The sequence below is a fragment of the Brucella sp. TWI559 genome, assembly GCF_039674265.1.
Taxonomy (GTDB): domain Bacteria; phylum Pseudomonadota; class Alphaproteobacteria; order Rhizobiales; family Rhizobiaceae; genus Brucella; species Brucella chromiisoli.
This window is the reverse complement of record NZ_JBDJNE010000009.1, coordinates 56,482-169,865: the sequence shown is the minus strand read 5'-3', so window position 1 is coordinate 169,865 and position 113,384 is coordinate 56,482. Positions and strand designations below refer to the sequence as shown.

Below are 113,384 nucleotides of genomic sequence, written 5' to 3'. Positions count from 1 at the left end.
ATGAGCCCACCCAGCCTTGGGATCTCAATTTTGTAGAGGGTTTCCTCGCTTTCCATGTCCGGCCAGCCGAACAAAATGAGCGGCACACCAGCGCCTGGCACATTTCGCCAATGGCCTTCCATGGCTGCGACCTTTGCGGGTTGATGCTCAAGCGTGTTCAGGCCATGCAAGTCACCAATAAAGATCTGTATGGGCGTAACCGCCAAAATCATCCACATGGCCATGGAGAACATTTTCCGCACGCGCGCATCTCTGCGACCTCGCAGCAGATGCCACGCACCTGAAGCGCCGACAAAAAGCGCCGTTGCCAGAAAGGCCGCCACGGTCATGTGGGCAAGCCGATAGGGGAAGGACGGATTGAAAATAACCTTGAACCAGTCCACCGGCACGACGACGTTATTGACGATCTCAAACCCTTGCGGCGTCTGCATCCAGCTATTTGATGCCAGAATCCATGTGGCGGAGATCAAGGTGCCGATCGCCACCATGACGGTCGCAAAGAAATGAAGGCCCGGTCCGACCTTATTCCAGCCGAACAGCATGACACCGAGAAAGCCGGCTTCAAGAAAAAATGCCGTCAAAACTTCATAAGCGAGCAGTGGCCCCGTTATCGATCCGGCAAAGGCTGAAAAGTAACTCCAATTGGTTCCGAACTGGTAAGCCATGACGAGCCCGGACACGACGCCCATCGCGAAATTGACCGCGAAAATCTGCGACCAGAAATGATAAAGATCGCGATAGACGGTATCTTTTTTCCAAAGCCAAAGCCCTTCGAGAACGGCGAGATAACTCGCAAGCCCTATCGTGATCGCGGGAAACACGATGTGAAACGAGATGGTGAAACCAAACTGGATACGAGCCAGCTCAAGAGCGGTCAGTCCGAGCATTTTGCAGCCTCCTGCGACTGAGGAATGTCGCTGTTATCCTCACCAAAAAGAGAGAACTGCCCGCTCTCAAACGTAACAGCAGATTTCTTTCGTGTATCGACAGAGAGTTGGAAGACGTCCGGCCGCGCATAATGCCCGGCAACGTCAAGGTCATATTTTCCGCGCGCAATGATGCGTCGGTCGATTTCGGCAATCTGGATCGTCTCACCGGTGAAATCGGGTTCCACCAGCACATTTCCGAGCGGGTCAATGATGCATGAACCGCCTCGGATCAACACGGTGCTCGGATCATCACCCTGAATCGGCGCATAATCGGCAGGGCCATCGCTCCTCGTGAGGTATTGGCACGCCGAGATCACAAAACAGCGGCCTTCAAGGGCAATCGTGCGCATGGTCGGAAGCCAGGCATCACGGTCATCTACTGTCGGCGCACAATAGAGCTCCACGCCCTGCGCATACATGGCGGCTCGAAGCAGCGGCATATAGTTTTCCCAGCATATGACACTACCGATGCGCCCGATCGGTGTGTCGACCACGCCGATCGTCGAGCCATCGCCAAAGCCCCAGACCAGTCGCTCCAGCGCCGTTGGCATCAGCTTGCGGTGCTTGTAGAGAAGCTTGCCTGCAGGAGAGTAGGTCAGGGTCGAGCAGTAGAGCGTGCCGCCATCCCGCTCAATGATACCCACGACCAAATGCACGCCATTGTCCCGTGCGATCTCACCGATGCGCGATGCCTCCGGGCCTGGAATATCAATGGCACTCTCGAAATAACGGCGGAACTCTTCGCGGCCTTCCGCGCTTCGAAGCCCAAGCCGGGCACCGAAATCCAAACCCTTCGGATAGCCTCCGACAAAAGCCTCCGGGAAAACAACGAGCTCGGCACCTCTGCCTGCGGCTTCGCGGGTTAACTCAGCGAGCTTCGCTACCGTCTTGGATGTGTTGAACAGGACGGGAGCGGCTTGAACGACTGCGGCTTTGATGAGGGACATGGCAAACAATCCTGAAAATCACACGACGGCGCGCGTGCTGAGTGAGGGCTGCGTGATAAGGTTGGCAAGCTGATTGAGGCCATCTTCGAGATCTTCGCGGTCTGGCGCGACGCCAAGGGAAATCCTGACGGCTTCAATGGGATGTGCAACGGTTGCGAAGGCGGAAGAGGGGACGATTGAGACACCGGCACGGTCAGCATGCGCAGCAAAGTCAGCCGCGCGCCAATGTTGAGGCAGGTGCAGCCATAAATGGTGACCATGGGGGTCGGCCGCGTAATCATGACCTTTGAGGATTGATCGGGCCAGCTCTTGACGCGCTGCGTTCTCGTCCCGAATGGAGCGGGTAATCTCGCTCATCGTGCCGTCCGAAATCCATCGGCTTGCCAAGGCTGACATAAGCGGCGGAGCCATCAGGGTCGTCGCGCGCAGCACACCGGCAAGTCGAAGAGCCTTCGTGCTGTTGGGCGCAATCACATAGGCAACCCGCAAAGCCGGGCTTGCACATTTGGAAAGCGTGGCGATGTGCCAGGTGATGTCGGGCGCCAATTCCATCATCGAAACCGTGCGATCCGGTATCAGTGGTGCATAGGGGTCATCCTCGATGACCGCGACACCATTCTTGAGTGCTATAGAAACCAAAGCCCGACGGCGGTCTTCCGGCAAGGTCGCAGTGGTCGGATTGTCGATGCTGGGAATGACATAAATCGCCTTTGGCAAACGCTCGCGGCACAGCTTTTCGAAGGCGTCTGGAATGATCCCCTGCTCGTCCATTGCCAGAGGTTCAATCACCATCCCTTTCTGAACAGCAACCGCCTTGAGGCCGGGATAGGTCATGGCGCCGGTCGCCAATATGTCACCCCGATCAAGCAGCAGTTCACACACGGCGAACAATGCGCTCTGTGCACCCCCTGAGACGACGATGCGGTCCGGCGTAACCCTTTCAATCCGGGGACGAAGCCAGCTTGCTGCGGCTTGCCTGTCCGGTTCTGATCCTGTGCTTTCCTGATAATGAAGATTAAGCAGCCCGCGCGTGCCCCCGAGAACCCCCGCGATTCCACTGGGAAAAACCTTTCTGAAATCGACATCAGACGGCTGTGAAGGAATGTTCATGCTCAGGTCAATCAGCGGCGGTGCATGATCATGAGGCTCGCTATTGAGTGCCTCACGGATGAACGTCCCACGGCCCGCTTGTGCCTCAACGAGCCCCCGGCGGCGGGCTTCATTGCAGGCACGCGTGACTGTGGTGAGATCGACGTTAAGCGCCTCAGCGATCACGCGCTGCGCCGGCAACCGATCTCCCCCGGCAACCCTTCCGGAGCGAATATCGGCTTCCAACGCCTCTACGATACCGAGATATTTCATCCTCGCGTTTTCGATTAGTCGTGGCTTCCACATTTCGACCCCTCAAACTGTATGGCTTATTAACATACAGTTCTAATATCATGTATGGATACCAAAGGGAAGCGGAGATCGTGCTGCACATAAAGTTCTAAGAGCGCGGCAAGGACATCACGTCATTCGCGGTCTGAGCGAGTTACGCCCTGATCAATTGCCATTCTGCCCAGCCGCCCCATCAAGGGGCAACTGCCGCTTCACTGGATATACCCAAAAATTCAAAGCGTTGGAGAACTACACAAGCAGTTATGGCCTGTTGGATTCCTTATTCTCCCCCATTTTCTTCTCCTTCTCCTCTTTATCCTTATTATAATGCCATTTGATGGCGAAAAACATAGCCACAACCAAAACGATGGCTTTGAATATGCCGGCAATGATGGGGAACCAATCCATGATTCTGAATCTTTCCAGGATTATTATGTGAACGGAGGAAACGTTAGCGAATGCGCCGTTTCCAGTGGTGTTTTCCAGCCGTCAGGACTGTCGAGCCAGGCCATGACGCCATGAGCAGACGAGCTGAGGCAATGACACTTCGAAACGGCGTATTCTCGAGAAGGCGCGCTATCAGGCAGCGCGCTGTATGGCGGGCCAACCAATATCGCTGCCTACAGCGAGAAGCGCATCGATAAGCGAACGCATATGAGCTTCAGTGTGGAATGGCGTCGGTGTTATGCGAAGCCTTTCCTGCCCACGAGCCACAGTGGGGTAATTGATTGGCTGGACGTAGATCGCGTGCTCGGTGAGAAGTCGTTCGCTGATCAGACGGCACAGATGCGCATCGCCGACGATGACGGGAAGAATGTGGCTTGGGGTGTCAAGGACGGGCAACCCTGCATCATTCATCATCGCCTTGAGACGGGTTGCATTGGCTGCCTGGCGCGCCCGTTCCTCAGGATGCGCCTTGACGTGTTGTATGGCTGCGAGCGCCCCGGCTGCCAGATGCGGACACAGCGAGGTCGTGAAAATGAAGCTGTCCGCCATGCTACGGATGACGTCGATCAAAATCGCCGGTCCGGTGACATAGCCACCCATCACACCAAATGCCTTTGCGAGTGTTCCCTCGATGATTGTCAGGCGATGCGCAAGCCCCTCGCGCTCGGCAACACCGCCGCCGCGCTGTCCATAAAGGCCCACGGCGTGAACTTCATCAAGGTAAGTCAGAGCTCCGTGCTTATCCGCCACATCACAGATGGCCGAAATTGGGGCGATGTCGCCATCCATGCTGTAGACGCTCTCAAACGCGACGATCTTTGGACGATCCGGGTCGATCCCGCTCATGAGTTCATCAAGATGTGCTGCATCGTTGTGACGGAAGATAAATTTATCCGCGCCGGATCTGCGGATACCTTCGATCATCGAGTTGTGGTTCTGAGCATCCGAGAAGATTGCGCAGTTTGGCAGAACGCGACCCAGCGTACCGAGAGCGGCAAGGTTCGAGATCCAGCCCGATGTGAAGATTAGCGCAGCGTCTTTTCCGTGCAGATCGGCCAGTTCAGCCTCAAGGGCGACGTGCTGACGATTGGTGCCCGAAATATTGCGCGTTCCGCCCGTGCCTGCTCCCGAAAGATCGATGGCCTCGTGCATCGCGGCGAGCACGTCCGGGTGCTGGCCCATTCCGAGGTAGTCGTTGCTGCACCAGACTGTGACGGGCTGTTTTTGCCCGTCTGGACGATGCCAGAGCGCCGTCGGAAATTCCCCGGCAATCCGCTCTAATTCAGCAAATGTTCGGTAACGGCCGTCTAGCTTCATATCAGCAAGCAGATCTTCGAAAGACTTGTCGTAATTCATATCAGCACCCTTGGACTGTAGGTGCGGAAAATCACCTACATGACAGTATCATATCCATACAAATGTCGGGCTCTGTGTATGCCAATAAACAATACATTGCAATAGATTTGTACGCTTTGCGTTGGCGTGGATGTTGCAGAAACGTTGTCGCAATGGGTTTTGTCGCAAAAATTTGATCAGGCTGAAAGCAGCCAGATCGTCGGATGCACCTATGCTGCAAGCTCCGCAAATAACTGGGATGGTGGCTGATTGTCGTTGTCGACTTGACATCTACGGATCATGCGGGCCGCTTCGATGCCCGCGATTGTCGCTGAGGCTGAATGGAATGCCCTGAAGCCCATCATGTGTTTGGCAATGCGTGTGATAAAGCGGCAACCCAGTGCAAGAAGATTGTTGAGACATTTGGTCTACCGGATCGCAATTATGCCCGGAATATCATTGCTGGCGACGGCTTTCTTGGAGCGGGTTTCAATCGGATTGGATCAGTTCTGCGCTCTCAAGGTTGGCTTAACGCGCATCTTTTTCCGAAAGCCGTTTCACACTTTTTGGAATGCGCTCTAAAGAAAGGCCACGTTAGCCTTGATTTGCTGAAGATCTCAATCAGATATTGAACAACGGGCGCAAAAGAAATCAGTATAAAGGATGATACTTTTTGGAAAAACGAATTCATTCGAAATCGACTGTCATCCACGTTCACCCCACTCAATCATGCGCAAAGATACTATCAAGGCTCAGTAAAAGTGAATTTTGCGATAAAGCCAGGCGATGCTATCCCTTTCGGGCAGCGGGTGAGAGTTCATAGCGACTTCGATTTTCCAGCGAGCTGATTTAAACGCTCTTCATTTAGCGGCGCTATTTCGCTGTCCGAAATGAATTGTACGCCGATTTCGCAATTTTGCCGCCAAACGATCCGCGTCAGCAAGGCGCGGCCGTAAAAATCGTCGAACAGCCAGAAACGTTCTGGCAGACTGGGAACATCCGCGGTTCTCAATCGCGCGCCATGCGAAGCTATATCGCTGAATTGACATTCGATGATGAAACGCCCGTCGAGCCCAACAATTTTACCTGATCGCAAGCGTGTACGCTGTCGTTCTTCGCTTCGCCTTTCGCTTGTTGGCCTTTTGCGCACCATGATAACGTGCCTCTTGTTCCCTCTAAACAAGCTTTATAACAGTATTGATTTATCCAAACGTTACTCTCACCCTCGGTAAACCGACTTCTTTTGAATATGACTAATTAGGTGTCTAGAGCATTTCAAGCAAAAGTGTGAAGCCGTTGGGGTGGAGGGATGATACTTGAAAGCAAACAGATAAAGCATTTCCAATGACACAATCAAAACAAGGAATGCTCTAGTTGCGGGATTTGATGGTGGAGTTCATCCGCTCGACCTGATCATCGGTTCAATGAATGTATGGTCAAACTTCCTGCCGTGCTTAACCGCGATTTCCTAAAAGTCGGGAAGGGCAATGGAATAACGGGCATCGAAATATAAAATAATGCCGACCCGGCATTTGCCGGGTCGGATTTCAAGAGCGCAGCGTCTCGTGTCCGTTTCTCTGCTGTTTTCAGGCGGCGAGAATGACTTTCATTGCCTTTTCGCGCGCAGCATTGCCGAACACTTCGTAAGCGTCCAGAATCTGATCGAGTCGGAAACGGTGCGTGATGAGTTTTTTCGGATCGAATTTACCAGCCTTGACGGTCTTCAGCAACATCGGTGTCGTGTTGGTGTTCACCAACCCCATCGAGATTTTTATGTTCTTGATCCAGAGATCTTCAATGCGAAGCTCGACTGGCTTCCCGTGAACGCCGACATTCGCGATATTGCCGCCAGCCGAAACGATCTTCTGGCAGATGTCGAATGTCGCGGGAACACCGACGGCTTCAATCGCCACATCGACGCCCTGTCCGTCGGTCATTTCCATGATCCGGGAGGCTGCGTCTTCTTCACCGACCTGAATGGTGTCGGTGGCGCCGAACTGACGCGCAAGAGCCAGACGCGCCGGGTCCATATCGATCATCACGATCTTACCGGGTGAATAGAATTGCGCCGTCAGGAGTGCAGACATGCCGACTGGCCCTGCGCCTACGATGGCGATCGTATCACCGGGCTTCACACCGCCCGCCTGCACGCCGATTTCAAGCCCTGTTGGCAAGATGTCCGACAGCATCACCAATGCTTCTTCATCTGCACCTTGCGGGATCGGATAGAGCGAGTTGTCGCCATGCCGAATGCGGACAAATTCGGCCTGTGTACCGTCGATCGTATTGCCGAGCTGCCAGCCGCCATCATCACAATGGGAGTAAAGCTGTCGTTTGCAGTTTGGGCAGGAACCGCAGGATGTGATGCACGAGATCAGCACCGCATCGCCCCGGCGGAAGTTGCGAACCGCACCGCCAACCTCTTCAACAATGCCAACGCCCTCATGGCCGAGCGTCCGTCCTTCGGCGACGCTTGGCACATCGCCCTTCAGAATATGCAGATCGCTGCCGCAGATCGTCGTCTTCGTAATTCTCACGATGACATCCGTTGCTTCCTGAACGGTCGGCTTGGGCTTTTCGACCCAGTCTTTTTTACCTGGTCCGTGATAAACCAACGCTTTCATCATATCCTCCCTCGGGGGCATACCCCTCAGCATATTTTTGCAAAGATCACACAAACCTGACTCCTGTCCGGATAGTGAGGCGCCGTCGGCGCTTGCATGCAATGTAGACAACGACCGCGGATGGACGAAGACTGATGGTTGGTCCATTCAGGAAGCCAGTACTCCAAATCAGAAGAAATCAGCCTACACCATTTGATCACCTGCCGAAATGGATTGAACAACGCGTATCCAGTCAAAATTCACCTCAGCATGAGGACCTTGTGGCGAGGGTTGTCACACGCGCCCTGTTCGGCTGCGCAGTGTCTGGTAGGGCGTTTCGCCGAAACGCTGATGATAGGACGCAGTCATCGCGGTGAGGTTTACATATCCTCTTTCCGCTGCAATTGCAGACACGGTTTGCCCGGGCATTGCCTCTTCGAGCGCCTTGCGAAGACCATCAAGACGGCAGGCCGTGAGATAGTCATGCGGGGTGACGCCACGAAACCGCCGAAACCCTTCGGAAAGGCTCCGGGCCGAAATGCCGACCTGTTCAGCAATCGCTGCCACGGAGGGTCCCTCATGCGCCCGTTCTTTCATGAGACGTTCCGCCTCGCGCACATATCGGGGGGCTGCACCGCGCGCTCCGGTCTCAAGATTGAGCCCGGCACTTTCCGCCCAGCCCCGCAGCAACTCCAGACAAAGGGTTTCCTCGATCCGCTTTTCGATCAAGGGGCTGGAAATACCGTCATTCCGGGCGTCGACCGAAAGGGTTGCGTAGTTGAGAAGGGAAAGCCAGGCAGATTGGCGGTGGCCGAAAACCAAACGTTTCTTCCAAAGGTCATCTTCCGGGACGAAGCCGTACCAACGCTGCGCTGTTTCCTCCATGAGCTTATGGGGTATCGTCAGGTTGAACTGAAGATCGTGTCCGTCCGCCACGTTCCAGTAGTCCGTGCGACTGCAATCCACAACATAGCTGTCACCGGGGCTGGTGTCGACGCTGATGCCGTTCGTCAATGGATGACGCACACTTCCACGCATGGTGTTGACCACGATAATGTTGCCCGAGGAAGGGTCGAATTCATCCGCTTTGGTGGGCACTCCAAAGCAGAACCGGCTCAAAATGATCCGGCCGATCGATAATGTACGCAAAGTGGCATTTGGGTCGGCACCGTCGATGAGGGGGCGCGCTACAAGTGGCATATAAACGCGATGGCAGAAGGCATTGACCTCTGCCCAGTCCCGGGAAGCATTTAGTTTTCCGCTCAGCAGCGGCTGGCCTTGCGCATCATAAAGCAGAGCATTCTGTAGCAATTTCTCCTCCCCCTCCTGAAACTCAGCAGTATTTGATCTGCTTTTCCATTTGGCTTTGCCAATCTATACTTACATGAAGAGAGGTTTATAGACAAATTTTTCAATTTAGAGCATTTCCTGCCAAAGCGCGAACGCGCTTGGGCGGGATAATGCGTGAAAGCAAATAGATAGGGCATTTCCATGCACTAATAAAAACAGGAAATGCTAAAATGAATCATGCGAAAAGAAATGCGTTCGCCCGCGCTTTTGTAAGAGGCTCGTTTCAGATCACGCGGCCATTTTCTTAAACCGGGTGAGGCTTGGATAGTTGGGTGCTAAGAGATGTGCATCATTGAGAGACGCAGACCGGGATGATGGTGGCTCTCAAGGAAGCTCATTTGATCCAGAGCGCCGATCTCATTGAATTGGATCAGCGCCTGAAGCATATCATTGTGCCCAGATATAGCGTCTCTTTGAGACTGCTGAAATTTTTGCAACAGAACAGCTGTGAAAGAAAGCTGTTTGTAATGTTATTCGATCAGCAAAGCATCGTCATCGAGTGTCTGCCCTCGCACTTTGCGGAACATGTCGATCAGGTCTTCCACGCCAAGCGTCTTGCGTTTATCGCCGGTGACGTCGAGCAAAATCTTGCCGCCATGCAGCATGATGGTGCGGTCGCCATAATCAAGCGCCTGACGCATGGAATGGGTGACCATGAGTGCCGTTAACTTGTTTTCAGCAATCAGCGTGCGGGTCAGCTCCATCACAAATTCCGCCATGCCTGGATCAAGCGCTGCCGTATGTTCGTCCAGCAGCAGCACTTCCGAGCCGGCCAGTGTTGCCATGATGAGCGAAAGCGCCTGACGCTGGCCACCCGAGAGCAGCTCCATACGATCCTGCATACGGCTTTCGAGGCCCAAATTGAGGCTTGCCACGCGTTCACGAAACCAGTCGCGCCGCTTGGCATGAAGCGCATGGGTGAGACCACGACGTGCTCCACGCGATGCCGCCAGCGCCAGGTTTTCTTCAATCGTCAGCGTGCCGCAGCTGCCTGCAAGCGGGTCCTGAAACACGCGCGCCACAAGACCGGCGCGCTCAGCGGTGGATTTGCGTGTAACATCCAGTCCGCTGATCTCAACTTTACCGGCTGTCGGAATGACATCGCCAGCAAGAACGCCTAGCAGTGTGGATTTGCCAGCGCCATTGGAGCCAATCACGGTTACAAATGAACCGCGATCCATAGTCAGATTGATCTTGTTGAGCACCTGCTTTTCCAGCGGTGTTCCACGGCCGAAAATAACGTCCAGATTGGATACTTCAATCATGATGATGCTCCTCCACGGCGCAGGCGCGGCAAGATCAGGGCGAATGTAACAAGAAGCGCTGTTGCGATATTGAGGTCGGAAGCCTGAAGTCCGACTATGCTGCCATTGGAAAGTGCGAGCTGGATGGCGATACGGTAGATGATCGATCCCAAAACACAGCCAATGAGAATGACAAGGATGAGGCGCGAGCGCAGCAAGGTTTCACCGATGATCACAGCGGCAAGGCCAACCACGATGGTGCCGACGCCGGAGGTCACGTCTGCAAAGCCGTTTGTCTGGGCAAAAAGCGAGCCACCAAGCGCTACGAGCGCATTGGAGAGTGCCATGCCGAGGTAAATCTGACGGTCAGTACGTACGCCCTGCGCACGCGCCATTTTCGGATTGGCGCCCGTTGCGCGCATGGCAAGGCCCATGTCACTTTCGAGAAAGCGCCAGACCAGGAACACTGCGATGGCAACCAGCACAAACAGGAAGGCCGGGCGCACATAATATTCAGGAATGCCGTGACCGAAAAACGGAGACAGCATTGTATCCTGATTGATGAGTGCAATGTTCGGACGGCCCATAATGCGCAGATTGACCGAGAACAGCGCAATCATCGTAAGGATTGAAGCGAGCAGATTGAGGATCTTGAAGCGCACATTGAGCGTTGCTGTCACAAGACCGGCAATCGAGCCTGCAATCATTGCAACACCAGCAGACAGCCATGGATTCCAGCCAGCAAGGATCAGAACGCCCGTGACCGCCGCACCGAGCGGAAACGAGCCATCCACGGTCAGATCGGGGAAATCGAGCACGCGGAAAGCCAGATAGACGCCAATGGCGACAAAAGAAAAGACGAGGCCCAGTTCGACCGCGCCCCAGAAGGCGATCTGACTCACATTGCGATTCCTTGTTCTTTGCCGTCATCGAAGATGATAGGGCAGCTTTTCAGCGCCATATCATTACCGGCCTTCTAGAGGTTCTGGCATTTGCCAAAGACCGCCTGGAAGGTCTGCTTCAATCACGACCGGTTTTGATTTGAGTTTGTTCCTTGAAGCGAAAGCCTTGTGGAACCATCCCCCGGTTTTGCATGCGCAATTGCATTGATTGCGCTTGTTCTGGCTAACTCTTTTTGCGGATACAACTCAAAAGTTTCAACAAGCAAGCATTATCGCTGAAAAAGCGCTGAAAAGCCGCGTTCTGTGGGCGGGTTACAACATTTTTCGGGCTATTTGCGGGTCAGACTTCGCCGCGCGCACGCCACAACTCCCAGGCAAAACGCGCGCGGACGCCGATATCGAGGAATGGGCGCGGTGGCAACCCGCTTGGATTTCCAAGTTTTAACATGTCGTCGATTAGCGGATTGTCGAGATCGCAGGCCATGTCGGCTGCAAGGATGCCGCCAATCGTACCCTTGGTGATGCCGACTCCATTCTGGCAGAGTGAGGTGTAAATATTTTTGGCGATCTGGCCAAAACCCGGTGCACCGTTGCGCGACAGGCAAATAAAACCCGTCCAGGTGTGTTGCATATCGACATTGGCCAGCATCGGGAAACGTTGATCAAAAAGCCGCTTGTGCTCGCGCTTGATTGTTTCACGCTGCGCATTCGACTGGCGCAGCGACGGGCAGAAATGCACGTTCTGCCGCACCAGAATGCGCCGATCAGAAGTCAGGCGCATGGTGATTCCGGCAAAAGAATTGGCAGGCGTCAGGCCCCACGGTGCGACTTCGCCGATGGCCTTGTATTCCTGATCATCAAGTGGACGGCTGAGGCTCGCATGGGCTGCGAAGTTCAGCAGCTTATGTCTGAAAAAGCCAAACTGTTCACCAAACCCATTGACCGTCAGGATCATGGCAGGGGCCTGAAGCCGGCCCTCTGCCGTGGTAATGAGGATGCGATCACCATAGTCGATTTTGGTGACAGCAGAGTTTTCATAAAGCGTGACATTTGCGGGCAGGCTGTCTGCAAGGCCACGCACCAGAGCGGCCGGATTTAAAAGCGCGGTGCCATAGGTGAAGATCGCTGCTTTGAAATGGCTGGTGCCGAGCCGTTTGGCCAAAGCATCGCCTTCGAGCCAATCAAAGGGCTCGTTAAGACGCTCAAGCTCCTTGACTGTCGGCTCCAGAACTTTGCGCATCCCCTGATCGGAAACGGCGGCGTGAAACTTGCCATCCTGCCGCCAGTCGCAGTCGATGCCATGCTGGTCAATCTGCTGTTTGAGGTGATTGATTGCCGCGCGTGCCAGTGCGCGGTAGCTGTGCGACTTGGCCAGTTCCTCCATGGATGAGCTGACATTATGCGGCAGATCAATGGCAAAACCTGCCGCCCGGCCCGATGTGCCTTTTCCCACTTCCTGTGCATCAACCAGTGCAATGTGATCATTGGGCCGGTTTTCGGCAAGCCGTCTTGCTGCCGCGACACCGGCATAGCCTGCACCCAGCACGATCCAGTCGGCTTTGATGTGGCCTTTGAGGGCAGGGCGTGGTGCGCGCGCAGGCAATATCCTGCTCCAGCCATTGGTGTTGTCATCAGCGGGAAGGATACGGATGGCGGGCATTTTAAAAGCTCAACAGATGTGAAACATGTTTAAAAGAAAAGGGCGGGAGATCGTCCCGCCCTTTTCCTTACAATAGAAATTGCAATTATTCGACCTTGCTGGTTGCGCGGTCGATAACAGCCTGTGGGAACTCGACGCCCATCTTCTTTGCAGCAGAAAGATTGATGACGAGGTCGGTGCCTTTTGCGATGTCGACAGGAATATCGCCCGGCTTTTCGCCGTTGAGGATTTTTACAACCACAGCGCCGGTCTGTTTGCCAACGTCGTAATAGTTGAAGCCGAGAGCGGCGAGTGCGCCGCGCTTGACCGAATCCGTATCTGCGGTGAAGAGCGGCAGCTTGCTTTCTTCAGCAACACCGACCGCACTTTCAAGCGCTGAAACGATGGTGTTGTCGGTTGGCACATACATCGCATCTGCACGACCAACGAGCGCGCGGGCTGCACCCTGAACTTCTGCCGACTTGGTTGCAGCCGATTCAACCACTTCAATGCCTTCAGCCGCAGCCGCTTCTTTCAGTGCTGCCAGAAGCGAAACGGAGTTGGTTTCACCGGAATTATAGAGATAGCCGAGCTTCTTGATGTTCGGCATCACTTCCTTGATGAGCTTGATGTGTTCGACAACCGGCGACATGTCGGAAAGGCCGGTGACATTGCCACCCGGCTTTGCCATGTCCTTGACGAGCTGTGCGCCGACCGGATCAGAAACAGCGGTGAAGACAATCGGAATATCACGGGTGGCGGAAACAACGGCCTGTGCCGAAGGCGTGGAAATCGGAACGATTACATCCGGCGCGTCCCCCACGAACTGCCGTGCGATCTGTGCGGCGGTTGCCGGATTGCCCTGCGCGGACTGATAGACGAATGTCAGATTTTCGCCTTCCTTGAAGCCGGCCTCTGCCAGCGCATCCTTGACGCCATCGCGTGCCGCATCCAGTGCCGGATGCTCAACAATGGCCGTAACGGCAACCGTTACGTCTTTGGCCTGCGCGTGCGTTGCGATGGCCGTTGCGGCCAGCAAGGCCAGAAGCATAGAACGCATGAAAATCTCCCCTGTTTTGGTGCGTCGTCTGTCGGCATAGGCTCAATATCCGGTTCCCCGGATTGAAGGGCTTAACCGCGTCTTTTGAGGCTTAATCCGGTCCGAATAGACTGTCAACGTGTTGTCATCACAGCCCGGCTTGCGCGCGTTATATTCCGTTTCATGAACACAGTGTTCAGCGGCCTTTCAATGACTATCGCCCGGTGCCATATTCTGACAAAACAGATGAAAAGTGCTTCCTCGCACGCAAGGACAATCGTCATGAAAAAGATAGGCTTTCTTTCATTCGGCCATTGGTCGCCTTCTCCGCAGTCGGGAACCCGTTCAGCGGGTGACGCGCTTCTGCAATCCATCGATCTGGCGGTTGCCGCTGAAGAGCTGGGCGCAGACGGCGCTTATTTCCGCGTGCATCATTTTGCGCGCCAGCTTGCTTCGCCATTTCCATTGCTTGCAGCCGTGGGTGCCAAAACCAGCAAGATTGAGATCGGCACTGCCGTGATCGATATGCGCTATGAAAACCCGTTCTATATGGCTGAAGATGCCGGTGCTGCCGATCTCATTGCGCAGGGCCGATTGCAGCTTGGGCTGAGCCGCGGATCGCCTGAACAGGTGATCGATGGCTGGCGTTATTTTGGCTATAAGCCGGATGAAGGCACAAGCGATGCCGATATGGGCCGCCAGCATGCGGAAGTGTTTTTGGGCGCGCTCAAAGGCGAAGGCTTTGCACAGCCCAACCCGCGTCCGATGTTTCCGAACCCTCCCGGCCTGCTGCGTCTTGAACCGCATTCGGAAGGTTTGCGGGATCGAATCTGGTGGGGTGCCGGTTCCAATGCCACAGCACGTTGGGCCGCAAAACTTGGCATGAACCTGCAAAGCTCGACGCTGAAGGATGATGAAACGGGTGAGCCGTTCCATGTTCAGCAGGCAGCGCAAATCCGTGCTTATCGCGAAGCATGGAAAGAAGCAGGCCATACAACCACGCCACGCGTTTCGGTGAGCCGCAGCATCTTTGCGCTGGTTGATGACCGCGACCGGGCTTATTTCGGTGGCGGGAGCAAAGAGCAGGATTCCATCGGCTATCTTGATGAGAACACGCGCGCCATCTTCGGCCGTTCCTATGCCGCAGAGCCCGATGCGCTTATCAAAGAGTTGCAAAAGGATGAAGCGATTGCCGAAGCCGATACCCTGCTTCTGACCGTGCCGAACCAGCTCGGCGTTGCATACAATGCCCATGTGATCGAAGCGATCCTCAAGCATGTTGCACCGGCACTGGGCTGGCGCTAACACGCGGCCTGATTAAACGCTCGCGGCATAACGTGCCGCGAGCGTTCGGTGTATTTCCTGTTTAGACTGAATCCTTGGAAATGCTCTCTGTGTTTTTCTTCACGCATGCCGCTACCGGAAAACCGGTGTCCACTTTTCCGCGACATGGTTTTTTCTTCACGCATGTCGTTATCGGAAAACCGGTTCCCACTTTTCCGCGACATGCTTTAAGTTTCTCAAAATTCTCCGAATATTCGCACCGTCGCTCCATAAGCATTTTCGCGCGATGCGGTGCGCATGATATAGGGCGTTAATGAAAGACCGACTGATTTATTGACCGCATAGCTGAGGCTTGTTGATGCGGAACCGCGCATATGGGCAAAGTCCGAACCATATACCAGCGCGCCGATATAATCTGCGTGCGCATCAAATTCCGGGTCTTTGTGCGCGATATCCTGTTCGATCTCACCATTGACGGACCACCGGAATCGATCGCTGAGCGGCATGCTGTAATTGGCGCCTGCATAAGCCGTGGTGAGCTGATATTTCATCGTGCTGTAGGTGAACGGGAACAGCACATTGTTTTCCGTGTATCCATCCATGGAAATATCGCTGTAACGCAGACCACCGTAATAGCCGAACGCTGCATTGTTGACGCTGAGATTGTCGGTGCGTCCGATTTCAAGCGCCGTGCTCCAGCCTTGCAGGCGTGTTGTGCCGGTTCCCGCTTCTGTAAAGGGAAGGAGCGGGCGGGTTATATCTGTGTCGTAACGGTTTGCAGCAAGGCTTGCGCGCACATACCACGCGCCATTTGCCGTTTTTTGTTTCCATTGCGCATAAATACCGCCACCGAAATTGTCGTGTGCTGTGTCAAAACCGTCCGGCTGTTCTTGCCAGAAAGAATGGGCGATGGTGGCGCCTGCCGAGAAATTATCGGTAAAGCCGTGTGCGAGCGTGAAACCTGTCAGTAAATCGCGCTGATCGCCAAAACCACTGATGTCTGTGAACTGCGAATAACAGGTCTGGCCGGCACGATCCACATTGCAGGTGCCCTGCAATTTATTCAGCGTCAGGCGCTGCGCTTCCATGGCGGAAAAGCCGCTGAATGCCAGCTTTAACACGGTCGCAACGGTGTGATCGACATCGATGACGGCGGGTTTGGTCACGGGCTCGGCTGATGGAGAGTTTGGTGTCGGCCCAGGATCAGGATCGGTTCCCGGATTTGTTGGTGTCGTCCCAGGATCAGGATCAGTTCCGGGATTTGTCGGATTTGTCTCGGGATCCGTCTCTTCATCCGTTCCGGGATTGATTGCCGGTAGTTTCCATAATGTTGCGTGAAGTTCACCCTGAGCGGTTTGGGCCGTCCCAACTATAACGCTGCCATCATCAGAAATATCATAGGCAATGGCATTGTCCCCGCCAATTGTTCCCAGATCAATCATGCCGTCATTTTCCGTCCACCGGAAAGCGCGCATCGCCATTGTATCTGTGTAGCTGTAACCAGTCACCGCTTTGCCATTGCTGGTCATGCCAAGAGCATGTGAAATCTCACCACCCAGTGAGCCCAAACTCATCATGCCAGTTTCCGATGTCCAGCGAAAAGCCTGATCATAGCCGCTGTCTATAGTCGCTGTGCCGATCACAACTTTTCCATCTGCGGAAACCAAGTCAGCAATGCTGTTTTGTATATTTCCCTGCGCATTGAGATCAACCATGCCGGTCTCTGCCGTCCAGCGAAAAGCATGTTGCTGATGATCGGCGGTATCACTGGCACCGACGATTACGGATCCATCCGCTGAAACGCCACGTGCGGTTGAATTATTGCCGCCCAGTGTCTCAAGACTGACCATGCCCGTGGCTTGCGTCCATCGAAATGCTTTTGTTTGCAATGTTTGGGTTGTGCTATAGCCAACAAGGGTGGTGCCATCAGCGGAAATAGCGTTGGAGAAGGACGATATTCCACCCAGTGTTCCAAGACCGGTTATGCCATCCTGAAGTGTCCAGCGAAATGCATTGGTCTCGGCATTATCGGCGAGAGAACTGTTGCCAATGACAACATCGCCATTGGCTGAAACCCCGGTGGTATAGGATGTATTTCCCCCCAGCGTGCCAATGTTGCGCATGCCTGTATCCCGTGTCCACCAGAATGCGTTTGTTTGTGTGGCACTGACAGAACTGCTGCCGATTGCAGCACGTCCGTTTGCCGAAATCACATGAATTGCGGTTTCGCCAGAGCCATCAAGGGACCCAAGATCGGTTATACCATCCGGGGTAATGACAAAAGATTTGTCATACGCACCACTTGCTGACATTCGCCTTACGCCAAATGTTTTGCCGTCCGCAGATATGGTGACTGCATCAGCGCGTGATCCTCCGAAAGAACCATGAACTTCATAAAGAGGAGCGTCAGCCCAGGCTTGAGAACTGATTGTCATAATTATTGTTGATTTTAGTATTAACTTATATTTTGACATGAAATATACAGCTCTCATTTAGAATTTTATAATTTAACTGTATGCAATACTTAATAAAGACTTAATTTATTCTAGTAAGATGCTGGGATAAAAATCAAGCATTATTGATTTAAATATTTATCTTATAGCTGGCCGTATATTGGGAAGTGAGGACGCGCGTGATCACACATCGCTTTGGATGCGCCACGGCATTTTTGTATGAGGAAGGTGTTTTTTTATAAAGCTTTATAAGTCTTTGATTGTCTCTATTCTATGCCATGCAAAGTAAGCAGATTTTTCATGCGTTGGATTGCAAGGCCGGGCTGGTCGAGAACATTGGCCTGATCTGCCAGGCGGAAAATCTCCGCATAATGCAGGATGCCACGGGCTGATTGCATCCCGGCAGGCATGGTAAAATGGGTCTGATGCCCATTGAGCCAGGCGAGGAATACAACGCCTGCCTTGTAATATTGTGTGGGGGCTTCAAAAATTTTGCGCGATAGGGGCACGGTCGGTTCGATGATCGCGCGGAAGCTTGCATTGTCACCCTTGGCAAGGGCGGCAAGGGCGCTTGAAGCCTGTGGTGCAACCGCATCAAAAATCCCAAGAAGCGCATGGCTGTGCTTGTTGCCATCACCTTCGATCAATGGTGCGTAATTGAAATCATCGCCCGTAAAACACAGAACGCCATCCGGCAGGCGGTTGCGCAGCGCGATCTCATAGCGTTCTTCGAGCAGTGAAATCTTGATGCCTTCTACTTTGTCGCGATTGGTCTCTATGATGGTGATGACCGTATCAAGCGCGTCTTCAAACCTGTCCGAACCCCAATAACCTTTAAGCTGTGGGTCGAACATATCGCCCAGCCAGTGCAGGACCACTTTTTCGCGCGCGTTTGTGAGGATGTGGTTGTAAACCCTGATGTAATCGTCGGGTGAACGGGCAATGTGGGCGAGCGCGCGGCTGGCCATGAGAATGAAACGACCGCCATGTTTTTCGATGAATTCAGCCTGTGTTTCATAGGCTTTAATCACATCATCAAGGCTTTTTGCCTCCGCCGGATCAAGATGATCGGTGCCTGCGCCGGATGCCAGATCGGCGCCACTCACGGTTTTGCTTTCTGTGAGCGAGCGGCGGATGAGTTCCTGCGCGCCAGCCCAGTTGAGGCCCATGCCGCGCTGTGATGTGTCCATCGCTTCGGCGATTTGAAAGCCAAGGCTCCAGAGGTGGTGACGGAAGGCCATGGTCGCATCCCAGTCAATCGCCGGAGCATTCCATGGCGTGCTGTCTCTGAGCGGGTCTGAAACCACATGTGCTGCCGCATAAGCGATGCGATTGAATTTCGGAGGAGAGGCGGGGCGCGGTGTCGGGGTGCCACGCAAGTGATAGGCTTTTACGTTTCCGTCTGCAAAGGGCAGGGATAGCACGTTTTCCGATAATGCACTCATGTCAATCCTCCAACTCCACGACGACATGAATAATTTAGATCGTTCCAAATATCAAGACGGGATTAAATAAGGCGCGATTATGTCTTAATGGCGGATAATTTGTGAAATGCGAAAAATGGGCATCTATTTTACGGGAAAGTCGAAAATTGATCGCATTTTTTGATTTTTCCGCAGCATTTTCAGCTTTGTTTCGCGCTCAATCAGGCGCGGTTTAAAATCATTGACAAATTTGGAACGTTCCAATTAAATGATGGGAACAGGAGTTTGGCATGGGCAAGAGCAGCATTACGGTCATTGATATTGCACGCGAGGCTGGCGTGTCGAAGTCAACCGTGTCGCTTGTTCTGCGTGACAGTCCGCTGGTGCGTGCTGAGACCCGCGCAAAAGTTCAGGAAGCAATCGACAAGCTCGGCTATGTTTATAACCGCTCGGCGGCCAATCTCCGGCAGTCGAAATCGAAGATCATCGGGCTTGTGGTCAATGATCTGACCAACAGCTTTTTTGCCGAGCTTGCGGTGGGTGTTGATCGTGTCATGCAGTCGGCAGGCTATGTGCAGTTTCTCGCCAATACGGCGGAAAGCATTGATCGCCAGCGCGAGGTGATTGCCTCGATGCGCGAGCATGGCATTGCGGGGCTGATCGTTTCGCCTGCCCGCGGCACCGAGGCTGGTGATCTGAAACCATTGGCAAAAAGCGGCCTTCCGGTTGTGCAGATGGTGCGCGATGTGCCGGGATCGGGTGTGTCGTCGATTGTTTCGGATAATCGCGGTGGCGTGGCAAAGGCGGTCGAGCATCTTTTCTCACTGGGCCATCGCATCATTGCTTTCATGGGCGGCTATGCGGACACGGCTGTTTTTAGCGAAAGAGTTGCGGGCTATCGTGCGGGACTTGAGCAGGCGGGCTTGGTGTTTGATGATGCGCTGGTCTTTACCTCAGCACCCTCGCGGGCTGGCGGTGTGGAAGCAGTTGAGCGCATGTTGCGGCAGAGCACGAAACCGACGGCAGCAGTGTGTTTCAATGATGCTGTAGCTTTTGGCGTTTGCGATGGTTTGCGTGCCGCAAATCTGGAACCGGGCCGCGATTTCGGGGTGGTTGGTTTTGACGATGTGATCGAAGCAAAGACCGCTGTTCCGGCACTGACAACTGTGGCTGTTGATCCGCAAGGTCTGGGAGAACGTGCGGCGCAGCTTTTGCTGAAACAGATCAATTCAGAACGGGTGGAGGCGGAGGCGCAGCGCTTGTCGGTGCGTCTTGCGGTGCGTGCAAGCTGCGGTACGCAGTCTAAAAAGGAGGAGAAATTCGCATGGCAAAGTGGGGCCTTATAGGCGCAAGCACCATTGCAAAAGAATGGGTCATCAGTGCCATTCGCGCGACCGGTGGCGAAGTTGTTTCCGTTTACAGCACCAATGCTGCACGTGGCGAGGCCTATGCCCGTGAGAATGGGATTGCCCGCTCTGTGACAAGCCTTGATGCGCTGTTGAATGATCCTGAAATTGACGCTGTCTATATCTCCACCACCAATGAACTGCACCGCGATCAGGCGATTGCAGCAGCACAAGCGGGTAAGCATATCCTCTGTGAAAAGCCGCTGGCGCTGACGATTGTCGACGCGCATCAGATGCTAGACGCCGTGCGTGAGGCTGGTGTGGTGGCAGCCACCAATCATCACTTGCGCAATGCCGCTAGCCACCGCGCCATGCGTGATGCAATTGCCAAGGGCAAGATCGGCAAGGTGCTTGCCGCGCGGGTTTTTCACGCGGTTTATCTGCCGCCGCATTTGCAGGGCTGGCGCATTGAACGGCCCGATGCGGGTGGCGGTGTGATCCTCGATATTACCGTGCATGATGCCGATACATTGCGCTTTGTGCTGGGTGAAGACCCGGTTGAGGTCGTGGCTTTCAGCCAGCAGGGCGGTTTAAGCGGCGAAGGGCTGGAAGATGGCGTGATGGGCGTTTTGCGTTTTCCATCTGGCGCGATTGCTCAGTTCCATGATGCTTTCACCACCAAATATGCGGAAACCGGCTTTGAAGTGCATGGGCGTGAAGGCTCGCTCATTGCACGCAATGTCATGACGCAGAAGCCTGTGGGGACCGTCATTCTGCGTGATCAGAATGGCGAGCACGAATTGCCGCTCGACCAGAAGAATCTCTACGAAACCGCCTTGCAGGCTTTCCATAATGCCATCGCAGGTAAAGGCCAGCCTTCCGCAACTCTGGAGGATGGCATTTGGTCGCTGGCGACCGGGCTCGCCGTGCTTGAGGCTGCAAAGACCGGCAAGGCAACCGCTGTTCATTCAGGACTTTGAACATTATGAGCAAACATATTTCATTTGCGGAAGCAGCGTCGCTTATTCCCGACAGTGCTGTCGTTTCTGTTTCTTCATCCAGTGGCCTTGGCTGTCCGGATATGATGCTGAAAGCGATTGGCGAGCGGTTTGATGAAACCGGCCATCCGCAAAATATCACCACACTGCACCCGATCGCTGCGGGCGATATGAGCGGCATCAAGGGCGTTGATTACATCGCCAAAAAGGGGCTTTTGAAAAAGATCATCGGCGGTTCTTATCCGTCTGGGCCGTCCAGCGCTGAGCCGCCACTGATCTGGCAGATGATCACCAATAACGAGATTCCCGCCTATAATATTCCGTCGGGCATTCTGTTCGATATGCATCGTGAGGCAGCTGCCAAGCGCCCCGGCGTGCTGACCAAAGTGGGACTTGATACTTTCGTTGATCCCAAACGTCAGGGGTCGGCCATGAACGACAAGGCGCGTGAGGAGCCGGTGGTCAAGCAGGTCAGTTTTGAAGGTGAGGACTGGCTCTATTTTCCCAATATCGTGCCGCATGTGACGATCATCCGTGCCACCACTGCGGATGAACGCGGCAATCTCACCTATGAACATGAGGGCGCATATCTTGGTGGGCTGGATCAGGCGCTGGCTGCGCGTAACAATGGCGGCATCGTCATTGCGCAGGTGAAGCGTATCGCCAAGGAGGGCACGCTGAAACCGCATGATGTGCGCGTGCCGGGCATTCTGGTGGATTATATCGTGGTTGATCCCGACCAGAAGCAGACAACACAGACACTTTATGATCCGGCAATTTCAGGCGAAATTTTCCGTCCGCTCGATACGTTCCGCTTGGCCGAGTTCAATATTCAGAAGGCGATTGCGCGGCGTGTCGCACAGGAGTTACAGGCCGGAAGTGCGGTCAATCTTGGCTTCGGCATTTCCGCCAATGTGCCGCGCATTTTGTTGGAAGAGGGCCTGCATGGTGCCGTTACCTGGGTCATCGAGCAGGGTGCAGTTGGCGGCGTGCCGCTTCTCGACTTTGCTTTTGGCTGTGCGTCCAATGCGGATGCCTATATGCCGTCACCTTATCAGTTCACCTATTTTCAGGGCGCGGGGTTTGATGCCTCGCTTCTATCCTTCCTTGAGATCGGACGCGATGGCTCGGTCAATGTGTCGAAGCTGTCATTCCGTCCGCATGTGACGGCTGGTGCTGGCGGTTTTGTTGATATTACTGCAAGGGCCAGGAAAATTGTCTTCTCCGGCATGTTCAATGCAGGGGCGAAATTGTCGGTCGCTGATGGTAAGCTGGTGATCGAGAAGGAAGGGAAGCTCAAAAAGTTCGTTAAAGAGGTTGAGCATGTTACTTTCTCCGGTGCGCGCAGTGTCGAGCAGGGGCAGGACATTACCTATGTCACCGAGCGCGCGGTTTTAAAGCTCACGCCAGAAGGCATTGTGCTCACCGAGATCGCGCCGGGTGTGGATTTGCAGACGCATATTCTCGATCAGGCTGAGTTTCCGCTGATTGTTTCGGATCAGCTTAAACGCATGGATGAGGCACTGTTTCGTGACGAGCCGATAGGGCTTGAATTGCCGCACAAGCCTGCACGAAAGCTGGAGGCTTAAATGGCTCAACGGATTGAGATTAAAATCGAGAACCACATCGCAGTCATGCTTATCAAGCGGCCCGAAAAGTTTAATGCGTTTGATATTGAGCTGTTGCAGGAATTGTCTGCGGCCTGTGATCAGGTGGAAGCCGATGGCTCCGTGCGGGTTGCGATCCTGACTGGCGAAGGCAAGGCCTTTTCGGCAGGCGGGGACATCAAGGCTTGGGGCGGCATGGAACCGCAAGAATTCGGTCATGCATGGGTGCGCTACGGTCATCGTGTGTTCGAGCGGCTTGCGACTTTGCGTGTGCCGCTGATTGCAGCGATGAATGGTCATGCTTTGGGTGGTGGTCTGGAACTGGCAGGTGCTGCAGATATTCGCATTGTCGAGCGACAGGCAAAAATTGGTCTGCCCGAAACATCGCTTGGCATGATCCCTGGTTGGTCGGGCACACAGCGTCTTGTGCGCCGTTTTGGTGCGCAGATCGTGCGCCGCATGGTGCTGGGTGGAGAAATGTTCACGGCCGAGGAAGCGCTGTCGCACGGGTTGGTCGATGCTGTGGTGGAGACGGGTGAGGCGTTAAAAGCCGCGCAAGACTATGCGACGCGAATGGCCAAGCGCGGACCGGCTGCGCTGGAAATTTCCAAACTGATGCTGTCGGTCGCCAATGGCGAGGATAATGGCGCGGCGGTCGAGGCGCTGGGCTCCATTCTTGTCGCCAAGACCGGCGATCTGAAAGAAGGCGTGCGCTCGTTTACCGAAAAGCGTGAAGCGAATTTTGAAGGAAAATGGTGATGAGCGTAGTCGTAAAACCGCAGCCGCTGAACGGGCTTGAAGTTCGCGAATTCTTGATGCTGATTGATGGCAAATGGGTTGGCAGTCAAAGCGGCGAGACACTTGAACGTGTCGCGCCCGGCCATGGCGTCACGGTGAGCCGCTATCCGGCTGGCAACAAGGCTGATGTGGAACGCGCGGTAGCGGCTGCACGTAAGGCTTTCGATGACGGGCGCTGGTCGTCTAAAACGGCATCGCAGCGTTCGCTGATCTTGCTGAAAGCCGCTGATCTGATTGAAACACGGGCGGAAGAACTCGCCTATCTCGATGCGATTGAAGCGGGCAAACCCATCTCTCAGGTGCGCGGCGAAATTGCCGGCTCCGTTGACATCTGGCGCTATGCGGCAGCGATTGCGCGCGATCTGCACGGTGAAAGCTACAACAATTTGGGTGATGGCACGTTGGGTGTCGTGCTGCGCGAGGCGATTGGTGTTGTGTCGATCATTACGCCGTGGAATTTCCCGTTCCTGATCGTGGGCCAGAAGCTGCCATTTGCATTGGCCGCGGGCTGCACGGCAGTCGTAAAACCTTCGGAGCTGACTTCCGGATCAACATTGTTACTCGGCGAAATTCTGGCCGAAGCAGGCGTCCCTGACGGTGTCGTCAACATCATCACCGGAACGGGCGCTGATGTCGGCCAGCATATGAGCACGCACGAGCAAGTGGATATGGTGTCGTTCACCGGCTCCACAGGGGTGGGCAAGCTGACCATGGCCAATGCGGCGCAGACGCTCAAGAAAGTATCGCTGGAGCTTGGTGGCAAGAACCCGCAAATCCTGTTCCCGGATGCGGATATGGATGCCTTTATCGATGCGGCCGTGTTCGGCGCGTGGTTCAATGCAGGCGAGTGCTGTAATGCCGGTTCGCGACTGATCGTGCATCGCTCAATTGTCGATGAGATTGTTGGGCGGGTCGCTGATCTGTCGAAGAAAGTTATCGTCGGTGATCCGTTGGATGTCAACACGCAGGTGGGCGCGATTATCACGCCACAGCATCTGAGCAAGGTTGGCGCCTATGTCGAACAGGCTAAAAAGGCGGGTGCTGCCATTGCCCATGGCGGGGATGTGCTGGATCTCGGCCTTGGCCAATATATGGGACCGACCATCATTGCGGGTGTGAAAGCCGACATGGCCGTTGCGCGTGAAGAAGTATTCGGGCCGGTTCTGTCGGTGCTGTCTTTTGATACGGTGGATGAGGCAATTTCGATTGCCAATGCGGTTGATTATGGCTTGTCGGCTGGCGTGTGGAGCCGCGATTTCGATACTTGCATGAACATTGGCCGCAAGGTGCGGGCTGGCACAGTCTGGATGAACACCTTCATGGATGGGACGCCGGAACTGCCTTTTGGCGGTTATCGTCAGTCGGGTCTGGGTCGTGAGCTGGGCCGTCATGCGGTGGAGGACTATAGCGAAACCAAGACGCTCAACATGCATATCGGTGCGCGGACGGGCTGGTGGATGCCGCAAGGAAAATAGGAGTGACGGCTTTGGGAGGACAGCCGGATATTGTCATTATCGGATCGGGTATCGGCGGTGCTAGCATAGCCGCCGGTCTGAGCGCATCAGGTGCTGACATCCTTATTCTTGAGGCAGGGGAGCATTTGCCGGACAGACCGGAAAACCGCGACCCACGCGCTATTTTCCAGCGTGGTTTCTTTCGCCCGAAAGAGTTCTGGTATGAGACGGATGGCACACCGTTCAATCCCGGAAATTATTACAATGTCGGCGGCAATTCCAAATTCTATGGCGCAGTGCTGGTGCGCTATCGGCACGAGGATTTTGAGGAGCTTGCGCATCTTGAAGGCGTGTCTCCGGCGTGGCCTTTTGGCTATGATGAACTTGAGCCCTGGTATTGCAAGGCGGAAGAGCTTTTTCAGGTGCGCGGTGAATTGGGTGATGACCCCACTGAACCCTATCATTCAAAGCCCTATTCCTATCCGGCAATCCGGGATGAACGTCCGATTGCCGATCTGCGCGCGCGGCTGAAGAAAGCAGGGCTGCATCCGGCATCCTTGCCATTGGGTGTTGATATTGATCGCTGGCTGGCGAAGGCAAAAACGCCGTGGGACGCGCATCCCAACAGCAATGACGGCAAAATGGATGCGGAAACTTGTCCGTTAGCACTAGCGCTTAAACATCCGAATGTCCGGCTTGAAACATCCGCGCGGGTAACACGGCTTGAAACCGGGCCCGATGGTAAAACCATTACAGAAGTTCATTATGTGAAGAATGGCGAGGCGCTGGTCCTGCATCCCAAACTGGTCATTCTTTCAGCGGGAGCCGTGCAGTCGGCGGCACTTTTGCTGCGTTCGGGACTGGCGAATAGGTCTGATCAGGTCGGTCGCAATTTCATGAACCACAATGCCAGTGCGGTGATCGGGTTTGATCCGCGCTATAAAAATGACAGCGTTTACCAGAAGACCTTTGGTTTCAATGATTACTATCTCAGCGATGGGGCAGGTGGGCCGCCGCTTGGCAATGTGCAATTGCTGGGGCGGGTTTCGGGCGCGATCCTGAAATCCAACATGCGCCAGGTGCCGGAATGGCTTTTAAACCGCATTGCCGGGCATACGATTGATTTTTACGCGATGAGCGAAGATCTGCCATCGCCGGAAAGTCGCGTGAGCGTGGATGGTGATCGCATCGTTCTGCATTGGGTGCGTTCCAACTGGAAGGCGCATCTGATGCTGGTTGATAAGCTCAAATCTGCGCTCAAGCAGGCAGGGTTTCCAATCGTGCTGTCGCGGGCGTTCGACAGGCGAACACCATCGCATCAATGCGGCACGGTGCGGATTGGCAATGATTCCGCAACTGCGCCGCTTGATCATTATTGCCGTGCTTATGACCATCCCAATCTCTACGTGGTCGATGCGTCATTTCTGCCGACTTCGGCGGCGGTCAATCCTGTGCTGACCATTGCCGCGCAGGCTCTGCGCGTTGCTGATCACATTCGAGCGGAGGTACTGGCATGAACCGTCAAAGACCTGTGGCACTGGTGACTGGCGGGCGGCGCGGGATCGGGCTTGGCATCGCGCGCGCCTTGGCCGCCAAAGGGTTTGATCTGGCGATTACCGACCGTGAGCGAGACGAGGCGGTCATCCATGAATTGCGCGGGCTTGGGGGAAGGGTGGCTTTCTTTGAAAGCGATCTGGCTTGTGTCGAAACGCATGAAGCGACGGTTTCAGCCGTAGTGAAGGCGCTGGGTGGCATTGATTGTCTCGTCAACAATGCTGGCATGGGCTCGGTCGAGCGCGGCGATTTTCTCGGGCTGAAGCCTGAGAATTTTGACATGATTATTGATGTGAATCTGCGCGGTACGGTGTTTTTTACGCAGGCTGTGGTGAAAGCCATGCTGGCGGCAACTGATGTGCGTTTTTCGCGCAGCATCGTGACGATCAGTTCGGTTTCATCCGTGATGACTTCGCCTGAACGGCTTGATTACTGCATCAGCAAAGCGGGACTGACGGCTTTCGTGCAGGGGCTTGCGCTGCGTCTTGCTGAAGCGCGGATCGGCGTGTTCGAGGTGCGCCCGGGTATCATCCGCACCGATATGACAGCGGGTGTTGCCGAGCGTTATGACGGACTGATCGAAGGCGGTCTGGTGCCGATGAAACGCTGGGGCGAGGCAGGCGATGTCGGTGCGATTGTTGCGCAACTTGCCAGTGGCGATTTCATTTTTGCGACAGGCTCGGCGATCAATGTCGATGGCGGCCTGTCGATTGCGAAGCTTTAGTTTCTCGGGAGGAGAAACGCATGAAGTATGACTATATCATCGTTGGTGGCGGTCCTGCCGGTTGCGTTCTCGCCAATCGATTGAGTGAAGAGGCAGCGATAAAAGTGCTGCTGCTGGAAGCCGGTGGCAGCGACTGGAATCCGCTGTTTCACATGCCTGCCGGTTTTGCCAAGATGACCAAGGGGGTGGCCAGTTGGGGCTGGGAGACCGTTCCACAAAAACATCTGAAAAATCGTGTTTTGCGCTATACGCAGGCAAAAGTCATCGGCGGCGGATCCAGCATCAATGCGCAGATTTATACGCGTGGGAATGCAGTCGACTATGATCTCTGGGCGAATGAAGACGGCTGTACCGGCTGGGACTATCGTCATGTGCTGCCCTATTTCAAACGCGCCGAAGACAATCAGCGTTTCAACGATGATTTTCACTCCTATGGCGGGCCGCTTGGCGTTTCGATGCCGTCTGCGCCATTGCCGATTTGCGACGCCTATATCCGCGCGGGTCAAGAACTCGGCATTCCGTATAATACGGATTTTAATGGTCGTGATCAGGCAGGCGTCGGTTTTTATCAGCTCACCCAGCGCAATCGCCGTCGCTCGTCGGCATCCCTTGCTTATCTCACACCGATCAGGGATCGCAAAAATCTGACCGTGCGGATGAATGCGCCGGTGCGCGCGGTCAATCTGGAAAACACCCTAGTCACCGGTGTTACGCTGATGAGCGGCGAGGTTTTGCGCGCAAACCGCGAGGTGATTGTCTCCTCCGGTGCCATTGGTTCACCAAAACTTCTGCTGCAATCAGGCATCGGTCCTGCCGATCATCTTAAAAAAGTGGGCGTGAATGTAAAACATGATCTGCCGGGTGTGGGTGAGAACATGCAGGATCATCTTGATCTGTTTGTCATTGCCGAATGTACGGGCGATCACACCTATGATGGCGTGGTGAAATTGCACCGGACGCTGGGCGCGGGCCTGCAATATATATTTTTGCGCTCTGGCCCGGTGGCATCGAGCCTCTTTGAAACCGGCGGCTTCTGGTATGCGGACCCGGATGCCCGCTCACCGGATATCCAGTTTCATCTGGGGCTTGGTTCGGGCATTGAGGCGGGTGTTGAGAAGCTCAAAAATGCAGGCGTGACGCTTAATTCCGCTTATCTGCATCCGCGCTCGCGTGGCACCGTGCGGCTGGCTTCCAGTGATCCGGCTGCAGCACCCCTGATTGACCCCAATTACTGGAGCGATCCGCATGATCGCAAAATGTCGCTGGAAGGCCTGAAGATCGCGCGCGAAATCCTGAGCCAGGATGCATTGAAACCTTATGTCATGGCCGAGCGTCTACCGGGGCCAAAGGTCGTCAGTGATGATGATCTGTTCGATTATGCCTGTGCCAATGCCAAGACCGATCATCATCCGGTCGGCACCTGCAGGATGGGGACAGATGCGATGGCTGTTGTCGATCTGGAGCTCAAAGTACGCGGTCTTGAAGGTCTGCGGGTTTGCGACAGCTCGATCATGCCACGTGTTCCGTCGTGCAACACCAATGCGCCGACCATCATGGTCGGCGAAAAGGGTGCGGATATTATTCGCGGTCTCGACCCGCTGCCGCCTTTTGTGTTTTCATGGGAGAAAAATGAACAGAAGCGGCGATCAAGGATTTAATCTTCATCCACAAGTGGCTCAAAATGCAGATAGCCAGCAATGCCAGACCCTTTGCGCTTCGGATTGTCAGATGGGTGGTTTACGCCATCATTGACCGGAATACTGGCAAAGTCGAAGGGTGAAATGCCTTCGAGACAGGCAACGTTGACACCATATTGCTGTGGGTTTGAACGGCGCTGGTGGAAGGTGTAGATCCCGCATTTCGAGCAGAAATAGTGCTTCGCGGCTCCTGTGTTGAATGTATAGAGCGTCAGCGCCTCTTTGCCTTCCAGAATTTCAACGCCATTGAGTTCGGCAGAAACGGCGACAGCGCCGCGCATCCGGCAATAGGAGCAGGTGCAGCGGCGTGCCGTGTGAAGACCATCGGAAAGCTTCACACGAAAGCGAACCGTTCCGCAGTGGCAGGCGCCATTGGCAGTTTCAATATCGGGGTTCATCTTGCTCTCCTCTTTCGGGAAAATTGATATTTCCAATTTCTCAGCTTTACCATTGCCGAACTTTGATTAAATTCCTTTTCGATATTCTTTGGGAGGGAATTTTATGAGTGGGTTTGCAGTCGTCACAGGTGGAAGCACCGGCATTGGAAGGCATCTCGTGCTGGCTCTGGCCAGAGCGGGATATGCGGTTGCTTTCAGCTACCGGGGTGATGTTGATACGGCAGACACATTGATGCAGGCGGTTGAAGCGGCTGGTGGTCAGGCACTTGGGCTTGAATGCGATGTGGGTCTTGGCGCGGAGGTTGAAGAGTTCTTTGACGAGGTTTGCAGCTGGTATGGCGATGCGCCGGATGTGCTGATCAACAATGCCGGTATTCAGGTATGGAGCACCTTGCTGGAGCTTTCCGAAGAGGGCTGGGACGATGTTATCCGCACCAATATGAAGGGCTGTTTTCTCAACACCAAGGCCGCAGCCAAGCGGATGAGCGATGTGGGCAAGGGCGGATCGATCATTAATATCGGCTCTGGCTGCAACAAACTGGCTTTTCCGAAACTGGTTTCCTATACGGCCTCCAAGGGTGGTATCGAGCAGTTCACCAAGGTTTCCGCGGTTGAACTGGGCCCACACGGCATTCGGGTGAACTGCGTGGCACCCGGCGCTATTCTCAACGAACGCACAGCACAGGAGCAGCCGGATTATGCAGGCACATGGAGCCGCATTACGCCGCTGCGACGGGTGGGCACTGCGGATGATATTTGTGGTCCAGCGCTGTTTTTTGCATCCGATGCCGCGCAGTTTGTAACCGGGCAAACTTTATGGGTTGATGGCGGTGTGTTTTCACAAGCCAATTGGCCCTATGAAGGATGAGGAAACGGTGGTGATCCCGACTGGATTCGAACCAGTGGCCTCAAGATTAGGAATCTTGCGCTCTATCCTACTGAGCTACGGGACCAGCAATCTGAATGCTCAAAATAACTATTCAACGCGCATCTTAATCCGAAAACCGCTTCGCCCGTTTCGGGATGCGCTCTAAGCTAAGCATTTTTCGACACATACTGTTTTTCGTGCCATTCGCCAACCCCGCAAAAAGCGGGGGAGGCGCATTTTCTCTTAATAAAAAGAGCATTTTCAGCGATTCACTCAAAACATCAAATGCTCTCGACGTCAGGCGGCAAGCGCGGTTTCAATCACCGACACAAAATAGCTCACGCCATAAGGAATGGCTGCGTCGTTGAAGTCATAGGCAGGGTGATGCAGGCCGGGCGTGTCACCATTGCCAAGGAAGATATAAGCGCCGGGGCGTGCTTCCAGCATGTAGGAAAAATCCTCTGCGGCCATCATCGGCGCGACATCGGTTTTCACTTTGCCTTCGCCTGCAACATTTTTTGCCACGCGCGCCGCAAAATCGGTCTGCTCGGCGTGGTTATAGGTGACAGGATAGTTGTTTTTGTAGCGAACCGTAATGTCTGCACCGGTCACCGCTGCAATGCCCGCTGCCGCCTCACGAATGCGGCGCTCTGCATAGGCGCGGGTTTCCTTGCTCAAGGTTCGCACGGTGCCCGAAAGCTTGGCCGTTTCTGGAATGACGTTATAGGCCTCGCCCGCATGAAACTTCGTGACCGAGATCACGAGAGAATCGAGCGGATCGATATTGCGCGCCACAATGCCCTGAATGGCAAGGTGCAGTTGCGACCCGGCAAGGATCGGATCAATCGTGCGGTGCGGCTGGGCTGCATGGCCGCCGCGTCCGGTGATGAACAGGTCGAACTCGTCTGTTGCGGCCATGATTGGGCCTTTGCACATCGAAAACTGGCCAACAGGAAGGCCCGGCAGATTGTGCACGCCATAGACTTCCGAAATGCCGAAGCGATCCATCACGCCATCTTCAACCATGGCCAGCGCGCCAGCGCCACCCTCTTCAGCTGGTTGGAACAGCACAACAGCAGAGCCGCGGAAATTGCGGGTTTCAGCCAGATATTGTGCAGCGCCCAGCAGCATGGATGTGTGACCATCATGGCCACAGGAATGCGCTTTGCCCGGATTTTTGGATGCCCATTCAACGCCGCTGGTCTCGGTGATCGGCAGCGCATCCATGTCGGCGCGCAGACCAATGGCCGGACCATCGCCATGGCGGCCCTTGATGACCGCAACGACGCCGCTGCGTCCAATGCCGGTTTCAACCAGATCGCAGCCGAAAGATTTCAGCTTTTCTTCCACAAAACGCGCCGTTTCGTGAACATCATAAAGCAGTTCCGGGTTTTGATGCAGATGGCGGCGCCATGCGGCGATCTGGCTTTCAGTTTCGACGACACGATTAAGCACTGGCATTTCGGAAATATCCTGAGATTCTCAATAAGCAGATGTCGGGAGAATATGACGTTTCGGTGAAAGCGGGCAATCCCTAAAGCGCCTGGCGCTTCAGGGATTATTCCTCACGCATGCGTTATCGGCAAACCGGTTCCCACTTTTCCGCGCATGCGCTATTTGCCTTTTGGTTGCCACATGGCATAGATAAGAGCAGTGCAAATCTTGCTTTTTGACTGATATATTCGCAGGCTTTTAAGGCCCTTGCTGATTGGAACTACAAATGATCGCGAAGTCGTTGAAAATCCTGGGTGCAGCAGCGGTTTTATCCGCCCTGACTTTGTCGGCTGCTCTGGCCAATCCATCGATTGCTGTCGATGTGGCGACCGGCAAGGTTTATTCTGCGCAGGATCCTTTCCAGCGCTGGTATCCGGCTTCGCTGACCAAGATGATGACGGCTTATGTCACGTTTCGCGCGCTTCAGTCGGGTCAGCTGACGCTTGAATCGCCTGTTAAAATGACCGTCAATGCTTCGAAAGAGCCGCCGAGCAAGATGGGCTATCGTCCGGGGTCGGTATTGACGCTCGATAATGCGCTCAAGATCATGCTGGTAAAGTCGGCGAATGATGTGGCCGTGGCCGTTGCGGAAGCCGTGGGCGGAAGCGAAGCCGGTTTCGTCAAGCGCATGAATGCGGAAGCGCAGCGCATCGGCATGACCGGGTCGCATTTTGCCAATCCGAATGGCTTGCATGATCCGAACAATTATTCGACCGCACACGATCTTGCTGTGCTCGGCGTGCAACTGCGCCGTGAGTTTCCGCAATATGCGCATTATTTCAATACAGAAGCGATTGATGCGGGTGACGGCAAGAAGCCACAGGCCAATTACAACATTCTGCTCGGCCGCTTCGATGGTGCTGATGGGATGAAAACCGGTTTTGTCTGTGCATCGGGCTTTAATCTTGCCAGTTCCGCAACACGTCAGGGACGCACTATTTTGGCCGTTGTGCTTGGGGCCGACCGTCAGGAAACCCGTGCTGTGCAGGCTGCACAGCTTATGACGGATGCGTTTCGCAGCAATGGTGCCGGTGTGCCGACCTTAGGATCGATGGTGCCGCCAGCCAGCAGTGCCGTCAATCAGGCGGTGGATATGCGTAAGACGATCTGCAGCCAGCAGGCCATGGCTGATCGCTGGGATGGCCGTGATGTCGAGGGGCATTTGCAGCTCAATTCGCCTTATATCCATGCGATGACCCGTGAGCCTGTTCCGGTTCAGGTTGGGCTTGTTTCCGCGCCGCCTGCAAAGATTACCCGCGTAGGCCAGCTTGATATTTCGCAGGTTCCTGTACCGATGCCACGCCCACAGCGTGCCGCCGCCTCAATCAATTAAGATCGTATCATGTCGCATCCAATCCCTGTTTCTGTACTGACCGGCTTTCTTGGCTCGGGCAAGACAACGTTGCTCAATCGTCTGCTCAAAGACCCGGCGCTGACCGATACGGCCGTCATTATCAACGAGTTTGGTGAAGTGAGCATTGATCATCTGCTGGTTGAAGAAGCCAGTGAAGGGGTGATCGAGCTTGCCGATGGTTGCCTGTGCTGCACGGTGCGTGGCGAGTTGGTGGATACGCTGGCCGATCTGATTGATCGTCTTCAGACAGGTCGTATCAAGGCATTGAAGCGCGTGATCATCGAAACAACAGGCCTTGCCGATCCGGCTCCGGTGCTGCATTCGATCATGGGGCATCCTGTTTTGATGCAGGCTTTCCGCCTTGACGGTGTGCTTGCAACCGTTGATGCCGTCAATGGAATGGCGACGCTTGATCATCATGAGGAAGCGGTCAAGCAGGCTGCCATGGCCGATCGCATTATCATTACCAAGGCGGATATGCCCGAAGCAAAGGCTGGGCTTGCAGCACTCAGGGCAAGATTGAAGCTGCTTAATCCGGGTGCGGACATTCTGGAAGCCTCTGATGCGCGCACCGGTTATGCTGCACTCTTTGAATGCGGCCTTTATAATCCTGAAACCAAGACGGCAGATGTGCAGCACTGGCTCAATGCAGAAGCCTATGAAGATGATGATCATCACGATCATGACCATTCGCACCATCATCATGGCCATGACCATGTGTGCGGCCCTGATTGCGATCATGACCACCATCATCATCACCACCACGATGATGCGATCCGTTCTTTTTCGCTGCGGCACAAGGCCCCAATTCCGTTTTCGACATTCGAGATGTTTCTTGATCTGCTGCGCTCAACCCATGGCGAAAAGCTGTTGCGCGTAAAAGGCATTGTGCAGATTGCCGAAGACCCGGATCGTCCGCTGGTCATCCATGGTGTGCAGAAGATTTTCCACCCGCCTGCTCGTCTGCCAAAATGGCCGAAGGATGAGCATGAGACGCTTTTGGTGATGATCGTCAAGGATTTGCCAGAGAGTTACGTGCGTGAACTGTTCGATGCATTTCTTGGCAAAGCGGGGATTGATCGCCCGGATCGGGCAGCAATGATGGACAATCCACTGGTTATTCCGGGCTTTTCAACGCGCTGATTATTTTCTCTGAATGAGAAAACGGTAAAATTTTTCGTCACGCTCTTGTTTGATCAGAGCGTGGCCTTCCTGCGTGCAGAAATGCGGAAGATCAATGCCCGACAAAGGGTCGGTTGTTTCCACCCAGAGAAGCGAACCAGAGGCCATGTTTTGCAGGCGATTGCGGGTTTTTAAAACAGGAAGAGGGCATTTAAGCCCCCTTAAGTCATAGACAGCTATCTCTTCACGCATTGCGCTTTAGTTTCCGCCGAGCTTCCACCAGGCTTTTTTCTTTTCAGGCGCTTTAGCCGCAACGGTGTCTGCAACAGTGCTTGCCGTGGTCATTGGCGAAACATTGGCCGGGTTTTGCTGTGGCACTGGCACATTGGCCGCCTGAACCGGGTTGGTGGCGACTGCTGGCGTTGCCGCAATAGCCGTGGTTGGCGCAGCCGAGATCGGCGTTGCCGCCGGCGCAATATCCGGTGCGTTCGGGGTTTCTGCCGAGCTTGGTGAAAGCGAAGGCGGTTCCCGCGTTACTTTTTCGCCACGTGCACGTGCCGCACTCCATGCCGAAACAAGCTTCGCTTCCGTGATGCCCTGAATGGATGGTGCCGGCTTTTTCTGCGCTGCACTGAAAGCGGACTGGAACGTCTTTTCATAAGACGAGGTATAAGCCATCGATTCAGCTGTTGCTGAAGGCGGGCAGGCGTCGGTTGCCGAAAGCGGCTGGCCGTTTGGTGTCGGTACGTTGAAGACATACCGTTTTTCGCAAACGTCAACCTTCGGCGGCACCTTCGTCGCTTCGAAAGAATCGTAGCCCTGCTTGAGCATTTTCCAGAAGCCGTAATTCGGATCGTTCTTGTAACGCGCCATATTGGCGGCAGTCATACGGAACGGAAAGGCCTGTATCTGGAAATCCCGCTGCCCGCCTTTGAAGGCGTCGCGGCCGAAAGCGTAAATTTCGCTGATGCTGTCATCGGTCATTGAATAGCAGCCCGATGACGAGCACGCGCCATGCACCATCAGATTTTGACCGGTGCGGTTATGGGCGCGGTCATAGGCATTGGGGAAGCCAATATTGAAGGCGAGATGATATTGCGAATTCGGGTTCATCTGAGCCGGGCGCACGGTGTAGAAGCCTTCTGGCGCCTGACGATCGCCTTCGATGAACTTTGGACCGAGCTTGCCGGACCATTTGCAAATCTCGTAAGATGCAATCTGGTCGTACTTGCCGTTGTTTTTCTGCTTCCAGACTTCAAGCACGCCTTCTTCCTTGAAAATGCGCACCATAACCGGCGATGTGCGGGTCATGCCCTTCGCCTGCATCTTGGCAATGATCTTTTGCGGAAGCGGCTTTTCAGCCCGCAGGCTGAGATCGGAAACGGACGAACCCTGACAGCCCGCCAGCAAAGCGGATGCCATGAGAGTTCCCAAAAGTGCGGTTCTGATCTTCATATCGCATCAAGCCTGTTCGAAATCTGACTTTTCAGTCTTCGCAAATTAACAACAAAACCTTTCGGTATCGTTGATAAATCCTTGCTCAAATACCTAAAAAACAGCGTGTCCGCAATATGGCGGAAATAGCGGCATGATGCAAATCCGGCGCAGTTTGGGCTGCGCCGGAGCAAGTTTTTGAATTTTATGGTAAATTAAATATTACGGCCGATATCGAGGAATTTCTGACGGCGCTCCTGTTTGAGCGTTTCGCCGTCAACATCCTTCATCGAACGCAATGAGGCGGTGATGATGTCCCCGGCCGCCGCAATAACGGCATCTTTACCGCGATGCGCGCCGCCGAGCGGTTCAGGAATGATGCCGTCGATAATCTTAAGATCAAACAAATCCTGCGCGGTAATGCGCATATTCGAGGCTGCATCCTTGGCGCGGGTGGAATCATGCCAGAGAATGGAAGCTGCCCCTTCAGGCGAAATCACCGAATAGATTGAATGTTCGAGCATATAGACGCGGTTTGCGACAGCAATCGCAATGGCGCCGCCCGAACCGCCTTCACCGATGATGATCGAGATGACGGGCACGCGCAGCTTGAGGCACTCAGCCGTGGAGCGTGCAATGGCTTCCGCCTGTCCGCGTTCTTCAGCACTTACGCCGGGATAGGCGCCGGCGGTGTCAACAAACGTGATGAGGGGAAGCTGGAAACGGTCAGCCATTTCCATAATGCGAACGGCTTTGCGATAGCCTTCCGGACGCGCCGAGCCGAAATTATGCTTGAGGCGGGTCTTGGTGTCGGAGCCTTTTTCCTGACCGAGAATGGCAACGGGCAGGCCATTGAAGCGGGCAAAGCCGCCCTGAATGGCTTCGTCATTGGCAAACTGACGGTCGCCGGCCAGTGGCGTGAATTCCGTGAACAGCTGGCTGATATATTCGAGGCAATGCGGACGATCAGGGTGGCGGGCGATCTGCGCCTTCTGCCATGGCGTCAGCTTGCGATAAATATCCTTGAGTGCATCGGCCGAGCGTTTCTCAAGACGGCTGATCTCGTCGCTCATCTCGACGCTGCCCTGTTCCTGTGCGAGCTTTTTCAGCTCAAGGATCTGGCCTTCGAGGTCGGCAACGGGTTTTTCAAAGTCGAGATAGTTATACATCGGGCCTGACTATTGTGCGTTTCCAGAGATATCGGGCATAAAACATGCCAGAAAACGGCTGTTTTACGGCGTCTTACATATTAACTTCGCGCGCATCTTGCAAATTTTTCTGAAATCCTCTTACCCGCAGAGCGTTTAATCGGCAAGCGGATGATGTTCAGTTACCAGCTTATGCAGTCTTTCTTCCAGAACATGGGTGTAAATCTGGGTGGTTGAAATGTCTGCATGTCCAAGCAATTGCTGTACGGTTCTCAGGTCTGCGCCGTTTTGCAAAAGGTGGCTGGCAAAGGCGTGGCGCAGCACATGCGGAGAGACGGAGGCGCTTGAAAGCCCTGCTCTTGCAGCAAGATTTTTCAGTTCCCGGCCAAAAACCTGACGCGCCAGATGGCCGCTTTCGGAGAAAGCTGGGAAGAGCCACGGGTTGTCATCATAGCCGGGCAGGGAATCGCGCAGTGCCAGAAACGCCTGCAAAGCCTCACGCGCCTTTTGCGACAAGGGTACCATGCGATCTTTCGCCCCTTTGCCGCGCACGATCAGAAAACGGTGATCGGTGCGCGCAACGCTCACCGGAAGACCGACAAGTTCGGAGACACGCAATCCTGTTGCATAAAGCGTTTCAAGCAGTGCATGCAGGCGCAAGGCTTTGATGCGTTCCGATGGCTCTGTTGCTTCTTTCGCCTCACGTTCGGCGCGATCAAGAAGACGCCCGACATTCTCGACGCTCATGATTTTTGGCAGCGGCTTTTGCTTTTTGGGGGCATCGATAATGCTGGTTGGATCATCCTGCCGAAAGCCTTCGGCATAAAGAAAACGAAAAAATTGCCTGAGCGCTGAAAGACGCCGCGCTTGAGAGGTGGCGGCAAAGCCTTCGCTCGACATGCCATCAAGAACATTACGGATATCGTCAGTTCTGGCTTCTGCCAGATTGACGCCACGCGTCTTCATCGCATCAGCCGCAGCTTCCAGATCGCGGCGGTAGGATTCAAGCGTGTTGCTTGCAGCGCCGCGTTCCGCACTCATCATTTCAAGAAAATTTTCAATCGCCAGTGAAGCACGCATCTTATTCCTGTCCCGCTTCGCTTGTTGCCTGCTGGTCATCCGGTGTTGCAGGCGCAGGTGGTGCCACCACGGTCTGTTTGAGTTTCGACGATGGAATCTCCACCGTTATTTCGTGGGTTGTGGGTTTTACAAAATTGGCAAGGGAAAACATTGCGCCATAGGCAATGGCAGCAAGGACAGCGAGCAACAGAAGAATGCGCGTCAGCGTGGGCATGGTGCGTTTATGCTGTGCTATTGAGACGAAAGCAAGGAGGGGTGTTACGAAAGCAGCGACGGGCTGTTTCTATGCATAAAAAGCCCTGTCCGGTTCATTTTAGACGACGAAAGCAATTGACGCCGCACGGTTTTTCATGTGGAACCGATATAAATGGACGAGGTCAATGAGCAGTACAGCAAATCAGACAAATCTTAACGACAAGGCAGATGCCGTTCGCCGGCTTCTTGGCACAAAAGTGGTTGTTCTTGTTGGGCTGATGGGTGCAGGCAAGTCGACAGTCGGTCGTAAAGTGGCAACGATGCTCGGTCTGCCTTTCCGCGATGTGGATACGGAAATAGAAACCGTTTCGCGCATGAGCATCCCTGAACTGTTTGAAACCTATGGTGAAGCAGAGTTTCGCGATCTGGAGCGCCGGGTGATCCTGCGGCTTCTCGATGATGGCCCGATGATTCTGGCCACCGGCGGCGGCGCTTATATGAATGCCGAAACCCGTGAGGCGATTGCGCATGCCGGTGTTTCCATCTGGCTGAATGCTGAGCTTGACGTGCTGATGGACCGTGTTTCGCGCCGTCAGAACCGCCCGCTTTTGAAAAATGACGATCCGCGCGGCGTGATGCAGCGGCTGATGGAGGTCCGTTATCCTGTTTATGCTTTCGCTGATCTGCATGTGATGACGCGGGACGATAAGAAGGAAGTGATTGCGGGAGAGTTGATCGATACGCTGATCGCGCATCTGAGCAAGGGCCAGGCCTGATGATAGGGCGTCTCGGGCCTGATCATACATGCCACGCTTGCTCTAATTTGTTGTTTTACGCATGTTGTTATCGGAAAACCGGTTCCCACTTTTCCACGACATGCATTGGGAGACGATTTGCATGAGTGCCTCTTTAAACGCCGACAGTGTGACAGTTCCGGTCTCGCTGGGGGAGCGATCTTATGACATTCTGATCGGAAAAGGTCTGATTGCACGCGCGGGTGAAGAAGTTGCAAAGCGCCTGCCGGGCATTCGTGTGGCTATCGTCACCGATGAGAATGTAGCCAAGGCACATCTGGAAGCTTTGACGGAAAGTTTTGCACGTGTGGGCATCGAATCCACGCCTGTTATCGTGGCGCCCGGCGAAAAATCGAAATCCTTTTCGACCCTGGAAACCGTGACCAATGCTGTGCTCGCCGCAAGGCTTGAGCGTGGTGACGCGGTCGTGGCTTTTGGTGGCGGTGTTGTGGGCGATCTGTCCGGCTTTGTAGCCGGTATCGTGCGGCGCGGTATGAATTTTGTTCAGATGCCGACCTCGTTGCTTGCACAGGTGGATTCGTCTGTTGGCGGCAAGACCGGCATCAACACGCAATATGGCAAAAACCTTGTTGGCGTTTTCTATCAGCCGCAGCTGGTGCTGGCCGACACGCAGGTGCTTGATACACTGAGCCCACGTGAATTTCGTGCAGGCTATGCGGAAGTGGCCAAATATGGCCTGATTGACCGCCCGGATTTCTTTGCCTGGCTTGAAAAGAACTGGCAGGACGTCTTTGCAGGGGGGACTGCGCGCACGCAAGCCATTGCTGAGTCCTGCCGCTCAAAGGCTGCGGTCGTGGCACGTGACGAGCGTGAGAATGGCGATCGTGCGCTGCTTAATCTCGGTCATACATTTGGTCACGCGCTTGAAACGGCAACGGGTTACGATTCAAGCCGTCTGGTGCATGGCGAGGGTGTTGCCATCGGTATGGCGCTTGCGCATCGTTTTTCGGTCAAGATGAACCTTTGCGGCGTTGAGGATGCAGAACGTGTCGAAGCGCATTTGAAGGCCGTTGGCCTGCCGACCACGCTCAATGACGTGCCGGGCGGTCTGCCGGATGCTGAAAAGCTGATGGATTTCATTGCGCAGGACAAGAAAGTGGCGCGCGGTGCACTCACCTTCATTTTGACGCGCGGTGTCGGCCAATCTTTCATTGCCAAGGACGTACCGCCTGCCGCGGTGTTGGATTTCCTGAAAGAGCGTCTTTCCGCCTGATGGCTGTGCCCTCAAATAAACTGGAACTGCTTGCGGCAATTGAAACAAATTACGCCCGGCTCAAGCTTGATCTTGCGCGTGTAAAACCCGAGCAGGCCATGCAAAAGACCATGGAAGGCCATGCAAAGGGCACGCTGATGAGCGTGCATGATCTTGTTGCCTATCTGGTCGGATGGAACGAGCTGTTGCTTAAATGGTGTGAGCGCCGTAATCAGCGGCTTGCGGTCGATTTTCCAGAAACGGGCTTTAAATGGAATGAACTTGGCGCTCTTGCCGCAAAATTTTACCGTGACTATGAGACGCTGGCTTTTAAAGACCTGCTTTTGCGCTTTGAAGCTGCGAAAAATGCGCTGGTGGCGCTCATCGAGGCGCATACAGACGCCGAACTATATGGCGTTCAATGGTATGAGAACTATACGCTGGGTCGGATGATCCAGTTCAATACATCCTCACCCTATGCCAATGCGCGGGGTCGTTTGCGCAAATGGCTTAAGGTTCAGGCATAAGGACGATCAGCGGCGTGTGGCTTCACCGGGAGCGGATGGCTCCAATACCAGCGCATGAACGCCGGTATCCAGCTCCTGCTTCAGAAGCTCATTGATCGCGCGGTGGCGTGCAACACGGCTTAAGCCTGCAAAAGCTTCGGACACGATGCGCACGCGAAAATGTGTTTCGCCGGTGCCGTCATAGACCTCATGATTGCCACGATCTTCGTGATGATGGCCGGCATGGAGATGGCTTTCATTGATGATTTCAAGTCTTTCGGGCGCAAAAGCTGCGCGCAGTTTTGCTTCCATCGAAGATTGTTTGCTATTGTGAATGGACATTTGGGCCAGTTCTCCCCATATAGACGCTGTGCCTCATATAGACGTCGCCCCGGCGACAATCGGTGGGGCAAATCCGCACAGGAATTGCAATCTGTATTCGATTTTGCCCTGAAGTCATGGCCAAAACCATTCGGGACGAAATGTCAATTCTTGTTTAGCCACTCTTAATTCGCATAATCTGATTCGATGACAACGCACTCAAAACTTTTCGACAGCATCCGCATCCGTCCCAAGAAGGAAGCGGAAAAGAAGTCCAGTGGTCCCTGCTGCCAATGGGATGGTTGCGATAAGCCTGGTACGCATCGTGCGCCGGTTGGGCGTATGCGCGAGGGTGAGTATCTGCATTTCTGCGTGGATCACGTCCGCGAATATAATAAGAATTTCAATTATTTCTCCGGTCTTTCCGATGGGGAAATATCGAAGTTCCAGAAGGATGCGATTATCGGAAATCGTCCGACCTGGTCAACCGCATCCAATTCGACAGGGTCTGCGCGCACGTCGCCTGATATGGCGACGCGTCGTTCCGGGTCTGCGGCCTATCAGAATCGTATGCGCGATCCATTTGGTTTCGTGCGGGGTGCGAAAGCGGCCTCGGCGGGCAATGCACCGCGCAAACCGCGTACTTTGGAAATAAAAGCGCTTTCGACACTTGGTCTTGAAGCAAATTCGACTAGCGATATGATTAAGGCACGCTATAAAGAACTTGTGAAGCAACACCATCCCGATGCAAATGGTGGTGACCGCGGGTCGGAAGAAAGATTTCGTGAGGTCATTCAGGCTTATCAATTGCTCAAGACGGCAGGCTTTTGCTAAAGCCTGTCTGGGCTTTATAAGCCGAGTATCAGGGCGTGACCATGCCCTGACGGACATTCATCTACTGCGCTTTTGCGCGGATGCGATTACGGATGCCCGCAACGAAACAGAAGGGCGTCATCCGGTTCACCGCAAGGCTCCCTGATCGAATTTGAATGTCGCGGTGGGATAGTCCTGCTGCTTTGGAGGCATGATGAACAAGGTTGAGCGGGATATAGCCAATTTGCCGGATACAACGGTTTCGGTACGCGACGTGTTTGGAATTGATTCCGACATGCGTGTGCCAGCCTATGCGGCGGGCGATTCCTATGTGCCGGAAACGGACCCGGATTATATTTTCGACCGTCAGACGACGCTCGCAATTCTGGCAGGATTTGCCTATAATCGCCGCGTGATGGTTTCCGGTTATCACGGAACGGGTAAATCGACCCATATTGAACAGGTTGCAGCCCGTCTCAACTGGCCGTGTGTCCGCATCAATCTCGACAGCCACGTCAGCCGTATCGATCTCGTCGGCAAGGATGCCATCGTCGTCAAGGACGGTGTGCAGGTTACCGAATTCAAGGACGGCATTCTGCCCTGGGCCTATCAGCACAATGTCGCGCTGGTTTTCGATGAATATGATGCCGGTCGCCCGGATGTTATGTTCGTGATCCAGCGTGTTCTGGAAACCTCGGGCCGTCTGACGCTTCTTGATCAGAGCCGGGTCATCCGCCCGCATCCGGCGTTCCGCCTGTTTGCCACCGCCAACACGGTTGGCCTTGGCGATACGACCGGCCTTTATCACGGCACGCAGCAGATCAATCAGGCGCAGATGGATCGCTGGTCGATCGTCACCACGCTGAATTATCTGCCGCATGATAACGAAGTGAACATCGTTCTTGCCAAGTCAAAGCATTATCAGAATGCGGAAGGCCGTGAGATCGTCAACAAGATGGTGCGCGTGGCCGATATGACCCGTCAGGCTTTCATCAATGGCGATCTTTCGACCGTGATGAGCCCGCGTACTGTCATTACCTGGTCTGAAAATGCTGCCATTTTCAATGATGTCGGTTTTGCATTCCGCCTGACCTTCCTCAACAAGTGTGATGAGCTTGAACGCCAGACTGTGGCTGAGTTCTATCAGCGTGCTTTCGGTGAGGAACTTCCAGAATCTGCTGCCAATATCGTATTGGCATAAGGTTGGATAATGCCTGCCGCCCAGACCGGGCGGCGGTGTTGTGTTGTGAAGTCAGGATAGGCAGATGTCGGGCCAGAAGTCAGCAATAGGCGATAATTCGCGCGAGCGTAAAAACGGACCGGTGGATTCTGAACCGTTCAAGCGAGCGATGACGGCGACCATGCGCGCTATTTCCGGCGAAAACGAGCTGGAAGTGGCTTTCAGCAATGACCGTCCGGCGCTGACTGGTAATCGTGCCCGTCTGCCTGAACTGCCAAAGCGCCCGACGGCGCATGATCTTGCCGTTACGCGGGGTTTGGGTGATTCCATGGCGCTGCGTCAGGCGCGCCACAATGCGCGCATACACGCAAGCCTTGCGCCGGAAGGCAAACAGGCGCGTGCGATTTATGATGCGGTTGAGCAGGCGCGTGTGGAAGCCATTGGTGCGCGCGCGATGGCCGGGGTTGCCGAAAATCTTTCGGTGATGCTGGCGGATAAATATGCCCGCGCCAATTTCTCTTCTGTCACCAACAAGGATGATGCGCCGCTAGAGGAAGCGATTTCGCTTCTGCTGCGTGAAAAGCTGACCGGGCGCAAAGCACCAGCCGAAGCGGGGCCTGTGCTCGATCTGTGGCGCGAATGGATCGAACAGAAGGCCGGCAGCACGCTTACCCGCCTTGGTGAAAATATTGAAGATCAGCAGGCCTTTGCGCGCACTGTGCGCGATATGCTCGCTTCAATGGATATGGCTGAGGAGCTTTCGCAGGAAGAGCAAAGCGACGAGCAGGACGATAACAACGAACAGACGCCGGATCCGGATGAAAACGAGGAAGGCGGAGACGAAAGCCAGGAAGGTTCTGATTCCGCTGAAAGTGATGAATCGGATAATTCCAGCGAAGAGGGCGAGCAGGGCGAGATGGAAGCCACGGACGCTTCCTCTGACGATATGGATGACAGCGAAGATGTCGACGCGGAAACGCCCGGTGACACGCGCCGTCAGAACCAGCCCTTCGCCAATTTTGCCGAGCATGTCGATTACAAGGTTTTCACGCGTGAATTCGATGAGGAAGTCGAAGCCACTGATCTTTGCGATGAGGCGGAACTGAGCCGTTTGCGCGGCTTTCTCGACAAACAGCTTTCTAATTTGCAGGGTGTGGTCGGCAGGCTTGCCAATCGTTTGCAGCGCCGCTTGATGGCGCAGCAGAACCGCTCATGGGATTTTGATCTGGAAGAGGGCTATCTCGACAGTGCGCGTCTTGTGCGTATCGTGATCGACCCCACGCAGCCGCTTTCCTACAAGATGGAGCGCGATACAGATTTCCGCGATACGGTCGTGACGCTGGTGATTGATAATTCCGGCTCCATGCGCGGCCGCCCGATTACGGTTGCAGCGACCTGTGCGGATATTCTGGCGCGCACGCTTGAGCGTTGCGGTGTGAAGGTCGAAATCCTCGGCTTCACCACCAAGGCATGGAAGGGCGGACAATCGCGCGAAGCCTGGCTTGGTCGTGGCAAGCCGTCCAATCCGGGCCGCCTTAATGATCTGCGCCATATCATCTATAAGCGCGCAGATGCGCCGTGGCGTCGTGCGCGCAACAATCTCGGATTGATGATGCGCGAAGGCTTGCTGAAAGAAAACATCGACGGCGAAGCACTGATCTGGGCACATCAGCGCCTGTTGGCACGTCCTGAACAGCGCAAGATTCTGATGATGATTTCGGACGGCGCACCAGTGGATGACTCAACGCTTTCGGTTAATCCGGGCAATTATCTGGAGCGTCATTTGCGTGCGGTTATCGAAGAGATCGAAACGCGTTCGCCGGTTGAACTGATTGCTATCGGTATCGGCCATGATGTGACGCGTTATTATCAGCGTGCTGTGACGATTGTGGACGCGGAAGAGCTTGCGGGTGCTATGACCGAGCAGCTTGCCTCTTTGTTCGAAGAACAAGGGGCAGGTGGCGCAGGGCAGGGGCGCCGCCGCGCAGGAAAACGATAAAATACAGATCGATAAAAGGGGCCGGCCCGGCCCCTTTTTTATGCCATTATGCCTGCTGGCGGGTTGCTGCGAGAACGATTTCGCGAATGCAGACACCCTGCGGCTGATCGTAAGCATAGATGATGGCGCGCGCGACATCGTCTGCTGCAAGCACGGGCGTGCCCATGCTCTTCTTCCAGTCCTGATAACCGGCTTTGATGCCTGCATCACTGGTGTGGCTGAGAAGCTCGGTCTCAACGGCACCGGGTGCGATTGTCACGACGCGCACGTCATGCGGAGAGAGTTCTTCACGCAAGTTTTCAGAAAGCCCGTGTACGGCAAATTTCGTGGCCGTATAGGCCACATGATTTGCGAAGGTCTTGCGACCTGCCACCGAGCTGATGTTGATGATGGTGCCGTGCTTGCGCTTGACCATTCCGCTTGAGACTGCATGAATGCCGTTGAGCAGGCCCTTGACGTTTACATCAAGCATGCGGTCCCATTCATCGGGATTCTGCCTGGTTGCATCGCCCAGCAGCATCACACCGGCATTGTTGACAATGACATCGGCGGGGCCAAATTTTGCTTCGGCCTCCTGAACTGCCGCCACAAGTGCCTTTCGATCGGTCACGTCAACGGACTTGCAGAGTGTGTTGGGCAGGTTGAGCTTTTCCATCGCATCAAGACGGCGCGCCAGCAGGAGCAAGGGGTGGCCGCGATCCGCAAACATTTTTGCGCTGGCAAGGCCGATGCCGGAACTTGCGCCGGTGATGATGGCGAGTGGACGTTTTTCTTTGTTAATAGACATTTAAATTACCCTTATCTAAATATAAATATATCCAACAAAATCACGAAGCCCGCGATGGAAATAAATCCATGCAGATTATGATTATTGAGAACACTATAGGAGCCGAATTCAGAAAAGATAGTCGGCAGATCATTCGTGCCGACTTATCGAAGTGCTGTATATAGATATGAAATCACTGCAATGAAATTGATTTTCATTCAGATAAACGGAACGTGAAGGCAGCAAGCCGACCGGTATGTTTCCGATCAGCGCTTGGTCGTGTTCAGCCTGTCAGGGGCATAAAGCGCTGGCGCGAAAATCGCCAGAATGGCACCATAGGGCACCAACATCAGCGTTCCCATCACAACCTTCACGAAGAAGTCGCCGAAGGCCAGTGAAGCCCAGAGCGGGACGCCAAGTCCAAGGAGTGAGGCAGGCTCCGCAAGCGACGAATCGGGCATGCCCGTTATTGCGTCAATCCATGCAAACTGCGCGGCAAAGGCGATGGAGAAGAACAGCACCGTATCGACAACGGAGCCGAACATGGCGGCGGCAAAAGGTGCTTTCCACCATGTTTTCTGGCGCAGGCGGTTGAAGACAGTGATGTCCATTAATTGTGCGATCAGAAATGCCGAACCGGAAGCAATGGCAATGCGTGGCGTGGCAAGCCAGATCGACATGACGACACCAAGCACAAACCCCGCATAGACGACCTTGCGCGCTGCTGCGGGTCCAAAACGGCGATTTGTGAGGTCATTGACGAGAAAGGCCACCGGATAGGTGAAAGCGCCATAGGTCAGCAGCTCGCCAAGGCCGAAATGCTCAAACGGATATTGGACAAGGATGTTGGAGGCAGCAACCGCTGCGCACATGCAAAAAATGGCCGGAATCAACCGGGCAAAGGAAGAACCTGTCATAGGCATTTTTTTATCCTGGGTGATGGAACCAGCAAAAAAGGCTGACGTTTGTCAGCCTTTTTTGTCAAAACTTAAAAAGCTGATTGCTTATGCAGCAACTTCAGCCTGCTTCTTCACGATCTGACGCTTCAGCAGGCGCGCGCGCTGCGAGAGTTCCTTGTCGTCAGACTTGACGAGGAAAGCGTCGAGGCCGCCGCGATGCTCAACCGAACGCAGAGCAGAAGCGGAAACGCGAAGACGGTAGCTCTGGCCGAGTGCTTCGGACATCAGCGTAACGTTGCAGAGATTTGGCAGGAAGCGACGACGCGTTCTGTTGTTTGCGTGGCTTACATTGTTGCCGTACTGGACCGAAGTGCCGGTCAATTCACAAGCGCGGGACATTTTGGTCTCACCTTCAAATTTTTGTTTCTCAGGCCCCGACCCGAATGTCCGAATTCAAAGCAATCATAGCAGTTTGCTGCTGCTGGCGCGCGATCTCGGACAGGCGGCCTATTGGGAAAGTCGCGTTTCTATAGTGACAGGAGAGAAAACAGTCAAGACAGATTCCGCTTTGAAGCTTGAAAGGCGCGCATTTACGGTCGCTTGCAGTATCCTTTGCGCCTCCTGATCATAACTTTGCCAGCTTTTCTTGTTCGACAGTGGGTATGAATCGAAAATCCAAAGCAGATTTGGAGTGATCTACAGGCGAAAGCTCAAAGATAAAAATCGCATCTGGCAGAAAAGCAGAATCGGTTCGCAGATGTGTTTCGGATTTGCCATATAGCATTCATGTGGGTGAATGCTATCAGGGCTGATAAATCGAAAGGAAAATCTGCATGATCGAGCAGGTGCATTTCGAACAAACGGTGAAGAAGCAGGCTTGGGAGCGGGGAATCGCTTTTTTTACTGTGCTGTCGATTGCGAGCCTATCTGCGATGAGCAGCGCCCGGGCTGAGGATCTCTATCGCACCGAATATGAAATCTCGATGTTTGGTCTTTCTATTGCGCGTTCAGCGATAGAAACCATCGTCAAGGGTGCCAATTATGGTGTGAATGGACGATTCAAAACGTCGGGCATTGCACGGATTTTCGATGATACCGACGGTACGGTCTATGTCGGTGGCAGTTCCTCTCAGGGCAAGGTCATGCCATCGGCTTTTGATCTCGCCTATAAGCATGGGCGGAAAAATAAGAGCACCATGATCCGTTTTGCCGATGGCAAAGTGATCGCTTCTGAAAATGTGCCGCCGGTCAAAAAGCGCGATCCGTGGGTGGAAAGCGGACCGAATGATCTGGTGAATGTCAGTGATCCATTGAGCGCGCTCATGATTCCAACCAACGATCCCAAAGCTGTGTGCAATCGTACGCTTCAGGTTTTTGACGGGCAGACGCGCGCCGATTTAAAACTGAGTTTCAATGGCACGGAATCCTTCACCACAAAGGGCTTTACCGGCGAATCGGTGATCTGCTCGGCAAAGTTCGTGCCGATTTCCGGCTATCAGAAGGGTAAGAAGGCTATCGATTATCTTGCCAATCGCAGCAAGATAACGATTTCTTTTGCTTCCTTGGGCCATTCCGGTATTTATGCGCCCGTTGTGGCACGCATCGGCACACAGCTGGGGACGCTGAAGATCGAAGCTACGCGATTTGAAAAGATAAGGTAACGGGACGCAAAAGACGGCGTAAGACGCGCATGTGATCCCGCAAATGGGGGATTCATTATGAAGCTGGCAACGCTGATCGGTTTTTCGGCTATCGCGATGTGGGCGCTGTTGGCGCTTTTTACTGCGGGTTCCGGTCAGGTTCCGCCTTTCCAACTCTCAGCCATGACGTTTTCGATTGGCGCATCCATCGGTCTCATTTCATGGCTGTGGCGGCCGGGGGCCATCAAACATCTGCGTCAGCCGCCAATCGTCTGGCTTGTCGGCGTGATTGGTCTGTTTGGTTACCACTTTTTTTATTTTACAGCACTCCGAAATGCGCCAGCGGTCGATGCCAGCCTGATTGCCTATCTCTGGCCCCTGCTGATTGTGGTCGGATCTGCCCTGATGCCGGGCGAACGGCTGCGCTGGTATCATATCGTTGGCGCGCTTCTTGGGCTTGGCGGGACGGTGCTCATTGTAAGCAAAGGGGACGGTATCGGCTTTGAAGCCCGCTATAGTTTTGGTTATGCAATGGCTGTGCTTTGCGCTTTGACATGGTCCAGCTACTCGCTGCTTTCCCGCCGTTTTTCGAGTGTGCCAACCGATGCTGTGACTGGGTTCTGTGTGGCGACGGCTGTTTTATCGCTGATTTGTCATCTGGCACTTGAGCAGACAGTGTGGCCGGAAACCGCAACGCAGTGGCTCAGTGTTATGGCGCTTGGCCTTTTGCCAGTAGGGGCGGCCTTCTATGCCTGGGATTTTGGAGTGAAGCGCGGCAATATTCAGGTGCTGGGCGCGGCAAGTTACGCTGCGCCGCTTCTTTCGACGCTTGTGCTTATTTCAGCCGGTATGGCGCAACCATCCATGCGCATCCTCGCCGCCTGCCTGTTGATCACGGCAGGTGCAGCACTTGCTGCAAAAGACATGATTCTATCGCGGCGCAAAGAAGCGGCTTCCACGCAATCAGGTTAGAGCATATCCAGAAAATCCCACTTCTGGCAAAATAGTGTCAGTGGCTGGGGTGAAGGCATCCCTCGTGATTGCCGAGAATTTCGATAACCCGGCACTGGTCGATGCGGCCATGTGCCGTGCAATCCAGCATCCGTAACAGTTCTGTTTTCAAAGACATCAGTTTTGCGATGCGATTTTCGACATCGATCAGGCGTGTGCGCGCAATCGAATCAGCGGCAGCGCACGACTGGTCGGGATTGTCCTGAAGGTCGAGAAGCGTGCGGATTGCATCGACCTCAAAGCCCAGATCGCGCGCATGGCGGATAAATAACAGCCGCTGAATGTCAGCATTGTCATAAAGGCGACGATTGCCTTGCGTGCGCGGGGGCACCGGAAGAAGTCCGATTTGCTCGTAATAACGGATTGTCGGCACTTTCACACCGCTGGCTTTGGATGCTTCGCCGATCGGAACGTTGGTGATCATTTTTGCTCTTGCTCCTCTAGTCACTAGAGGATGTAGACCTTGTTTCAGACAATTCAAGAGTGGTCTCGACAGGGGCAGATTATGAATGAGATTTTAAAACAGAACCGGTTTCGCGTGGAAGGTATGGATTGTGCTTCCTGCGCGACGAAAATCGATACGGCTGTGCGTCGTGTTTCGGGTGTGGAAGATGTTTCCGTGTCGGTGACGACAGGCATGATGACGGTGCGTCATGATGGCAGCAGCGATTTGGAAAGCGTTGCCAAAAAAGTGCGCAGCCTTGGCTATGGCATCGAACAATTGGTTGACAAAAAAGCGCCTCACAAACACGAGCATCACGATCACGATCACGATCACGATCACGATCACGATCACGATCACGATCACGATCACGATCACGATCATGCAGGCTGCGGCGGCCATGATCATAAGCATGACCACAATCACCATGATCACGTTCATGACGATGCTGAAGCAAAGCAGATTGTTGCGGGTGCTGACAGTCTGCGTTTTCGTGTGGAGGGGATGGATTGTGCCTCTTGCGCGGCCAAGATCGATACGGCTGTGCGTCGCGTCGGTGGTGTGCAGGATGTGTCTGTTTCGGTGACAAATGGCACCATGATCGTCAATCATGATGGCTCGGCCAGTGTTGATGCGATTGCCGCAAAGGTGACGGCACTTGGCTATAAGGCCAGTGCGCAATCAACCGCCACGCGCAAGCTCCAGCCTGCCGCGCCAGAAAAGCAAAAGCGCTGGTGGCAAACCGCAAAGGGCAAGATGATGCTCGCCTGCGGTGGTGGTCTGGTGGTGGCTTATGTTGTCGGCTATTTTTATCCGCCGGTTGCACTGTGGGCGTTCACGGCTGCCATGCTGATCGGTCTTATACCGATTGCAAAACGCGCTTATTCAGCAGCCATCAATGGCACGCCGTTTTCGATTGAAATGCTGATGACGATTGCTGCCATTGGCGCTGTCATTATCGGCGCGACAGAAGAAGCAGCAGCGGTTGTTTTTCTGTTTCTGGTCGGCGAATTGCTCGAAGGGGTTGCTGCTGGCAAAGCGCGTGACAGCATCCAGTCGCTGACCGCGCTGGTGCCCAAGACCGCGTTTGTTGAAAGCAATGGCGTAACCAGTGAAGTGCCTGCGGCGGCGCTCAATGTGGGCGATGTGATTGTGGTGCGCCCCGGTGATCGTATGCCAGCCGATGGTGAGATCATTTCGGGTGAAAGTGCCATTGATGAAGCACCGGTGACGGGCGAAAGCACGCCGGTTGGCAAGGGCGTGGGCGAAAACGTCTTTGCAGGCACGATCAATGGCGATGGCTTGCTGCGGGTGAAGGTGACGGCTGCGGCTGAGGACAACACCATCGCACGCGTTGTGCGGCTGGTTGAGGAAGCACAGGAAGCCAAAGCGCCGACCGAGCGTTTCATCAATCGCTTTTCGACCTATTACACGCCGGGCGTGGTTGTTGTGGCTGCACTGGTTGCCATTCTGCCGCCGCTTGTTGCGGGCGCTGAATGGGGTGAGTGGATTTACAAGGGTCTGGCCATTCTACTGATCGGCTGCCCCTGTGCGCTGGTTATTTCGACGCCTGCGGCCATTGCGGCTTCGCTTTCGGCGGGTGCGCGGCGCGGGTTGCTTTTGAAAGGTGGTGCTGTCCTTGAAACTATCGGAAAGATCACGACCGCCTGTTTTGATAAAACCGGAACGCTCACCGAAGGTAAGCCGAAGGTAACGGATGTTCTGCCGGGAGCACTTTCGGAAGAAGAAGTTTTGCGTCTCTCTGCTTCGCTTGATGCAGGTTCCAGCCATCCGCTGGCGCTTGCAATCGTCAGCGCATCAGATGCGCGCGGTCTGAAGCTCTCCTCCGTTGCGACTGGCAAGGCACATGGCGGCAAGGGTGTGTCAGGTGTGGCTGACGGGATTGAGCTGTTCCTTGGTTCGCGCAAGGCTGCCAATGAAATCTCTCCCATTCCGGACGATCTAGCCGCGCGGATTGCCGCCTGCAATGATGAAGGCAAAACGGTTTCTGTTTTGGTTGCAGACGGCAAAATTGCAGGCGCTATCGCCATGCGTGATGAGCCGCGTGCGGATGCCATTGCAGGGCTGAAGGTGCTGAAAAATGCAGGCATTCGCACCGTCATGCTGACCGGCGATAATCGCCGCACGGCGGAAGCCATTGGTAAGGATCTCGGTATTGAAGTTCACGCCGAGCTCCTGCCGGAAGACAAGCAACGGATTGTTGGCGCGTTTCGCAATGAAGGTCAGATTGTTGCCAAGGTTGGCGACGGCATCAATGATGCGCCAGCACTGGCTGCTGCCGATGTTGGCATTGCCATGGGCGGCGGCACCGATGTGGCGCTTGAAACAGCTGATGCAGCGGTGCTGCATGGCCGGGTGGGTGATGTGGCTGCGATGGTTGATCTGTCGAAGCGGACCATGCGCAATATCCATCAGAACATCACAATCGCGCTTGGGCTGAAAGCGGTGTTCCTCGTGACCACGGTGCTTGGGATTACCGGCCTCTGGCCTGCTATTCTGGCCGATACGGGTGCAACAGTTCTCGTGACAATCAACGCGCTGCGGTTGTTAAGACAACCTTCGTAAAACCAAAACCGGCGAAGAAAACTTCGCCGGTTTTTTTATATTTACTCGCCGATCAGTTCGCGAATGCGTTCACCATATTGCTTGGCAAAGGCGAGGTGTTCGGGATTAATCTGCTTCACTTCATCGACGAGCTGTTCTTCTTCTTCGGCATCCGCCGCCGCAAGTCCGTTCATCATGGCGAAATAGGCAAGAAGATAATCGCGTGGTTCGATATTTTCAGCCTTCATAACCGCAACAACCTGTGGCCGCGATTCAATGCTTTTTACCATGGAATCCATGGTCGGACGTGCATCCTGACCTTCTTCTGCCGTGGGCGAAAGCTGCATTTCCTCAAGCTTGTTATGGATTTTTTCCATGCGCGTCAGCAGGTCTTCGCTCAGCTTGAAATTGTTGATTTCTTCTGGTGTCTTCGGCGGCGTGGCAATCGCAATAATATCTTCGGCATAAGTGACGTTCACTGATTGCGGAAGGACGATAAGCGAAAGGCCAAAGACTGCGGCTGCGTTGAACTTCTTGATGCGGGAAAAGGTCGTCATGATCGTATCCTAGAAATGGTCTTTGCGCTTACGGATTTCTGCGAAAATGGCTTCATCACTTGCTTCGCGCATATCAAGGCGTGCGCGAATGCCACTATCGTGCCAGCGCAGAAACGGATTGGTGGCCATTTCAAGCGTAATGCTTGTGGGCAGGGTCATTTTATCAGCCGCACGCAACCGCGCAATCTCTGCCGCCCGTTCTTTCAAGGCCGAATTGTCAGGATCAATCGTCAGGGCGAAACGCGCATTGCTCTGCGTGTATTCATGACCGCAATAAACGGCCGTGTCACCCGGAAGCCTCACAAGTTTTTGCAGAGACTGGAACATGGTTGCCGGTGTTCCTTCGAACAGACGACCGCAGCCCAATGCAAAAAGCGTGTCGCCCGTGAACACGACTTTCGCTTCCGGCAGATAGAAGGAAATCTCGCCAGCCGTATGGCCGGGGGTGGAGATCACTTTCACCTTGAAAAGTCCGAAGGTGAATTCGTCGCCGTCTTTCATCTTGCGGTCGAGCGTCGGGATTTTGCTGGCTTCTGCTTCCGGGCCGATGATGCTGACGCCGAATTTGGCTTTCAACGCCGCATTGCCTTCAACATGATCAATGTGATGATGCGTCGTGAAGATGAAGTCGAGTGTCCAGCCACGGCGTTTCAGTGCCGCTTCAATGGCTGCCGCATCCGGCGCATCGATTGCAGCTGTCAGGTCGCTTTCGGGATCATGAATGAGAACACCATAATTATCGCTGCGGCAGATGAATTGTTCAATGTCCAGGCGTAACATGGCGTCCTCCCATATATCTTAGAGCGTGTTGCGCTCGCTCTAATTCTTTGTTTTTACGCATGTCTTTGTCCCAAAACCGGTTCCCACTTTTGGGAGACATGCTCTAATCTTTTTTAGCTTCAGGCAATGTGTGCTTCTGGATAAGCGGCATTTGTGAAAGCGTGAAGACAATGGTGATCGGCATAATGCCCCAGACCTTGAAAGAGACCCAGGCATCGGTCGAAAAATTCCGCCACACCACTTCATTCACCACTGCGAGGAAGATGAAAAACAGGCCCCAGCGGAAGGTCAGTTTCCGCCAGCCTTCGGCATCAAGCCGGAAGGCCGAATCAAACACATAACCGAGCAGGGATTTGCCGAACAGCAGTCCGCCAAGCAGGATCGCGCCAAACAGCGTGTTGACGATTGTGGGCTTCATTTTGATGAAGGTGTCGTTGTGCAGCCAGAGTGTGAGCGCACCAAAAACCAGCACCACGATACCGGAAATGAGTGGCATCATCGGCAAGGTGCGTGTCATCGACCATGAAATGGCAAGGGCTATGACAGTCGCAACCATGAAGAGGGCGGTTGCCAGAAAGATCGGCTCGCCAATCTGAGCGAGCACCGGAAAATGTTCAATCAGGCTTTCACCACGCGCATTGGCGAAAAAGAAAACCAGAAGCGGCCCGAGTTCCAGCGCAAGCTTGAGCAGCGGCGGCACTTCCTTGCGTTCGGCTTCGGTCTTTTGCGAGGGATCGCGTTCGAAAATGGGATGCTCCATCAGGCAACTCCTGCGATGGCGCGGGCAAAATCCTTGGCCGCAAATGGTTCAAGATCGTCGACACCTTCGCCAACGCCGATGAAATAGATTGGGAGCTTATGTTTGGCAGAGATTGCCACCAGAATGCCGCCGCGTGCCGTGCCGTCCAGCTTGGTCATGACAAGGCCGTTGACGCCAGCGATATTTTTGAAAATCTCGACCTGATTGAGCGCGTTCTGCCCGGTGGTGGCATCCAGCGTCTGAAGGACGGTGTGCGGGGCTTCCGGGTCATGCTTGCCAAGCACACGGACGATCTTGGCGAGTTCGTCCATCAGCTCGGCCTTGTTCTGCAAACGGCCTGCGGTGTCGATGATGAGCACATCGCTGCCCGCCTCTTTCGCCTGCTTCCATGCATCATAAGCAAGGCCTGCCGCGTCTGCACCAAGCTTGCTCGAAACCACCGGAGAGCCGGTGCGCTCACCCCAGATATGAAGCTGTTCGATGGCTGCGGCACGGAATGTATCGCCTGCCGCAAGCATGACTTTGAGGCCGCCAGCGGTGAGTTTTGCCGCCAGCTTGCCGATGGTCGTGGTCTTGCCGGTTCCATTGACGCCGACAACCAGAATGACATGCGGCTTATGCGAAAGATCGAGTTCCAGCGGTTTAGCAACGGGACCGAGAACCTTCTCGATTTCTGCGCCCATGATGTTTCGGACTTCTTCGCCAGTCACGTCCTTGCCATAACGGCCGGATGACAGCGCATCGGTGACGCGCATCGCGGTTTCAAGACCGAGATCGGCCTGAATGAGTACGTCTTCAAGATCCTGCAACGTGTCTTCATCAAGCTTGCGCTTGGTGAAAATACTGCCAATGGAATCGCTTAATGAATTCGATGAGCGCAACAACCCGCGGCGCAGGCGCTCGAACCAGGAAAGCCTTGGTTCAGGCGCTGCCTCAACCGGCACTTCTTCCTGATGCTCTTCAACGGCCTTTGCGACCTTGACCTTTTTGGGCTTTACCGGTTCCGGCTGAACGGCGGGTTCAACCCCATCCTCAACAGTCGCTGTCTCGGGGATTGCCGGCACTTCAACCTGTTCAGGTTCAGCAACAGGTTCCGGCTCTGGCTCAATGTTAGGCTCTGCAACAGGCTCTTCAACGACGATTGGCTCCATCACTGGAGGCTGTTCAATCGGAATTTCAATCTCGGCAACCGGATGTTCCGGTTCTGCCTTCTCTTCCTCAACCGGCTCAGGATCAGCAATAACAACTGGTGTGTCCTGTTCGGAAACGACCACTTCGGTTGCGGCTAACTCGGTGGTTTCAGGAAGCTGTGCTTCCACAGAATCGGGAGCCAGTTCTTCGACCGGTTTTTCCTCGACCTCCTTCTTGCCGAAGGAGAACATTTTCTTGATGAAACCCATTGCCATGAATTTTGATGCCCTTAAGCTTTAAGCCGCTTGCGGCTCTGTCTGACGGGTGAGGAGTTTTTCACCGTCATGCCCCGTCACAATTCGTTCGATAATTTCGCCAGCATTGCCCTGATCCACAGCGGCAAGCGTAAAGCCTTCCGTGCGGGCAATGCCTTCCTTCTCGATCAACAGGCGCTGCACAGTGCCATTGAGAGAAGCTAAGTGTTTTTGATATGCGCGGTCACCAACGGCACGCAAACGTGCGGCGCGATCTTTCACGATTTCGCGTCTGACCTGTGGCATGCGTGCAGCCGGTGTGCCTTCGCGTGCGCTATAGGGGAAGACGTGCAGATGTGTCAGGCCACATTCCTCGACGATCTTCATCGAGTTTGCGAACATCTCTTCTGTTTCGGTCGGGAAACCGGCAATGATGTCGGCACCGAACACGATGTCGGGGCGAAGGCTGCGTACATCTTCGCAGAAGCGGATGGAATCATCGCGTAAATGACGGCGCTTCATGCGCTTTAAAATCATGTCGTCGCCTGCCTGAAGCGACAGATGCAGATGCGGCATCAGGCGCTTTTCATTGGCGATTGCTTCCATCAGGTCTTCATCGGCCTCAATGGAATCAATGGATGAGAGACGCAGGCGCTGCAAATCCGGCACTTGGGCGAGAACGGTTTTGACCAGTTTGCCAAGACGCAAGCTTCCCGGCAGATCGGGACCGTAGGAGGTCATATCCACGCCGGTGAGAACCACTTCCCTATAGCCGTTATCGACAAGGCGCTTGACCTGATCGACCACGCCGCCCATTGGCACCGAACGCGAATTGCCGCGCCCATAAGGAATGATGCAGAAGGTGCAGCGATGATCGCAGCCATTCTGCACCTGCACGAAAGCGCGCGCGCGGCCTTCAATGGCATCGACCATATGGCTTGCGGTTTCGCGCACTTCCATAATGTCGTTGACGCGCACTTTTTCGAACTGATTTACACCAAAATCGGGCAACATGCGATAGGAATTGGCCTTTAGCTTTTCCTCATTGCCTAAAATGAGATCGACTTCGTCCATGGCCTCGAACTTGGCTGATTCCGTCTGCGCAGCACAACCGGTGACGATGATGCGCGCTTCCGGGTTGTCGCGGCGGGCTTTTCGGATAGCCTGACGTGCCTGACGGACGGCTTCTGCCGTGACCGCACAGGTGTTGAAGATGATCGCGCCGTCTTTGAGTTCACCAAGACCGGCATTATCCGCTTCGCGCTTCATCACCTCGGATTCATAGGTGTTGAGGCGGCATCCAAAGGTTACGACTTCCACGGCCATCAGGCAGCTCCCCGGTCTTGATTGGGGGCGTAGTCCCAATTGCCGGTTACAGGATCAAATGTGCCATCAAACTCCCACTCGGCAGGCCCGGTCATCATGACGTGATCATCGTCGCGCCATTCGATTTTGAGTGGGCCGCCGGGGACATTGACGGTGACATTGCGTTCAGTGCGTCCCGTGCGTGCGCCTGAGACGGCAGCAGCGCAGGCGGCAGAACCACAGGCAAGGGTGAGGCCCGCGCCACGTTCCCATGTGCGCAGGTTCATGCTGTCGCGCGATGTGATTTGGGCGATGGAAATATTGGCGCGTTGCGGGAAGACCGGGTCATGTTCCAGTCCGGGACCATATTCATCCAGTGCATAGGACCAGACATCGTTTTCAACCCAGAAGATCGCGTGTGGATTGCCCATGGATGCGATCGACGGCGCTTGCAGAACAGGCGCATCAGCAGGGCCAGCAGACAGGTCGATGGCGCTTGTGTCTTCAACTGCATGGGCGAGGGGGATTTCCTTCCAGCCGAAATGCGGTTTGCCCATATCGACGGTAATCAGCCCATCTTCGTGTTCATTGGCGGTCAGGATGCCAGCCAGTGTCTGGAACGTATAATCCTGCTTGCCGCTTTCTTTGGAAAGCCATTGCACAACGCAGCGCGTACCATTGCCGCAAGCCTGCGCCTGCGTGCCATCGCAATTGATGATCTCGATATAATGATCGGTGCCGGGCGTTTTGGGATCATGAATGGCCATGATCTGATCAAACGCGGTTGCCTCATCTGCGGCCAAACGGATGGCAGCAGTCGCAGCAATATGATCGCTGCGTCCGCGCATATCAGCAACAATGATCTTGTTGCCCAATCCGTTCATCTTGGCGAAGATGGCCTTGCTCATTGCTGGTTCGTGGTCCCGTTCGTTTAGAAAGGCTCTATATGGCGGAAAAGCCCACAAATTGCCAGTACCGGTGCACGATTGGCTTCAGCTCTGTCTGATTGCTGAACTTGTGGATCGCTATTTCCGCAAAAACTGTGTCCTTCCTGCGCCATTTTGAAAATTTCTAAGCACTTTCAAGCCTTCCTGATCCTGTTTTGACGAAATTCGCACAAGACTACAGTTGATTTTTTAACCATATCGCCATTTTATCGGTGCAATAATGTTTTAGGTCGAGCTTTCAAACTCGATCCTGCAAGGGGCACTCCCCCACTTGTTGGCCCCACCAAGACCAGGAATTGGAGAACCAGATGGGAATTTCAAAAGCAAGTTTGCTCAGCATTGCTGCGGCGGGCGCTATTCTGGCCGGTTGCCAAAGCTCCCGGGTCGGCGGTTTTGACAACAATGCATCGCCACCGCCACCAGCACCGCTGCGCTCTGCTCCCGTCAGTTCTGTGCAGTCCGGCAATTTGAACGCGCCGACATCGTTTCCGACGGCGCCGACGACTGACACTTCAATGCCTGCCGCAGGCACGCAGGTTGCAAGTCTGCCGCCCGAATCGGCACCTGATCTGACGCCGGGCAAGGTTGCTGGCGTGTGGAATGCTTCCCTTGCCGGTCAGAACTGCAAGATCGCAACCCCGCAGACCAAATATGGTCAGGGTTTCCGCGCTGGCCCATTGCGCTGCCCCGGTGAACTTGGAAGCCTCGCTTCATGGGCGGTCAATGGCAAGCAGCTTTCGCTTTATGATGCGAATGGCGGCACGGTCGCAACGCTTTATTCTTCCGGTCCGAGCCGATTTGACGGCCAGACCACAAGCGGTCAGGCCGTTTCGCTGTCGCGCTGATAAAGCAACTGCGTTAAAGACAGGCGGGGCAGTCGCAAGACGCTCCGCCTTTTCCGCAATTGAGTGGTGGGACAGACAATCATGTCTTTCGACGGTAATCTGAAGGCGTTCCCCTCGGTTCGCGAGCATTATGACGCGCTGGTCAAGGCGGGGGAAGTCGAGGCCGATCCCGCGCAGCTTGAACTGACTGCACGCTATGACCGGCTGATCGAGGAAGTTTGCAGCAAACGCCTGTCGCGCAAATCGAGTGCGCTGGGCTGGCTGTTTGGCAAGCGCAAAGAGATTGCCACCGTCAAAGGCCTTTATGTCCATGGCGAGGTTGGGCGTGGCAAGACCATGCTGATGGATATGTTCTTCCAGCTTTTGCCGGTCGAACGCAAACGCCGCGCGCATTTCAATGATTTCATGGCCGATGTCCATGAGCGTATCAATGCGCATCGTCAGGCCTTGAAGCGTGGCGAAACCAAGCAGGAAGACCCGATTCCGCCGGTTGCAGAAGCTTTGGCGCAACAGGCTTGGGTGCTTTGCTTTGACGAATTTACTGTGACCGATATTGCGGATGCGATGATCTTGTCGCGCCTGTTCAGCGCTTTGTTTGCGCGCGGCGTGGTGCTGATTGCGACGTCCAACGTGGCACCCGACAATCTTTATCGCGATGGGCTGAACCGTCAGCTGTTCCTGCCCTTTGTCGATATTCTCAAGCAGCATGTCGATGTGATCAATCTCGACTCGCGCACCGATTACCGGCTGGAAAAGCTCGATCGTCAGCCGGTTTATCTGACACCGCTTAATTCCGAGACGAGCAAACGGATGGAGGCTGCGTGGACAGCGCTGAAGGCTGGTCGGCAAGAAAAGCCGGATGTGATCCACATCAAGGGGCGCGATATTTCCGTGCGCCGTGCAGTGCCGGGGGCAGCACGCTTCAGCTTTGATGAACTGTGCGCGCAGCCGCTTGCAGCCAATGATTATATCGCTATCGTCACGCGCTATTCGACATTGTTTATTGATGATGTGCCGATGCTTGACTATTCGCGCCGCAATGAAGCCAAGCGCTTTATTTTGCTCATCGACGTGCTTTATGATCATCATGCGCGGCTTTTCATCTCTGCCGAAGCGCAGCCTGAAAAGCTCTACGAGGCTAAGCAGGGCGTGGAAGCCTTTGAGTTTGACCGTACAGCCTCGCGCCTTTTTGAAATGCAGAGCGCAGAATATCTCGACAGTTTTTCAGAAAGAGCTCAAGGCTGAGACAGCTTCGCCGTCTTTGCGCCCTATCATCGAATTGACAAAGACTCGACTTATAGAAAGTTCGGGCTATGTTGCTTTGCAAAAAGGGCAGAATGCGGGAGGAGCGGTGCTCCTTCAGCAAGCTCTTTAAGACGATCACCTGCGGCCCGGCTGGTGCATCTTTCCAGATGCGAAACAGCCGGACGATAGAGTCGAGTTGCCTTCATTTTGTCAAAATATCTTACGTTTACGTAAGAACATATAAATCTAACCGATTGAAAACATTAGTCGCAAAATAATGAGTTGAGTTTTTTTGCAAAGAGTCCTATCGAACCCTCGCAGCGCAGACGCGTTTTCCGGGAGGAAACCGGATAGCTTCATGCGTTTCTGGATCAAACTTGAGGAAAGAAACAATCATGGCACGCAACAAGATTGCCCTCATCGGCTCCGGCATGATCGGCGGCACGCTCGCTCATCTTGCTGGCCTGAAGGAACTCGGCGACGTCGTCCTTTTCGATATTGCGGAAGGCACTCCGCAGGGTAAGGGACTGGATATTGCAGAATCTTCACCCGTTGACGGTTTTGATGCGAAGTTCACCGGTGCAAACGACTATGCCGCAATCGAAGGCGCAGACGTTGTCATCGTCACCGCAGGCGTGCCGCGTAAGCCGGGCATGAGCCGCGACGATCTTCTGGGTATCAACCTGAAGGTCATGGAACAGGTTGGCGCAGGCATCAAGAAATATGCTCCTGAAGCTTTCGTCATCTGCATCACCAACCCGCTTGATGCGATGGTCTGGGCTTTGCAGAAGTTCTCCGGCCTGCCAGCGCACAAAGTTGTCGGCATGGCTGGCGTTCTCGACAGCGCCCGTTTCCGTTACTTCCTGTCGGAAGAATTCAACGTGTCTGTCGAAGACGTCACGGCATTCGTGCTTGGTGGCCACGGCGACTCAATGGTTCCGCTCGCTCGTTATTCGACCGTTGCCGGTATTCCGCTGCCAGATCTCGTCAAGATGGGCTGGACCACACAGGAAAAGCTCGACAAGATCATTCAGCGCACCCGTGATGGCGGCGCAGAAATCGTCGGCCTGCTCAAGACCGGTTCTGCTTTCTACGCGCCTGCTTCGTCGGCAATCGCGATGGCTGAATCCTACCTCAAGGACAAGAAGCGCGTTCTGCCTGTCGCAGCACAGCTTTCCGGTCAGTATGGCGTGAACGACATGTATGTCGGCGTTCCAACCGTGATTGGTGCCAATGGCGTTGAACGCATTATCGAGATCGATCTTGATAAGGGCGAAAAGGCTGAGTTCGAAAAGTCGGTCGCATCTGTTGCCGGTCTTTGCGAAGCTTGCATCGGCATTGCTCCGTCACTGAAATAAGTTCCAGACAAGGCCGGGTTGCTCTTGGGCGTGCCCGGCCTTTTCCGGCTGTCAATCCGTACCGGCTCTGTTGAAAGGGTCGGGAATCCGCAGAGGACAACCAGATGAATATTCACGAATACCAGGCCAAGCGCCTGCTCCACACTTACGGCGCACCGATCGCCAATGGTGTGGCTGTTTATTCCGTCGAACAGGCGGAAGAATGGGCAAAGACGCTTCCCGGCCCGCTTTATGTCGTCAAGAGCCAGATCCATGCTGGTGGACGCGGCAAGGGCAAGTTCAAGGAACTCGGCCCTGATGCCAAGGGCGGCGTGCGCCTCGCAAAGTCTGTCGAGGAAGTGGTTGCCAATGCAAAGGAAATGCTCGGCAACACGCTCGTCACCAAGCAGACCGGCGAAGCTGGCAAGCAGGTCAACCGTCTTTACATCGAAGATGGTGCAGATATTGAGCGCGAGCTTTATCTCTCGATCCTCATCGACCGCACCGTTGGCCGTCCTGCTTTCGTCGTTTCGACCGAAGGCGGCATGGATATCGAAGCTGTTGCGGAAGAAACCCCTGAAAAGATCATCACGGTTGCCATCGATCCTGCCAAGGGCGTGACCGATGCAGACGCCAACAAGCTCGCCGATGCGTTAGAGCTTAAAGGCGAAGCCCGTGAAGACGGCCTCAAGCTGTTCCCGATCCTCTACAAGGCCTTCACCGAGAAGGACATGAGCCTTTTGGAAATCAACCCGCTGATCGTCATGACCAATGGTCGCGTGCGCGTTCTCGATGCCAAGGTATCGTTCGACGGCAATGCACTGTTCCGTCATCCTGACATTCAGGAACTGCGCGATCTGTCGGAAGAAGACGAAAAGGAAATCGAAGCTTCCAAGCACGATCTCGCTTACGTCGCTCTTGATGGCAATATCGGCTGCATGGTCAATGGTGCAGGCCTTGCCATGGCAACCATGGATATCATCAAGCTCTATGGTGCTGAACCGGCTAACTTCCTCGACGTTGGCGGCGGCGCTTCCAAGGAAAAGGTCACGGCTGCGTTCAAGATCATCACCGCTGATCCGGCTGTTCAGGGCATTCTGGTCAACATCTTCGGTGGCATCATGAAGTGCGACGTGATCGCTGAAGGCGTGATCGCTGCCGTCAAGGAAGTCGGCCTCAAAGTTCCTCTGGTTGTCCGTCTTGAAGGCACCAATGTCGAGCTTGGCAAGAAGATCATCAACGAGAGCGGCCTGAATGTTATTTCAGCTGACGATCTCGACGATGCGGCGCAGAAAATCGTCGCTGCAGTGAAGGGGAATTAAGGCATGTCCATTCTCGTTAACAAGGACACCAAGGTTCTCGTACAGGGCCTGACCGGCAAGACCGGTACTTTCCACACCGAACAGGCGCTTGCTTATTACGGCACGCAGATGGTCGGCGGTATTCACCCGAAAAAGGGTGGCGAAACCTGGGAAGGTTCGAAAGGCGAAAAGCTTCCGATCTTCGCAACTGTTGCAGAAGCCAAGGAACGCACAGGTGCAGACGCATCGGTGATCTACGTTCCGCCAGCAGGTGCGGCGGACGCAATCATCGAAGCGATTGACGCTGAAGTTCCGTTCATCGTCTGCATCACCGAAGGCATTCCGGTCATGGACATGGTTCGCGTCAAGGAGCGTCTGGAACGCTCAAAGTCGCGCCTGCTCGGACCAAACTGCCCGGGCATCCTGACCCCAGAAGAATGCAAGATCGGCATTATGCCGGGCAATATCTTCAAGAAGGGTTCGGTGGGTGTTGTTTCCCGCTCCGGCACACTTACCTATGAAGCCGTGTTCCAGACTTCCAACGAAGGCCTCGGCCAGACCACGGCTGTTGGTATCGGCGGCGACCCGGTCAAGGGCACCGAGTTCATCGACGTGCTGGAAATGTTCCTGGCCGACGACGAAACCAAGTCGATTGTCATGATCGGTGAAATCGGCGGTTCGGCTGAAGAAGAAGCTGCGCAGTTCCTGAAGGACGAAGCCAAGCGCGGTCGAAGCAAGCCAATGGTTGGCTTTATCGCTGGCCGTACCGCTCCTGCCGGACGCACCATGGGCCATGCGGGTGCTGTGATCTCCGGTGGCAAGGGCGGCGCAGAAGATAAGATTGCAGCCATGGAATCGGCTGGCATTCGCGTGTCTCCTTCGCCAGCACAGCTGGGCAAGACGCTGGTTGAAGTCCTTAAGGGCTAAGATTGCGCATTGTCGATTGAAATGCCCCGGCAGTGGCGAAAGCTGCTGCCGGGTTTCATACAGATACCGGGGCGGCCGGTTAAGAGAATGTCAGGCTTTGGCCATCATTCTTCCGCATGAATGAAGTTTGTGATCGAGTTATGCCGGGGTCTGTTGTGGTTCCTCCCCGGCGGCGTGAGGGATGAAGGTCAAAAGCTTCCGGCCCGCGCATGATGAGCTACTACAAGGAGACGGAGCGGAGGCTCCGGATTAGGTTATGGCAAGGCAAGAACAAGCCAACGACGTTTTCGCCCTTACCTCATTCCTCTATGGCGGCAATGCCGACTATATTGAGGAGCTGTATGCCAAGTACGAGGATGATCCCACATCGGTTGATCCCGAGTGGCGTGAGTTCTTCGCACAGCTGAAAGATGATGCCGACGATGTGCGTAAAAACGCGCAGGGCGCAAGCTGGACGCGCAAGAACTGGCCCATTCCGGCCAATGGCGAGCTGATCTCGGCGCTTGACGGCAACTGGGCCAGTGTCGAAAAGCATGTGACCGACAAGCTGAAGGACAAGGCCAAGGCTGACGCCAAGAGTGCCGCTGCAGCATTGACCGCCGAAGAGATTGCACAGGCTGCACGTGATAGCGTTCGCGCCATCATGATGATCCGCGCCTATCGTATGCGCGGCCACCTCCATGCCAATCTTGATCCGCTTGGTCTTGCTGAAAAGCCAAACGACTTTAGCGAACTTGATCCGGCAACCTATGGCTTCACACCTGCCGATTATGATCGCAAGATTTTCATCGACAATGTTCTGGGTCTTGAATATGCGACCGTGCCGCAGATGCTTGAAATCCTCAAGCGCACCTATTGCGGCAATATCGGCGTCGAATTCATGCACATCTCTGATCCGGTTGAAAAGGCTTGGATTCAGGAACGCATCGAAGGCCCGGACAAAGGCTATGCCTTCACCGCTGAAGGCAAGAAGGCCATTCTGTCGAAGCTGATCGAAGCTGAAGGCTTTGAGCAGTTCATCGATGTGAAGTATAAGGGCACCAAGCGTTTCGGTCTTGATGGCGGTGAATCGCTGATCCCGGCGCTCGAACAGATCGTCAAGCGTGGCGGGCAGATGGGCCTCAAGGAAGTCGTGCTTGGCATGGCGCACCGTGGTCGTCTGAACGTGCTGTCTCAGGTTATGGGCAAGCCGCACCGCGCAATCTTCCACGAGTTCAAGGGCGGCTCTTATGCGCCTGACGATGTGGAAGGTTCGGGTGATGTGAAGTACCATCTTGGTGCTTCCTCGGACCGCGAGTTCGATGGCAACAAGGTTCACCTTTCGCTGACTGCAAACCCGTCGCATCTTGAAATCGTCAATCCAGTTGTCATGGGCAAGGCACGCGCCAAGCAGGATCTGCTTGTTGGCCGCACCCGCGACGACATGGTGCCATTGACGGAACGCGCCAAGGTTCTGCCGCTGCTTCTGCATGGCGATGCTGCTTTTGCCGGTCAGGGTGTGGTTGCTGAATGCCTTGGTCTTTCAGGTCTGCGCGGTCACCGTGTCGGCGGTACGCTGCATTTCATCATCAACAACCAGATTGGCTTCACCACCAATCCGGGCTTCTCGCGCTCTTCGCCTTATCCGTCGGATGTGGCCAAGATGATCGAAGCACCGATTTTCCACGTCAATGGCGATGATCCGGAAGCGGTTGTTTTTGCAGCCAAGGTTGCGATGGAATTCCGCATGATCTTCCACAAGCCGGTGGTCATTGACATGTTCTGTTACCGCCGCTTTGGTCACAATGAAGGTGACGAACCATCCTTCACGCAGCCGTTGATGTATAAGGAAATCCGCGCGCACAAGACAACTGTTCAGCTTTACAGTGAAAAGCTGATTGCTGAAGGTTTGCTGGTACAGGCTGACGTCGATAAGATGAAGGCTGACTGGCGCGAAAAGCTTGAGCAGGAATTCGAAGCTGGCCAGAGCTACAAGCCGAACAAGGCTGATTGGTTCGATGGTGCCTGGAGTGGTCTGCGCACGGCTGACAATGCCGATGAGCAGCGTCGTGGCAAGACCGGCGTTCCAATCAAAACGCTGAAAGAAATCGGCAAGAAGCTTGTTGAAGTGCCAAAGGACTTTCATGTCCACCGCACGATCCAGCGCTTCCTTGATAACCGTGCCAAGATGGTTGAGACGGGCGAAGGCATTGATTGGGCAACGGCTGAATCGCTTGCTTTCGGTTCGCTTGTTTCGGAGGGCCATCCGATCCGTCTGTCGGGTCAGGACGTTGAACGCGGCACCTTCTCGCAGCGTCATACGGTTCTTTACGATCAGGAAAACCAGAACCGCTACATTCCGCTGAACAATGTTCAGAAGGGTCAGGCGATCTACGAAGCCATCAACTCGATGCTTTCGGAAGAAGCCGTGCTCGGTTACGAATATGGTTATTCGCTGTCCGATCCACGTGCGCTGGTGCTCTGGGAAGCCCAGTTCGGCGATTTCGCCAATGGTGCGCAGGTTGTCTTCGACCAGTTCATCTCGTCGGGTGAACGCAAGTGGCTGCGTATGTCGGGTCTCGTCTGCCTTCTGCCGCATGGCTATGAAGGTCAGGGTCCAGAGCATTCGTCAGCGCGTCTTGAGCGTTATCTCCAGCTTTGCGCTGAGGATAACATGCAGGTTGCCAATGTTACCACGCCGGCTAACTACTTCCACATTCTGCGCCGTCAGATGAAGCGTGACTTCCGCAAGCCGCTTATCATGATGACGCCGAAGTCGCTGCTGCGTCACAAGCGTGCTGTTTCAAGCCTGAACGAATTGTCGGGTGATTCGTCGTTCCACCGTCTGCTTTGGGATGATGCCCAGTACAACAAGGGCGATGAAGGTATTAAGCTTCAGAAGGATGCAAAGATCCGTCGCGTCGTTCTGTGCTCGGGCAAGGTCTATTATGATCTTTACGAAGAGCGCGAAAAGCGTGGCATTGACGATGTCTATCTTCTGCGCGTCGAACAGCTGTATCCGTTCCCGGCCAAGGCACTCATCAATGAGCTGTCGCGCTTCCGTCAGGCAGAAATTGTCTGGTGTCAGGAAGAGCCGAAGAACATGGGTGCGTGGTCGTTCATCGATCCGTATCTGGAATGGGTTTTGGCGCATATCGATGCCAAGCATCAGCGCGTTCGCTATACCGGTCGTCCGGCAGCGGCATCGCCTGCAACGGGCCTGATGTCGAAGCATCTTGAACAGCTGGCCGCATTCCTTGAGGATGCACTCGGCAATTAATTTAACTTTCGGCCGGAAGCAGTTTGAAAAAAGCTGCTTCCGCTTGAATTGAAGTCAAATCTAACGATTGAAGATCAACGGAAGAAGAAACCATGGCTACCGAAATTCGCGTTCCCACGCTTGGGGAGTCCGTTACTGAGGCAACCATCGGAAAGTGGTTCAAGAAAGTCGGCGATGCTGTTGCTGTCGATGAACCTCTGGTGGAACTGGAAACCGACAAGGTAACAGTGGAAGTTCCAGCTGCGGCTGCGGGCGTACTGGCCGAAATCGTGGCACAGGAAGGCGACACGGTTGAAGTGAACGCACTGCTCGGCCAGATTTCCGGTGCGGGTGCTGCACCTGCTCCGAAGAAGGAAGAAGCCAAGCCAGCTGCAGCTGCTGCTCCGGTTGCGGCCCCTGTTGCGTCGGCATCGTCGGGCCCGGCAATGCAGCCAGCCCCCGCCGCTTCAAAGCTCATCACTGAAAAAGGCCTTTCGGCTGATCAGGTTGAGGGTTCGGGCAAGCGCGGTCAGGTTCTCAAGGGCGATGTTCTTGACGCGATCGCCAAGGGTGTTTCGACTGCTCCTGCGGCAGCCGCTCCTGTTGCAGCGCGTCCGGCTTCGTCGGCTGATGATGCACCACGCGAAGAACGCGTGAAGATGACCCGTCTGCGCCAGACCATTGCCAAGCGCCTCAAGGATGCGCAGAACACCGCTGCGATGCTGACGACTTACAACGAAGTCGATATGTCGGCAGTGATGGAACTGCGTTCGCGCTATAAGGATATTTTTGAGAAGAAGCATGGCGTGAAGCTCGGCTTCATGGGCTTCTTCACGAAGGCTGTGACGCATGCGCTCAAAGAAATTCCGGCTGTTAATGCCGAGATCGACGGCACCGATATCATCTACAAGAACTTTGCGCATGTCGGCATGGCCGTCGGCACCGACAAGGGTCTTGTTGTTCCTGTTATCCGCGACGCTGATCAGCTTTCGATCGCAGGCGTTGAAAAGGAACTGGGTCGTCTTGCGAAAGCGGCACGCGACGGTTCTTTGTCGATGGCAGACATGCAGGGCGGCACATTCACCATCACCAATGGTGGTGTTTACGGCTCGCTGATGTCTTCGCCGATCCTCAATTCGCCGCAGTCGGGTATTCTTGGCATGCACAAGATCCAGGAACGTCCGGTTGTTGTTGGCGGCCAGATCGTCATCCGTCCGATGATGTATCTTGCACTCTCCTACGATCACCGCATCGTTGACGGCAAGGAAGCCGTGACCTTCCTTGTTCGCGTCAAGGAAAGCCTGGAAGATCCGGAGCGTCTGGTTCTTGATCTTTAATCGGAGACAGTGATGGAGCCGGGCATGTTTTCATCGTCGCCTTTTCTTCCGCTGATTGGCTGGAGTGTGGTTCTGCTGGTGGTTCACATCCTCTTGCAGGGCTTTACGGCGACGAGGGAACTCGGCTCCCAATGGAATGCAGGTCCGCGCGATGAAGGGCGCAAGCCCTCCGGTCATCTGGCCGGTCGTGCGGACCGTGCGTCTGCTAATTTCCGCGAGACCTATCCCGCATTTGTTGCGCTCGCTCTTGCACTTGTGTTCAAAGGGGAGGCGGCAGGTTTCGGGCTTTATGGTGCATGGATCTGGTTTATCTGCCGCATTATCTATGTGCCGCTTTATCTTGCGGGCATTCCCTATATCCGCTCGCTTGTCTGGATCGGTTCGCTGGCCGGGCTTGCGTGCATGTTTTTCAATCTGGTTTTTTGATGGTTGCCTGCATCTCTTGATGCGGCGGCGAAGGAAAAGCGATGCATCCCTATCTGTTTGAACTTGCATCCCTGATGGCGATTTTTGCCTTTGCTATCGTTTCGCCGGGCGCTGATTTGGCTATGGTTATCCGCCAGTCGCTGATGCATGGACGTCGTGAGGCCATCATCACCAGTTTCGGCATTGGTTCGGCCTTAATGATGCATGTCACCTATACGGTGCTTGGTCTCGGGCTGATTATTTCCAAGTCGATCTATCTGTTTAATATCGTGAAATGGTGCGGTGTGGCCTATCTGGTCTATATCGGCATCAAGGCACTGCGCGCTGGTACGACGAAGATCGATATCGACATGCGAGAGCAGGACAAGCAACGCAAACAGAGCGCGCTCAAGGCTTTCAGCCTTGGTTTTGCCGCCAATGCGCTTAACCCCAAGGCGGTGTTTTTCTTTCTGTCGATTTTCTCGACCGTCGTCAGTCTTCATACACCGACAGAAGTCAAGCTTGGCTACGGCGTTGTGATGGCCACAGCATTGATTTCGTGGTTTATCGGTGTCAGCCTCTTTATGACAACGCCGAAGATGCGCGCGGTTTTTTCGCGTGCTTCAAAGTGGATCGACAGAACGAGTGGCGTTGTTTTCATTGCGCTTGGTCTGAAACTTGCTGCTGAAAAGGCGCATTAAAGCTGCCGGATGAACGAGGAGAACCGACAGATGCCTGATGTTAAGAAGCTCTTCAAAGTGGTGGCAGCATCTGCGCTCGCCGTTACGGTTTTCTCAAGTGCTGTTCAGGCCGCCTGCACGCAGAACCGTGCAGTGTATCGTGACCGGGGTGATGCTTACACGCTCACGTTTCATGAGGGGCAGTCGAACGCGCTCAAGATGAATCCGGCCCCCACCAATGAATTCACGATTACCGCCGATGACAAGCCGGAGTTCAAGCTTTCCGGTCTCGTGATCTGGCCGGAAGAGGGCGTTGCACGTCCGTATGCGCTCATTACCTATAACTGCAAGAACGGTGGCACTGACCCTGAAGACCTTGATGATTGCAGTCTCTGGCAGAGCGTTATCTATGCGCTGAAAGAAGGTGCGGAAGCCGATGTGTTGCCCAAGGCCGATGAGCCGGCAGCGCAGGCCATTCTGTTTCCCGATCTGGCAACAGCGCTCGACGGATATGATTTTGGTGCAGCGAAGCCTGAAAAGCCGCTTCAGTTCGAGACGTTTCGTTTCAAGGCCTGCACCCCTGAAGAATGACCGGATTTCCGGTTTTGTAACAGTTTAAGGGCCGTAACGGCCATTCTGGATCAGACTGAAGAAGGATAGTTTAATGTCATACGATGTGGTTGTCATCGGTACCGGCCCCGGCGGTTATGTTGCTGCAATCAAGGCCGCACAGCTTGGCCTTTCGGTGGCGGTGATCGAAAAGCGCAAGACCTTTGGCGGCACGTGTCTCAACGTTGGCTGCATTCCTTCCAAGGCGTTGTTGCACGCATCGGAAGTGTTTGCGGAAGCCGGACATTCTTTTGATACGCTGGGTGTTGAAGTCGGTACGCCGAAGCTCAATCTTGAAAAGATGATGGCGCACAAGGATGCGACGGTGAAGTCGAATACGTCGGGCGTCGAATTCCTGTTCAAAAAGAACAAGATCACGCCATTCATCGGCACCGGCAAGATCGTTGCCAAGGGCAAGGTTTCCGTGACGGCCGAAGATGGCAGCGTTCAGGAAATCGAAGCCAAGAACATCATTATCGCAACCGGTTCGGATGTTGCTGGCATTCCCGGTGTCAAGGTGGACATTGATGAGAAGGTCATCCTGTCTTCAACGGGGGCAATCGCGCTCGACAAGGTTCCGGGTCATCTGGTTGTCGTTGGCGGCGGCGTGATCGGTCTGGAGCTTGGTTCCGTCTGGTCCCGTCTTGGTGCGAAAGTGACGGTTGTCGAATATCTCGACAAGGTTCTGGGCGCGATGGACGGCGAAGTGTCCAAGCAGTTCCAGCGTCTTCTTGAAAAGCAGGGCATTGTTTTCAAGCTTGGCGCAAAGGTGACGGGCGTTGAAAAGGCTGGTAAGGGCGCAAAAGTGACCTTTGAACCAGTCAAGGGCGGCGATGTGGAAACACTCGAAGCCGATGCCGTTCTGATTTCGACTGGCCGCCGTCCTTATACCGATGGTCTTGGTCTTGCTGAAGCAGGCGTTAATTTCGATGATCGCGGTCGTGTGGCAATCGATGATCATTGGCGCACCAATGTCGAGGGCATTTATGCCATCGGTGACGTGGTTCAGGGCCCAATGCTCGCACATAAGGCCGAAGACGAAGGCATTGCCGTTGCGGAAATCATCGCCGGTCAGGCAGGACATGTAAACTTCGACGTTATTCCAAGCGTTGTTTATACGCAGCCGGAAGTCGCCTCCGTTGGCAAGACCGAGGAAGAGCTGAAAGCCGCAGGCATCGAATACAAGATCGGCAAGTTCCCGTTCACGGCCAATGGTCGCGCACGCGCCATGCAGCACACGGATGGCTTTGTGAAGATCCTCGCCGACAAGGCAACGGATCGCGTTCTTGGCGCCCATATCCTCGGCTATAATGCCGGCGAAATGATCCACGAGCTGGCTGTTCTGATGGAGTTTGGTGGTTCGTCCGAAGATCTCGCACGCACCTGCCATGCGCATCCAACCATGTCGGAAGCCGTTCGTGAATCGGCGCTGGCAACCTTTGCCAAACCAATCCATATGTAATTATTGGTTCAAACCAATATGAAGAAAGGCCTGCTCGCGCAGGCCTTTTTTTGTCAGTTTTTTGCCGGGGGCAGGCGGTGCCGTGGGTTGCGCTGATTGTTCCGAAACAGCGTAGTCAGGCGCGGGGATGCGCGTTGTCATACACTTCGAGAAGGCGTGCGGTATCGACGCCGGTATAGACCTGTGTTGTTGAAAGGCTCGCATGACCGAGCAGCTCCTGAATGGTGCGCAGATCGCCGCCACGGCCAAGCAGATGCGTGGCAAAGGAATGGCGCAGGGCATGCGGGGTTGCGGTATCGGGAAGGCCGAGGCCGGCACGCAGTTTCTGCATCTCGCGTTGAATAATGGCGGCATGAAGTTGTCCGCCCTTGGCACCGCGGAACAAAGCTTTGTCGGGCGAAAGATCAAACGGGCAAAGCGCTCTGTATTGCGCCACGGCGCGATGCACCGCTGGCAACAGTGGCACCATGCGGGACTTGCCGCCTTTACCGGTGATGGTGATCGAAAGCACGGATGGGTCGTTTAGCGCTTCACCCGCAAGGCTTAAAGCTTCTGAAATGCGCAGGCCGCACCCATAGAGCAGTGTGAGAACGGCAGCATTGCGCGCTGCAATCCACGGCTCTTCCGCCATCTGGCCATCGGCAGCAACAACGCGGCGCGCATCTTCTGCGGTGAGTGGCTTTGGCAGCGACTTTGGCTGGCGCGGTGCGCGTATGGCACCTGCACCGGCTGCATTGATCAGGCCGCGCCGTTCCAGATGCCGCAACAGCGAGCGAACGCCTGCGAGACCGCGGCCAAGCGTGCGCGCGCCTGCACCATTGTTGCGGCGATTGGCAAGATAGGAGCGCAAATCCGCGATACGCAGATTGCCGATGTCTTTGATCGACGGCGGCTCGCCCAGATGCCCGGTCATGAATTGCAGAAACTGGCGTGTGTCGCGCTCATAGGCTTCAAGGGTGTTTTCCGAAAGACGGCGCATGTCTTTGAGTGATTTCAGCCATTCCTCGCGTGCCGCTGCAAGGTCGGCGCGGGCTGGGATAAGGAATTCGGCTTTGCTGGTCATGATCGGGATTCGCTCTTGGCGTTGTTGTCGGTGCAGTGTGACAGCGATAGGTTGCCGGGCAGTAAATATTGCTTTTCGCTCTTTTCCTTGGCGTTCTTGCGAGAAATTGGGTATGCGATTAGCAATTGTATCTAATCACGGAAATATTCATGCCTCGTCCCGAGAACCCAATCCAGCTTGCCGTCATCGGAGCCGCGCATGGCATACGTGGCGAAGTCCGGGTCAAGACATTTACCGATGATCCGCTGGCTATTGCTGATTACGGCCATCTCTATGATGCGCAGGGCAAGGCCTATGAGGTGCTGGAAGCCCGTGCGGCAAAGACTGTGGTTGTTGTTCGCTTCAAGGGCGTCAATGATCGCAATGCTGCCGAAGCGCTCAACGGCACCGAGCTTTTCATCGACCGCTCACAATTGCACGATGATGAACTTGATGAAGATGAGTTTTTCCAGACGGATTTGATCGGGCTTGAAGCCGTTGATGCGAACGGTCAATCCTATGGGGTTGTGAGTGCCCTTTTCGATTTTGGTGGCGGCGATCTGATTGAGCTCAGTCTTAAAGGCAAACGTCCAATGCTGATCCCGTTTACGGAAGCAGCGGTGCCGGAAATCGATTTTGACAAGGGGACTATAACGGTCGAGCCTTATGCTGCGGGACTGATTGCCGAGGATGATGAGGCAGCGCTTCGCGAATATACCAAGCAGCAAAACGACCAGAAGCGACCAAAGAAATCATGAGCGCGCTTTCTGATACGGATAAAGCGCGACCGGGATTTCATGCTTCGGTGCTGACGCTTTATCCTGAAATGTTTCCGGGGCCGCTTGGCATTTCGCTTGCTGGCAAGGCGCTTTCTGAAAGCACGTGGTTGCTTGATACAGTGCAGATTCGCGATTTTGCTGAAGGCAAGCATCGCATGGTGGATGACACGCCATCGGGTGGTGGTGCGGGCATGGTGATGAAACCGGATGTGGTGGCGCGCGCGCTCGATTCGGTTGCTGATGATCGCCCGATGCTGCTGATGAGTCCGCGCGGTGCGCCGCTCACACAAAAGCGCGTGCGTGAACTGGCTGACGGTCCGGGCGCGATTATTCTGTGTGGCCGTTTTGAAGGTGTCGATGAGCGGGTGATCGAAGGACGCGCGCTCGAAGAGATTTCGATCGGCGATTATATTCTGTCGGGTGGCGAGACTGCGGCCATCGTTTTGCTGGATGCGATTGTGCGGCTTTTGCCTGGCGTGATGGGCAACCGGGAATCGGGCGAGGCGGAAAGCTTTGAAACCGGGCTTCTGGAACATCCGCATTATACCCGCCCGCAGATTTGGGAGGATCGCTCGATCCCTGAAATTCTCACCTCCGGCAATCATGGTGCGATTGATAAATGGCGCCATGCTGAGGCTGAACGCATTACAAAAGCACGGCGTCCTGATCTTTGGGAAGCCTATCGCAAGGGCAAGCGCTCATGAACCTGATCCAGCGGCTTGAAAGCCTTTCTCTGGCGCTGTTGGCGCTTGGCGCATATTGGGTGATGGGCGCAAACTGGTGGCTGTTTGCGATTCTCGTCCTTGCACCGGATCTATCGTTCTTTGCTTATCTTAAAGGACCACGCACGGGCGCTGTCGTCTATAATATCGCGCATAGCTGGATTGGCGTTGTGCTTGTGGCCGTGCTTGGCTGGGTTATGAGCTGGCCAGTTTGCCTTTTGATTGCGCTTATCTGGGCTGTTCATATTGGCGTGGATCGTGCGCTTGGCTTCGGCCTTAAATACGGAACCGGTTTTCAGGATACGCATCTTGGCCGTATTGGCGGAAAATAGCGATTTCGCAGCACCGATATTGATTCATTGACGGCAATGGTGTATTGCCGCGCCAGTTGGGCAAAAGCCCGACATCTTTAAACCAATAAATAGTGTACCGCTCCTGCCTGATTTTTCGGGCATAACCACTGGGCCAAAGATGCTTGGTGGTGAGTGCAGAGCGCTCTGGCTGTTTGAGAAGAATTCAGAAGGAAGAGACGATGAATATCATTCGTCAGCTTGAAGCCGAACAGGCAGCCAAGATCGAAGAAAAGCGCAAGCTTCCAGATTTCCAGCCAGGTGACAGCGTTCGCGTTCAGGTGCGCGTTACCGAAGGTACACGTACCCGTGTGCAGGCTTATGAAGGCGTTTGCATTGCCCGTTCCGGCGCTGGCATCAACGAAAACTTCACCGTTCGCAAGATTTCTTACGGCGAAGGCGTAGAGCGCGTATTCCCGGTTTATTCGCCAATCGTAGAAGGTGTTGAAGTTGTTCGCCGCGGTAAGGTCCGTCGCGCGAAGCTTTACTACCTCCGTGGCCTCACCGGTAAGGCTGCACGTATTGCTGAAAAGAAAGACAACCGTTCCAAGGCAGAACGCGAAGCCGACAAGATCGCTGCTGCCAAAGCAGAAGCTGCAAAGACTGCTGCTGAATAAGCCAGTTGTGCAAGAATCTGAAAAGGGCGGCCTTTGGGTCGCCTTTTTTATTTGCAAAAGCCAAAAGGCTGCGTAACATATTGCACAATTTCGCCTACATTGCGCAAGATTGTTACTGCGACACCCTGTTGCGGTTTGTGTTTCTTGACGAAATGCGGTGGCGGGTGCATATGACAGCCAATTAAGAACTATTCAAAGGAACTCTCGCAATGAGCGCGCCGCGTACACTTTATGACAAGATCTGGGACGACCATGTGGTGGATCAGCAGGACGATGGTACCTGCCTCCTTTATATTGATCGCCATCTTGTGCATGAAGTGACAAGCCCACAGGCTTTCGAAGGCCTGCGCATGACGGGCCGCAAGGTGCGCCATCCTGAGCGTACACTGGCTGTTGTCGATCATAATGTTCCAACATCGCCAGATCGTATCAACGGCATCAAGAATGAAGAAAGCCGCATTCAGGTTGAGGCTCTTGCCAAGAATGCCGCTGATTTTGGCGTTGAATATTATTCCGAGCGTGATCGTCGTCAGGGCGTGGTGCATATCGTTGGTCCAGAGCAGGGCTTTACGCTGCCGGGCATGACGATTGTGTGCGGTGACAGCCATACATCGACGCATGGTGCATTTGGTTCGCTGGCGCATGGTATCGGCACATCGGAAGTCGAACATGTTCTGGCAACGCAGACGCTGATCCAGAAAAAAGCCAAGAACATGCTGGTGCGTGTTGAGGGTGAACTGGCTCCGGGCGTTACTGCCAAGGACATCACGCTTGCCATCATCGGCGAAATCGGCACCGCAGGTGGCACCGGCTACGTGATCGAATATGCAGGCAGCGCCATTCGCTCGCTGTCGATGGAAGGTCGTATGACCGTCTGCAACATGTCGATTGAAGGTGGTGCGCGCGCCGGTCTTATTGCGCCGGATAAAACCACATTTGAATATATCAAAGATAAGCCGCGTGCGCCCAAGGGCGAAGAGCTTGAGCAGGCGATCCGGTATTGGAAGACGCTCAATTCGGATGAAGGGGCGCATTTCGACAAGATCGTCGAGCTTGATGCTGCCAAGATTTCGCCGGTTGTATCCTGGGGCTCATCGCCGGAAGATGTGGTCTTCGTCACCGGCATCGTTCCCAACCCGGACGAGATCAAGGACGAAACCAAGCGTGCATCCAAGTGGCGTGCGCTTGACTATATGGGCCTGAAGCCTGGCACCAAGATGACGGACATCGCCATTGACCGCGTTTTCATCGGATCTTGCACGAACGGACGTATTGAGGATTTGCGCGATGCAGCCCGTATGGTCGAAGGCAAGAAGGTTGCGGCAAGCGTGAACGCCATGATCGTTCCGGGTTCGGGCCTTGTGAAGGAGCAGGCGGAAGCCGAAGGTCTCGACAAGATTTTCATCGAAGCGGGTTTTGACTGGCGCGAGCCGGGCTGTTCGATGTGCCTTGCCATGAATGATGACCGTCTGAAGCCGGGTGAGCGTTGCGCTTCGACGTCAAACCGTAACTTTGAAGGCCGTCAGGGCTTCAAGGGTCGCACGCATCTCGTTTCGCCCGCCATGGCAGCCGCTGCAGCGATTGCCGGTCATTTCGTGGACATTCGCGACTGGAACTGATGGTCGTAAAAGATCATTGAAAAAACCGCCGGAGTGATCCGGCGGTTTTTTTGTTTCGTAAACAACGTATTATTTGCATTTCTAAATTAGATGCTTTTTTAGCGGTTTTGGTCTAATATAGCATTCAATGAATGGTGCGGGGTGTGGTCTTCTCGCGCCACCAGATATATGCAGGGATGGACGGATGGATGGTGCTGAGTTCATACTGCTTATAAATACGACGGTTTCGGGTCTGTTTGCTCTCACCTTTTTCGGTATCGCTGCCTATGCCCGTGATAACGCTGCCGCCCCCGTGTTTGGGCTCGGCTTTGTTTTTGCGATGCTGTACTTTCTCACTGAGATCCTGATCTCCTTCCTCCCCAGCCAGAAATTCGCTTACATGCTCAGTTTTGGCATGTATTTCATAACGCTTTCCTGTCTGGTTGTCGGTCTTGCCCGCATGTATGGTCTTCCTGTGCCGTGGGTGCGGCTGGGGCTTCTCTTTGCCGGTTCGCTGGTCATGATCTTTGCGATTTACGATATCGCCCGCAGTCAGATGCTTGGCCGTATTCTTTATCAGTTGCCGTATTTTCTGATCCTCGTGCTGGCTGCGTGGATCGTTTTGCGCAGCCGCACGAGCGTTCATTCCCGCAGCAAGCCCTTTGGCAGGTCGTGGGGGGCATTGGATGGCATGATGGCGGCGCTCTTTATGGTGAGCGCCCTTCATTTTCTGATTAAACCGGTTCTCGCCACTATGGTCGGCGGTGTTGGTGCTTCGCCTGATGATTATATGCATACCAATTATGCGCTGCTGGTTCAGTCGATCGGTGCCGGGCTTTCGGTTGCCGGTGGTTTGCTGCTTCTGCTCAGTCTGATGGGGGAGCTGATTTCCGATGTGACGCTGCGTTCGGAGACGGATCAGCTTTCCGGACTTCTCAACCGTCGCGGTTTTGAATTCCGCGCCGAAGCGGCGATCGAAAAATCCAAGCGCATGCGACAGGCACTTTCGCTGATTATCTGCGATATTGATTACTTCAAGTCGATCAACGATACCCATGGACACGCTTTGGGCGACAGGGTGATTGCAGCTTTTGCTGATGAATTGCGTCGTGCGGCGGCGGCGAAGGATGGCATTGCCGCACGGATGGGCGGCGAGGAGTTCGCTGTTCTGTTGCCCGGCCATACCATCCAGTCGGCATGGCGTTTTGCTGAACGCGTACGGCTGGCCTGTGCCGATATAACGCTTTCCGGTCCTTCGGGCGATGTGGGTTTCGCGGTGAGTTTTGGCGTGACGGAAATGGAGTTCGACGATGTCTTTGCCGATGTCTTTAAGCGGGCTGATGGCGCGCTCTATGAAGCCAAGAAGAATGGCCGCAATTGCGTTCGCACGGCACTTCCGATGATGCTTGACGATAATGTGGTCGAGCTTCGTGGTGCTGCCAAAGGTCGTTGAGCACTTCCAATGCTTCAATCAAACAGGAAATGCTCTGGCTCATCTGATTTTGTGCGCGCCGCGCTTTACCTTTGGTCGGGCTGGCGTCTACAATCGTTGAGCTCCGTGATGCTGGGCTGTGTTTCGAGAGAGAGTTCTTATGACCAATGATCATTCCGTCGATATCGGGCTGCTTCATCTGCGGGACGCGCATGAGTTTGCGCCTCTGCTTGCGAGTTATGCACAAGCGTTGAAGCGCGGGGCACCACGTCGCCCGGATGAGTTTTACGCCGAGCAGCTTTTGCAGGATCGTGCCACAGAAATTCTCGGCGCACGCGTGGATGGCAATCTGGTTGGCTTTGTGATTTTTTATGATCTTCCTGAACCTATTTCCGGCCTGCGCGCCGGCCAGGTTGACCATATTTATGTGCATCATGATCATCGCGGTAAGGGTATCGCCAAAGCGTTTATTGATCTGCTTGCCGACAAGGCGGAAGAGCGCAGCTGGTCGAAGCTTATGCTCAATGCGCCGCGTGTTCCTGAAGATGGCCGCAAGTTATATGAGCAGATTGCCGCCGCTGCCGACTGGTCCAGCTATGTGATTCGCTTTGGCAACTAAGCTGCGTCCGCAAAAGTAGATGAAATTACACATGTTTTTGTGAAACATCGACTTCAATCGTTTGAATTCAGGAATCACGCGAATGTGTCGTTGAGGTGCGACCAATTGTTAGTCTTTTCGTGAAAAAGCGTCTTTGACGTGGTGGTGAAAGCGCAGTAGAAAGCGCCTCATAGGGTCGTGTGACACGATCCAGCCACATTTTCTGGGTCGTGCCGGCGCAGGATTGAAGATTCTGTTTCCTGTGCTGTGAACGACATCGAACTCGGTTCTGCATGAACCGGCCATTCGCTTTGTCATGCCAAACGTGTTTGGCGGGATAAGGCGGGTAGAAACGTCAGGGAAGCCCACGAGAGCCATGACACAACCGACCGCAACGCGTCAGCGTCCTTTGTCGCCGCATTTGTCGATTTATCGACCAAAGATCACGATGACGATGTCCATCATCCATCGTATCACGGGCGGCGCCCTTTATTTCGGAACCCTTCTTCTCGCTGCATGGCTGATTGCGGCTGCAATCGGTGAAGATGCCTTCAACACCGTAAGCGCAATCTACAGTTCGTGGTTTGGCTATCTGGTTCTGTTTGGCTACACTTGGGCGCTTCTGCACCATCTGGCCGGCGGTGTGCGCCATTTCATCTGGGACATGGGTGCCGGTCTTGAAAAGCACACAGCCAGCAAGATTGCATGGCTGACGCTGGCCTTCTCGCTGCCTGCAACGATCCTTGTCTGGGTTGTTGCTTTTGCAGTGCGCTGAAAGGAGTTCTGACATGAACGATATGCGTACGCCTCTCGGCAAGGTTCGTGGACTTGGCTCGGCCAAGGAAGGCACCGGCCATTTCTGGTTTCAGCGCATGAGTGCTGTCGCACTCGTGCCGCTCGTTCTGTTTTTCATAGGTCTGGTTATTTCGCTTCACGGCGCAAGCTATGCCGAAGTAAAGGCCGCTTTGGCGCATCCGTTCACCGCTCTGGTGATGGCGCTGTTCGTGCTGACCGGCGTCTATCACATGCGTCTTGGCATGCAGGTTATTATTGAAGATTACATTCACGGCGAAGGCATGAAGGTCCTGCTCGTCATGCTCAACACCTTTTTCACGGTGGTTGTGGGCGTGGCTTGCGTTTATGCGATCCTCAAGCTGAGCTTCGGAGGTTGATAGCCCGATGGCTAGTGCACAAAACAATGCAGCCAATGCTGCGGGCGAAAAGAACTATACGTTCATCGATCACAAATTCGACGTTGTTGTCGTTGGCGCTGGCGGTGCTGGCCTGCGTGCAACGCTCGGTATGGCCGAACAGGGTTTTAAGACCGCCTGTATCACCAAAGTGTTCCCAACGCGTTCGCACACGGTTGCAGCGCAGGGCGGCATTGCCGCTTCGCTGAAAAATATGGGGCCGGATAGCTGGCAGTGGCATATGTACGACACCGTCAAGGGGTCGGACTGGCTGGGCGATACGGACGCTATGGAATATCTGGCGCGTGAAGCACCGGCTGCGGTTTATGAGCTGGAACATTACGGCGTTCCGTTCTCGCGTACCGAAGAAGGCAAAATCTATCAGCGCCCATTCGGCGGCCACATGCAGAATTTTGGTGATGGTCCACCAGTACAGCGCACGTGTGCGGCCGCTGACCGTACCGGTCATGCGATCCTGCATACGCTTTACGGCCAGTCGCTGAAAAACAACGCGCAGTTCTTCATTGAATATTTCGCGCTTGATCTCATCATGACCGATGGTGTTTGCACCGGCGTTGTTGCGTGGAACCTTGATGATGGGACGATCCATCGCTTTTCCGCGAAAATGGTGGTTCTGGCGACGGGTGGTTATGGCCGTTCCTATTTCTCGGCGACTTCGGCGCATACCTGCACCGGCGACGGCGGCGGCATGGCGGCGCGTGCGGGGCTTCCGCTCCAGGACATGGAATTCGTTCAGTTCCACCCAACCGGCATTTACGGCGCGGGCTGCCTGATTACGGAAGGCGCACGCGGCGAAGGCGGCTATCTCGTTAATTCCGAAGGCGAGCGCTTCATGGAGCGTTATGCGCCTTCCGCCAAGGATCTTGCTTCGCGTGACGTTGTTTCGCGCTGCATGACCATGGAAATCCGCGCTGGTCGCGGCGTTGGCAAGAACAAGGACCACATCTACCTGCATCTCGACCATCTTGATCCGGCTGTTCTGCATGAACGCCTGCCGGGTATTTCCGAGTCGGCCAAGATTTTCGCAGGCGTTGATGTGACCAAGGAACCGATCCCGGTTCTGCCAACCGTGCACTATAATATGGGCGGCATTCCAACCAATTATTGGGGCGAAGTGCTGAACCCGACGCAAGAAGATCCTGACCGCGTTCAGCCGGGCCTGATGGCTGTGGGTGAAGCAGGCTGCGCATCCGTGCATGGTGCCAACCGTCTCGGCTCCAACTCGCTGATCGATTTGGTTGTGTTTGGCCGTGCGGCTGCAATTCGCGCTGGCGAAGTCATCGACCGCGCTGCGAAGATTCCTGACATCAACGAAGCAGCCGTCGATAAGATCATGGATCGTTTCCATCGCCTGCGTTATGCCAACGGCTCGACACCGACCGCAGAACTGCGCGAAAAGATGCAGCGCACCATGCAGGAAGATGCTGCCGTTTTCCGTACTTCTGAATCGCTCAAGCAAGGCGTCGAGCGTATGTCCGCAATCTGGAAAGAACTGCCTGACGTTAAGGTCAGTGACCGTTCGATGATCTGGAATTCGGATCTGGTTGAAACGCTGGAACTGGAAAATCTGATGGCAAACGCGATGGTGACAGTCGTTTCGGCTGAAGCCCGTCAAGAAAGCCGCGGTGCGCATGCGCATGAGGACTTCCCGGACCGTAACGACGCCGAATGGCGTAAACACACCCTTTCCTGGCTGTCGCCAAATGGCGAAGTGAAGCTTGATTACCGTCCAGTTCATCTCGATCCGCTGACGACCGAGGAAGAAGGCGGCATCAATCTGGCCAAGATTGCGCCCAAGAAGCGCGTTTACTGATCGAGGGAATGAGCAATGGTTGAACTCGCACTTCCCAAGAACTCCCGCATGCAGGAAGGCAAGACCTGGCCGCGTCCAGATGGTGCCAAGAATGTCACGGAGTTCCGCATTTATCGCTGGTCGCCGGATGACGACGCAAATCCAAGCATCGACACGTATTATGTCGATCGTGACGATTGCGGCCCGATGGTGCTCGACGGTCTTCTTTATATCAAGAACAAGATCGACCCGACGCTGACGCTGCGCCGTTCGTGCCGTGAAGGCATTTGCGGGTCCTGCGCCATGAACATTGATGGTGCCAACACGCTTGCCTGTACCAAGGGCATGGATGAGATCAAGGGCTCCATCAAGGTTTATCCGCTGCCACATATGCCGGTGGTGAAGGATCTGGTGCCGGATCTGAGCAACTTCTACGCCCAGCACCGTTCGATTGAGCCTTGGCTCAAGACGGTATCGCCAGAGCCGCAGAAGGAATGGCTGCAGAGCCACGAAGATCGTCAGAAGCTCGATGGTCTTTACGAATGCATTCTCTGCGCTTGCTGCTCGACCTCGTGCCCAAGCTACTGGTGGAATGGCGATCGTTACCTCGGACCAGCCGTGCTGCTTCAGGCCTATCGCTGGCTGATCGACAGTCGCGACGAAGCCAAGGGCGAACGTCTCGACAATCTCGAAGATCCGTTCCGCCTCTATCGCTGCCACACCATCATGAACTGCGCGCAAACCTGCCCGAAGGGTCTCAACCCTGCCAAGGCGATTGCCGAAATCAAGAAGATGATGGTCGAGCGCCGCGTGTAATCGCGGCAATCGCTTCTTCTTGCGATCCCTGTCGGCCTGCGGCCTCTACGCCTCTTGTGCCGAAATCAAGACGATGATGGTCGAGCGCCGCGTGTAATCGCGGCAATCGCCTCTTCTTGTGATCCCTGTCGGCCTGTGGCCTCCACGCCTCTTGTACCGAAATCAAGGAGATGATGGTCGAGCGCCGCGTGTAGAACGTGTTTTCATAATCGATAGAAGGGAGGCTCTGCCTCCCTTTTCTTTTGCCAAAATAATGGCGGAGGCTTGATTTTTCCGTGCTGGCCATATCTGATCTGAAAGCAGAAACTTAACGCTGCTTCAGGGGGGCATCATGCTTGATCATATCGGTTTCAATATTTCCAGCATGACAAAGTCCGGCGCTTTCTATGACGCTGCGTTGGCGCCACTCGGCATCACGCGGGCGATGGAGTTTGGTGACTGGGTCGGCTATGGCCGCAATGGCAAGCCGGAATTCTGGATCGGCAAGCAGAAGGGCGCAAAACTCGAAGGCGTTTTGCATGTGGCTTTTTCGGCAGGCACCCGCTCGGAGGTTGATCGCTTTTATGAGGCTGCCATGGCTGCGGGTGGGCGTGACAATGGCAAACCGGGAATCCGCGAGCATTATCATCCCGATTATTATGCAGCCTTCGTGCTTGATCCTGACGGGCATAATATCGAAGCGGTCTGTCATCTTCCCGAATGAAAAAGGCGGGCCATGCCCGCCTTTCGATTATCTGCCAGCTCGCGTGAGATGGGCGCTCGGATTATTTATTTTAACGCGCATCTTTGTCCGAAATCCGTTTCACACTTCTCGGGATACGCTTTAAACCAGCTTGGCGTCCAGTGTCACTTCAATGGCACCCAGTGCTTTTGACAAGGGGCAGGATTCCTTCGCCTTTTTTGCCAGCACCGCAAAATCAGCTTCTTCAATGCCAGGAATTGTGGCTGTAAGCGTGATTGCGCTCTTGCTGATTGCAAAGCCACCACCTGAAGCCGGTCCAACGCTTATAGCCGCTGTTGCTTCAAGCTTTTCCGGTGGTGTGCCGTGCTCTGTCAGAAGTGCTGAAAGCTGCATGGCGAAGCAGCCGGCGTGCGCTGCCCCCAGAAGCTCTTCGGGATTTGTGCCTGCGCGTCCGCTTTCATCTTCAAAGCGCGCTTTGAAATCATAAGGAAGGTCTTTGAGCGCGCCGCTCTGCGTGTTGAGCGTGCCTTTGCCTTCCTTGAGTGTGCCTTTCCAGACTGCGGTTGCTTTTCTGTCCATTGGGAAGCTCCTCTTGATTGGTTTCTAACCACCAGATAGGGCAGCTTCCCCAAGCTTCCAGATTAAATCGCCTCGCCTTGCAATAGGCGCGGCGTTTCGCCCGAAAGACCGGCTGCCTGCTTGATGAAGAAGGATTTGAGGCTTGGTACGCGGTCCACAAGGCCCAGTCCGATGTCGCGGATGGTCCGGACTGCGGGATTGTCGTTGGAGAACAATTTTGTCAGCACGTCGGTTGTGACGCCCATCTGCACGGTGTCGAAACGACGCCAAGCCTGATAGCACTCAAGCGCTGCAAAGGAGCCGATGTCGAGGCCGAGGCGGTCCGTTTCAACGATAACTTGGGCAATGGCTGCTGCATCACGGAAGCCGAGATTGAGGCCCTGGCCGGCAATCGGGTGGATACGGTGGGCTGCATCGCCCACAAGCGCAAAGCGTGGCTTCACAAATTCGCGGGCCAGTGTCAGGCCAAGCGGGAAAGCACGGCGAGGGCCTTCAACGTGCAGCGCGCCAAGACGGTGTCCAAAACGCTGCTCAAGCTCGGCATCAAAGATGAAATCATCTTCGCGGACCAGACGTTCGGCATCAGCTCTGCGTTCTGTCCACACGAGCGAACTGCGATTGCCTTTGAGTGGCAGGATGGCAAAGGGGCCGGCAGGCAGGAAATGTTCATCCGCGCGGCCGCCATGCGGACGCTCATGCTTAACATTGCAGACAATGCCTGATTGGTCATAGTCCCAGTTCACTGTCTTGATGCCAGCAATGTCACGCAGGCGCGATTTTGCGCCATCCGCGGCAATCAACAGACGTGTGATGAGTGTTTCACCATTGGCCAGCGTGACGGTGACGGATTCAGGGCTGGTTTTAAACGTCTCGACACTCATGCCCTCAATGAAGGTGATGCCGAGTTCGTGTGCCTTTTTGTGCAGCGCAGTGTTGAGCACGCGGTTTTCAACCATGTGTGCGAAAGGTTCGCCGGGGTTCACATCGCCTGAAAAGGTTAGAAAGACCGGGCGCACAGGATCGGAGGTGCGGGAATCAGTGATGACCATTTCAGTGATCGGCTGCGCGTCGGCAACGATCTCCTGCCAGCAGCCGAGTTTATCGAGCATGCGCGAAGCCGCCGCTGCAATGGAGGATGCCCGTGGGTCCTTCTTCCATGCGCCCACCGGGGCGCCGTCAATGACGGCAACAGAAAGATGCGGAGCCGCCGCCTTGACCGCCACGGCAGTAACGAGGCCGACATAGCCGCCGCCTGCGATTACCAGATCGCTTTTTTCCGTGGTTTTCTGCTTGCTTGCCGCAGCCATTGCCTCTTCCTTTCGGATATCTTCAGAGCGCTCTTCGATGAACATATCAGGCTGCAACAGGACACAGGAACTTGACAGTTTCGTCTATGCAGGCCCAAACAGTTCAACAAAATATATCGTCTATATAAGGTTCCAGGAGACAGGCTGTCCATGTCGAATAACGAAAAGACCGATCTATTGAAGGCTGAGCAGACTGCTGCCATGCAGCAGCTTCTCGATACGCTTGATCTTGAAACGCTTGAAATGGATCTTTTCCGCGGCAACAGCCCGCAGGTGGGCTGGCAGCGCGTTTTTGGTGGGCAGGTGATCGGGCAGGCGCTGATCGCAGCGCAGCGCACCGTCGACCCCGAACGGCATGTTCATTCGCTGCATGGCTATTTTGTGCGGCCGGGCGATCCGGCTATACCGATCATTTATGAGGTGGATCGCATCCGCGACGGGTCAAGCTTCAACACGCGCCGCGTGTTGGCAAAGCAGCACGGCAAGGCGATTTTTACGCTCTCAGCATCGTTCCAGATTGATGAAAATGGTCTGGAGCACCAGATCAATATGCCCGAGGGACTTCCCATGCCGGAACAATTGATGGGCGATCATGATCTTAAGGAAGAGTATTTGCATCTGGCACCGGCAGGCGTGCGCAAATATTGGGAGCAGGAGCGCCCCATTGAGATCAAGCCGGTGTCACTCAAGCATTATTTTTCGCGCGAAAAACTGCCACCAAGCCAGCATGTCTGGGTGCGAGCACGTGGTATCGTGCCGGATGAGCGTGCGCTACAGGCCGCTATTCTCGCCTATCTTTCGGATATGACTTTGCTGGATACATCGTTGCATCCGCACGGGCGCACGATTTTCGATCGCGACTTGCAGGTGGCAAGCCTTGATCACGCCATGTGGTTTCATCGCCCAAGCCGGCTCGATGACTGGCTTCTTTACACACAGGACACACCGAGTGCGTCCGGTGCACGTGGGCTGAACCGTGGCGCGCTTTATACGCGGGACGGTGTGCTGATTGCGTCAGTCGCGCAGGAAGGCCTTATTCGTGTGCATGAAAAAGACAAATGATGATATTTTAATCATCATTGTCACCGGTGTTTAATTTTTAATCAATGTCGATTGGGTGAAAATGGGCATTGGCCGTAAAAGCTGAATCCAATGAATCACTTAGAGTGGTTTTTCGCACGTAGAAAAACCACTCCTTCTTTTTTCTGACAGAAATTTCAGGCGCGTCTGCGTTTCACGCGAGGGTCGAAAAGCCCTGTTTCGGGGCGGAAATGTGGCACTCTCCACCGTGATCTTGCCAGATACTGCGTTTGGAATATGAGAAAAATTGCATTTTCTTTGGGTTGTCGCGCGCAACTGGCATGATTTTTGTTTCTATCAGTTCGAACCGGTCTTTTCAGCGCAGACGCGTTTGAAGCCGCCATTCGACGGAGATATTCGATGCTGATAACAGGAAGATTCAAGCAAACGGCTTTAGCCACCTTGCCTATGCTGCTCGTTCTTGCAGGGACTGCGCTGGCACAGGACGCATCCCAGCCGACACCAACTCTTGATACTGGCGATACTGCCTGGATGCTGACTTCAACCGCGCTTGTGTTGATGATGACAATTCCCGGTCTTGCGCTGTTTTACGGCGGCATGGTGCGCAAGAAGAACGTACTTTCGACAGTTATGCAGAGCTTTGCCATTACCTGCCTTATGTCGGTGTTGTGGATGTTCTTCGGCTATTCGCTCGCCTTCACCGATGGCGGTTCGATGAATGCTTATATCGGCGGCTTCGATAAGGCATTTCTGAAGGGCGTCACGATGGATTCGCTCACCGGGACGATCCCGGAATATCTCTTCATCGTCTTCCAGATGACCTTTGCGGTTATCACACCCGCCCTTATCGCCGGCTCGTTTGCCGAACGCATGAAGTTCTCCTCGATGCTGGTCTTCATGGTTCTGTGGCTGTTCATCGTCTATGTGCCGGTTGCACATTGGGTCTGGGGCGGCGGCTTCCTTGGCTCTGACGGCGTTCTTGATTTTGCCGGTGGCACGGTTGTTCACATCAATGCCGGTGTTGCCGGTCTGGTTGCAGCGCTCATCATTGGCAAGCGCGATGGCTACGGCCACGTCAATATGGCACCACACAATCTCGTTCTCTCGGTTGTTGGTGCAGCCCTTCTGTGGGTGGGCTGGTTTGGCTTCAATGCAGGTTCGGCTCTGGGTGCAAACGCACTGGCTGCCGTTGCCATGCTCAACACGCAGGTTGCAACCGCTGGTGCGGCTCTTGCCTGGATGTTCATCGAATGGGCGATTTCGGGCAAGCCAAGCGTTCTCGGCATTATTTCGGGTGCGGTTGCCGGTCTTGTTGCCGTAACGCCTGCTGCGGGCTTTGTTGACCCAACGGGCGCATTGATCATCGGCGTGATTGCGGGTGCTGTCTGCTACATCGCAGCCGTAAAGATCAAGCACGCGCTTGGTTATGACGATTCGCTCGATGCCTTTGGCGTTCATGGTGTTGGCGGTTTTGTTGGTGCGATCCTCACTGGTTTCTTTGCCGATGTTACGATCAATGCGGCAGGTGAAGGGGCAACCATGGGCAAGCAGTTCTTCGGCGCTGCCATCACCGTTGTCTACACGGCGATCGCAACCGCAATCATCCTTTATGTGATCAAAGCCGTGATGGGTCTGCGCCCGAGCAAGCAGGCTGAAATGGAAGGCCTTGATATCGCGTTGCACGGCGAATCTGTTCAGTAGAACAGGCTTGTCTCAAGAGGAAAAAGGCGCGGGAAACCGCGCCTTTTTCATTTTCTGGTGAAAGGCAGTGCATGGTTAATGGGGAATTAACCATCGCACGATTAGGATCAGCCCGATTCATTGTGCTCGGGCGTCTTTGCCCACAGGCAACATTTATATGGTTCGGGACAGGCTTTATGCAGCAAGGATATTCGCCCTCATACCCGTTGCGCGACGAGCGGGTTTCGGAAGACAGGCTGAAACTGGCCAATATCTTCCGCAGGCAATTCTATATCCTGTTCGGTCTGGCGCTGCTTTCGCTGGCCGCTATGGCGGTGGGCGCGCTTGCAACGTGGAATGTTGCCGATCCCAGCCTCAGCCATGCAACGGATAATCCGGTTACCAATGCTCTTGGCTATCCGGGTGCGGTTTTCTCCGATCTTGCCATGCAGTTCTTTGGCCTTGCCAGCGTTCCGGTTCTGCTGCCGCTGGTGGTCTGGTCGCTGTTGCTCATGACGCGCGGCGGGATCAGCCGTGTCGGCCGGCGCAGTCTGGCATGGATGGGGGCTGCGCTTTTGTTTGCAGCCATTGCAAGCTGTTTTGCTGTTCCTTCAAGCTGGCCGATGCCAATTGGTCTTGGTGGTGTGTTTGGCGATATGGTGCTGCGCCTTCCGGGCCTGTTTCTGGGCGCATTTCCGCAAGGTGCGATCGCATCCGGCATTGCGCTGGTGCTGGTTTTCCCGGCACTCTGGCTCTGCCTGTTTGCCAGCGGGATCATTGGCCGCCGTGAAGCGCTCGTTGATGCCGGCTCCGCGCGGGGTGCATCGGCTGGCGATGATTTTGCCGAGGACGAAGATCAGGAGGATGAGACATCATCTGGCGGCTTCTCTGCATTTGTCGGGGCTCTCACCCATACAATTTTCAGCGCTTCGGCGACTTTCAGGCGTTGGACCGGTATCAACCGCCGCAAGCAGCGCGAAGATGAATATGGCGATATGCGCAGCAAGCGCGCAAGCGCGCAAGCGCGCAATGGTTCGCGGCGCGAGCCGGGCTTTGATGGTGCCTCTTCGGAAGAACCGCCGTTCGATCTGGATGATCCGATGGACGGAGCGCCGCTTGCGGGTGAAGAATGGCACGATGCGCCGCCGCAGCGTTCTAAAGCGCGCGTCGGTGAACGCGCGCCTGCACCAAAGAGCGGCGCACGCATTCAGCGTGAAGCGCAGACATCCTTCCTGAAAGAAGGTGGTGCATTTGAAATGCCATCGCTGCATTTTCTTGCTGAACCAAAGCTTGTGCAGCGCGACGCATCCCTGTCCAAGGATGCGCTTGAACAGAATGCGCGGCTTCTGGAAGGTGTGCTGGAAGATTTCGGCGTGCGCGGCGAGATCATCAATGTGAAACCGGGGCCAGTCGTAACGCTTTATGAGCTCGAACCGGCCCCCGGCATCAAATCATCGCGCGTGATTGGTTTGGCGGACGATATTGCTCGCTCAATGAGCGCCATTGCTGCGCGTGTGGCTGTGGTTCCGGGCCGCAATGTGATCGGTATCGAATTGCCGAACCAGAAGCGCGAAATGGTTTACCTGCGCGAAATGCTGGCGAGCCGTGACTTTGAACAGACCAAGGCAAAGCTTGCGCTGGCGCTGGGCAAGACCATCAATGGTGAGCCGGTGATTGCCGACATTGCGAAGATGCCGCATGTGCTTGTGGCCGGTACGACGGGCTCGGGTAAGTCGGTTGCGATCAACACGATGATCCTGTCGCTGCTTTATCGCATGACGCCGCAGGAATGCCGTCTGATCATGATCGATCCGAAAATGCTGGAGCTTTCGATTTATGACGGTATCCCGCATCTGTTGACGCCGGTTGTGACCGATCCGAAGAAGGCTGTGGTCGCGCTCAAGTGGACCGTGCGCGAGATGGAAGACCGCTATCGCAAGATGTCGAAAGTGGGCGTGCGTAATATTGACGGCTTCAATCAGCGCGTCGGTCAGGCACAGAAGAAGGGCGAGCAGATTGCCCGTACCGTGCAAACCGGATTTGACCGAAATACTGGCGAAGCGATCTATGAAACCGAGCAGCTTGATCTGGAGCCAATGCCCTACATTGTCGTGATTATCGACGAAATGGCCGATCTGATGATGGTGGCGGGCAAGGACATTGAAGGCACGGTGCAGCGTCTGGCACAGATGGCGCGTGCGGCGGGTATCCATGTCATCATGGCAACGCAGCGCCCATCCGTCGATGTCATCACCGGTACGATCAAGGCCAATTTCCCGACCCGTATTTCGTTTCAGGTTACATCCAAGATCGACAGCCGAACCATTCTGGGCGAGCAGGGTGCCGAGCAGCTGCTTGGTCAGGGCGATATGCTGTTCATGGCCGGGGGCGGCCGCATTCAGCGCGTGCATGGCCCCTTTGTGGGCGATGACGAGGTGGAACATATCGTTCAGCACCTGAAACTTCAGGGTGTGCCGGAATATCTGGATGCGATCACTGAGGATGAGGAAGAGGATGAAGGTGGCGGTCCGGCCGGAACATCGAACCTTGAAAATTCCGATGATCCTTATGATCAGGCTGTGGCTGTGGTGCTGCGTGATAAGAAGGCTTCGACGTCCTATATCCAGCGTCGTTTGGGTATTGGCTATAACCGTGCGGCTTCGATTATCGAGCGCATGGAAGAAGAAGGGATCGTCGGCCCTGCCAATCATGCCGGTAAGCGCGAGATACTGGTGCCGACCTGTGACGATGATTTCTAACTGAAATCTCATCGGCTTTCTGTTGCCACACTCGCGCCTAACTGCCCGATTATTTTACGAGAATGAAGAAAAAAGAGAATTTGCCGATGATGATCTCCCGTATTGCTGCATTCGTGAAAGCAAGCCGTTTTGCGGCCATCCTCGGATTGGGAGTTTTGAGCATTGGCGCGGCTTCTCCGGCTTTTGTGCCCGTTGCGGCGCAGGCACAGGGCGTAAGCGGTGCTGCTGCTGCGCAGCAGATTGCGGATCATTTTTCCTCACTGCGCACATTGACCGGTGAATTTGTTCAGTTCGGCCCCAAGGGCGAACAGACGGGCGGCACGTTCTATCTGGAACGTCCGGGCAAGATTCGCTTCAATTACACCGATTCCCCGATCCGCGTGATTTCGGATGGCAATCAGGTTGTTATCAACAACCGAAAGCTCGACACGTGGGATATGTATGCGCTGGGAACCACCCCGCTCAAAATGCTTCTGGCGGACCGGATTGATTTGGGCGGCGGTCGTCTTCAGAGTGTGAAGCAGGACCCGGACATGACCACGCTTGTGGTGGGGGACAAGACAGCATTTGGTAATTCAAAAATCACCATGATGTTTGATCCCAAGACCAAGGATCTCAAGCAGTGGACCATTACCGACGCGCAGGGCCTCGATACCACGATCATGGTGTTCAATGTTCGCAGCGGTGTCCGCTTCACGGATGATATGTTCAAGATCGATTATCAGCGCATCGCAATGAAACGCAAAGGCCAGTGATCTTTATTCCTGAGGTTTGCATTTATCGGATAAATCGTTAGGTTCGCGGCCATCTTCTGATGGCTGTGAGTCTTTCCCCATGACGTTTTCTGTTGCTACCTGGAACATCAATTCCGTTCGTCTGCGCATGCCGCTGGTCGAACAGTTTCTGAGCGATTATCAGCCGGATGTTCTGTGTCTTCAGGAAACCAAATGTCCCGACGATCATTTCCCTTCAAAAGGCTTTCGCGCGCTTGGCTATGAGCATATCGCGATCAGTGGCCAGAAGGGCTATCACGGCGTTGCGACCATCTCGAAACGTCCTTTGGGCGATGTCGAGAAAATCGGTTTTTGTGAGATGGGCGATTGCCGTCATCTGAGCGCTGTGGTGGAAGCGGGTGGCAAAAAGCTGCGCATCCATAATTTCTATGTGCCTGCCGGTGGTGATGAGCCAGACCCGGAAATTAATCCAAAATTTGCCCATAAGCTTGGTTTTCTTGAGGAAATGCGAGCGATTGTCGCTGACAGGCAGGATGGACATTCCTCGATCCTCGTGGGTGATCTCAACATCGCACCGCTTGAAAACGATGTCTGGTCGCACAAGCAACTGCTGAAAATTGTAAGCCATACGCCGATTGAAACCACAACGCTGGAAGACCTTCGTGTGAAAGGCGGGTGGAGTGACTTGATGCGGCAGGCGATTCCGTCCGATCAGAAAATCTACACCTGGTGGAGCTATCGCGCCAAGGATTGGGATGCCGCTGATCGTGGTCGCAGGCTTGATCACGTCTGGGGTTCGGCTGATCTGGAAGCGCATATGCAGGGGCTTCAGGTTCTGCGCGATGCGCGTGGCTGGGATCGTCCGTCTGATCACGTACCAGTGATTGCGACATTCGATCTGGATTAAGATCGCGTTCGGACTTATATAGAGTTGAGTTTAAAAGAGGAGAAAAGAGCAATGGATCGTGCGGCACTGTTTTCAATGACCAGTGTTTTCAACGTTTCCGAGGCTCATCATGTCTTCTCTTCTCACGCTTCAGGATGTTTCAGCGCGCACGGCTGACGGCCGAATTCTCTTTTCTGGCATCAATTTCAGCATCACCGAAGGTCGGATTGGCCTCGTCGGGCGCAATGGTATTGGCAAATCCACGCTTTTGAAAATCATGAGCGGCGATCTGCTGCCAAGCAGTGGAACGATCACGCGCACCGCCCGGATCGGCGTGCTTGCGCAGAATATTGGTAGTGATGCGCAAAAGACGTTGGCCGATCTTTTTGATGCACGTGATGCCTTTGACAGAATTGGGCGGATTGAAGCGGGCGAGGGGTCGGATGCCGATTTCGAACAGGCAGACTGGTTGTTGCCGCAGCGCTTTGACAATGCTTTAAAGGCCTTTGCACTTTCGCTTTCGCCGCAAAGTCTTCTCTGCGAATTGAGCGGCGGACAGCAGACACGCGCAGCACTTGCCGCGCTTTTGTTTCAAGAGCCTGACCTGATTTTGTTGGATGAACCCACCAACAATCTTGATCACGATGGCCGTCAGGCTGTCGCGGATATGCTTGCCGGATGGCGAGGGGCGGCTGTGGTGGTCAGCCATGATCGTGCATTGTTGCAGGTGATGGGTGCGATCGCCGAGCTTTCGCAAGGCGCGTTGACGCTCTATGGCGGCAATTGGGATTTTTATCACGAGAATAAAGAGCGGGAGCGGGAAGCGGCTGCGCGCGATCTGGAATTGGCGCAGCGCGATGTGAAGCAGGTCCGGCTCAAGGCACAGGACGCCAGTGAACGACAGGCAAAAAGCGATGCGCGCGGGCGCAAATCCCGTGCCGATGCGGGTATGAGCAAGATGGCACTTGATGCGCGTGCCGATAAGGCACAGAAGACCGGTGGTCGTGGCGATGCATTTGCAGAGCGCAATGCCGAGCGTGCCCAAAGCCAGCTTAAGGAAGCGGAAGCAAAGGTCGAACGCATCAAGAAAATGCACTTCCATGTTGATGGATCGCTTTCGCCTTCCGGGCGTGTGCTGCTTGAAATGCTCAATGTTTCGGGCGGCCCTGTGCCGGATAACCCCGTCATTCGGGACGTCTCGCTGAAAATCGTCGGGCCGGAGCGTATTGTCATTCGCGGTGCAAACGGTGCGGGTAAAACCTCGTTGCTGCGGTTGATCACAGGTGATTTGCAGCCCGTTTCGGGCGAGATCAAACGCTTCGTGCCGATTGCCATGTTTGATCAGCAGATGAGCCTGATGGATCGTGGAGCAACGCTTTATGAGAATTTCCGCAGACTGAACAAGGAGGCGAGCGATAACGATGCTTACGCAGCACTGGCGCGTTTTTCATTTCGCGGAGAGAGTGCTGCGCGCCTTGCAGGAGGCTTAAGCGGTGGCGAATTGTTGCGTGCAGCTCTTGCCTGCATTCTTTGTGGAACGCTGAAGCCTGAATTGTTGATCCTGGATGAGCCGACCAACCATCTTGATCTGGATTCCATTCAAGCGCTGGAAACCGCCCTGAATGCGTATGAAGGTGGGTTGCTGCTGGTCAGCCACGATCAGACATTTCTCGATGCCATCGGTATCAAGCGGGTCATTGAGTTATGATGTTAGTCGTTGGCGCCAAATTGTGGCGCGACCTTTTCGATGTCGGCAATGAGTTGCAGCAGGTTTTTGCTGATATGCGTATGCAGTGACGCTGCGGCTTCTGGATATTCTTCCAGAATGCGCCGGAAAATGGCGCGGCTGATGCGGATGACTTCCGTTTCTTCCTCGGCAAAAGCGCCGGTCAGGCGTGTGGTCTGTGCAATCAGCGCCATTTCGCCCAGCATCGCACCGGGTTCAACGGGGCGGATTGTAATCCGCCCTTCGTCGGTATCGTGAAACAGTGTGATTTTGCCAGACACGACGATATAACCGCAATCAGCACTCTGGCCTTCGCGAAACAGTTCACGACCGGCGCGCAGCACAAGACGCTCTGCACCAAAGGCGAGCAGACGCAACTGTTCGGGTGAGAAAGATTCGAACAGACCTACTGAGCCGAGAATGCGGATATCGTCATCGAGCGCCATAGCTTGTCATTACACTCGTAACAGGCGCTGTCCATCATGGGACAAGTTTGTATCCCCCGCTTTCTGTAACCAGAAGCGATGCATTGGACGGATCCTTCTCGATTTTCTGGCGCAGACGGTACACATGGGTTTCCAGCGTGTGGGTCGTGACACCGGAATTATAGCCCCAGACTTCTTCAAGCAGCACATCACGGCTGATGACCTTATCGCCTGCACGATAGAGATACTTGATGATCGCTGCTTCCTTTTCGGTCAGGCGAATCTTGCTGCCCTTTTCATCGATAAGCAGCTTCTGGCCTGGCTTGAAGGTGTAAGGTCCGACGATGAATGTCGCGTCTTCGCTCTGCTCGTGCTGGCGCAGCTGTGCGCGGATGCGTGCCAGCAGAACGGCGAATTTGAATGGCTTGGTGACGTAATCATTTGCCCCTGATTCGAGGCCGAGAATCGTATCCGATTCGGTGTCGTGACCGGTCAGCATGATGATCGGAGCCTTGAAGCCGCCCTTGCGCAGAAGTTTAACCGCTTCGCGTCCGTCCATATCCGGCAGGCCGACATCCATGACCAGCAGATCGACAATACCGTTACGGGCGCTCTGGATGCCCTTGGTGGCGTTGTCTTCCTGAAGAATCTGGAACTCTTCGCACAGTTCAAGCTGTTCGACGAGGATGGAGCGGAGATCTTCATCATCGTCCACGATCAGTATTGTACGACCTGTCATGCCTGTCCTCGTTACTCTTTGATTCAAATAGTGGTTGGTGTTTTATGACATTTAATCGCGGTAAGTTGAAGCCGTGAAAAAATGAGAGTGTTTTTTAAGCATTCGTTTAAACTTTATCAGCGGGCAGAAAGCGGAGGCAGGCTTGACCAGAAACCAAAAAAGCCACGGCATTGGCATTATCGATGTAAGGGCAAAACCTGGCCACAGGACGCGCGGCATGCTTGTTGCAGGCAATTTGGTGCTCCAATGTGCGCTTGGCAAGGGGGGAATCAGCGCTTTTAAGCGCGAGGGCGATGGTGCCACGCCGCTTTCGTCCATGCGATTGCTCTATGGCTATCGGCGTGGAGATGCGGGTCATCTGCCTTTGTCGCGTCTGCCTTTGCGACGCGTGCGTAAACTCGACGGCTGGTGTGACGCGCCAAAAGATCCGAATTACAATCGTCCGGTGAATCTGCCGTTTAAGGCAAGCCACGAGAAGATGTGGCGCAATGACGATGTTTATGATGTCTGTATTGTGATGGATTGGAACATTCGCCCATGCAGGCGCGGCTGCGGCAGCGCGATTTTCTTTCATCTGGCGCGGCCGGGATTTACGCCGACTGAAGGCTGTATAGCCCTCAAGCGCGCCGATATGGCGCGCCTCCTGCCGCATCTGACCGACAGAACGGTGGTTCGCGTTTTGCGGTGATCAGTGCGCTCCGGCAGGAACGATTTTCACCTCGTTGCCTTCGGCATCGAAGAGCTTTCCGTTCTGAACATAATCGCCATCATGCAGTTCTGCGATCTGATGGTGGCGAATGATGCGTTCGGTGCCTTCGGCAAAAACGGACATCTGGTTTGAATTGCCGCCTTTGAACTCATTGAACATCAGGTTGAGCGCGATTGCCATCAGGGCCGCAGAACTGATGCCCGAATGGAAAATGGTTTCAAACCAGCCCGGGAAGTGATGGTAGAAGTCCGGCGCTGCAATGGGGATCATACCGAAACCGATGGAGGTTGCCACAATGATCAGATTGATGTTGTTGTGATAATCGACCTTTGAAAGCGTGCGGATGCCGCTTGCAGCAACGGTTCCAAAAAGCACGATTCCGGCACCGCCCAGCACGGAGGGGGGGACACAGGCAATGACACGTCCCATCACAGGCAGGAGGCCGAGCGTGATGAGAATAAGCCCGCCTGTTGCCACCACATAACGACTTTTCACCCCGGTTACGGCTACAAGACCGACATTCTGCGCAAAGGCGCTTTGGGTGAATGAGCCGACAACTGGTGCCAGAATGCTTGATGCCATATCGGCCCGCAATCCATCGCCCAGACGGCGCGAGTTGACTTTGGTTCCCAGAATTTCGCCAACGGCCAGAATATCGGCAGAGGTTTCCACCAGTGTGACGATGATCACGATGAACATGGACAATGTGGCCGCAATGCTGAAAATCGGCCAGCCGAAATGGAAGATTTCCGGCAGCGCCATAAGAGGGCCTTCAGATATGCGGGAAAAGTCGGTCATGCCGAGTGCCCACGCAATCCCTGTTCCGATGACCATGGCAAGCAGGATGGAGAGGCGGGAAATCGTGGCATTGCCGACTTTGCTCAGCAAAAGCACGATCAGCAGTGTAAGCCCGGCGAGACCGATATTGCCCATGCTGCCGAAATCTGGCGCTTTGCTGTTGCCACCCATGGCCCAGCGGGCTGCAACAGGCATCAGCGTGAGGCCGATGGTGGTGATTACAATGCCAGTGACGAGCGGCGGAAAGAAACGTGTCACACGCGAAAAGATCGGTGTGATGAGAAAGCCGATCACCGATGCAGCGATGACGGCTCCGAGTACGACCTGAAGCCCCGCTTCTCCTGTTTGAGCTGATGTGACGATGGCCACCATGGTGGCAACACCGGCGAAGGACACGCCTTGAACCAGCGGAAGCTGGCAACCGAAAAACGGAATGCCGATGGTTTGCAGAACCGTTGCCACGCCGCCTGCAAAAAGCGAGGCGGTGATCAGCAGGCCGACTTCGCTGGCACTTAGACCTGCTGCCTGACCGATAATCAGTGGCACGGCGACAATACCGCCATACATGGTCAGAACATGCTGGAAGCCATAGGCCAGATTGGCGGCAATGGATAGTTTTTCATCTTCGGGACGTGGATTGACCGCCATCCCGGTTGGGTGTGTATTCACGTTTATCCCTCCCGATGTCTCTCCTCAAAGACAGGGGGCGAGTATATCCCTCATCGGCCAACGCACTGCATGGGTTTTTCTTGAAGTTGTTTTCGATGCGAGCGGGTGAATGCGTTTATGTGGATGCGTTGCGCATTGCATCACCAAGAACGGTAAAGATATAAGGCTCTATTGATTGCGCAACATTGAAACGCAGATAGCGTGTTGCCTTTCGCGAGGGACTGAAAACATCGCCCGGTGCCAGCATGACGTCTTTTTGCAGGGCATAGCGCGCGATCTTGCCTGAATCCATCCCTTCGGGCAGCTGCGCCCAGAGAAAAAGACCACCCTGCGGCTCTGTCCAGAGTTCAAGCCCTGCTGCTTTGAGCCGGTTGGCGGTCATGGTCATCGCATCGGCAAGCTTTGCGCGCAGGCTGTCGATATGGCGGCGATAGGTGCCATCGGTGAGCAGCGTATGGACGATTTGCGCAGACAAAACATTGCTGCTGAATGAGGTTGCAAGTTTCAGATCGGTCAGGCCGTCGATCCAGTCGTGGCGTGCGGCAATGTAACCAACGCGCGCCGCAGCCGAGAGTGTTTTTGAAAAACTGCCGATATGCAGAACGCGGTCAAAGCCGTCGAGTTCAGCAAGCAGCGGTGAGGGGGATGGATGAAAATCACCGAAGATATTGTCTTCAACCAGTTTGATATCATGCAGTTCTGCAAGTTTCAGCAAACGGTGTGCCGTTGCAGGCGTCATGATACCGCCGGTTGGATTGTGCAGCCCTGCATTGGAAATATAGAGCTTTGGTGCGTGTTCTTCAGCCACTTTGGCGAAGGCATCCAGATCGGGGCCGGAATGCGTATAGGGAATGCCGATGAGTTTGACGCGATGCGAAAGAAGTGCTGCCTGAAAATTGAAATAGCAGGGATCATCCACGAGCACGGTGTCGCCTGGTTGCAGCAGAAAGCGGCAGATAAGGTCGATGGCATGGGTGCCGGAATCGGTCAGCAATATATCGCCGCCTGACATATCGATCCCTTGTTCGGACAGCTTGCGGGCAAGATGGTTTCGCAAAGGGCGAAAGCCGAGCGGTTCACCATAGGTGACAAGATTGCTATTTTCATCGCGGGCGATGGCGCGCATGGCCCTGCGGATGCCTTCGAGTGGCAACCATTCATCGGGTAGCCAGCCGCAACCCGGCTTGTAAGTCTCGCTGTGCGCTTCAAGCGATTGCCGCATGACCCAGAAAGGATCAATCTGCCTGTCCTTGTATGGCATTGTTGCGGTTATGGTGAAGGGTTGGCGCGCGCGCTCAGAAACATAAAAACCCGCACCGCGGCGCGATTGAATAATGCCTTCCGCAACCAGACGGTCATAGGCTTCGACCACGGTTGATTTTGAGACGTTCATCGTGTCCGCCAGCCGGCGAATGGATGGCAGACGGGCACCGGGAGCAAGGCTCATCGCGGCGATGCGGTCGCGAATGATGGTCATGACCTTTTCGACGAGCGGCATTTTTTCAGATGCGGCTTTTTCATCGCTGTGTCCGCCAAGATAGGCGGCCTCAACGGCTTCAAGACTGCGCAAAAGGCCCTTTGAAATCATCTGTATCATCCTTTGTATCGGTACAGTTTAGCAGAATTGTCTGCAAATTGTCTCTGATCAATTGGCCGCATGGGATGCACATATGGAAAATCACCTAACAAGTTTGATGAAGGTCGAAAAGACGCAATGAGCAAAACAGCGGGTTGGATTAACGGTTTTCTGGGGGTTCTCATTTTCAGCGGGTCACTGCCGGCCACACGGCTGGCGGTGATCGATATCGACCCGACTTTTTTGACGATGGCGCGAGCATCGATGGCGGGCCTTATTGGCCTTGTGCTGTTGCTTGCCTTTCGTGCGCCATTTCCGCGCTCTCAAGACATTGTTTCCCTGCTTGTTGTGGCGCTCGGTGTGGTGGTGGGCTTCCCGCTTTTGACCGGTCTTGCGCTGCAACATATGACCTCAGCCCATGCGATTGTCTTTATCGGCCTGCTGCCGCTTTCGACGGCTTTGTTTGCGGTGCTGCGCGGCGGTGAGAGACCGCGTCCTTTGTTCTGGCTGTTTTCAGTTGCTGGCGGTGTCATCGTCGCATCCTATGCTTACGGTCAGGGCAGTCAGTCAACATTGCTGGGCGATATGCTGATGCTCGGCGCAATCATCGTTTGCGGACTGGGATATGCCGAAGGCGCAAGCCTTTCACGCAGGCTCGGCGGCTGGCAGGTGATCTGCTGGGCGCTGGTCTTCTCGTTGCCGATCATGCTGCCGCTCAGTATTCTGATGCGTCCTCAAACATGGGGGCATATCGGTGCAATGGCATGGGGCGGACTTGCCTATGTTACGTTATTTTCAATGCTGATCGGCTTTTTCTTCTGGTATCGCGGGCTTGCGCAGGGCGGTGCTGCGGCTGTCGGCCAGCTGCAATTGTTGCAGCCATTTTTCGGGCTGATGCTCGCTGCATCCATCGCGGGTGAGCCGGTGAGCATGGGAATGGTGATGACCGCTGGTGTGGTGGTGCTGTGTGTGGCTGGCGCGAAGAGGTTTGCCTAAATAAAAGCTTGTCGCCCAAAAGTGGGAACCGGTTTTGGGAACATCGACAAGCGCTATAAGAATGTCCAGACGGTTGTGCGCTTGACCTCTGCATCTTCAAGAGCGCGTGTGACAGGCACCGTATAGACGGCAAGCTGCTCAAGCCGCTGTTTGGGAAGATAGGCGCGGCCCGGATCGCCGACGATGATGCGGGCACCACGTGCAGCAAGCTTTGAAAACCACGGAATCAGACGATCTGCGAGTGGCTTTTCATAGAACACATCGCCCGCAAGCACGACCTCCCAGCCATGATCCTGATCGATCAGGTCGGTGAGTGTCGGGGTAATGGCAACGCTGTTTGCAGCCGCGTTGATTTCGATTGCCGGTAGCGCAAAGGGGTCAATATCGGATGCGGTAACGCTTTTTGCGCCCGCCTTCATCGCGCTAATGGCGACGAGACCCGAGCCGGATGCGAAATCCAGCACGGTTTTGCCTGCAACTGCCTTCGGATGATCGAGAATATAGCGTGCAACACCCTGACCGCCTGCCCAAGCAAAAGCCCAGAAGGGCGGCGGCAGGCCGATGGTTGCCAGTTCTTCCTCGGTTTTATGCCAGAGGTCGTGGGCTTCATCGGCCAGATAGAGGCTGATTTCCGGCACATGCGGTGGCGCTTGCAGGCCGGTATTGGCCAGTATGAAATCGCGCGTGCTTTTTTGTGCCGGATCAAGCATCAGATGTCTTTGGCATCCAGTCCACCCATACGGCAGACTTCAATCCACTCGTCTTCTGTCACTGGTTGCACCGAAAGACGCATGGAGGTGACGAGCGCCATTTTTTCGAGCTTTGGATTGGCTTTTACATCCTTGAGCGTGACAGGTTTTGGCATGTCGCGCACGGCCTTGATATCCACACAATCCCAGCGCGGATCGTCCGTGGTGCTGTCAGGATGTGAAAGGGCGCAGACTTCGACAATGCCGACCACTTCCAGACCTTCGTTGGAATGATAAAAAAAGCCTTTGTCGCCGAGCTTCATGGCGCGCATGTTGTTGCGTGCGAGATAGTTGCGCACACCGTCCCACTGCTCGCCTTGTTCACCACGGGCTTTCTGCATTTCCCATGACCATTTGAAGGGTTCGGACTTGAACAGCCAGTAAGCCATTATTCTACCTTCAAGCGTTTGCAGGATTGTTGATGGCCCAGTTCCACGGGCGCACGCTCACATCAGCAAAAAGACCGGCCAGTGCGTAAGGGTCATTGGCGCCGATCTTTTCGGCTTCTGCCTTTGAGGCTGCTTCAACCACGACGAGGCTGCCATTTGGCTTGCCGTCTTCGCCGAGGAAAGGACCTGCGAACTTCAGCGTATCACCAAGGCCCTTGAGATAGTCGAGATGCGCCGGGCGCGTATCAAGGCGTACTTGCAGATGGTCAGGCTTGTCGTTGCACAGAAGAGCAAAAAGCATGTTTAATCCTCGGTCTTGAGTGGTCGGTTAAGAAGAGCCGTCACAGCTTCATCAATCGTTGTTTTTCCTGCAAGAAGGGCTGCAACCGCCGTGATGATCGGGGCTGGAACACTATATTTTCTGCAAAGTTCGGCTGCGATGGGAGCTGTTGCAACACCTTCCGCCAGGGGGCGGTTGGTGAGGTCTTCGCTACGTCCCAAAGCCAGTCCGTAAGAATAATTGCGTGACTGCGATGACGAACAGGTCAGCATCAGATCGCCAAGGCCGGAGAGGCCCATGATGGTTTCAGGCTTTGCGCCCATGGCAAGTGCTACACGGCGCAGTTCGGCAAAGCCGCGTGTGACAAGTGCTGCCTGAGCACTCGCACCATAGCCACGCCCGATGGCGGCCCCTGCTGCGAGAGCCAGCACATTTTTCAGTGCGCCACCGATCTCAACGCCCTTGAGATCGGTGGTCGAATAACAGCGGAATGCGGGGCCGGAGAGCGTTGCTGCCAATTGATCGGCAATGGCGGCATTTTCGCAGGCAATGGTTACAGCCGTTGGCAGGCCGCGCGCCACATCGGTGGCAAAGCTTGGGCCGGAAAGGGCTGCGATTTGATGATCGGGCAGAACGTCGGCCACCACTTCTGACATCAGCCGGCCGGTGTCGCGCTCAATGCCCTTGGCGCATAAAATGACGGGCGCCGATTGCGGAATGAGACGGCTCAAGTCCAGAAGACCTTTGCGCATGGACTGTGCCGGAATGACGGCGAGGATTGCATCGGCATTTTCAAGCACAGCCTGCGCATCCGTGCTGGCGCGAATACCGTGCGGCAGTTCGATCTCGCCAAGATAAGCAGGGTTGCGGCGCTGGGTGTTTATATGGTCAACGGTTTTGGCATCACGGGCATAAAGCCATGTGTCATGGTTGCCTGTGGCTGCCATGCTTGCCAATGCCGTGCCCCATGCGCCACCGCCCAGAACGGCAATTTTTGCGCGCTTACTCATGCCTTTGCTCCGCGGCGTCCGGTGCCGAACATGGGTGCTGATTTTTCATCCAGCGGCCAGCGTGAGCGTGGCGCGAGATTGAGCGAATCAGGGCCTTTGGTTGCAGCACGCTCAGCACCTGCCCAGGCGATCATCGCCGCATTGTCGGTACAGAGATTGAGTGGGGGGGCAATGAAACTGAAACCGTGCTTTGCGCAAAGCTTTTCAAGCGAGGTGCGCAAGGTCTTGTTGGCCGCAACGCCGCCCGCCACGATCAGCGATGGTGTTTCGCAATCCGGGAACTCCAGCTTAAAACGCTCCAGCGACCGCTTCACCCGATCCGACAATGTGTCGGCAACCGCATCCTGAAACGAGGCGCAGATGTCTGAAACATCCTGATCGGACAAGGGGCTAAGTTCTGTTGCCGTCTGGCGCACAGCGGTTTTGAGTCCGGAAAACGAGAAGTCGAGCCGGGCTTCGCCTTTGAGCGGTCTTGGCAGCGCAAAACGCTTGGGGTCGCCCTGTAACGCCATGCGTTCAACAGCCGGTCCGCCGGGATAGGGCAGGCCGAGCAGCTTGGCAGTTTTGTCGAAAGCCTCGCCCAGTGCATCGTCGATGGTCGTGCCAAGGCGTTCATAATCACCAAGGCCGCGCACCAGAACCATCTGCGTGTGACCACCGGACACCAGCAGCAGCAGATAAGGAAATGGAAGATCATCCGTCAGTCGCGCAGTCAGCGCATGGCCTTCCAGATGATTGACCGCATAAAACGGCTTGTTTGCAGCCATGGCTATGGCCTTGGCGGTCATCAGGCCGACAATCAGCCCGCCGATCAGGCCGGGACCGGCAGTCGCAGCGATTGCGTCCACTTCATCAAGCTTGAGATTGGCGTCTTTGAGCGCGCGTTCGACCAGCCGGTCGAGCGCCTCGACATGGGCGCGCGCAGCGATTTCGGGCACCACGCCACCATAAGGTTCATGTTCGGCGATCTGGCTGAGCACGACATTGGACAAAATATGCCCTTTGCCGCTATCGTCCCGTTCAACGATGGCGGCGGCTGTTTCGTCGCAACTTGTCTCTATTCCAAGAATGCGCATTTGCGGTTAGACCCTGTCTATCTCGTAATCTTACTTAAAATATTTGAGAAACCCGGTATCATGGACGGCGCGATATGCAAACAGCATCCTTGAAGATTGGCACCAGAGGCAGCAAGCTTGCGCTTGCGCAGGCTTATGAAACGCGCTCGCGTCTGATCGCCGCGCATGGTCTTGATGAAGATGCCATCGAAATCGTGCCGATGTCCACTGCGGGGGATCGTATTCAGGATCGTCCGCTGTCGCAGGTGGGCGGCAAGGGGCTTTTTACCGAAGAGATCGAAGCCGCACTCAAAGAGGGTCGCATTGATCTGGCTGTGCATTCCACCAAGGACATGCCGACTGTTCTGCCGGAAGGTCTTCATCTTTCCACATTTCTTGAGCGCGAAGATCCGCGCGATGCTTTTGTTGGCCGCACCTCAAAACGGTTTCTCGATCTGCCGCGGGGCGCTGTCGTCGGCTCGTCGTCGCTGCGCCGCCAGGCAATGATCAAACGCCTGCGTCCTGACCTTCAGGTGGTGATGTTTCGCGGCAATGTCCAGACACGTCTGCGTAAGCTTGAAGAGGGCGAAGTGGACGGCACATTCCTGGCCTGTGCCGGTTTGAAGCGTCTTGATCTCGCCGACGTGATCACTGATCTGTTGGACCCTTTAATCTTCCTGCCAGCACCGGGACAGGGGGCAATTGGCATTGAAAGCCGCATTGGTGATGAGAAGATCGACGCGCTGCTAAAGCCTTTGGCGCATCACGACACACATGTGGCGCTGGCCTGTGAACGCGCCTTTCTGGCAACACTTGATGGCTCATGCCGTACGCCGATTGCCGGTCTTGCACGTGTTGAGGGGGATAAGGTCTCGTTCCGTGGCTTGATCCTGACACCGGATGGCCGTGCCGCGCATGAGGTCACGGCAGAAGGTTTGGCTTCGGACGCAGCCGAGCTTGGCTCAGATGCCGCCAAGCGTGTGCGTGCGCAAGCAGGCCCACAGTTTTTCGAGGGCTGGGAGTAACATTGGCGCAAAAGCGAAACGCAGTGACCGGCGGTCGTGTTTTGATCACACGGCCGGAACCGTCGGCGTCAGTGACGGCGGCAAAGCTTGCTGATCTTGGCTTTTCGCCGGTTTTGCTGCCTGTAAGCCGGACCATCGCGCTTGAATTTTCAATCAAGAATGAGGCTTTCGATGCGCTGGCAGTGACGAGCGCCAATGCCTTTCGGCATGTTCCCACCGAATATCTTGAATCGTTGAAGGCATTGCCCTTGTTTGCGGTGGGCGAAGGCACAGCAAGGGCAGCGCAGGACGCGGGCTTTCAGACTGTGATCGAAGGCGGTGGTGATGCGGTGCATCTGGCTGCAACGCTTGCCGGGCGCCTGCCGAAAAGTGCCAGACTTCTTTATCTTGCCGGTCGTGTGCGCCAGTCCATATTTGAGGACAGGGTTTCAGAGGCCGGGCTCAATATGGAGCTCTGTGATGTCTATGATATTGAGGCAATTGATTATTCAGCCAATGAAATCAGTGCGCTTTTCAAGGACGGTCCATTTGTCGCGGTGCTGCTCTACTCCGCAGTTGCTGCACAGCGTTTTGTGGAAATAATGCAGAAATGTCAGTTGCAATTTCATGCGCAGTTGGATGCTGAAACCCGGTTTTTCTGTATTTCTGAACGTGTTGGCCGTATGCTGCCAGAGGAATGGCAGGCGAGGCGGCTTGTTGCCGATCATCCGGATGAGCGTGGTATTTTTCGTTTGTTTTCCAAACTTTGACTCTTTTCCGGGCAACCTTCCTTCATCTGACGATTTTATCTGATAAGCTCTGAAGCACCTGATAGGCGAATACGAGAGGACCCATGGCGAAATCCGGCACTCCGCGACATTCCAAACCGGCAACCAAGCCTGTGACGATCAATCTTGATCCGTCAGATGTTAAACGCGTCGATGAAGACAAGACGGCTCAAGCGACACCCAAGGCCGAACCTGTCGGGGATTTTTCTCAGAAAGCCGATGCCAAGCCTGGCAGCGCTCCAAAACCAGAAGCCTCAAAAACAGGGCCCCAAGTGGAAAAGCCGCCCTTTACCGCAGGTGTTAAGCCGGACGTATCGAAAGATATGCCCCGTTCTGGCGCATCGGTGCCGCCTGTGAATGAAAAGAAATCCGGATCGACCGGTGCCTATCTTCTGGCGAGTGTTGCGGGTGGTGTGATTGCGCTGGCCGGATTGCTCGGATTGCAATGGGGCAATGTCGTACCTTCGCCGGGCGCGCGTGTGACGGCAGAGCAGCTTGCGCATATTGAGCAGCAGATTGCAGATTTGCGCAGCAATCCAGTGCCTGCGCCGCTCGATGCTGCAAGCAAAACTCAGCTTGCCGATTTGCAGAAGAATGTCGAAGCGGCTGAGATCAAGGCGGAAGCCGTTGCCGGAAGCCTGACGGAGGTTCAGCAGCAGATTGCGGCCTTGCCAAAGGCAGGCGAGAGCACGGCGGTTTCCGCCGATGTTTCAGCTTTGACCGAACGGCTTGCATCGCTTGAGCAGCAGCTCAGTCACGCGAAGAATCAAGCCGATCAGGCCGCGGCGGGCGTTTCCGGCAATAGCGGCACGATTTCGAACCTTGAACAAAAGCTTGTATCGCTTCAGGACAAAGTGAGTGAAAGCGCACGCCAACCCGATGCATCGGTATTGATTGCAGCCAATGCGTTGAAGACAGCGATTGATCGCGGCGGATCGTTCAGGGCCGAGCTTGATACCTTTACATCGGTTGCTCCGCAGGGCACATCCGTTGAAGATTTGGCGGCTTTTGCCGACAAAGGCGTGCCGACGATTGCCGATCTCAATGCATGGTTTGGGCCTGTTGCCAACACGATCATCGCCACGGAAAACAAGCTGCCTGCCGATGCGGGGATCTGGGATCAGCTGGTTGCCAGCGCCAAAGGGCTTGTCAGTGTGCGCCCTGTTGCCGGTAATGTCAGCGGAACAGGTGTCGGGCCGATAACGGCGCGTATGGAAGCAGCACTACAGGCTGGTGATCTTGAGCGTGCGGTTTCGGAATGGGAGCAGTTGCCTGCCGATGCCAAGGCTGTTTCGGAAGAATTTGCAGGCCAGATGAAGGCACGGCGTGATGCCGACGCGCTCATCCAGCGTCTTGTGAGCGAAAGCCTCAAGCCAAAGACCGCAACAGACGCTCCGGCGCCAAATTAGGGAGGCGTCCATGCTGCGTGTGATTCTTTACTTCGCTATCGTTGTTGTTCTGGGATTTGGCTTTTCGTGGCTTGCGGATCGTCCCGGCGAACTTGATGTCACCTTTGCAGGCAATCATTACAATGTGCCGCTGATTACCGCTGCTGCCGGTGTTGTGGCACTTGTTGCTGCAATTTTAATCCTTTGGTGGCTGATCAAAAGCATTATCCAGTCACCCTACACACTGCGCCGGCATTTTCGTGCGCGCACCCGTGATCGGGGTTATCAGTCGCTTTCGACCGGGCTGATCGCCGCTGGTGCCGGGGATGCGGAAGCTGCGCGCCGCATGACGAAGCAAGCAGCGAAGCTTCTCAATTCCGATCAGGAACCGCTGATCAAGCTTCTTGAAGCCCAGACGGCCATGCTGGAAGGGCGCACGGATGACGCCCGCAAGGGCTTTGAAGCGATGATTGAGGACCCGGAAACCAGGCTTTTGGGCTTGCGGGGCCTTTATATCGAAGCGCAACGTGTCGGTGCGCGTGAGGCCGCTCGTCATTATGCGGCGGAAGCCGTCAAAGAAGCGCCGCAGCTTGAGTGGGCATCGTCTGCTGTCATGGGGCAGCTTTGCTCGGATGGCGATTGGGATGGTGCCTTGAAGCTCGTTGATGCGCGCAAACAGGCATTGGCGCATGGAAAAGACGTGGTGAAAAAGGAGCGTGCAGCGCTTCTCACGGCAAAGGCCATGGCGAGTATCGATGTCGACCATGCGCAAGCCAAGGCGAATGCACTTGAAGCCAACAAGCTGGCTCCTGATCTGGTGCCTGCGGCAGTTGCTGCAGCGCGTGCGCTGTTTGCCGATGGCGAAGTGCGCAAGGGCTCTAAAATTCTCGAAGCGGCATGGAAGCGTTCGCCGCATCCCGATATTGCTTCGACTTATGTTTATGGCCGGGCCGGCGACACGGTTCAGGATCGCCTGAAACGGGCAAAGCATCTGGTGGCGCTACGCTCCAACAACGCGGAGGGCAGCCTTGCGCTGGCACGTGCCGCCTATGAGGCGGGTGAGTATCGCTTGGCGCGTGAGAATGCCGAACAGGTCTTGCGCGGCGCGCCGCGCGAAAGCGCTTATCTGTTGCTTGCAGATATTGAAGAGGCTGAAACGGGCGATCAGGGCAAGGTGCGGCAGTGGCTTGCGCAGGCGGTTAAAGCGCCGCGTGATCCGGCGTGGACGGCAGACGGCTATGTGTCTGAGCAATGGTCACCGGTGTCTCCGCTCACAGGTCGCCTGAATAGCTTTGAATGGAAAGTGCCAGTCGAGCAGCTTTCGCCGGTGATTGAAGTGGAAAAGCCGGAAATCGCTGAGGCTGTTGCTGACAGCAGCCCAGAAAGCAAGGCAATCGTTCCGGTTGAGAAACATGCGCTAAAGCCGAAATTCGAAGATGTGGTTGAGGCGGAAGTTGTTGTGCCGGATGCGGAACCGGTCAAGATAAAGCCGGAGCCGGTTAAGCCTGAAATTAAGCAGGTTGAGAAGCCAGCCGTTCTGGATGTTGTTGACCCCGACATCGAAGATGACAGCAAGAAACGCCCCGGTCATATTGTTGTTGACGATCCCGGTGTGGATGAAAACAAGGCCGCTCAGAAGAGCCAGAACAATGGTTTGCGCCTCTTCTGACCCCAATATTGTTGCTTAAACACCACGCTTGTACCGCCTTGCGCTGCTGAAACGCAGCCAAGGCGCTTTGACGTCTTGTGCCTTGTAACCATCTCGCTAGTTTCAATGCTTCTAAAGAGCGTTTCGCGTTTTTCGGGATGCGCTATTTTGTCGAAACTGTTCCTGTAGTGAGGGTGAATGTTCGATCGTCTGCTGGATTTTTTAAAAGAGTTGCCGGGCAATGGTTTGCGAGAGCGCGGCGAGAAATTTTCCGAGGATGATCCAAGACTGGCTGCCGCTGCACTGATGTTTCACATCATGGATGCGGATGGGGATGCGCGTGAAGTGGAGCGCGCCAAGCTTTCGACCATGCTTTCGCAGAAATATGGCTTGAAAGGCGATGCACTCAAACGGCTCATTCGTGCTGCCGAAGAAGCCGATCAGGAATCAATCAGCCTGTCGGATTTCACCTCTGTTCTCAAACGCCATCTCGACTATCAGGCGCGTCTCGATTTCATCGCGCTGATGTGGAACATCGTCTATGCGGATGGTGTTGCCAGCGAAGTTGAGGTGGATGTGATGTGGCGTGTGGCGGAGCTTATCGGCATCAAGGCCGAGGATCGCGACCAGATTGAAGCGCAGGTTCAGGCTGGAAACAAAGCTGCGCCTCAGGCCTGATACAACGTTTTCGTGCGCGGATTGCTCCGCACTTTGCGCATTTGCCGTAACTGCTCTGATATCTGTCCCGAAGAGGCTGGTTTTCGGGACAGATTTGTCAGGGGACTGATCAGTCCTTGCCGAGCAGGCCTTTCCAGATGATTGCACCGATGGCTGCGCCAATCAGCGGTGCGACCCAGAACAGCCAGAGCTGATTGATTGCGCCGGTTTCAGCAAACAGCGCTGCGGCTGACGAACGGGCCGGATTAACCGACGTATTGCTGATTGGGATCGACACAAGATGGATCAGCGTCAAAGACAGACCGATGGCAATCGGCGCAAATCCCGATGGGGCTGATGAAGACGTCGAACCCAGAATGACGATCAGGAAAAATGCCGTCAAAACGGTCTCGGCAATCAGTGCCGATGTGAGGCTGTAGCCGCCGGGCGAAAGTTCGCCATAACCATTGGATGCAAAGCCACCGACCGTGAAACCGCTTTTGCCGGTTGCGATCAGGTAGAGAATGGTTGCCGCAACCACGCCGCCCAAAATCTGTGCGATCCAGTATGGGATGAGGTCTTTGGCCGGAAAGCGCCCTGCGACCATAAGGCCGAGCGATACGGCCGGATTGAAGTGGCCGCCGGAAATGCCCCCCACAGCATAAGCCATTGTCAGCACCGTGAGACCGAATGCAAGAGCGACGCCCGCAAAGCCAATGCCGAGTTCGGGATAGGCTGCCGCGAAGATTGCGCTGCCGCAACCGCCGAAGACGAGCCAGAACGTTCCAAAAAATTCCGCAGACAGTTTGTTCAACATGGAAGCCCCTGTGTTGTTGCAGTGATAAATGCCAATGTGATTCATATCTATAAATATATATCCAAGTTTTTTGGTACATAAAATGTGTTATGTTTTTATTATAGTTTATTAGCATCCGTTTATATTGAAGGGGCGATAGTAAGTTATGGACTGAATTTCATTTATATTAGAAATCGCTGTTAATAGCGTAAATCGTGAAAAATAGCCCTGAACAGCCCTTAAATTGGCCATTTTACGGCCTTAATTTAAATCGCTGTGATCGCGTGTGTTGCATATTGCGGGGGTACGTGCACACACGCTATAAGTGATTTTCATGCAGCTGATTGCGATGAAAATGTATTTTGCAAAGCGGGTGTTTCGTGGGCATTAGAGGGAGTTGCCAGCCTTGAATATTCAATCTGAGGCACGAACATGCAGATTGATTCTGCAATCCGTGATGGTTATTGCCCTGGGTGCGGTTGTGTCAGGTTGTGCCGCCTCGGCATGGTCTGAAACCGTTCGGATCGACAGCAGGCCTGCCATGCCGACAGAATGTGCCGGTTGGCAGCGGATCGATCTCAAGCAGCGAACGGCCATGGTCCTTCTGCGCGAAGATGCTCGTCTTGCAACGGACATCGATGCCCATAATCTTAAAGGTCGCCATCTCGGCTGCTGGGAATAAGTCTTTTTGCAGATTTGACGCGTTGGGATGTGCTTAAAGCCGATGCAGGCTTTGGCGCATCATGTTCTGTTGCGCCTGTCCGCATATTTGCCTGAATGTTCTGCATTATAAAAACACAATGCGCGCGCAATTTTTATAGATGATTCTGCCCGAATTCACTTCAAATTAACCTCACATTAACCATGGAGGTTAAAGGTCATTCTGATATCGATTTCATCCGCAGCCTTATCAGTATGCGGACAATTTAGAGAAGCACAGCGGTGATACGTTTCGAGAATGTCGGCCTGAGATATGGCATGGGGCCAGAGATCCTCAAGGATGTCAGTTTCCATATTCCGCCGCGTTCCTTCCAGTTTCTGACCGGACCTTCGGGTGCCGGCAAGACCTCTTTGCTGCGCCTGCTGTTCATGGCGCTGAAACCAACGCGCGGGCTTATCAATATTTTTGGCAAGGATGTTGCGCGTCTTGATCATAAGCAGGTGCCTCTTCTTCGTCGACGCATCGGTATTGTATTTCAGGATTTCCGTCTTCTCGACCATATGACAACCTATGAGAATGTTGCGCTGCCGTTGCGTGTGCGCGGCAAGGAGGAAGCGACCTATCGTCATGAGGTGGAAGAACTTCTGCACTGGGTCGGGCTTGGTGACCGGATGAACGTGCTGCCGCCTGTTCTTTCGGGTGGTGAAAAACAGCGTGCAGCGATTGCACGCGCGCTGATTGATCAGCCGGAACTGCTGCTGGCGGATGAGCCGACCGGCAATGTTGATCCGCCGCTCGCCAAGCGTTTGTTGCGGCTTTTCACCGAGCTTAACCGCTCCGGAACTGCGGTCATCATCGCAACGCATGATCTTTCCCTGATGGAACAGGTCAATGCGCGGCGCATGATTCTCGAACATGGGCGGCTCGATATTTATGACTGATGCTGGCAGAAACCGCCCAAATGCTTTCCGCAAAATGATGGATGATGTGCGCATACGCTTTGAGGATCTCAAGGATATGCTGCTGGTGCGCATCGGTAAACGCAGAAAGCGTCAGGGGCCAAGCCCCATTGTGCCCGATGGAAGCGTAACTGGCACGGCGCTCGTTGCGGTGATTGCGATCATGACCTTCCTTGCCTGTCTCACCCTTGGCGGTGTCACGCTGGTGCGCGCGTCGGCTGCGCAATGGCAAAGCCAGATTGCGCGGGAGGCGACCATTCAGATCCGCCCAGTCGATGGTCTTGATATGGAAAAGGCGCTTCAGGATGCAAGCACCATCGCACGCGGTTTTGCCGGGGTGAAAAGCACAGGTATCATCGACAAGGATGCGACGGCGCGTCTGCTTGAGCCCTGGCTTGGCAGCGGACTCAATATCGATGAATTGCCAGTGCCGCGTCTGGTTGTCGTGACGATTGACGAAAATTCACCACCGGATTTTGAAACCATGCGGGCGGAAATCACCCGCGCCATTCCAAGTGCGAGTTTTGACGATCATCGCACATGGGTCGACAGGCTGGTTTTGATGGCCAACACCACAGTGCTGATCGGAACCGGTGTGTTGTCGCTGGTGATTGCGGCGACAGTGCTGACGGTTATCTTTGCAACCCGCGGTGCCATGTCCGGCAATGGGCATATTATCGAAGTTCTGCATTTCATCGGTGCCGAATCGAAATTCGTTGCGCGTGAGTTTGAATGGCATTTTTTCCGCACAGCCCTGAAAGGCGCGCTGTTTGGCGGAATGGCCGCGATGCTGGTTTTCCTTGTGTTTTCATGGTGGGCATCCCGGCAGATAGCGACACCTGCCGGTGATCAGGCAGCGGCGATGTTTGGCAATTTCGCCATTGGCCGCGATGGCTATATTGGCGTGGGTGCGATCATCCTTCTGGTGAGTGTGCTGACCATGCTGACCAGTCGTTTGACGGTTGTTCGTCAGCTTGCCACGATGGACGGTCCGGGGGTGCGTGCCGAATGACTGTCTTTTTTGCCAGTAGCGGCCGGAAGATGCGAATTTCCGGTAAGTTTCCGAGTTATCGCCGCAATGATGGTTATGATAACAAGCGAAATACACGCGACTTTCAGAAGACGGCATTGGCAGGGTATCCAGAAAGTACAGATGCAGAGGCAGCCAGAGACGCGAAAAGCCATTCCGGCGCTGTTGCCCGTGATTCGGCAACGGGTGTTGTGGTGTGGCGCCGCAGCCATACAACGGATGCACCACCGGCTCTTGCGCCTGTGGTGGGTAAATTTTTGTGGTCAGTCCTGATGCGTGTATTTCGACGACTTCAGCCGGTTTCCATTGTTCTTTTTCTGGCTCTTGTTGCCTTCCTGATCGGCTTTGTTGCCTTCAGTGAGAAAGTCACCAGCATGCAATCGCCGGTGATAGCAGAATCGGCTGATGCCATTGTGGTTTTGACAGGTGGTCAGTCACGCATAAAGGCAGCGCTTGATCTTCTCGAAGAAAAGCAGGGCAAGCGCTTGCTGATCAGCGGCGTGCATCCATCGACCACTGAAAAATCCTTGCAGCGTGCCACGCAATTCGACCAGAGCCTGTTTGATTGCTGTGTTGATCTCGACCGGTCCGCACTCAACACGGTGGGCAATGCAACGCAGAGCGAGCGCTGGATTCGCAACAACAATTATCATCGCGTCATCGTGGTCACTAATAATTACCATATCCCGCGCAGCATTCTTGAAATGTCCTATCGTATGCAGGATGTGGAATTTGTTCCTTATCCGGTCGTCAATACCGAAAGTCGCCCCCATAGCTGGGTTGCCGAGGGCGACACGCTGCGGGTTCTGTTCATTGAATATGTGAAATATCTCGGAGCAGCCATGCGTGTGGGTGGAGCGAAGATCTTGGATAGGCTCTTTGGCTGATACAGAATTGAACATTGTGTCGCGGGATTTCCTGATGGAAATTCCAAAACTTCCTGATATATCGGTTTCCGCAGCTTTCATGGGAAAGCTTTTTGTTTTTACGCATTCTCCTCTGCAAAACCGCTACGCACTTTTGCTGGACATGCTCTAAAGGTTCTCGCCGATACGATGCTTCTCTATCTGCGCTCCGTCTTATTCAATCTGGCGTTTTACATCTGCACTTTGCTGCAGATGATCCTTTATACGCCGTTTTATTTTTTGCTCCCACGCAAGAAGGCGTGGATCGTTCCCAAACTTTGGGCAC

At 54.7% G+C, this 113,384-nt stretch carries 106 protein-coding genes, 1 tRNA gene and 1 pseudogene (2 of these 108 only partly in view); 62 read left to right on the top strand and 46 right to left on the bottom strand.

Annotation, left to right across the window (positions count from 1 at the left end; translation table 11 throughout):
• The 12 genes and pseudogenes from ABE530_RS13270 to ABE530_RS13215 form a co-directional block, all read right to left on the bottom strand.
• A protein-coding gene (locus ABE530_RS13270; protein ID WP_499694798.1) for a cytochrome ubiquinol oxidase subunit I crosses the window boundary here: on the bottom strand, positions 1 to 887 show its 5' portion. Its footprint begins 529 nt before the window's first position; only the first 887 of its 1,416 coding nucleotides appear in the window; its start codon is at positions 885 to 887; the stop codon falls past the left edge of the window.
• A complete protein-coding gene (locus ABE530_RS13265) occupies positions 875 to 1,876 on the bottom strand; it encodes a carbon-nitrogen hydrolase family protein (protein WP_499694797.1) in 1,002 nt (333 codons plus the stop codon). The genes ABE530_RS13270 and ABE530_RS13265 overlap by 13 nt, the downstream gene beginning before the upstream one ends.
• Before the next feature lie 18 nt (positions 1,877 to 1,894).
• A complete protein-coding gene (locus tag ABE530_RS13260) occupies positions 1,895 to 3,271 on the bottom strand; it encodes an aminotransferase-like domain-containing protein (RefSeq protein WP_265986947.1) in 1,377 nt (458 codons plus the stop codon).
• A gap of 564 nt (positions 3,272 to 3,835) precedes the next feature.
• The gene (gene hemA / locus ABE530_RS13255; RefSeq protein WP_499694796.1) at positions 3,836 to 5,059 is read right to left on the bottom strand and encodes a 5-aminolevulinate synthase; all 1,224 of its coding nucleotides are present in this window, start codon (positions 5,057 to 5,059) and stop codon (positions 3,836 to 3,838) included.
• 209 nt (positions 5,060 to 5,268) lie between these two features.
• Positions 5,269 to 5,463: pseudogene (locus tag ABE530_RS13250) on the bottom strand (IS6 family transposase); the annotation flags it as partial.
• 392 nt (positions 5,464 to 5,855) lie between these two features.
• On the bottom strand, positions 5,856 to 6,191 hold the full coding sequence (locus ABE530_RS13245) for a PilZ domain-containing protein (RefSeq protein ID WP_499694795.1): 336 nt from the start codon (positions 6,189 to 6,191) through the stop codon (positions 5,856 to 5,858).
• Positions 6,192 to 6,624: 433 nt separating this feature from the next.
• Positions 6,625 to 7,662 carry a zinc-dependent alcohol dehydrogenase family protein gene (locus tag ABE530_RS13240; RefSeq protein ID WP_265986006.1) on the bottom strand — a complete coding sequence of 346 codons (1,038 nt, stop codon included), beginning with the start codon at positions 7,660 to 7,662 and terminating at the stop codon, positions 6,625 to 6,627.
• Positions 7,663 to 7,935: 273 nt separating this feature from the next.
• Entirely contained in the window at positions 7,936 to 8,952 is a 1,017-nt protein-coding gene (locus ABE530_RS13235) for an AraC family transcriptional regulator (protein ID WP_499694794.1), read from the bottom strand.
• 509 nt (positions 8,953 to 9,461) lie between these two features.
• Positions 9,462 to 10,256, bottom strand: a complete 795-nt coding sequence (locus ABE530_RS13230; protein ID WP_499694793.1) for an ABC transporter ATP-binding protein — start codon at positions 10,254 to 10,256, stop codon at positions 9,462 to 9,464.
• Positions 10,253 to 11,137 (bottom strand): ABC transporter permease, encoded by an 885-nt coding sequence (locus ABE530_RS13225; protein WP_499694792.1) that lies wholly within the window; start codon positions 11,135 to 11,137, stop codon positions 10,253 to 10,255. Before ABE530_RS13225 ends, ABE530_RS13230 begins: the two co-directional genes overlap by 4 nt.
• Before the next feature lie 340 nt (positions 11,138 to 11,477).
• Positions 11,478 to 12,797, bottom strand: a complete 1,320-nt coding sequence (locus ABE530_RS13220) for an NAD(P)/FAD-dependent oxidoreductase (RefSeq protein WP_499694791.1) — start codon at positions 12,795 to 12,797, stop codon at positions 11,478 to 11,480.
• 85 nt (positions 12,798 to 12,882) lie between these two features.
• Positions 12,883 to 13,836 (bottom strand): ABC transporter substrate-binding protein, encoded by a 954-nt coding sequence (locus tag ABE530_RS13215; RefSeq protein ID WP_265982422.1) that lies wholly within the window; start codon positions 13,834 to 13,836, stop codon positions 12,883 to 12,885.
• A 261-nt stretch (positions 13,837 to 14,097) separates the two neighbouring features.
• Between ABE530_RS13215 and ABE530_RS13210 the strand changes: the two genes are divergently transcribed.
• Positions 14,098 to 15,120 carry an LLM class flavin-dependent oxidoreductase gene (locus ABE530_RS13210; protein ID WP_265982421.1) on the top strand — a complete coding sequence of 341 codons (1,023 nt, stop codon included), beginning with the start codon at positions 14,098 to 14,100 and terminating at the stop codon, positions 15,118 to 15,120.
• A gap of 215 nt (positions 15,121 to 15,335) precedes the next feature.
• Here ABE530_RS13210 and ABE530_RS13205 read toward each other — a convergent pair whose 3' ends face one another.
• Together ABE530_RS13205 and ABE530_RS13200 are read right to left on the bottom strand one after the other, a co-directional pair.
• The gene (locus ABE530_RS13205; RefSeq protein WP_499694790.1) at positions 15,336 to 17,411 is read right to left on the bottom strand and encodes an autotransporter domain-containing protein; all 2,076 of its coding nucleotides are present in this window, start codon (positions 17,409 to 17,411) and stop codon (positions 15,336 to 15,338) included.
• 407 nt (positions 17,412 to 17,818) lie between these two features.
• Positions 17,819 to 18,997 (bottom strand): dihydrodipicolinate synthase family protein, encoded by a 1,179-nt coding sequence (locus ABE530_RS13200; RefSeq protein ID WP_499694789.1) that lies wholly within the window; start codon positions 18,995 to 18,997, stop codon positions 17,819 to 17,821.
• 269 nt (positions 18,998 to 19,266) lie between these two features.
• On the opposite strand from ABE530_RS13200, the gene ABE530_RS13195 reads away from it, so the two are divergent.
• From ABE530_RS13195 to ABE530_RS13160, 8 genes are read left to right on the top strand one after another with little or no spacing between them, the layout of a single operon-like run.
• Positions 19,267 to 20,322, top strand: coding sequence for a LacI family DNA-binding transcriptional regulator (locus ABE530_RS13195; RefSeq protein WP_499694788.1), 1,056 nt, complete (start codon positions 19,267 to 19,269; stop codon positions 20,320 to 20,322).
• Positions 20,301 to 21,302, top strand: coding sequence for a Gfo/Idh/MocA family protein (locus tag ABE530_RS13190; protein WP_499694787.1), 1,002 nt, complete (start codon positions 20,301 to 20,303; stop codon positions 21,300 to 21,302). The genes ABE530_RS13195 and ABE530_RS13190 overlap by 22 nt, the downstream gene beginning before the upstream one ends.
• Before the next feature lie 5 nt (positions 21,303 to 21,307).
• Positions 21,308 to 22,909 (top strand): acyl CoA:acetate/3-ketoacid CoA transferase, encoded by a 1,602-nt coding sequence (locus ABE530_RS13185; RefSeq protein WP_499694786.1) that lies wholly within the window; start codon positions 21,308 to 21,310, stop codon positions 22,907 to 22,909.
• Positions 22,910 to 23,686 carry an enoyl-CoA hydratase/isomerase family protein gene (locus tag ABE530_RS13180; protein WP_499694785.1) on the top strand — a complete coding sequence of 259 codons (777 nt, stop codon included), beginning with the start codon at positions 22,910 to 22,912 and terminating at the stop codon, positions 23,684 to 23,686.
• Complete coding sequence (locus ABE530_RS13175; RefSeq protein ID WP_499694784.1) at positions 23,680 to 25,200, top strand: aldehyde dehydrogenase family protein; 1,521 nt, start codon at positions 23,680 to 23,682, stop codon at positions 25,198 to 25,200. Before ABE530_RS13180 ends, ABE530_RS13175 begins: the two co-directional genes overlap by 7 nt.
• 11 nt (positions 25,201 to 25,211) lie before the next feature.
• Positions 25,212 to 26,696, top strand: coding sequence for a GMC oxidoreductase (locus ABE530_RS13170; protein ID WP_499694806.1), 1,485 nt, complete (start codon positions 25,212 to 25,214; stop codon positions 26,694 to 26,696).
• Positions 26,693 to 27,457: a 3-ketoacyl-ACP reductase gene (locus tag ABE530_RS13165; protein ID WP_499694783.1), complete on the top strand. Its 765-nt coding sequence runs from the start codon at positions 26,693 to 26,695 to the stop codon at positions 27,455 to 27,457. The genes ABE530_RS13170 and ABE530_RS13165 overlap by 4 nt, the downstream gene beginning before the upstream one ends.
• 20 nt (positions 27,458 to 27,477) lie before the next feature.
• Positions 27,478 to 29,115 carry a GMC family oxidoreductase gene (locus ABE530_RS13160; protein ID WP_499694782.1) on the top strand — a complete coding sequence of 546 codons (1,638 nt, stop codon included), beginning with the start codon at positions 27,478 to 27,480 and terminating at the stop codon, positions 29,113 to 29,115.
• Here ABE530_RS13160 and ABE530_RS13155 read toward each other — a convergent pair.
• Positions 29,112 to 29,552, bottom strand: a complete 441-nt coding sequence (locus tag ABE530_RS13155) for a GFA family protein (RefSeq protein WP_499694781.1) — start codon at positions 29,550 to 29,552, stop codon at positions 29,112 to 29,114. The two genes, ABE530_RS13160 and ABE530_RS13155, sit on opposite strands and share 4 nt — an antisense overlap.
• Before the next feature lie 103 nt (positions 29,553 to 29,655).
• Between ABE530_RS13155 and ABE530_RS13150 the strand changes: the two genes are divergently transcribed.
• Complete coding sequence (locus ABE530_RS13150) at positions 29,656 to 30,420, top strand: SDR family NAD(P)-dependent oxidoreductase (RefSeq protein WP_499694780.1); 765 nt, start codon at positions 29,656 to 29,658, stop codon at positions 30,418 to 30,420.
• 8 nt (positions 30,421 to 30,428) lie between these two features.
• Here the strand turns inward: ABE530_RS13150 and ABE530_RS13145 are convergent.
• Positions 30,429 to 30,505: transfer RNA gene (locus tag ABE530_RS13145), tRNA-Arg, on the bottom strand.
• A gap of 212 nt (positions 30,506 to 30,717) precedes the next feature.
• Positions 30,718 to 31,881, bottom strand: coding sequence for a M20 aminoacylase family protein (locus ABE530_RS13140; protein WP_499694779.1), 1,164 nt, complete (start codon positions 31,879 to 31,881; stop codon positions 30,718 to 30,720).
• 259 nt (positions 31,882 to 32,140) lie between these two features.
• On the opposite strand from ABE530_RS13140, the gene ABE530_RS13135 reads away from it, so the two are divergent.
• Positions 32,141 to 33,247 (top strand): D-alanyl-D-alanine carboxypeptidase family protein, encoded by a 1,107-nt coding sequence (locus ABE530_RS13135; protein WP_265982407.1) that lies wholly within the window; start codon positions 32,141 to 32,143, stop codon positions 33,245 to 33,247.
• A 9-nt stretch (positions 33,248 to 33,256) separates the two neighbouring features.
• Positions 33,257 to 34,411 (top strand): CobW family GTP-binding protein, encoded by a 1,155-nt coding sequence (locus ABE530_RS13130; protein ID WP_499694778.1) that lies wholly within the window; start codon positions 33,257 to 33,259, stop codon positions 34,409 to 34,411.
• Here ABE530_RS13130 and ABE530_RS13125 read toward each other — a convergent pair whose 3' ends face one another.
• The 5 genes from ABE530_RS13125 to ABE530_RS13105 all read right to left on the bottom strand — a co-directional run bounded on the left by ABE530_RS13125 (position 34,412) and on the right by ABE530_RS13105 (position 38,266).
• The gene (locus ABE530_RS13125) at positions 34,412 to 34,642 is read right to left on the bottom strand and encodes a sulfurtransferase TusA family protein (protein ID WP_499694777.1); all 231 of its coding nucleotides are present in this window, start codon (positions 34,640 to 34,642) and stop codon (positions 34,412 to 34,414) included.
• 6 nt (positions 34,643 to 34,648) lie between these two features.
• Positions 34,649 to 35,845 carry a hypothetical protein gene (locus tag ABE530_RS13120; protein ID WP_499694776.1) on the bottom strand — a complete coding sequence of 399 codons (1,197 nt, stop codon included), beginning with the start codon at positions 35,843 to 35,845 and terminating at the stop codon, positions 34,649 to 34,651.
• 194 nt (positions 35,846 to 36,039) lie between these two features.
• Positions 36,040 to 36,993, bottom strand: coding sequence for an acetyl-CoA carboxylase carboxyltransferase subunit alpha (locus ABE530_RS13115; protein WP_265982403.1), 954 nt, complete (start codon positions 36,991 to 36,993; stop codon positions 36,040 to 36,042).
• A gap of 135 nt (positions 36,994 to 37,128) precedes the next feature.
• A complete protein-coding gene (xerD, locus tag ABE530_RS13110) occupies positions 37,129 to 38,052 on the bottom strand; it encodes a site-specific tyrosine recombinase XerD (RefSeq protein WP_265982402.1) in 924 nt (307 codons plus the stop codon).
• Between the two features lies 1 nt (position 38,053).
• On the bottom strand, positions 38,054 to 38,266 hold the full coding sequence (locus ABE530_RS13105) for a hypothetical protein (RefSeq protein WP_499694775.1): 213 nt from the start codon (positions 38,264 to 38,266) through the stop codon (positions 38,054 to 38,056).
• Between the two features lie 166 nt (positions 38,267 to 38,432).
• Here ABE530_RS13105 and ABE530_RS13100 point away from each other — a divergent pair, with 166 nt between their 5' ends.
• The 3 genes from ABE530_RS13100 to ABE530_RS13090 all read left to right on the top strand — a co-directional run bounded on the left by ABE530_RS13100 (position 38,433) and on the right by ABE530_RS13090 (position 40,781).
• Positions 38,433 to 39,023 carry a shikimate kinase gene (locus ABE530_RS13100; RefSeq protein WP_265982400.1) on the top strand — a complete coding sequence of 197 codons (591 nt, stop codon included), beginning with the start codon at positions 38,433 to 38,435 and terminating at the stop codon, positions 39,021 to 39,023.
• 121 nt (positions 39,024 to 39,144) lie between these two features.
• Positions 39,145 to 40,275 carry a 3-dehydroquinate synthase gene (aroB, locus tag ABE530_RS13095; RefSeq protein ID WP_499694774.1) on the top strand — a complete coding sequence of 377 codons (1,131 nt, stop codon included), beginning with the start codon at positions 39,145 to 39,147 and terminating at the stop codon, positions 40,273 to 40,275.
• Positions 40,275 to 40,781 carry a ClbS/DfsB family four-helix bundle protein gene (locus ABE530_RS13090; protein ID WP_499694773.1) on the top strand — a complete coding sequence of 169 codons (507 nt, stop codon included), beginning with the start codon at positions 40,275 to 40,277 and terminating at the stop codon, positions 40,779 to 40,781. Before aroB ends, ABE530_RS13090 begins: the two co-directional genes overlap by 1 nt.
• Before the next feature lie 6 nt (positions 40,782 to 40,787).
• Here the strand turns inward: ABE530_RS13090 and ABE530_RS13085 are convergent, their stop codons facing one another.
• A complete protein-coding gene (locus ABE530_RS13085) occupies positions 40,788 to 41,102 on the bottom strand; it encodes a BolA family protein (protein ID WP_499694772.1) in 315 nt (104 codons plus the stop codon).
• A 186-nt stretch (positions 41,103 to 41,288) separates the two neighbouring features.
• Here ABE530_RS13085 and ABE530_RS13080 point away from each other — a divergent pair, with 186 nt between their 5' ends.
• The 3 genes from ABE530_RS13080 to cobT all read left to right on the top strand — a co-directional run bounded on the left by ABE530_RS13080 (position 41,289) and on the right by cobT (position 45,073).
• Entirely contained in the window at positions 41,289 to 41,915 is a 627-nt protein-coding gene (locus tag ABE530_RS13080) for a J domain-containing protein (protein ID WP_265982396.1), read from the top strand.
• Positions 41,916 to 42,108: 193 nt separating this feature from the next.
• Positions 42,109 to 43,095 (top strand): cobaltochelatase subunit CobS, encoded by a 987-nt coding sequence (gene cobS / locus ABE530_RS13075; RefSeq protein WP_265983802.1) that lies wholly within the window; start codon positions 42,109 to 42,111, stop codon positions 43,093 to 43,095.
• 64 nt (positions 43,096 to 43,159) lie between these two features.
• Positions 43,160 to 45,073 carry a cobaltochelatase subunit CobT gene (cobT, locus tag ABE530_RS13070; RefSeq protein WP_265982395.1) on the top strand — a complete coding sequence of 638 codons (1,914 nt, stop codon included), beginning with the start codon at positions 43,160 to 43,162 and terminating at the stop codon, positions 45,071 to 45,073.
• A gap of 46 nt (positions 45,074 to 45,119) precedes the next feature.
• On the opposite strand, the gene ABE530_RS13065 is transcribed toward cobT, so the two are convergent.
• The 3 genes from ABE530_RS13065 to rpmB all read right to left on the bottom strand — a co-directional run bounded on the left by ABE530_RS13065 (position 45,120) and on the right by rpmB (position 47,137).
• Positions 45,120 to 45,860 (bottom strand): SDR family oxidoreductase, encoded by a 741-nt coding sequence (locus ABE530_RS13065; RefSeq protein WP_499694771.1) that lies wholly within the window; start codon positions 45,858 to 45,860, stop codon positions 45,120 to 45,122.
• 245 nt (positions 45,861 to 46,105) lie between these two features.
• Positions 46,106 to 46,762 (bottom strand): queuosine precursor transporter, encoded by a 657-nt coding sequence (locus tag ABE530_RS13060; protein ID WP_265982393.1) that lies wholly within the window; start codon positions 46,760 to 46,762, stop codon positions 46,106 to 46,108.
• 81 nt (positions 46,763 to 46,843) lie between these two features.
• Positions 46,844 to 47,137: a 50S ribosomal protein L28 gene (gene rpmB, locus ABE530_RS13055; protein WP_265982392.1), complete on the bottom strand. Its 294-nt coding sequence runs from the start codon at positions 47,135 to 47,137 to the stop codon at positions 46,844 to 46,846.
• 434 nt (positions 47,138 to 47,571) lie between these two features.
• Between rpmB and ABE530_RS13050 the strand changes: the two genes are divergently transcribed.
• Both ABE530_RS13050 and yddG read left to right on the top strand, forming a co-directional pair.
• Complete coding sequence (locus tag ABE530_RS13050; protein ID WP_265982391.1) at positions 47,572 to 48,399, top strand: DUF3108 domain-containing protein; 828 nt, start codon at positions 47,572 to 47,574, stop codon at positions 48,397 to 48,399.
• Between the two features lie 57 nt (positions 48,400 to 48,456).
• Complete coding sequence (gene yddG, locus ABE530_RS13045; RefSeq protein WP_499694770.1) at positions 48,457 to 49,350, top strand: aromatic amino acid exporter YddG; 894 nt, start codon at positions 48,457 to 48,459, stop codon at positions 49,348 to 49,350.
• 37 nt (positions 49,351 to 49,387) lie between these two features.
• Here yddG and ABE530_RS13040 read toward each other — a convergent pair whose 3' ends face one another.
• On the bottom strand, positions 49,388 to 49,810 hold the full coding sequence (locus tag ABE530_RS13040; RefSeq protein ID WP_265983800.1) for a MerR family transcriptional regulator: 423 nt from the start codon (positions 49,808 to 49,810) through the stop codon (positions 49,388 to 49,390).
• Between the two features lie 84 nt (positions 49,811 to 49,894).
• Between ABE530_RS13040 and ABE530_RS13035 the strand changes: the two genes are divergently transcribed.
• On the top strand, positions 49,895 to 52,417 hold the full coding sequence (locus ABE530_RS13035) for a heavy metal translocating P-type ATPase (RefSeq protein WP_499694769.1): 2,523 nt from the start codon (positions 49,895 to 49,897) through the stop codon (positions 52,415 to 52,417).
• Between the two features lie 41 nt (positions 52,418 to 52,458).
• On the opposite strand, the gene ABE530_RS13030 is transcribed toward ABE530_RS13035, so the two are convergent.
• The 6 genes from ABE530_RS13030 to dapF form a co-directional block, all read right to left on the bottom strand.
• The gene (locus tag ABE530_RS13030; protein ID WP_396996054.1) at positions 52,459 to 52,953 is read right to left on the bottom strand and encodes a hypothetical protein; all 495 of its coding nucleotides are present in this window, start codon (positions 52,951 to 52,953) and stop codon (positions 52,459 to 52,461) included.
• A gap of 9 nt (positions 52,954 to 52,962) precedes the next feature.
• Positions 52,963 to 53,733 carry a hydroxyacylglutathione hydrolase gene (gene gloB, locus ABE530_RS13025; protein WP_499694768.1) on the bottom strand — a complete coding sequence of 257 codons (771 nt, stop codon included), beginning with the start codon at positions 53,731 to 53,733 and terminating at the stop codon, positions 52,963 to 52,965.
• 103 nt (positions 53,734 to 53,836) lie between these two features.
• Positions 53,837 to 54,493, bottom strand: a complete 657-nt coding sequence (locus ABE530_RS13020; RefSeq protein WP_499694767.1) for a septation protein A — start codon at positions 54,491 to 54,493, stop codon at positions 53,837 to 53,839.
• Positions 54,493 to 55,899, bottom strand: a complete 1,407-nt coding sequence (gene ftsY / locus ABE530_RS13015) for a signal recognition particle-docking protein FtsY (RefSeq protein ID WP_499694766.1) — start codon at positions 55,897 to 55,899, stop codon at positions 54,493 to 54,495. Before ftsY ends, ABE530_RS13020 begins: the two co-directional genes overlap by 1 nt.
• Positions 55,900 to 55,920: 21 nt before the next feature.
• Complete coding sequence (gene mtaB / locus ABE530_RS13010) at positions 55,921 to 57,204, bottom strand: tRNA (N(6)-L-threonylcarbamoyladenosine(37)-C(2))-methylthiotransferase MtaB (protein ID WP_499694765.1); 1,284 nt, start codon at positions 57,202 to 57,204, stop codon at positions 55,921 to 55,923.
• Complete coding sequence (dapF, locus tag ABE530_RS13005; RefSeq protein ID WP_499694764.1) at positions 57,204 to 58,091, bottom strand: diaminopimelate epimerase; 888 nt, start codon at positions 58,089 to 58,091, stop codon at positions 57,204 to 57,206. The genes mtaB and dapF overlap by 1 nt, the downstream gene beginning before the upstream one ends.
• A 347-nt stretch (positions 58,092 to 58,438) precedes the next feature.
• Between dapF and ABE530_RS13000 the strand changes: the two genes are divergently transcribed.
• From ABE530_RS13000 to lpdA, 11 genes are all read left to right on the top strand, one after another.
• Positions 58,439 to 58,975 carry a protease inhibitor Inh/omp19 family protein gene (locus ABE530_RS13000; RefSeq protein WP_265982382.1) on the top strand — a complete coding sequence of 179 codons (537 nt, stop codon included), beginning with the start codon at positions 58,439 to 58,441 and terminating at the stop codon, positions 58,973 to 58,975.
• A gap of 81 nt (positions 58,976 to 59,056) precedes the next feature.
• On the top strand, positions 59,057 to 60,220 hold the full coding sequence (gene zapE / locus ABE530_RS12995) for a cell division protein ZapE (protein WP_396996060.1): 1,164 nt from the start codon (positions 59,057 to 59,059) through the stop codon (positions 60,218 to 60,220).
• 395 nt (positions 60,221 to 60,615) lie between these two features.
• Positions 60,616 to 61,578 (top strand): malate dehydrogenase, encoded by a 963-nt coding sequence (gene mdh / locus ABE530_RS12990; RefSeq protein WP_265982380.1) that lies wholly within the window; start codon positions 60,616 to 60,618, stop codon positions 61,576 to 61,578.
• A 104-nt stretch (positions 61,579 to 61,682) separates the two neighbouring features.
• Entirely contained in the window at positions 61,683 to 62,879 is a 1,197-nt protein-coding gene (sucC, locus tag ABE530_RS12985; protein WP_265982379.1) for an ADP-forming succinate--CoA ligase subunit beta, read from the top strand.
• A 3-nt stretch (positions 62,880 to 62,882) separates the two neighbouring features.
• Positions 62,883 to 63,785, top strand: a complete 903-nt coding sequence (gene sucD / locus ABE530_RS12980) for a succinate--CoA ligase subunit alpha (protein WP_265982378.1) — start codon at positions 62,883 to 62,885, stop codon at positions 63,783 to 63,785.
• 256 nt (positions 63,786 to 64,041) lie between these two features.
• Positions 64,042 to 67,044, top strand: coding sequence for a 2-oxoglutarate dehydrogenase E1 component (locus ABE530_RS12975; RefSeq protein ID WP_265982377.1), 3,003 nt, complete (start codon positions 64,042 to 64,044; stop codon positions 67,042 to 67,044).
• A 92-nt stretch (positions 67,045 to 67,136) separates the two neighbouring features.
• The gene (odhB, locus tag ABE530_RS12970) at positions 67,137 to 68,360 is read left to right on the top strand and encodes a 2-oxoglutarate dehydrogenase complex dihydrolipoyllysine-residue succinyltransferase (protein ID WP_499694763.1); all 1,224 of its coding nucleotides are present in this window, start codon (positions 67,137 to 67,139) and stop codon (positions 68,358 to 68,360) included.
• Positions 68,361 to 68,372: 12 nt separating this feature from the next.
• Positions 68,373 to 68,786 carry an MAPEG family protein gene (locus ABE530_RS12965; RefSeq protein ID WP_265982375.1) on the top strand — a complete coding sequence of 138 codons (414 nt, stop codon included), beginning with the start codon at positions 68,373 to 68,375 and terminating at the stop codon, positions 68,784 to 68,786.
• Between the two features lie 41 nt (positions 68,787 to 68,827).
• Positions 68,828 to 69,466 carry a LysE family translocator gene (locus tag ABE530_RS12960; RefSeq protein WP_499694762.1) on the top strand — a complete coding sequence of 213 codons (639 nt, stop codon included), beginning with the start codon at positions 68,828 to 68,830 and terminating at the stop codon, positions 69,464 to 69,466.
• A gap of 30 nt (positions 69,467 to 69,496) precedes the next feature.
• Positions 69,497 to 70,036 (top strand): hypothetical protein, encoded by a 540-nt coding sequence (locus tag ABE530_RS12955; RefSeq protein WP_265982373.1) that lies wholly within the window; start codon positions 69,497 to 69,499, stop codon positions 70,034 to 70,036.
• 73 nt (positions 70,037 to 70,109) lie between these two features.
• Positions 70,110 to 71,516: a dihydrolipoyl dehydrogenase gene (lpdA, locus tag ABE530_RS12950; RefSeq protein ID WP_499694761.1), complete on the top strand. Its 1,407-nt coding sequence runs from the start codon at positions 70,110 to 70,112 to the stop codon at positions 71,514 to 71,516.
• Between the two features lie 115 nt (positions 71,517 to 71,631).
• Here the strand turns inward: lpdA and ABE530_RS12945 are convergent, their stop codons facing one another.
• On the bottom strand, positions 71,632 to 72,579 hold the full coding sequence (locus tag ABE530_RS12945) for a tyrosine recombinase XerC (RefSeq protein ID WP_499694760.1): 948 nt from the start codon (positions 72,577 to 72,579) through the stop codon (positions 71,632 to 71,634).
• A gap of 149 nt (positions 72,580 to 72,728) precedes the next feature.
• On the opposite strand from ABE530_RS12945, the gene rimM reads away from it, so the two are divergent.
• From rimM to ABE530_RS12885, 12 genes are all read left to right on the top strand, one after another.
• Positions 72,729 to 73,316, top strand: a complete 588-nt coding sequence (rimM, locus tag ABE530_RS12940) for a ribosome maturation factor RimM (protein ID WP_265982370.1) — start codon at positions 72,729 to 72,731, stop codon at positions 73,314 to 73,316.
• Positions 73,313 to 74,041 (top strand): tRNA (guanosine(37)-N1)-methyltransferase TrmD, encoded by a 729-nt coding sequence (trmD, locus tag ABE530_RS12935; RefSeq protein ID WP_499694759.1) that lies wholly within the window; start codon positions 73,313 to 73,315, stop codon positions 74,039 to 74,041. The genes rimM and trmD overlap by 4 nt, the downstream gene beginning before the upstream one ends.
• Positions 74,038 to 74,391: a DUF4260 domain-containing protein gene (locus ABE530_RS12930; RefSeq protein ID WP_265982368.1), complete on the top strand. Its 354-nt coding sequence runs from the start codon at positions 74,038 to 74,040 to the stop codon at positions 74,389 to 74,391. Before trmD ends, ABE530_RS12930 begins: the two co-directional genes overlap by 4 nt.
• A gap of 200 nt (positions 74,392 to 74,591) precedes the next feature.
• The gene (rplS, locus tag ABE530_RS12925) at positions 74,592 to 75,026 is read left to right on the top strand and encodes a 50S ribosomal protein L19 (protein ID WP_265982367.1); all 435 of its coding nucleotides are present in this window, start codon (positions 74,592 to 74,594) and stop codon (positions 75,024 to 75,026) included.
• Positions 75,027 to 75,235: 209 nt separating this feature from the next.
• Complete coding sequence (gene leuC / locus ABE530_RS12920) at positions 75,236 to 76,645, top strand: 3-isopropylmalate dehydratase large subunit (protein WP_499694758.1); 1,410 nt, start codon at positions 75,236 to 75,238, stop codon at positions 76,643 to 76,645.
• Positions 76,646 to 76,829: 184 nt separating this feature from the next.
• On the top strand, positions 76,830 to 78,077 hold the full coding sequence (locus ABE530_RS12915) for a GGDEF domain-containing protein (protein ID WP_265982365.1): 1,248 nt from the start codon (positions 76,830 to 76,832) through the stop codon (positions 78,075 to 78,077).
• A 139-nt stretch (positions 78,078 to 78,216) separates the two neighbouring features.
• On the top strand, positions 78,217 to 78,675 hold the full coding sequence (locus ABE530_RS12910; protein WP_265982364.1) for a GNAT family N-acetyltransferase: 459 nt from the start codon (positions 78,217 to 78,219) through the stop codon (positions 78,673 to 78,675).
• A 355-nt stretch (positions 78,676 to 79,030) separates the two neighbouring features.
• Complete coding sequence (gene sdhC, locus ABE530_RS12905; protein ID WP_265982363.1) at positions 79,031 to 79,429, top strand: succinate dehydrogenase, cytochrome b556 subunit; 399 nt, start codon at positions 79,031 to 79,033, stop codon at positions 79,427 to 79,429.
• A 13-nt stretch (positions 79,430 to 79,442) separates the two neighbouring features.
• Positions 79,443 to 79,826, top strand: coding sequence for a succinate dehydrogenase, hydrophobic membrane anchor protein (gene sdhD / locus ABE530_RS12900; RefSeq protein WP_265982362.1), 384 nt, complete (start codon positions 79,443 to 79,445; stop codon positions 79,824 to 79,826).
• A gap of 7 nt (positions 79,827 to 79,833) precedes the next feature.
• Positions 79,834 to 81,678: a succinate dehydrogenase flavoprotein subunit gene (gene sdhA / locus ABE530_RS12895; protein ID WP_265982361.1), complete on the top strand. Its 1,845-nt coding sequence runs from the start codon at positions 79,834 to 79,836 to the stop codon at positions 81,676 to 81,678.
• Between the two features lie 15 nt (positions 81,679 to 81,693).
• Positions 81,694 to 82,473, top strand: a complete 780-nt coding sequence (locus ABE530_RS12890; protein WP_265982360.1) for a succinate dehydrogenase iron-sulfur subunit — start codon at positions 81,694 to 81,696, stop codon at positions 82,471 to 82,473.
• 331 nt (positions 82,474 to 82,804) lie between these two features.
• The gene (locus ABE530_RS12885) at positions 82,805 to 83,176 is read left to right on the top strand and encodes a VOC family protein (protein ID WP_499694757.1); all 372 of its coding nucleotides are present in this window, start codon (positions 82,805 to 82,807) and stop codon (positions 83,174 to 83,176) included.
• 120 nt (positions 83,177 to 83,296) lie between these two features.
• On the opposite strand, the gene ABE530_RS12880 is transcribed toward ABE530_RS12885, so the two are convergent.
• Positions 83,297 to 83,734: an OsmC family protein gene (locus ABE530_RS12880; RefSeq protein WP_499694756.1), complete on the bottom strand. Its 438-nt coding sequence runs from the start codon at positions 83,732 to 83,734 to the stop codon at positions 83,297 to 83,299.
• 62 nt (positions 83,735 to 83,796) lie between these two features.
• Complete coding sequence (locus tag ABE530_RS12875) at positions 83,797 to 85,041, bottom strand: ubiquinone biosynthesis hydroxylase (RefSeq protein ID WP_499694755.1); 1,245 nt, start codon at positions 85,039 to 85,041, stop codon at positions 83,797 to 83,799.
• 150 nt (positions 85,042 to 85,191) lie between these two features.
• On the opposite strand from ABE530_RS12875, the gene tesB reads away from it, so the two are divergent.
• The 6 genes from tesB to ABE530_RS12845 all read left to right on the top strand — a co-directional run bounded on the left by tesB (position 85,192) and on the right by ABE530_RS12845 (position 93,849).
• Entirely contained in the window at positions 85,192 to 86,103 is a 912-nt protein-coding gene (gene tesB, locus ABE530_RS12870; protein ID WP_396996073.1) for an acyl-CoA thioesterase II, read from the top strand.
• Between the two features lie 378 nt (positions 86,104 to 86,481).
• Positions 86,482 to 87,783 carry an ammonium transporter gene (locus ABE530_RS12865; protein ID WP_265982355.1) on the top strand — a complete coding sequence of 434 codons (1,302 nt, stop codon included), beginning with the start codon at positions 86,482 to 86,484 and terminating at the stop codon, positions 87,781 to 87,783.
• Between the two features lie 176 nt (positions 87,784 to 87,959).
• The gene (locus ABE530_RS12860) at positions 87,960 to 90,521 is read left to right on the top strand and encodes a DNA translocase FtsK (protein WP_499694754.1); all 2,562 of its coding nucleotides are present in this window, start codon (positions 87,960 to 87,962) and stop codon (positions 90,519 to 90,521) included.
• A gap of 86 nt (positions 90,522 to 90,607) precedes the next feature.
• Positions 90,608 to 91,276, top strand: coding sequence for an outer membrane lipoprotein carrier protein LolA (locus ABE530_RS12855; RefSeq protein ID WP_265982353.1), 669 nt, complete (start codon positions 90,608 to 90,610; stop codon positions 91,274 to 91,276).
• 79 nt (positions 91,277 to 91,355) lie between these two features.
• The gene (locus ABE530_RS12850) at positions 91,356 to 92,162 is read left to right on the top strand and encodes an exodeoxyribonuclease III (protein WP_499694753.1); all 807 of its coding nucleotides are present in this window, start codon (positions 91,356 to 91,358) and stop codon (positions 92,160 to 92,162) included.
• A gap of 109 nt (positions 92,163 to 92,271) precedes the next feature.
• Entirely contained in the window at positions 92,272 to 93,849 is a 1,578-nt protein-coding gene (locus tag ABE530_RS12845) for an ABC-F family ATP-binding cassette domain-containing protein (RefSeq protein ID WP_499694752.1), read from the top strand.
• Between the two features lie 2 nt (positions 93,850 to 93,851).
• On the opposite strand, the gene ABE530_RS12840 is transcribed toward ABE530_RS12845, so the two are convergent.
• On the bottom strand, positions 93,852 to 94,313 hold the full coding sequence (locus ABE530_RS12840; RefSeq protein WP_265982350.1) for a cyclic nucleotide-binding domain-containing protein: 462 nt from the start codon (positions 94,311 to 94,313) through the stop codon (positions 93,852 to 93,854).
• A 34-nt stretch (positions 94,314 to 94,347) separates the two neighbouring features.
• Positions 94,348 to 95,031, bottom strand: a complete 684-nt coding sequence (optR, locus tag ABE530_RS12835; protein WP_265982349.1) for a response regulator OptR — start codon at positions 95,029 to 95,031, stop codon at positions 94,348 to 94,350.
• Between the two features lie 217 nt (positions 95,032 to 95,248).
• Between optR and ABE530_RS12830 the strand changes: the two genes are divergently transcribed.
• A complete protein-coding gene (locus ABE530_RS12830; RefSeq protein ID WP_499694805.1) occupies positions 95,249 to 95,719 on the top strand; it encodes a L,D-transpeptidase family protein in 471 nt (156 codons plus the stop codon).
• Here ABE530_RS12830 and ABE530_RS12825 read toward each other — a convergent pair whose 3' ends face one another.
• Positions 95,720 to 97,186 (bottom strand): nucleobase:cation symporter-2 family protein, encoded by a 1,467-nt coding sequence (locus ABE530_RS12825; RefSeq protein ID WP_499694804.1) that lies wholly within the window; start codon positions 97,184 to 97,186, stop codon positions 95,720 to 95,722.
• A gap of 136 nt (positions 97,187 to 97,322) precedes the next feature.
• Positions 97,323 to 98,795 (bottom strand): aminotransferase-like domain-containing protein, encoded by a 1,473-nt coding sequence (locus ABE530_RS12820; RefSeq protein ID WP_499694751.1) that lies wholly within the window; start codon positions 98,793 to 98,795, stop codon positions 97,323 to 97,325.
• A 126-nt stretch (positions 98,796 to 98,921) separates the two neighbouring features.
• On the opposite strand from ABE530_RS12820, the gene ABE530_RS12815 reads away from it, so the two are divergent.
• A complete protein-coding gene (locus tag ABE530_RS12815; protein ID WP_265982345.1) occupies positions 98,922 to 99,779 on the top strand; it encodes a DMT family transporter in 858 nt (285 codons plus the stop codon).
• Between the two features lie 53 nt (positions 99,780 to 99,832).
• Here ABE530_RS12815 and ABE530_RS12810 read toward each other — a convergent pair whose 3' ends face one another.
• Genes ABE530_RS12810 through tsaD form a run of 5 tightly spaced genes read right to left on the bottom strand, consistent with a single transcriptional unit; the run spans position 99,833 to position 103,283 of the window.
• Positions 99,833 to 100,489, bottom strand: coding sequence for a class I SAM-dependent methyltransferase (locus ABE530_RS12810; protein WP_499694750.1), 657 nt, complete (start codon positions 100,487 to 100,489; stop codon positions 99,833 to 99,835).
• Entirely contained in the window at positions 100,489 to 100,917 is a 429-nt protein-coding gene (locus ABE530_RS12805; protein ID WP_265982343.1) for an EVE domain-containing protein, read from the bottom strand. Before ABE530_RS12805 ends, ABE530_RS12810 begins: the two co-directional genes overlap by 1 nt.
• A gap of 10 nt (positions 100,918 to 100,927) precedes the next feature.
• Positions 100,928 to 101,218, bottom strand: coding sequence for a YciI-like protein (locus ABE530_RS12800; protein WP_265982342.1), 291 nt, complete (start codon positions 101,216 to 101,218; stop codon positions 100,928 to 100,930).
• A 2-nt stretch (positions 101,219 to 101,220) separates the two neighbouring features.
• Positions 101,221 to 102,207, bottom strand: a complete 987-nt coding sequence (locus ABE530_RS12795) for an NAD(P)H-dependent glycerol-3-phosphate dehydrogenase (RefSeq protein WP_499694749.1) — start codon at positions 102,205 to 102,207, stop codon at positions 101,221 to 101,223.
• Positions 102,204 to 103,283, bottom strand: a complete 1,080-nt coding sequence (gene tsaD / locus ABE530_RS12790) for a tRNA (adenosine(37)-N6)-threonylcarbamoyltransferase complex transferase subunit TsaD (protein ID WP_499694748.1) — start codon at positions 103,281 to 103,283, stop codon at positions 102,204 to 102,206. The genes ABE530_RS12795 and tsaD overlap by 4 nt, the downstream gene beginning before the upstream one ends.
• Before the next feature lie 74 nt (positions 103,284 to 103,357).
• Between tsaD and hemC the strand changes: the two genes are divergently transcribed.
• The 5 genes from hemC (at position 103,358) to ABE530_RS12765 (ending at position 108,768) form a co-directional block, all read left to right on the top strand.
• The gene (gene hemC / locus ABE530_RS12785; RefSeq protein WP_499694747.1) at positions 103,358 to 104,287 is read left to right on the top strand and encodes a hydroxymethylbilane synthase; all 930 of its coding nucleotides are present in this window, start codon (positions 103,358 to 103,360) and stop codon (positions 104,285 to 104,287) included.
• A gap of 2 nt (positions 104,288 to 104,289) precedes the next feature.
• Positions 104,290 to 105,036 (top strand): uroporphyrinogen-III synthase, encoded by a 747-nt coding sequence (locus ABE530_RS12780; protein WP_499694746.1) that lies wholly within the window; start codon positions 104,290 to 104,292, stop codon positions 105,034 to 105,036.
• Between the two features lie 83 nt (positions 105,037 to 105,119).
• A complete protein-coding gene (locus ABE530_RS12775; RefSeq protein WP_499694745.1) occupies positions 105,120 to 106,463 on the top strand; it encodes a COG4223 family protein in 1,344 nt (447 codons plus the stop codon).
• A gap of 10 nt (positions 106,464 to 106,473) precedes the next feature.
• Complete coding sequence (locus ABE530_RS12770; protein ID WP_499694744.1) at positions 106,474 to 108,111, top strand: heme biosynthesis protein HemY; 1,638 nt, start codon at positions 106,474 to 106,476, stop codon at positions 108,109 to 108,111.
• Positions 108,112 to 108,288: 177 nt separating this feature from the next.
• Entirely contained in the window at positions 108,289 to 108,768 is a 480-nt protein-coding gene (locus ABE530_RS12765; protein WP_499694743.1) for a tellurite resistance TerB family protein, read from the top strand.
• 109 nt (positions 108,769 to 108,877) lie between these two features.
• Here ABE530_RS12765 and aqpZ read toward each other — a convergent pair whose 3' ends face one another.
• Complete coding sequence (aqpZ, locus tag ABE530_RS12760) at positions 108,878 to 109,564, bottom strand: aquaporin Z (RefSeq protein WP_265982332.1); 687 nt, start codon at positions 109,562 to 109,564, stop codon at positions 108,878 to 108,880.
• A gap of 385 nt (positions 109,565 to 109,949) precedes the next feature.
• Here aqpZ and ABE530_RS12755 point away from each other — a divergent pair, with 385 nt between their 5' ends.
• The 5 genes from ABE530_RS12755 to ABE530_RS12735 all read left to right on the top strand — a co-directional run.
• A complete protein-coding gene (locus ABE530_RS12755; protein WP_499694742.1) occupies positions 109,950 to 110,225 on the top strand; it encodes a hypothetical protein in 276 nt (91 codons plus the stop codon).
• A gap of 296 nt (positions 110,226 to 110,521) precedes the next feature.
• Positions 110,522 to 111,145: a cell division ATP-binding protein FtsE gene (gene ftsE, locus ABE530_RS12750; RefSeq protein WP_265983798.1), complete on the top strand. Its 624-nt coding sequence runs from the start codon at positions 110,522 to 110,524 to the stop codon at positions 111,143 to 111,145.
• A 34-nt stretch (positions 111,146 to 111,179) separates the two neighbouring features.
• Positions 111,180 to 112,175: a cell division protein FtsX gene (locus ABE530_RS12745; RefSeq protein ID WP_499694803.1), complete on the top strand. Its 996-nt coding sequence runs from the start codon at positions 111,180 to 111,182 to the stop codon at positions 112,173 to 112,175.
• Entirely contained in the window at positions 112,172 to 113,080 is a 909-nt protein-coding gene (locus ABE530_RS12740) for a YdcF family protein (RefSeq protein WP_499694741.1), read from the top strand. Before ABE530_RS12745 ends, ABE530_RS12740 begins: the two co-directional genes overlap by 4 nt.
• A 168-nt stretch (positions 113,081 to 113,248) precedes the next feature.
• On the top strand, positions 113,249 to 113,384 hold the start of the coding sequence (locus tag ABE530_RS12735; RefSeq protein WP_499694740.1) for a lysophospholipid acyltransferase family protein. 647 nt of this gene lie beyond the right edge of the window; the window shows 136 of its 783 coding nt (coding positions 1-136); it begins with the start codon at positions 113,249 to 113,251; the stop codon falls past the right edge of the window.

What these genes read in the sequence shown, in the direction of transcription:
- ABE530_RS13030 (WP_396996054.1), bottom strand. Translation starts at nt 52,953, where the DNA reads ATGACGACCTTTTCCCGCATCAAGAAGTTCAACGCAGCCGCAGTCTTT.
- ABE530_RS13260 (WP_265986947.1), bottom strand. Translation starts at nt 3,271, where the DNA reads ATGTGGAAGCCACGACTAATCGAAAACGCGAGGATGAAATATCTCGGT.
- ABE530_RS13035 (WP_499694769.1), top strand. Translation starts at nt 49,895, where the DNA reads ATGAATGAGATTTTAAAACAGAACCGGTTTCGCGTGGAAGGTATGGAT.
- xerD (WP_265982402.1), bottom strand. Translation starts at nt 38,052, where the DNA reads ATGCGTGCTTCACTGGCGATTGAAAATTTTCTTGAAATGATGAGTGCG.
- ABE530_RS13195 (WP_499694788.1), top strand. Translation starts at nt 19,267, where the DNA reads ATGGGCAAGAGCAGCATTACGGTCATTGATATTGCACGCGAGGCTGGC.
- zapE (WP_396996060.1), top strand. Translation starts at nt 59,057, where the DNA reads ATGTCTTTCGACGGTAATCTGAAGGCGTTCCCCTCGGTTCGCGAGCAT.
- gloB (WP_499694768.1), bottom strand. Translation starts at nt 53,733, where the DNA reads ATGTTACGCCTGGACATTGAACAATTCATCTGCCGCAGCGATAATTAT.
- ABE530_RS12845 (WP_499694752.1), top strand. Translation starts at nt 92,272, where the DNA reads ATGTCTTCTCTTCTCACGCTTCAGGATGTTTCAGCGCGCACGGCTGAC.
- dapF (WP_499694764.1), bottom strand. Translation starts at nt 58,091, where the DNA reads ATGAGCAAGGCCATCTTCGCCAAGATGAACGGATTGGGCAACAAGATC.
- ABE530_RS13155 (WP_499694781.1), bottom strand. Translation starts at nt 29,552, where the DNA reads ATGAACCCCGATATTGAAACTGCCAATGGCGCCTGCCACTGCGGAACG.
- ABE530_RS13230 (WP_499694793.1), bottom strand. Translation starts at nt 10,256, where the DNA reads ATGATTGAAGTATCCAATCTGGACGTTATTTTCGGCCGTGGAACACCG.
- hemA (WP_499694796.1), bottom strand. Translation starts at nt 5,059, where the DNA reads ATGAATTACGACAAGTCTTTCGAAGATCTGCTTGCTGATATGAAGCTA.
- ABE530_RS12850 (WP_499694753.1), top strand. Translation starts at nt 91,356, where the DNA reads ATGACGTTTTCTGTTGCTACCTGGAACATCAATTCCGTTCGTCTGCGC.
- ABE530_RS13185 (WP_499694786.1), top strand. Translation starts at nt 21,308, where the DNA reads ATGAGCAAACATATTTCATTTGCGGAAGCAGCGTCGCTTATTCCCGAC.
- ABE530_RS12810 (WP_499694750.1), bottom strand. Translation starts at nt 100,489, where the DNA reads ATGCTTGATCCGGCACAAAAAAGCACGCGCGATTTCATACTGGCCAAT.
- ABE530_RS13160 (WP_499694782.1), top strand. Translation starts at nt 27,478, where the DNA reads ATGAAGTATGACTATATCATCGTTGGTGGCGGTCCTGCCGGTTGCGTT.
- ABE530_RS13150 (WP_499694780.1), top strand. Translation starts at nt 29,656, where the DNA reads ATGAGTGGGTTTGCAGTCGTCACAGGTGGAAGCACCGGCATTGGAAGG.
- ABE530_RS12885 (WP_499694757.1), top strand. Translation starts at nt 82,805, where the DNA reads ATGCTTGATCATATCGGTTTCAATATTTCCAGCATGACAAAGTCCGGC.
- ABE530_RS13125 (WP_499694777.1), bottom strand. Translation starts at nt 34,642, where the DNA reads ATGCGTGAAGAGATAGCTGTCTATGACTTAAGGGGGCTTAAATGCCCT.
- ABE530_RS13100 (WP_265982400.1), top strand. Translation starts at nt 38,433, where the DNA reads ATGAGCAGTACAGCAAATCAGACAAATCTTAACGACAAGGCAGATGCC.
- sdhC (WP_265982363.1), top strand. Translation starts at nt 79,031, where the DNA reads ATGACACAACCGACCGCAACGCGTCAGCGTCCTTTGTCGCCGCATTTG.
- ABE530_RS12815 (WP_265982345.1), top strand. Translation starts at nt 98,922, where the DNA reads ATGAGCAAAACAGCGGGTTGGATTAACGGTTTTCTGGGGGTTCTCATT.
- lpdA (WP_499694761.1), top strand. Translation starts at nt 70,110, where the DNA reads ATGTCATACGATGTGGTTGTCATCGGTACCGGCCCCGGCGGTTATGTT.
- ABE530_RS12800 (WP_265982342.1), bottom strand. Translation starts at nt 101,218, where the DNA reads ATGCTTTTTGCTCTTCTGTGCAACGACAAGCCTGACCATCTGCAAGTA.
- ABE530_RS12805 (WP_265982343.1), bottom strand. Translation starts at nt 100,917, where the DNA reads ATGGCTTACTGGCTGTTCAAGTCCGAACCCTTCAAATGGTCATGGGAA.
- ABE530_RS13245 (WP_499694795.1), bottom strand. Translation starts at nt 6,191, where the DNA reads ATGGTGCGCAAAAGGCCAACAAGCGAAAGGCGAAGCGAAGAACGACAG.
- ftsY (WP_499694766.1), bottom strand. Translation starts at nt 55,899, where the DNA reads ATGGCAATGGGTTTCATCAAGAAAATGTTCTCCTTCGGCAAGAAGGAG.
- cobT (WP_265982395.1), top strand. Translation starts at nt 43,160, where the DNA reads ATGTCGGGCCAGAAGTCAGCAATAGGCGATAATTCGCGCGAGCGTAAA.
- ABE530_RS12740 (WP_499694741.1), top strand. Translation starts at nt 112,172, where the DNA reads ATGACTGTCTTTTTTGCCAGTAGCGGCCGGAAGATGCGAATTTCCGGT.
- ABE530_RS12795 (WP_499694749.1), bottom strand. Translation starts at nt 102,207, where the DNA reads ATGAGTAAGCGCGCAAAAATTGCCGTTCTGGGCGGTGGCGCATGGGGC.
- rplS (WP_265982367.1), top strand. Translation starts at nt 74,592, where the DNA reads ATGAATATCATTCGTCAGCTTGAAGCCGAACAGGCAGCCAAGATCGAA.
- ABE530_RS12865 (WP_265982355.1), top strand. Translation starts at nt 86,482, where the DNA reads ATGCTGATAACAGGAAGATTCAAGCAAACGGCTTTAGCCACCTTGCCT.
- ABE530_RS12855 (WP_265982353.1), top strand. Translation starts at nt 90,608, where the DNA reads ATGATGATCTCCCGTATTGCTGCATTCGTGAAAGCAAGCCGTTTTGCG.
- ABE530_RS12875 (WP_499694755.1), bottom strand. Translation starts at nt 85,041, where the DNA reads ATGGCTGCGGCAAGCAAGCAGAAAACCACGGAAAAAAGCGATCTGGTA.
- ABE530_RS12775 (WP_499694745.1), top strand. Translation starts at nt 105,120, where the DNA reads ATGGCGAAATCCGGCACTCCGCGACATTCCAAACCGGCAACCAAGCCT.
- tsaD (WP_499694748.1), bottom strand. Translation starts at nt 103,283, where the DNA reads ATGCGCATTCTTGGAATAGAGACAAGTTGCGACGAAACAGCCGCCGCC.
- ABE530_RS13105 (WP_499694775.1), bottom strand. Translation starts at nt 38,266, where the DNA reads ATGCCCACGCTGACGCGCATTCTTCTGTTGCTCGCTGTCCTTGCTGCC.
- ABE530_RS13130 (WP_499694778.1), top strand. Translation starts at nt 33,257, where the DNA reads ATGTCGCATCCAATCCCTGTTTCTGTACTGACCGGCTTTCTTGGCTCG.
- ABE530_RS12960 (WP_499694762.1), top strand. Translation starts at nt 68,828, where the DNA reads ATGCATCCCTATCTGTTTGAACTTGCATCCCTGATGGCGATTTTTGCC.
- ABE530_RS13120 (WP_499694776.1), bottom strand. Translation starts at nt 35,845, where the DNA reads ATGAAGATCAGAACCGCACTTTTGGGAACTCTCATGGCATCCGCTTTG.
- mtaB (WP_499694765.1), bottom strand. Translation starts at nt 57,204, where the DNA reads ATGGCCGTGGAAGTCGTAACCTTTGGATGCCGCCTCAACACCTATGAA.
- ABE530_RS13080 (WP_265982396.1), top strand. Translation starts at nt 41,289, where the DNA reads ATGACAACGCACTCAAAACTTTTCGACAGCATCCGCATCCGTCCCAAG.
- ABE530_RS13065 (WP_499694771.1), bottom strand. Translation starts at nt 45,860, where the DNA reads ATGTCTATTAACAAAGAAAAACGTCCACTCGCCATCATCACCGGCGCA.
- ABE530_RS13200 (WP_499694789.1), bottom strand. Translation starts at nt 18,997, where the DNA reads ATGAGTGCATTATCGGAAAACGTGCTATCCCTGCCCTTTGCAGACGGA.
- ABE530_RS13175 (WP_499694784.1), top strand. Translation starts at nt 23,680, where the DNA reads ATGGTGATGAGCGTAGTCGTAAAACCGCAGCCGCTGAACGGGCTTGAA.
- ABE530_RS12915 (WP_265982365.1), top strand. Translation starts at nt 76,830, where the DNA reads ATGGATGGTGCTGAGTTCATACTGCTTATAAATACGACGGTTTCGGGT.
- ABE530_RS13215 (WP_265982422.1), bottom strand. Translation starts at nt 13,836, where the DNA reads ATGCGTTCTATGCTTCTGGCCTTGCTGGCCGCAACGGCCATCGCAACG.
- ABE530_RS12860 (WP_499694754.1), top strand. Translation starts at nt 87,960, where the DNA reads ATGCAGCAAGGATATTCGCCCTCATACCCGTTGCGCGACGAGCGGGTT.
- ABE530_RS12945 (WP_499694760.1), bottom strand. Translation starts at nt 72,579, where the DNA reads ATGACCAGCAAAGCCGAATTCCTTATCCCAGCCCGCGCCGACCTTGCA.
- sdhA (WP_265982361.1), top strand. Translation starts at nt 79,834, where the DNA reads ATGGCTAGTGCACAAAACAATGCAGCCAATGCTGCGGGCGAAAAGAAC.
- ABE530_RS13020 (WP_499694767.1), bottom strand. Translation starts at nt 54,493, where the DNA reads ATGGAGCATCCCATTTTCGAACGCGATCCCTCGCAAAAGACCGAAGCC.
- ABE530_RS12890 (WP_265982360.1), top strand. Translation starts at nt 81,694, where the DNA reads ATGGTTGAACTCGCACTTCCCAAGAACTCCCGCATGCAGGAAGGCAAG.
- ABE530_RS12930 (WP_265982368.1), top strand. Translation starts at nt 74,038, where the DNA reads ATGAACCTGATCCAGCGGCTTGAAAGCCTTTCTCTGGCGCTGTTGGCG.
- ABE530_RS12965 (WP_265982375.1), top strand. Translation starts at nt 68,373, where the DNA reads ATGGAGCCGGGCATGTTTTCATCGTCGCCTTTTCTTCCGCTGATTGGC.
- ABE530_RS12880 (WP_499694756.1), bottom strand. Translation starts at nt 83,734, where the DNA reads ATGGACAGAAAAGCAACCGCAGTCTGGAAAGGCACACTCAAGGAAGGC.
- ABE530_RS12830 (WP_499694805.1), top strand. Translation starts at nt 95,249, where the DNA reads ATGCTTGTTGCAGGCAATTTGGTGCTCCAATGTGCGCTTGGCAAGGGG.
- rimM (WP_265982370.1), top strand. Translation starts at nt 72,729, where the DNA reads ATGCCTCGTCCCGAGAACCCAATCCAGCTTGCCGTCATCGGAGCCGCG.
- hemC (WP_499694747.1), top strand. Translation starts at nt 103,358, where the DNA reads ATGCAAACAGCATCCTTGAAGATTGGCACCAGAGGCAGCAAGCTTGCG.
- ABE530_RS13210 (WP_265982421.1), top strand. Translation starts at nt 14,098, where the DNA reads ATGAAAAAGATAGGCTTTCTTTCATTCGGCCATTGGTCGCCTTCTCCG.
- odhB (WP_499694763.1), top strand. Translation starts at nt 67,137, where the DNA reads ATGGCTACCGAAATTCGCGTTCCCACGCTTGGGGAGTCCGTTACTGAG.
- yddG (WP_499694770.1), top strand. Translation starts at nt 48,457, where the DNA reads ATGAAGCTGGCAACGCTGATCGGTTTTTCGGCTATCGCGATGTGGGCG.
- mdh (WP_265982380.1), top strand. Translation starts at nt 60,616, where the DNA reads ATGGCACGCAACAAGATTGCCCTCATCGGCTCCGGCATGATCGGCGGC.
- ABE530_RS13090 (WP_499694773.1), top strand. Translation starts at nt 40,275, where the DNA reads ATGGCTGTGCCCTCAAATAAACTGGAACTGCTTGCGGCAATTGAAACA.
- ABE530_RS12975 (WP_265982377.1), top strand. Translation starts at nt 64,042, where the DNA reads ATGGCAAGGCAAGAACAAGCCAACGACGTTTTCGCCCTTACCTCATTC.
- ABE530_RS13205 (WP_499694790.1), bottom strand. Translation starts at nt 17,411, where the DNA reads ATGTCAGCAAGTGGTGCGTATGACAAATCTTTTGTCATTACCCCGGAT.
- sucC (WP_265982379.1), top strand. Translation starts at nt 61,683, where the DNA reads ATGAATATTCACGAATACCAGGCCAAGCGCCTGCTCCACACTTACGGC.
- ABE530_RS13165 (WP_499694783.1), top strand. Translation starts at nt 26,693, where the DNA reads ATGAACCGTCAAAGACCTGTGGCACTGGTGACTGGCGGGCGGCGCGGG.
- ABE530_RS13135 (WP_265982407.1), top strand. Translation starts at nt 32,141, where the DNA reads ATGATCGCGAAGTCGTTGAAAATCCTGGGTGCAGCAGCGGTTTTATCC.
- ABE530_RS12910 (WP_265982364.1), top strand. Translation starts at nt 78,217, where the DNA reads ATGACCAATGATCATTCCGTCGATATCGGGCTGCTTCATCTGCGGGAC.
- ABE530_RS13240 (WP_265986006.1), bottom strand. Translation starts at nt 7,662, where the DNA reads ATGAAAGCGTTGGTTTATCACGGACCAGGTAAAAAAGACTGGGTCGAA.
- leuC (WP_499694758.1), top strand. Translation starts at nt 75,236, where the DNA reads ATGAGCGCGCCGCGTACACTTTATGACAAGATCTGGGACGACCATGTG.
- ABE530_RS13050 (WP_265982391.1), top strand. Translation starts at nt 47,572, where the DNA reads ATGATCGAGCAGGTGCATTTCGAACAAACGGTGAAGAAGCAGGCTTGG.
- ABE530_RS13060 (WP_265982393.1), bottom strand. Translation starts at nt 46,762, where the DNA reads ATGCCTATGACAGGTTCTTCCTTTGCCCGGTTGATTCCGGCCATTTTT.
- ABE530_RS12825 (WP_499694804.1), bottom strand. Translation starts at nt 97,186, where the DNA reads ATGGCGGTCAATCCACGTCCCGAAGATGAAAAACTATCCATTGCCGCC.
- ABE530_RS13140 (WP_499694779.1), bottom strand. Translation starts at nt 31,881, where the DNA reads ATGCCAGTGCTTAATCGTGTCGTCGAAACTGAAAGCCAGATCGCCGCA.
- ABE530_RS12765 (WP_499694743.1), top strand. Translation starts at nt 108,289, where the DNA reads ATGTTCGATCGTCTGCTGGATTTTTTAAAAGAGTTGCCGGGCAATGGT.
- sdhD (WP_265982362.1), top strand. Translation starts at nt 79,443, where the DNA reads ATGAACGATATGCGTACGCCTCTCGGCAAGGTTCGTGGACTTGGCTCG.
- cobS (WP_265983802.1), top strand. Translation starts at nt 42,109, where the DNA reads ATGAACAAGGTTGAGCGGGATATAGCCAATTTGCCGGATACAACGGTT.
- ABE530_RS13220 (WP_499694791.1), bottom strand. Translation starts at nt 12,797, where the DNA reads ATGCCCGCCATCCGTATCCTTCCCGCTGATGACAACACCAATGGCTGG.
- ABE530_RS12955 (WP_265982373.1), top strand. Translation starts at nt 69,497, where the DNA reads ATGCCTGATGTTAAGAAGCTCTTCAAAGTGGTGGCAGCATCTGCGCTC.
- aqpZ (WP_265982332.1), bottom strand. Translation starts at nt 109,564, where the DNA reads ATGTTGAACAAACTGTCTGCGGAATTTTTTGGAACGTTCTGGCTCGTC.
- sucD (WP_265982378.1), top strand. Translation starts at nt 62,883, where the DNA reads ATGTCCATTCTCGTTAACAAGGACACCAAGGTTCTCGTACAGGGCCTG.
- ABE530_RS13190 (WP_499694787.1), top strand. Translation starts at nt 20,301, where the DNA reads ATGGCAAAGTGGGGCCTTATAGGCGCAAGCACCATTGCAAAAGAATGG.
- ftsE (WP_265983798.1), top strand. Translation starts at nt 110,522, where the DNA reads ATGGGGCCAGAGATCCTCAAGGATGTCAGTTTCCATATTCCGCCGCGT.
- ABE530_RS13085 (WP_499694772.1), bottom strand. Translation starts at nt 41,102, where the DNA reads ATGTCCATTCACAATAGCAAACAATCTTCGATGGAAGCAAAACTGCGC.
- rpmB (WP_265982392.1), bottom strand. Translation starts at nt 47,137, where the DNA reads ATGTCCCGCGCTTGTGAATTGACCGGCACTTCGGTCCAGTACGGCAAC.
- ABE530_RS13265 (WP_499694797.1), bottom strand. Translation starts at nt 1,876, where the DNA reads ATGTCCCTCATCAAAGCCGCAGTCGTTCAAGCCGCTCCCGTCCTGTTC.
- ABE530_RS12840 (WP_265982350.1), bottom strand. Translation starts at nt 94,313, where the DNA reads ATGGCGCTCGATGACGATATCCGCATTCTCGGCTCAGTAGGTCTGTTC.
- ABE530_RS13000 (WP_265982382.1), top strand. Translation starts at nt 58,439, where the DNA reads ATGGGAATTTCAAAAGCAAGTTTGCTCAGCATTGCTGCGGCGGGCGCT.
- tesB (WP_396996073.1), top strand. Translation starts at nt 85,192, where the DNA reads ATGTCGAATAACGAAAAGACCGATCTATTGAAGGCTGAGCAGACTGCT.
- ABE530_RS13180 (WP_499694785.1), top strand. Translation starts at nt 22,910, where the DNA reads ATGGCTCAACGGATTGAGATTAAAATCGAGAACCACATCGCAGTCATG.
- aroB (WP_499694774.1), top strand. Translation starts at nt 39,145, where the DNA reads ATGAGTGCCTCTTTAAACGCCGACAGTGTGACAGTTCCGGTCTCGCTG.
- ABE530_RS13115 (WP_265982403.1), bottom strand. Translation starts at nt 36,993, where the DNA reads ATGTATAACTATCTCGACTTTGAAAAACCCGTTGCCGACCTCGAAGGC.
- ABE530_RS12745 (WP_499694803.1), top strand. Translation starts at nt 111,180, where the DNA reads ATGATGGATGATGTGCGCATACGCTTTGAGGATCTCAAGGATATGCTG.
- optR (WP_265982349.1), bottom strand. Translation starts at nt 95,031, where the DNA reads ATGACAGGTCGTACAATACTGATCGTGGACGATGATGAAGATCTCCGC.
- ABE530_RS12770 (WP_499694744.1), top strand. Translation starts at nt 106,474, where the DNA reads ATGCTGCGTGTGATTCTTTACTTCGCTATCGTTGTTGTTCTGGGATTT.
- trmD (WP_499694759.1), top strand. Translation starts at nt 73,313, where the DNA reads ATGAGCGCGCTTTCTGATACGGATAAAGCGCGACCGGGATTTCATGCT.
- ABE530_RS12820 (WP_499694751.1), bottom strand. Translation starts at nt 98,795, where the DNA reads ATGATTTCAAAGGGCCTTTTGCGCAGTCTTGAAGCCGTTGAGGCCGCC.